88 protein-coding genes (1 of these 88 cut by a window edge) are annotated in these 115,343 nt (G+C 39.4%); 26 read left to right on the plus strand and 62 right to left on the minus strand.

The window, feature by feature from the left end; genetic code table 11:
* Positions 1 to 115: 115 nt before the first annotated feature.
* The 7 genes from QNI15_RS16185 to QNI15_RS16215 all read right to left on the minus strand — a co-directional run bounded on the left by QNI15_RS16185 (position 116) and on the right by QNI15_RS16215 (position 13,491).
* On the minus strand, positions 116 to 2,089 hold the full coding sequence (locus QNI15_RS16185; protein ID WP_313996961.1) for an alpha-L-arabinofuranosidase C-terminal domain-containing protein: 1,974 nt from the start codon (positions 2,087 to 2,089) through the stop codon (positions 116 to 118).
* A gap of 229 nt (positions 2,090 to 2,318) precedes the next feature.
* Positions 2,319 to 4,004, minus strand: coding sequence for a family 43 glycosylhydrolase (locus QNI15_RS16190; protein WP_313996959.1), 1,686 nt, complete (start codon positions 4,002 to 4,004; stop codon positions 2,319 to 2,321).
* A 191-nt stretch (positions 4,005 to 4,195) separates the two neighbouring features.
* Positions 4,196 to 5,674 carry an arabinan endo-1,5-alpha-L-arabinosidase gene (locus tag QNI15_RS16195; protein ID WP_314032583.1) on the minus strand — a complete coding sequence of 493 codons (1,479 nt, stop codon included), beginning with the start codon at positions 5,672 to 5,674 and terminating at the stop codon, positions 4,196 to 4,198.
* Positions 5,675 to 5,710: 36 nt separating this feature from the next.
* On the minus strand, positions 5,711 to 7,186 hold the full coding sequence (locus QNI15_RS16200; RefSeq protein WP_314032585.1) for an arabinan endo-1,5-alpha-L-arabinosidase: 1,476 nt from the start codon (positions 7,184 to 7,186) through the stop codon (positions 5,711 to 5,713).
* A 165-nt stretch (positions 7,187 to 7,351) separates the two neighbouring features.
* Complete coding sequence (locus tag QNI15_RS16205) at positions 7,352 to 8,902, minus strand: RagB/SusD family nutrient uptake outer membrane protein (RefSeq protein ID WP_314032587.1); 1,551 nt, start codon at positions 8,900 to 8,902, stop codon at positions 7,352 to 7,354.
* Positions 8,903 to 8,934: 32 nt separating this feature from the next.
* A complete protein-coding gene (locus tag QNI15_RS16210) occupies positions 8,935 to 12,309 on the minus strand; it encodes a SusC/RagA family TonB-linked outer membrane protein (protein ID WP_314032589.1) in 3,375 nt (1,124 codons plus the stop codon).
* A 183-nt stretch (positions 12,310 to 12,492) separates the two neighbouring features.
* Positions 12,493 to 13,491, minus strand: a complete 999-nt coding sequence (locus QNI15_RS16215) for a FecR family protein (RefSeq protein ID WP_314032591.1) — start codon at positions 13,489 to 13,491, stop codon at positions 12,493 to 12,495.
* 290 nt (positions 13,492 to 13,781) lie between these two features.
* Between QNI15_RS16215 and QNI15_RS16220 the strand changes: the two genes are divergently transcribed.
* Positions 13,782 to 14,366, plus strand: coding sequence for an RNA polymerase sigma factor (locus QNI15_RS16220; RefSeq protein WP_314032593.1), 585 nt, complete (start codon positions 13,782 to 13,784; stop codon positions 14,364 to 14,366).
* A 386-nt stretch (positions 14,367 to 14,752) separates the two neighbouring features.
* On the opposite strand, the gene QNI15_RS16225 is transcribed toward QNI15_RS16220, so the two are convergent.
* Positions 14,753 to 15,709, minus strand: coding sequence for a glycoside hydrolase family 43 protein (locus tag QNI15_RS16225; protein ID WP_314032594.1), 957 nt, complete (start codon positions 15,707 to 15,709; stop codon positions 14,753 to 14,755).
* Positions 15,710 to 15,845: 136 nt separating this feature from the next.
* Complete coding sequence (locus QNI15_RS16230; protein ID WP_314032595.1) at positions 15,846 to 17,030, minus strand: glycoside hydrolase family 88 protein; 1,185 nt, start codon at positions 17,028 to 17,030, stop codon at positions 15,846 to 15,848.
* Between the two features lie 376 nt (positions 17,031 to 17,406).
* On the opposite strand from QNI15_RS16230, the gene argS reads away from it, so the two are divergent.
* The 3 genes from argS to QNI15_RS16245 all read left to right on the plus strand — a co-directional run bounded on the left by argS (position 17,407) and on the right by QNI15_RS16245 (position 21,132).
* Positions 17,407 to 19,485, plus strand: coding sequence for an arginine--tRNA ligase (argS, locus tag QNI15_RS16235; protein ID WP_314032596.1), 2,079 nt, complete (start codon positions 17,407 to 17,409; stop codon positions 19,483 to 19,485).
* 68 nt (positions 19,486 to 19,553) lie between these two features.
* Positions 19,554 to 20,411 carry a DMT family transporter gene (locus QNI15_RS16240; RefSeq protein WP_314032597.1) on the plus strand — a complete coding sequence of 286 codons (858 nt, stop codon included), beginning with the start codon at positions 19,554 to 19,556 and terminating at the stop codon, positions 20,409 to 20,411.
* Between the two features lie 148 nt (positions 20,412 to 20,559).
* Complete coding sequence (locus QNI15_RS16245; protein WP_313996938.1) at positions 20,560 to 21,132, plus strand: glutathione peroxidase; 573 nt, start codon at positions 20,560 to 20,562, stop codon at positions 21,130 to 21,132.
* Between the two features lie 47 nt (positions 21,133 to 21,179).
* Here the strand turns inward: QNI15_RS16245 and QNI15_RS16250 are convergent, their stop codons facing one another.
* On the minus strand, positions 21,180 to 21,380 hold the full coding sequence (locus QNI15_RS16250; protein WP_313984200.1) for a hypothetical protein: 201 nt from the start codon (positions 21,378 to 21,380) through the stop codon (positions 21,180 to 21,182).
* Between the two features lie 258 nt (positions 21,381 to 21,638).
* Between QNI15_RS16250 and QNI15_RS16255 the strand changes: the two genes are divergently transcribed.
* The 3 genes from QNI15_RS16255 (at position 21,639) to QNI15_RS16265 (ending at position 24,875) form a co-directional block, all read left to right on the plus strand.
* Positions 21,639 to 22,535, plus strand: a complete 897-nt coding sequence (locus QNI15_RS16255) for a 1,4-dihydroxy-2-naphthoate polyprenyltransferase (protein WP_313996937.1) — start codon at positions 21,639 to 21,641, stop codon at positions 22,533 to 22,535.
* 190 nt (positions 22,536 to 22,725) lie between these two features.
* Positions 22,726 to 23,970 carry an MBOAT family O-acyltransferase gene (locus tag QNI15_RS16260; protein ID WP_314032598.1) on the plus strand — a complete coding sequence of 415 codons (1,245 nt, stop codon included), beginning with the start codon at positions 22,726 to 22,728 and terminating at the stop codon, positions 23,968 to 23,970.
* Positions 23,971 to 23,987: 17 nt separating this feature from the next.
* Entirely contained in the window at positions 23,988 to 24,875 is an 888-nt protein-coding gene (locus QNI15_RS16265; RefSeq protein ID WP_313984206.1) for a hypothetical protein, read from the plus strand.
* A gap of 57 nt (positions 24,876 to 24,932) precedes the next feature.
* Here the strand turns inward: QNI15_RS16265 and hisIE are convergent, their stop codons facing one another.
* The 3 genes from hisIE to QNI15_RS16280 all read right to left on the minus strand — a co-directional run bounded on the left by hisIE (position 24,933) and on the right by QNI15_RS16280 (position 27,093).
* Positions 24,933 to 25,544, minus strand: coding sequence for a bifunctional phosphoribosyl-AMP cyclohydrolase/phosphoribosyl-ATP diphosphatase HisIE (gene hisIE, locus QNI15_RS16270; protein ID WP_313996933.1), 612 nt, complete (start codon positions 25,542 to 25,544; stop codon positions 24,933 to 24,935).
* 44 nt (positions 25,545 to 25,588) lie between these two features.
* A complete protein-coding gene (gene hisF / locus QNI15_RS16275; protein ID WP_313996931.1) occupies positions 25,589 to 26,344 on the minus strand; it encodes an imidazole glycerol phosphate synthase subunit HisF in 756 nt (251 codons plus the stop codon).
* A gap of 113 nt (positions 26,345 to 26,457) precedes the next feature.
* Positions 26,458 to 27,093 carry a histidine phosphatase family protein gene (locus QNI15_RS16280; RefSeq protein WP_313996929.1) on the minus strand — a complete coding sequence of 212 codons (636 nt, stop codon included), beginning with the start codon at positions 27,091 to 27,093 and terminating at the stop codon, positions 26,458 to 26,460.
* Positions 27,094 to 27,274: 181 nt separating this feature from the next.
* On the opposite strand from QNI15_RS16280, the gene QNI15_RS16285 reads away from it, so the two are divergent.
* The 4 genes from QNI15_RS16285 to QNI15_RS16300 all read left to right on the plus strand — a co-directional run bounded on the left by QNI15_RS16285 (position 27,275) and on the right by QNI15_RS16300 (position 29,851).
* Positions 27,275 to 27,712, plus strand: coding sequence for a hotdog fold thioesterase (locus QNI15_RS16285; protein ID WP_313996926.1), 438 nt, complete (start codon positions 27,275 to 27,277; stop codon positions 27,710 to 27,712).
* A 98-nt stretch (positions 27,713 to 27,810) separates the two neighbouring features.
* Positions 27,811 to 28,149, plus strand: coding sequence for a hypothetical protein (locus tag QNI15_RS16290; protein ID WP_313996923.1), 339 nt, complete (start codon positions 27,811 to 27,813; stop codon positions 28,147 to 28,149).
* 33 nt (positions 28,150 to 28,182) lie between these two features.
* Complete coding sequence (locus QNI15_RS16295) at positions 28,183 to 29,124, plus strand: alpha/beta hydrolase (protein WP_313996921.1); 942 nt, start codon at positions 28,183 to 28,185, stop codon at positions 29,122 to 29,124.
* Between the two features lie 34 nt (positions 29,125 to 29,158).
* Positions 29,159 to 29,851 (plus strand): GDSL-type esterase/lipase family protein, encoded by a 693-nt coding sequence (locus QNI15_RS16300; protein WP_314032599.1) that lies wholly within the window; start codon positions 29,159 to 29,161, stop codon positions 29,849 to 29,851.
* Positions 29,852 to 29,860: 9 nt separating this feature from the next.
* Here QNI15_RS16300 and QNI15_RS16305 read toward each other — a convergent pair whose 3' ends face one another.
* Positions 29,861 to 31,624, minus strand: coding sequence for a tetratricopeptide repeat protein (locus QNI15_RS16305; protein WP_313996917.1), 1,764 nt, complete (start codon positions 31,622 to 31,624; stop codon positions 29,861 to 29,863).
* A 189-nt stretch (positions 31,625 to 31,813) separates the two neighbouring features.
* On the minus strand, positions 31,814 to 33,499 hold the full coding sequence (locus QNI15_RS16310) for a glutamine--tRNA ligase/YqeY domain fusion protein (protein WP_314032600.1): 1,686 nt from the start codon (positions 33,497 to 33,499) through the stop codon (positions 31,814 to 31,816).
* A gap of 215 nt (positions 33,500 to 33,714) precedes the next feature.
* On the opposite strand from QNI15_RS16310, the gene QNI15_RS16315 reads away from it, so the two are divergent.
* Positions 33,715 to 34,485, plus strand: coding sequence for a TIGR02757 family protein (locus QNI15_RS16315; protein WP_314032602.1), 771 nt, complete (start codon positions 33,715 to 33,717; stop codon positions 34,483 to 34,485).
* Between the two features lie 85 nt (positions 34,486 to 34,570).
* Here the strand turns inward: QNI15_RS16315 and QNI15_RS16320 are convergent, their stop codons facing one another.
* Positions 34,571 to 35,023: a DUF4920 domain-containing protein gene (locus QNI15_RS16320; RefSeq protein ID WP_314032604.1), complete on the minus strand. Its 453-nt coding sequence runs from the start codon at positions 35,021 to 35,023 to the stop codon at positions 34,571 to 34,573.
* Between the two features lie 98 nt (positions 35,024 to 35,121).
* Here QNI15_RS16320 and QNI15_RS16325 point away from each other — a divergent pair, with 98 nt between their 5' ends.
* Positions 35,122 to 35,718, plus strand: coding sequence for a TlpA family protein disulfide reductase (locus tag QNI15_RS16325; RefSeq protein ID WP_313996910.1), 597 nt, complete (start codon positions 35,122 to 35,124; stop codon positions 35,716 to 35,718).
* A gap of 2 nt (positions 35,719 to 35,720) precedes the next feature.
* On the opposite strand, the gene QNI15_RS16330 is transcribed toward QNI15_RS16325, so the two are convergent.
* The 7 genes from QNI15_RS16330 to QNI15_RS16360 all read right to left on the minus strand — a co-directional run bounded on the left by QNI15_RS16330 (position 35,721) and on the right by QNI15_RS16360 (position 42,839).
* Positions 35,721 to 36,836, minus strand: a complete 1,116-nt coding sequence (locus tag QNI15_RS16330; protein WP_313996909.1) for an ABC transporter permease — start codon at positions 36,834 to 36,836, stop codon at positions 35,721 to 35,723.
* A gap of 12 nt (positions 36,837 to 36,848) precedes the next feature.
* Positions 36,849 to 37,952 (minus strand): ABC transporter permease, encoded by a 1,104-nt coding sequence (locus tag QNI15_RS16335; protein WP_314032606.1) that lies wholly within the window; start codon positions 37,950 to 37,952, stop codon positions 36,849 to 36,851.
* A 9-nt stretch (positions 37,953 to 37,961) separates the two neighbouring features.
* Entirely contained in the window at positions 37,962 to 38,693 is a 732-nt protein-coding gene (locus QNI15_RS16340) for an ABC transporter ATP-binding protein (protein ID WP_314032607.1), read from the minus strand.
* A 12-nt stretch (positions 38,694 to 38,705) separates the two neighbouring features.
* The gene (locus QNI15_RS16345; RefSeq protein ID WP_314032609.1) at positions 38,706 to 39,632 is read right to left on the minus strand and encodes an ABC transporter ATP-binding protein; all 927 of its coding nucleotides are present in this window, start codon (positions 39,630 to 39,632) and stop codon (positions 38,706 to 38,708) included.
* A gap of 302 nt (positions 39,633 to 39,934) precedes the next feature.
* Positions 39,935 to 40,873: an HlyD family secretion protein gene (locus tag QNI15_RS16350; protein WP_314032611.1), complete on the minus strand. Its 939-nt coding sequence runs from the start codon at positions 40,871 to 40,873 to the stop codon at positions 39,935 to 39,937.
* A 36-nt stretch (positions 40,874 to 40,909) separates the two neighbouring features.
* Positions 40,910 to 42,169, minus strand: coding sequence for a TolC family protein (locus QNI15_RS16355; protein ID WP_314032613.1), 1,260 nt, complete (start codon positions 42,167 to 42,169; stop codon positions 40,910 to 40,912).
* Between the two features lie 58 nt (positions 42,170 to 42,227).
* Positions 42,228 to 42,839: a TetR/AcrR family transcriptional regulator gene (locus QNI15_RS16360; RefSeq protein WP_314032614.1), complete on the minus strand. Its 612-nt coding sequence runs from the start codon at positions 42,837 to 42,839 to the stop codon at positions 42,228 to 42,230.
* 457 nt (positions 42,840 to 43,296) lie between these two features.
* On the opposite strand from QNI15_RS16360, the gene QNI15_RS16365 reads away from it, so the two are divergent.
* A complete protein-coding gene (locus QNI15_RS16365; RefSeq protein WP_313996892.1) occupies positions 43,297 to 43,743 on the plus strand; it encodes a hypothetical protein in 447 nt (148 codons plus the stop codon).
* A 392-nt stretch (positions 43,744 to 44,135) separates the two neighbouring features.
* On the opposite strand, the gene QNI15_RS16370 is transcribed toward QNI15_RS16365, so the two are convergent.
* On the minus strand, positions 44,136 to 44,522 hold the full coding sequence (locus QNI15_RS16370) for an acyl-CoA thioesterase (RefSeq protein ID WP_313984254.1): 387 nt from the start codon (positions 44,520 to 44,522) through the stop codon (positions 44,136 to 44,138).
* 140 nt (positions 44,523 to 44,662) lie between these two features.
* Positions 44,663 to 46,474, minus strand: a complete 1,812-nt coding sequence (locus QNI15_RS16375; protein WP_314032615.1) for a beta-galactosidase domain 4-containing protein — start codon at positions 46,472 to 46,474, stop codon at positions 44,663 to 44,665.
* 284 nt (positions 46,475 to 46,758) lie between these two features.
* Here QNI15_RS16375 and hxpB point away from each other — a divergent pair, with 284 nt between their 5' ends.
* Entirely contained in the window at positions 46,759 to 47,424 is a 666-nt protein-coding gene (gene hxpB, locus QNI15_RS16380) for a hexitol phosphatase HxpB (RefSeq protein WP_313996887.1), read from the plus strand.
* Between the two features lie 192 nt (positions 47,425 to 47,616).
* Entirely contained in the window at positions 47,617 to 48,198 is a 582-nt protein-coding gene (locus QNI15_RS16385; protein ID WP_314032617.1) for a DUF4136 domain-containing protein, read from the plus strand.
* A 52-nt stretch (positions 48,199 to 48,250) separates the two neighbouring features.
* Here the strand turns inward: QNI15_RS16385 and QNI15_RS16390 are convergent, their stop codons facing one another.
* From QNI15_RS16390 to holA, 17 genes are all read right to left on the minus strand, one after another.
* On the minus strand, positions 48,251 to 49,504 hold the full coding sequence (locus QNI15_RS16390; RefSeq protein WP_314032618.1) for an MFS transporter: 1,254 nt from the start codon (positions 49,502 to 49,504) through the stop codon (positions 48,251 to 48,253).
* Positions 49,505 to 50,334: 830 nt separating this feature from the next.
* Positions 50,335 to 50,853 carry a hypothetical protein gene (locus QNI15_RS16395; protein ID WP_313996883.1) on the minus strand — a complete coding sequence of 173 codons (519 nt, stop codon included), beginning with the start codon at positions 50,851 to 50,853 and terminating at the stop codon, positions 50,335 to 50,337.
* A 98-nt stretch (positions 50,854 to 50,951) separates the two neighbouring features.
* Positions 50,952 to 51,572 carry a hypothetical protein gene (locus QNI15_RS16400; protein WP_314032619.1) on the minus strand — a complete coding sequence of 207 codons (621 nt, stop codon included), beginning with the start codon at positions 51,570 to 51,572 and terminating at the stop codon, positions 50,952 to 50,954.
* Positions 51,573 to 51,802: 230 nt separating this feature from the next.
* Positions 51,803 to 52,231, minus strand: coding sequence for a hypothetical protein (locus QNI15_RS16405; protein ID WP_314032620.1), 429 nt, complete (start codon positions 52,229 to 52,231; stop codon positions 51,803 to 51,805).
* Between the two features lie 220 nt (positions 52,232 to 52,451).
* Complete coding sequence (locus tag QNI15_RS16410) at positions 52,452 to 53,021, minus strand: hypothetical protein (RefSeq protein ID WP_314032621.1); 570 nt, start codon at positions 53,019 to 53,021, stop codon at positions 52,452 to 52,454.
* Between the two features lie 138 nt (positions 53,022 to 53,159).
* Complete coding sequence (locus QNI15_RS16415; RefSeq protein WP_314032622.1) at positions 53,160 to 54,020, minus strand: 3-keto-disaccharide hydrolase; 861 nt, start codon at positions 54,018 to 54,020, stop codon at positions 53,160 to 53,162.
* A 55-nt stretch (positions 54,021 to 54,075) separates the two neighbouring features.
* A complete protein-coding gene (locus tag QNI15_RS16420; protein WP_314032623.1) occupies positions 54,076 to 57,489 on the minus strand; it encodes a ThuA domain-containing protein in 3,414 nt (1,137 codons plus the stop codon).
* A 133-nt stretch (positions 57,490 to 57,622) separates the two neighbouring features.
* On the minus strand, positions 57,623 to 60,952 hold the full coding sequence (locus tag QNI15_RS16425; protein WP_314032675.1) for a VCBS repeat-containing protein: 3,330 nt from the start codon (positions 60,950 to 60,952) through the stop codon (positions 57,623 to 57,625).
* A 116-nt stretch (positions 60,953 to 61,068) separates the two neighbouring features.
* Positions 61,069 to 62,928, minus strand: coding sequence for a RagB/SusD family nutrient uptake outer membrane protein (locus QNI15_RS16430; RefSeq protein WP_314032625.1), 1,860 nt, complete (start codon positions 62,926 to 62,928; stop codon positions 61,069 to 61,071).
* A 20-nt stretch (positions 62,929 to 62,948) separates the two neighbouring features.
* Entirely contained in the window at positions 62,949 to 66,470 is a 3,522-nt protein-coding gene (locus tag QNI15_RS16435; protein ID WP_314032627.1) for a TonB-dependent receptor, read from the minus strand.
* A 222-nt stretch (positions 66,471 to 66,692) separates the two neighbouring features.
* Positions 66,693 to 67,832, minus strand: coding sequence for a FecR family protein (locus QNI15_RS16440; RefSeq protein WP_313996871.1), 1,140 nt, complete (start codon positions 67,830 to 67,832; stop codon positions 66,693 to 66,695).
* A 121-nt stretch (positions 67,833 to 67,953) separates the two neighbouring features.
* Entirely contained in the window at positions 67,954 to 68,559 is a 606-nt protein-coding gene (locus QNI15_RS16445) for an RNA polymerase sigma factor (protein ID WP_314032628.1), read from the minus strand.
* A gap of 264 nt (positions 68,560 to 68,823) precedes the next feature.
* Positions 68,824 to 70,110: a DEAD/DEAH box helicase gene (locus QNI15_RS16450; protein ID WP_314032630.1), complete on the minus strand. Its 1,287-nt coding sequence runs from the start codon at positions 70,108 to 70,110 to the stop codon at positions 68,824 to 68,826.
* Between the two features lie 300 nt (positions 70,111 to 70,410).
* The gene (locus QNI15_RS16455) at positions 70,411 to 71,499 is read right to left on the minus strand and encodes a DUF2891 domain-containing protein (protein ID WP_314032632.1); all 1,089 of its coding nucleotides are present in this window, start codon (positions 71,497 to 71,499) and stop codon (positions 70,411 to 70,413) included.
* Between the two features lie 40 nt (positions 71,500 to 71,539).
* Positions 71,540 to 72,196: a tRNA (guanosine(46)-N7)-methyltransferase TrmB gene (trmB, locus tag QNI15_RS16460; protein ID WP_313996864.1), complete on the minus strand. Its 657-nt coding sequence runs from the start codon at positions 72,194 to 72,196 to the stop codon at positions 71,540 to 71,542.
* 128 nt (positions 72,197 to 72,324) lie between these two features.
* Complete coding sequence (locus QNI15_RS16465; protein WP_314032633.1) at positions 72,325 to 73,614, minus strand: bifunctional folylpolyglutamate synthase/dihydrofolate synthase; 1,290 nt, start codon at positions 73,612 to 73,614, stop codon at positions 72,325 to 72,327.
* A 73-nt stretch (positions 73,615 to 73,687) separates the two neighbouring features.
* Positions 73,688 to 74,710, minus strand: a complete 1,023-nt coding sequence (holA, locus tag QNI15_RS16470; RefSeq protein WP_313984304.1) for a DNA polymerase III subunit delta — start codon at positions 74,708 to 74,710, stop codon at positions 73,688 to 73,690.
* Positions 74,711 to 74,827: 117 nt separating this feature from the next.
* Between holA and QNI15_RS16475 the strand changes: the two genes are divergently transcribed.
* Both QNI15_RS16475 and QNI15_RS16480 read left to right on the plus strand, forming a co-directional pair.
* Positions 74,828 to 75,391 carry a hypothetical protein gene (locus QNI15_RS16475; protein WP_313996859.1) on the plus strand — a complete coding sequence of 188 codons (564 nt, stop codon included), beginning with the start codon at positions 74,828 to 74,830 and terminating at the stop codon, positions 75,389 to 75,391.
* A gap of 17 nt (positions 75,392 to 75,408) precedes the next feature.
* Entirely contained in the window at positions 75,409 to 75,966 is a 558-nt protein-coding gene (locus tag QNI15_RS16480) for an AAA family ATPase (RefSeq protein ID WP_314032634.1), read from the plus strand.
* A 61-nt stretch (positions 75,967 to 76,027) separates the two neighbouring features.
* On the opposite strand, the gene QNI15_RS16485 is transcribed toward QNI15_RS16480, so the two are convergent.
* The 3 genes from QNI15_RS16485 to QNI15_RS16495 all read right to left on the minus strand — a co-directional run bounded on the left by QNI15_RS16485 (position 76,028) and on the right by QNI15_RS16495 (position 77,685).
* The gene (locus QNI15_RS16485) at positions 76,028 to 76,732 is read right to left on the minus strand and encodes a ClpP family protease (protein WP_314032636.1); all 705 of its coding nucleotides are present in this window, start codon (positions 76,730 to 76,732) and stop codon (positions 76,028 to 76,030) included.
* A gap of 153 nt (positions 76,733 to 76,885) precedes the next feature.
* On the minus strand, positions 76,886 to 77,104 hold the full coding sequence (locus tag QNI15_RS16490) for a hypothetical protein (RefSeq protein WP_313984314.1): 219 nt from the start codon (positions 77,102 to 77,104) through the stop codon (positions 76,886 to 76,888).
* Between the two features lie 11 nt (positions 77,105 to 77,115).
* A complete protein-coding gene (locus QNI15_RS16495) occupies positions 77,116 to 77,685 on the minus strand; it encodes an RNA polymerase sigma factor (RefSeq protein ID WP_314032637.1) in 570 nt (189 codons plus the stop codon).
* Between the two features lie 226 nt (positions 77,686 to 77,911).
* Here QNI15_RS16495 and QNI15_RS16500 point away from each other — a divergent pair, with 226 nt between their 5' ends.
* Positions 77,912 to 79,930, plus strand: a complete 2,019-nt coding sequence (locus QNI15_RS16500) for a C1 family peptidase (protein ID WP_314032638.1) — start codon at positions 77,912 to 77,914, stop codon at positions 79,928 to 79,930.
* 206 nt (positions 79,931 to 80,136) lie between these two features.
* On the opposite strand, the gene QNI15_RS16505 is transcribed toward QNI15_RS16500, so the two are convergent.
* Together QNI15_RS16505 and QNI15_RS16510 are read right to left on the minus strand one after the other, a co-directional pair.
* Positions 80,137 to 80,556: a hypothetical protein gene (locus QNI15_RS16505; protein ID WP_313996845.1), complete on the minus strand. Its 420-nt coding sequence runs from the start codon at positions 80,554 to 80,556 to the stop codon at positions 80,137 to 80,139.
* Between the two features lie 98 nt (positions 80,557 to 80,654).
* Positions 80,655 to 83,084, minus strand: a complete 2,430-nt coding sequence (locus QNI15_RS16510; RefSeq protein ID WP_314032639.1) for a DUF5723 family protein — start codon at positions 83,082 to 83,084, stop codon at positions 80,655 to 80,657.
* 240 nt (positions 83,085 to 83,324) lie between these two features.
* Here QNI15_RS16510 and QNI15_RS16515 point away from each other — a divergent pair, with 240 nt between their 5' ends.
* Entirely contained in the window at positions 83,325 to 86,219 is a 2,895-nt protein-coding gene (locus QNI15_RS16515; RefSeq protein ID WP_313996840.1) for a tetratricopeptide repeat protein, read from the plus strand.
* Positions 86,220 to 86,276: 57 nt separating this feature from the next.
* On the opposite strand, the gene QNI15_RS16520 is transcribed toward QNI15_RS16515, so the two are convergent.
* Together QNI15_RS16520 and ung are read right to left on the minus strand one after the other, a co-directional pair.
* On the minus strand, positions 86,277 to 86,720 hold the full coding sequence (locus QNI15_RS16520; RefSeq protein WP_313996838.1) for a hypothetical protein: 444 nt from the start codon (positions 86,718 to 86,720) through the stop codon (positions 86,277 to 86,279).
* A gap of 72 nt (positions 86,721 to 86,792) precedes the next feature.
* Positions 86,793 to 87,455 (minus strand): uracil-DNA glycosylase, encoded by a 663-nt coding sequence (ung, locus tag QNI15_RS16525; RefSeq protein WP_313984338.1) that lies wholly within the window; start codon positions 87,453 to 87,455, stop codon positions 86,793 to 86,795.
* Positions 87,456 to 87,630: 175 nt separating this feature from the next.
* On the opposite strand from ung, the gene apaG reads away from it, so the two are divergent.
* Positions 87,631 to 88,017 carry a Co2+/Mg2+ efflux protein ApaG gene (gene apaG / locus QNI15_RS16530; RefSeq protein ID WP_313984341.1) on the plus strand — a complete coding sequence of 129 codons (387 nt, stop codon included), beginning with the start codon at positions 87,631 to 87,633 and terminating at the stop codon, positions 88,015 to 88,017.
* Positions 88,018 to 88,082: 65 nt separating this feature from the next.
* The gene (locus QNI15_RS16535; protein ID WP_314032640.1) at positions 88,083 to 88,856 is read left to right on the plus strand and encodes an O-methyltransferase; all 774 of its coding nucleotides are present in this window, start codon (positions 88,083 to 88,085) and stop codon (positions 88,854 to 88,856) included.
* Here the strand turns inward: QNI15_RS16535 and QNI15_RS16540 are convergent, their stop codons facing one another.
* Positions 88,857 to 89,639 (minus strand): hypothetical protein, encoded by a 783-nt coding sequence (locus QNI15_RS16540; protein ID WP_313984347.1) that lies wholly within the window; start codon positions 89,637 to 89,639, stop codon positions 88,857 to 88,859. It lies immediately after the preceding gene.
* Between the two features lie 163 nt (positions 89,640 to 89,802).
* Between QNI15_RS16540 and galK the strand changes: the two genes are divergently transcribed.
* Positions 89,803 to 90,960 carry a galactokinase gene (galK, locus tag QNI15_RS16545; protein ID WP_314032641.1) on the plus strand — a complete coding sequence of 386 codons (1,158 nt, stop codon included), beginning with the start codon at positions 89,803 to 89,805 and terminating at the stop codon, positions 90,958 to 90,960.
* Between the two features lie 216 nt (positions 90,961 to 91,176).
* On the opposite strand, the gene QNI15_RS16550 is transcribed toward galK, so the two are convergent.
* From QNI15_RS16550 to QNI15_RS16565, 4 genes are all read right to left on the minus strand, one after another.
* Positions 91,177 to 91,587: a transposase family protein gene (locus QNI15_RS16550; RefSeq protein ID WP_314032643.1), complete on the minus strand. Its 411-nt coding sequence runs from the start codon at positions 91,585 to 91,587 to the stop codon at positions 91,177 to 91,179.
* A 714-nt stretch (positions 91,588 to 92,301) separates the two neighbouring features.
* Entirely contained in the window at positions 92,302 to 94,254 is a 1,953-nt protein-coding gene (locus QNI15_RS16555) for a serine hydrolase domain-containing protein (RefSeq protein ID WP_314032644.1), read from the minus strand.
* A 230-nt stretch (positions 94,255 to 94,484) separates the two neighbouring features.
* Positions 94,485 to 95,429 carry a helix-turn-helix domain-containing protein gene (locus QNI15_RS16560; protein WP_314032645.1) on the minus strand — a complete coding sequence of 315 codons (945 nt, stop codon included), beginning with the start codon at positions 95,427 to 95,429 and terminating at the stop codon, positions 94,485 to 94,487.
* A 570-nt stretch (positions 95,430 to 95,999) separates the two neighbouring features.
* Positions 96,000 to 96,620, minus strand: coding sequence for a hypothetical protein (locus QNI15_RS16565; RefSeq protein ID WP_313996828.1), 621 nt, complete (start codon positions 96,618 to 96,620; stop codon positions 96,000 to 96,002).
* A gap of 520 nt (positions 96,621 to 97,140) precedes the next feature.
* Between QNI15_RS16565 and QNI15_RS16570 the strand changes: the two genes are divergently transcribed.
* Positions 97,141 to 98,850, plus strand: coding sequence for a hypothetical protein (locus QNI15_RS16570; RefSeq protein ID WP_314032646.1), 1,710 nt, complete (start codon positions 97,141 to 97,143; stop codon positions 98,848 to 98,850).
* Between the two features lie 388 nt (positions 98,851 to 99,238).
* Here the strand turns inward: QNI15_RS16570 and QNI15_RS16575 are convergent, their stop codons facing one another.
* The 5 genes from QNI15_RS16575 to QNI15_RS16595 all read right to left on the minus strand — a co-directional run bounded on the left by QNI15_RS16575 (position 99,239) and on the right by QNI15_RS16595 (position 108,145).
* Positions 99,239 to 100,885, minus strand: a complete 1,647-nt coding sequence (locus QNI15_RS16575; RefSeq protein ID WP_313996823.1) for a glucoamylase family protein — start codon at positions 100,883 to 100,885, stop codon at positions 99,239 to 99,241.
* A 132-nt stretch (positions 100,886 to 101,017) separates the two neighbouring features.
* Positions 101,018 to 101,929 (minus strand): LamG domain-containing protein, encoded by a 912-nt coding sequence (locus tag QNI15_RS16580; RefSeq protein WP_313996821.1) that lies wholly within the window; start codon positions 101,927 to 101,929, stop codon positions 101,018 to 101,020.
* 59 nt (positions 101,930 to 101,988) lie between these two features.
* Positions 101,989 to 103,521 carry a RagB/SusD family nutrient uptake outer membrane protein gene (locus QNI15_RS16585; RefSeq protein ID WP_313996818.1) on the minus strand — a complete coding sequence of 511 codons (1,533 nt, stop codon included), beginning with the start codon at positions 103,519 to 103,521 and terminating at the stop codon, positions 101,989 to 101,991.
* 40 nt (positions 103,522 to 103,561) lie between these two features.
* Entirely contained in the window at positions 103,562 to 106,495 is a 2,934-nt protein-coding gene (locus QNI15_RS16590) for a SusC/RagA family TonB-linked outer membrane protein (protein ID WP_314032647.1), read from the minus strand.
* A 177-nt stretch (positions 106,496 to 106,672) separates the two neighbouring features.
* A complete protein-coding gene (locus QNI15_RS16595) occupies positions 106,673 to 108,145 on the minus strand; it encodes a glucoamylase family protein (RefSeq protein ID WP_313996813.1) in 1,473 nt (490 codons plus the stop codon).
* A 338-nt stretch (positions 108,146 to 108,483) separates the two neighbouring features.
* On the opposite strand from QNI15_RS16595, the gene QNI15_RS16600 reads away from it, so the two are divergent.
* The gene (locus QNI15_RS16600) at positions 108,484 to 111,315 is read left to right on the plus strand and encodes a helix-turn-helix and ligand-binding sensor domain-containing protein (RefSeq protein WP_313996811.1); all 2,832 of its coding nucleotides are present in this window, start codon (positions 108,484 to 108,486) and stop codon (positions 111,313 to 111,315) included.
* A 39-nt stretch (positions 111,316 to 111,354) separates the two neighbouring features.
* On the opposite strand, the gene QNI15_RS16605 is transcribed toward QNI15_RS16600, so the two are convergent.
* Together QNI15_RS16605 and QNI15_RS16610 are read right to left on the minus strand one after the other, a co-directional pair.
* A complete protein-coding gene (locus QNI15_RS16605; protein WP_313996809.1) occupies positions 111,355 to 111,987 on the minus strand; it encodes a hypothetical protein in 633 nt (210 codons plus the stop codon).
* A gap of 324 nt (positions 111,988 to 112,311) precedes the next feature.
* Entirely contained in the window at positions 112,312 to 113,316 is a 1,005-nt protein-coding gene (locus QNI15_RS16610) for a DUF697 domain-containing protein (protein ID WP_314032648.1), read from the minus strand.
* Positions 113,317 to 113,577: 261 nt separating this feature from the next.
* On the opposite strand from QNI15_RS16610, the gene QNI15_RS16615 reads away from it, so the two are divergent.
* The gene (locus QNI15_RS16615; RefSeq protein ID WP_314032649.1) at positions 113,578 to 114,666 is read left to right on the plus strand and encodes an o-succinylbenzoate synthase; all 1,089 of its coding nucleotides are present in this window, start codon (positions 113,578 to 113,580) and stop codon (positions 114,664 to 114,666) included.
* A 420-nt stretch (positions 114,667 to 115,086) separates the two neighbouring features.
* On the opposite strand, the gene QNI15_RS16620 is transcribed toward QNI15_RS16615, so the two are convergent.
* Positions 115,087 to 115,343, minus strand: partial view of a glycoside hydrolase family 43 protein gene (locus QNI15_RS16620; protein WP_313996800.1) — the final stretch only. 757 nt of this gene lie beyond the right edge of the window; only the last 257 of its 1,014 coding nucleotides appear in the window; its start codon lies off the right edge, out of view — the gene reads right to left on this strand; it ends in the stop codon at positions 115,087 to 115,089.

Here is a 115,343-nt window from a genome sequence, read left to right on the forward strand (position 1 = left end):
ATATTAAATGACATTTTTTTTCCTGAGCTATTTCTCAGTATTTATTAATTGCATACACTGTATACTAACTACTATTAATAAAACTACAACTACCACATAGACAACATATTACTCTTTAACTCAATTTCACTCTTACTACAGAGAATGAATTTGGTGCCAGTGTCAGGCTTATCTGTTTTCCTTTCAATGTCACAGATTGTTCGACAGGACTTACCAGCGTTGGGTCTTCAAATGAGTTAACACTTTCCAGATTTTCACTTTTTAGTACCCAAAGTTTTCCGGTTTTCCCTACCTTTTTAGCACTCTCAATAACCACGTTGGTTGTTTGAGATTTGTCAGAAGTGTTTACAATCTTCACAACGAGTTCCTGTGTATTTTTATCCAAGACAGAAGAAGCATATAGACCATTCTGCCCAGCAACCGTTTCGTTTTTCTCTACCAGTGGTACTACCTGCGTTCCTTTATGAACAGAATATAGCTTCTGTACATAATAGTTAGGTGTCCCATACGAACGAAGATTGTCAAACCAGATGAGATCAGGAGTCCACTGCCAACCTTCTGCATGAGCAAACAATGGTGCGTAGGATGCCATGTGTACTACATCCGCATTGCGTTCCAGACCCGTCATAAAAGCAGCTTCAGCCAAAGCACATTTCCAGTTATTTTTATTGTCAGGACTTACTGTTGCAACGCTTTGGGCAGCATATTCTCCTGCAAAAATCTTTGGCCCGTTACGGTCATAGTTATCATATCGATGAGCATTTTGTAAAAACCAATCAGGAGCACGATAGTAGTGTTCATCAATAATATCAACGTTCATGCTACGTAGGTTTTTGTTCAGGTAGTCAAAACGTTCCCCATTCGGGTCTGTACCTGAACTATTAACCAGTTTGATAGTAGGATATTTTTCTTTGATTGCTTTGGTAAACAGAGGAAGGCGTTCCAGATACTGAGGTCCCCACTGCTCATTGCCAACACCCAGAAGCTTCAGATTAAAGGGTTTGGGATGTCCCATATCAGCTCTCAACTTGCCCCATTTGGTATCTGTAGAACCATTGGCAAATTCAATCAAATCCAGTGCATCCTGAATGAATGGATCAATTTCACTCATAGGAACTACCTCGGCAGAATTGAACTGACAGGCCATACCACAATTTAAAATAGGCAAAGGTTCTGCTCCAATGTCTTCGGCTAGCAGAAAATACTCATAAAAGCCTAATCCAAAAGTCTGGAAATAATCAGGTGTGGGACGATGTTTAAATTCTGTGTTCCAGCGATTAATAACCATCTCCCGACTCTCTACTTCCCCAACTGTCTTTTTCCATTGGTAACGGGTAGACAACTCACGTCCTTCAACAATACACCCACCCGGAAAACGCAGGAAGCCAGGCTTCATATCAGCTAGTAGCTGCACCAGATCCGCACGTAAGCCATTAGGGCGTTGCTTCCAAGTATTTTTGGGAAACAGTGAGATCATATCCAGATCCAGATTTCCAGTTCCAACAAACCATACAGCCAGTTTGGCCTTAGGCTCTGTAGCTGTAGCGGTCAGGCTCACCGCTTGTTTTTTCCAGTCTTTATCTGTAGGAGTCAGGTCTGCGTTGCCGATTACATCTCCTTTGCTATTGATTAGTTCAATATGCAAGGTAAGGTTGCTCGCATCTGTTTTTCGTGTCCATACCGAAAAATCATAGGACTCTCCTTGTTTGATACCGATGCCCCGAAAACCTTCGTTTATCAAACCGTATTTACCTTTGTCAGAATTGGCAGTGACATGGATATACCGGGGGTTGGTTGCGCCCTTCTCCAATCGATTCTCAACCAATGTACTGCCAAAAGCCTCCCCTTCTTTTTGTTCTTTCCACCCCATCATGGGGGCGTTAAACTCAAACGAACGGTTTTTGACAAGTTCAGCATAAATTCCTCCATCAGCACCCAGGTTTATATCTTCAAAAAAGATCCCCCACATGGTAGGCTGTACAGTTGCTGTAGGTTTATCGGCTTTTACAGTTAATACAGTTGGCGATTGCGCATACAGTTGCGTTCCGGTTACAATAAGAGCCCAGACAGAGAGCAGGCATTTTTTCATTTTGTGTACAATGGTTAAACTAACAATCGATATAAAAAATAAAAGAATAAAAACGACAAGAGATCTATTCAGAAATAAGAAGAGTTATTGTTTTCAGTCAAAAGATTTCTAAGCTTAAAACGAATGACAGATACCTGTCAGAACAATCTTACAAAAAAGTCCGAACAGGTATCTGATCACAAGGAGTACTTTGCATTTACAAATTACTCATTTTATAAAGAAAATATTTTCACTCTAGTACTACCTTTCGGGTCACCACTTTAGTCTCGCTTACAAGTTGAATAATATAAAGTCCTGAAGCCAGATTTAACTCTGAAAATGTGTTAGTGCGTCCTTCTATCTTTTTACTTCTGGCAATACTACCCTTCGAATCAATAAGGTTTATGCAATTATACATCCCTACCTCTTTCTCACCCAAAACCACACTAAACCCCCTGTTTCTTGCAGTTGGATTGGGATATACAGAAATTTCATTGTCAGAATTCATCTCATCAAAAGCAAGTCGGGAACCAGATGCAGCGGTAATAGTCCACTTCTGACAAGCACACCCGTTATAATCCCATAATCCCAGTTGTGTACCTGCTGTTGTAGCTGCACCAGGCACCTCCACTACTTTTTCTGAATTAACCGGATTGAAAACATGACTTCCATCGGCAGTACGAAACACTCTAAACTTTTGGCAATCATTGTTCAATGCACTATAGAGCTGAAGTTTGGTTCCGTTTGCGCTCCCGCAATTGATTATATCCACTACATTTCCAGTAGACATAGCTGTCTTGATCTGATACGCCCCATTTCCAGTGGTGGTAAATATCCATTTCTGGCAAGTTAATGACGAAGAAGCTGTTCCCTGAGCTACAGCCTGCCCTGTCACTCCTGTACATCCCCAGGCATCCCAGTTCATCCCACTATTGATATTTTTAATGGTATAAGTTCCGGCGGCAATCCAGTCACGGGTCAGAAAAGGCCAGTTACTACTAAAGCCCATGTTGATAATATCCAGCTTAGGCGCACCATTGTCATTTCCATCATAAAAATGAATGGAAACAAAGTTAGAACCTGCCTGCCGTAATAATCCAACGTGTCCTGGTCCAATAAAACGGCCAGAAGAACTTAACATGGTAGAACCTCCCCCACTTTTAAGATCTGTACCATTTTTATCGACAAATGGCCCGGTAGGACTGGTAGATCTTCCCACCACAATATAATAGGTACTACTGGTACCATTGCAACAGGAACCTCGGTTTACAAACAAGTAATAATAACTTCCTTCTTTGATTAGACAAGCACCTTCCCAGTCTGCTCCGCTGCCACCAGCCACACGAACGGGGGTAGATCCTGATTTTACCTTTCCTGTAGAAGGATCAAGCTGTACTACAGCAATACCAGCCGACCATGAACCGTAAGCCATATACACATTACTGCCATCTACTAAAATAGAAGGGTCAATGGCATTAAAGTTGGAAGTAGTTTGTGACTGCACTACCATCCCCTGATCAGTCCATGGGCCAGCCGGAGTGGATGCGGTGGCTACCCCAATAGCAGACACAGGCGATCCAAATGTGGAACACGAATAGTATAGATAGTATTTACCTCCAAAGTAGGCTATATCCGGAGCCCAGTAGGTATCATTATTATTCTTAAAGTTAGGGACAGCCGTGTCTATCCAGGAGGGACGTGTTGGCATAGCCACAGATGCATCCGTCCAGGTAATCAAATCTGTTGAGTAACGAGACGGGATTTTACTTCCTGTCATAAATATCCAATAGGTACTTCCACTTTTAACAATTGTACTGGGATCATGAATACCTATAGATCCTTTTAACAACTGTGCAGAGGCAGTGTGTACATGTACTAGGGTTGTTAAGATAAGACTAACACTCAATAAGGTGTTAAAAAAGTGTTTGTGTGACATAGTACTTTACTGAAATGAAGTAAAACAGTAACCTACAGTGAGGTTTGCAGGATGGAAATAATGAAATAGATTGTTTGTCTCACCTATTCCATTACTTTTTGTTTTGTATGGCAATGGATAGTATGCTAAAAGCCTCCTACCCCATTCTTCCTTCATTTGAAGGAAGGAATTTCAGTAACTATAACTCGTATTTATAAGGTCTTTTTCTTGCCCCATATCCCCAATCCTTGTTTATTGATACCAGAAAAAACAATGGTTGGACGTTTATTTTCCCAATCCCATTCTCGCCAGATCAATAACTCCAGTTTCTCTTTTGTAGCGGAGTTAACAACTTCCAGCGATTGACCACTCAATTTCCAATACATATCTTTCTGATTTTTCACGTTTCCATTGACCAATAATTCCACTAGTTTTGAGTTATTAAATAGGGTTGTATCATATTTCCATCCACCACGTATTTGTCCCTGCCAGAGTTGAGTCTTATCAGCGATTTCTGTTAACTCAATCTGTTCCCACTCTCCAATGAGTTCTTTCTTTTCTATTTTACGTTGTGGCACATTTGCATATCGTTCAGGAGAAACCACAGGCCAGCCATCTTTTGTCCAGTTCATTTTCCGTACATGCAATACCATTGGTTGATTAGTCGGTGCCAGACGTCCCTGGTGCAGCATGTAATAGGCTCCGTTATCATTAATGACACTACAATGTCCTACTCCAGCCCAACCTGCATGATTTTGAAAACGATAGGCATAGGTCAGTATGGGATAGTTATTGGTAGTATCGGCCATATTTCTGCCATTCCTATCACAATAAGGCCCCTCCGGTTTATCGGCCCTACCTACCCGTACATTATAATGAGTAAACAAAGCATCATACGAAACAAACAAGTAATACTTTTTAAACTGAGGATTGTATATCACTTCTGGCGCTTCCACAACACGACTCTTCGTATCTGCCCTATTCACAACCAGATGCCCCAGATCTCCTTCTTTAACAGGAAGTCCGGTAACGGGATTGAGTTCGACACAGTATAGCCCACCAAAATAAGAACCATACAACATCCACTGTTTCTTATTGGCAACGTCATCGACAATAGTTGGATCTATGGCATTCATCAAGCTTGTCGAATCTGTTTTTACCACATCTCCTGCCGGAGTCCAGGGGCCAGTAGGTGATGTACTGGTAGCGAGTCCGATATAAGAAGTCTTTTTTCCAAAAAGAGATACAGCATAGTACATCCTGAAAGTATTGCCTTGTTTCAACACATAGGGAGCCCAGACGTTCTGGGGCTCTTTCCCTCCGCTGACAGATCGTATATGCTGTATAGCCTCATCGGGAATCTTATCCAATGCCCATCCCAGAAATTCCCAGTGTACCAGATCTTTGGAACGACGCACCTGAATATTTCCCTGCTTTACTTGCGGATTTTTTCGTTCAGCATTTCTGGGAAAATAAATAGCATCCGTGGAGTAGACATAATAGTACTCCCCTACTTTGATACAGGAAGGGTCATGGACATTATACCCTGCCCATTCTTTATAATGATCCAATCCGGCAATGTCTGTATAATCGTCTTTTATCTGTGGATCTAAGGTTTGTGTTTGTGCAAAGCCTCTCATGAAAGATCCCACTAACCAGAATAAAAATATGATTCGAATTTTTAGAGTCATTTTAGGTAGAAGATTAATGCAATTGGAGAAAGAATTTTACTTCTTTCCCCAGATTGCTTTTCCATTGGCATCTAATCCGGTAAATACGAGGCAAGCTTTTTTGTTTTCCCAATCTCTTCCACGCTCAACATATACTTTGGTAGTTGCACCACTCTGAGTTAGTGAAAGCCAGGGAGCTGTATATGTCCACTTAGTATTTGAAGCATCATTGATGGTACCATCGGCATTTAATTTTACTAAAACAGACGTCTGAAAATCAGGAGATACTTGTTCAACTGAATACCCCGGAACAACCTGATAATTTAACGTAATCTGCTCCCATTCTCCTGCCAGTTCTGAAGTAGCAATGGTTTTCTGTTCAGTAGCAGCATATCGTTCAGGAGAAACCACAGGCCATCCATCTTCTGTCCAGAACATTTTTCGCACATGCAGCACCATAAAGTATTTATCAATGCCAGGTCGTCCCTGATGTGCCATATAAAACTGATCACCAGTTTGAAAAACGGAACAATGAGAGGTCCCCTGCCAGCCACTATGTCCATTGAACTTATAGGGAGCTACAATCATTGGGATATTATCCTGTTCCAGATTCATGTCATTTCCATTGAAATCAAGGAAAGGACCTTCAGGAGAATCTGCTCGACCGACTCGTACATTGTACTTGGTTTCCAGCCAGTCGTATGCGATAAACAAATAATATTTTTTGAAGGTGCTGTTATAAATAATCTCAGGCCCTTCAATATTTCCATTGACAACTCCTCCTGTAAAACCACGTTGAGCCACCCGGGTACCTTTTGAACTCGTATTGGCAGCTAGTCCTGTTGTGGCATTGAGTTTCAGGATATAAATACCATCCCAGGCTGATCCATAATACATCCAGTGTTGTCCCTGCTGATCAATTAGTACAGTAGGGTCAATCGCATTAGTTTGTATAGTAGTAGTGTTCAGTGATGTTACAACCAATCCTTTTTCCGTCCATGGGCCTGTAGGTGATGTAGCGGTTGCCAGACCAATTACACTCAATCTGGGAGTAGAAGAGGAAAGAGAATAATACAATCTGAATTCACTGCCAACCTTTATAATATAAGGAGCCCAGAGAGATTGAAAAGGCGTTCCACCATTCTGCATAATGAAAGCAGATCCTTTAGCAGGTAATCCATTAAACACCCAGCCTACAAACTGCCAGTCAACCAAATCCTTCGAACGTCTGACCTGAATTCCAGCAGGAACAGTGATGCCATATCCTGCGTCTGTACTATAACAGTAATAATAATCTCCTTCTTTTATAATGGATGGATCATGCGTATTGTATGGTCCCCACTTATATCGGTATTCATAGGCAGATATACTGGCATAGGTATCTGTAAGCTGGTCTATATTAAAGACTGGGTTAGTTGTAGTTGTAGTATCTTTGCCACCAGGCGTTACGTCGGCTTCTTTTTTACAGCAATACAAACAACTATAAACCAAAAGCCATACAAGCAGAAGCTGCTTTGGTAGTATATTTTTCATACGCTTTGAATAGGTTTATGCAGGATAGCTGATTAGCTGGTTTATCAATTCAATAAGTATTGAGAGAAGAAGCAAAGAACCACCTCTCCTTTCTGAGTGGAAGGACAATCTGACCAGAGTAAAAGTACATACTCTGGTCAGGAGCTAAATTTTGAAAAACAGATCTTAATTTGCCGGATTAGGCAATAGGTTTTTATTCACATCCAGTTCTGTTTGAGGAATAGGCAAGTATTCATTACCAGCTGTCCATGTATTAAAATCCGGATCATGAGTTTTTAACATAGTCAGTTTGTCTGCATCATACAACCATCCCCAACGAATGATATCATTGATACGTTGTCCTTCACTGGCAAACTCAAGTGCTCTCTCATGTGCAATCTGATCTCTCATCTGAGTTTGTGCCAGATTAGGTTTTGAAGCAACTAGATCAGGTAGATTTGCTCTGTCTCTTACTTGCTGAATATATGGATAGGCAGCAGCAGTTTGGCCCAACTCGTTCAAAGCTTCTGCATACATCAGAAGAATATCTGCATAACGTAGTACACGATAGTTGATGCCTGAATTCAAATCATACTCATTAGCCACCCCCAATCCATCATTGGTATATTTTCTTGGGTAAATTTTATTGGTAGCATAGGGCCATGGATTTCCATATACAGTGGTAGAATTGTCATCTGGCTCATAAGAAGCAATGGTTGCCAGCAAACGAGGATCAGTTTTACCATCCTTAGTCTTTTCCTGTTTGTATTCGTTGTAAATCCAGGTGGTGGGTAAAAAGTCAGACCAACCATAGCCATCCGCACCATAGGTACAAGCCTGTCCGGAAACCTGTTTCCAGCTGGAGGTTGGATCTCCACCCCAATTTGGCACTGAACCTCCTACCTCATTCGGACCAGCAAACTGAACTTCAAATAATGACTCAGAGTTGTTTTCATTGCTGGCAGTGAAATTATCTCTATAATTAGAGACCAGACTATAAATATTTAATTCAGGTCCATTAATTAGCAGATTAAACTGATCTGCGGCATTCTGCCATTGTTTCCTGTACAGGTAGGCTTTTCCCAGCATTCCTGTTGCTGCTCCTTTGGTTGCACGGCCAATCTGACCCATATCGGCTCCACTCACATTAGCATACGAAATGGGTAGAAGATCCTTAGCCTCCTGGAAATCTTCAATAATCTGTGCCCATATTTGTTCTTCTGTAGCAGTAGCAGGATACGAATCCTCAGAACCTTTTGGTGTTTGTATAATCAGAGGTACTACTTTATATAGGTTGGCCAGATTAAAATAGGCTAATCCACGCAAGAAATGAGCTTGACCTATGATGCGCTTTTGCAAATCAGCATCCATGTCAATTGCCGGAACTTTTTCCAGCACTTGGTTAGCTCTCCAGATCAATTGATACCATGCACCCCATACCCACTGTACAGGAGCTGATGTAGTAGGAATGCTAAAGTTTGACACCTGTACATAATCTACCCATGGACTATCGCCTCGCATATCATCTCCCCTCGCATCTGATAGAGCAGGAGTCATACGCATATAAGTACCATCAATGATTAGACTATTGTAAATTGCATCACAACCAGCCAGAGCCTGACTTTCAGTTTGCCAGAATGTACCAGTTGTTGCATTATTAGGATCTCTCAGATCTAACCGATCACTGCATCCCATCATTGCCAATAGAAGAAAGAAAGTATATTTTAACTTATTCATATCAGTTTCAGTAAAGAATGTTTGAGATTGTATTAAAAGCCTACTTGTACACCCAGCAGAACTGTTCTGGGCTTTGGAAAAGACCCATAGTCAAAACCAGGGTTCCAGGTTCCGGAGGTGAAGTCAGGATTGTATCCCTTGTATGCCTGAAAACTGTATAAGTTCTGTCCTGTAATGTATATCCGCGCATTTGAAATACCTTTAATCAGATTTTCGGGGAGTTTGTAGCCAAGAGACACTGTATTGATACGCAGATACGTACCACTTTGTAACCAACCTTTGCGGTCAGAATCTCTCTGATTATTGTTCGGATCACCAGCAGCCAACCGTGGGTATTCATTGTTTGGATTGGTCGGTGTCCAACGATTCAGTGCATCTTTGTGGTAATTTATATAATCCGTAGTATGCATTAAATCACGGTACAAGCGACTGTTTATCTTATTCCCCCCACTTCCGGATGCGAAAAAAGTAAAGTCAAAATTCTTATACTGGGCAGAGAAGTTCATACCATAATAAATAGTTGGCAAAGCACTTCCCAGATAGGTTCTGTCATCTTCATTAATAACATTATCGTTATTAATGTCTTTGTACTTCAGGTCACCAGGTGCAGTGCCAGCTTCCTGAGTAGCGTGGTTGTCAATCTCTTCCTGATTCTGGAAAACACCTTCCACTTTGTAGCCGAAATGCTTTCCAACCTCTCCTCCTACCTGTGTTTTGGCTCCTGTGCCATATACAGGTTCATCATTAGCACCCAGTGCAAGAACTTTATTTTTTAGTGTATAGGCATTGGCAGCTATATCAAATTTAAAGTCACCTGTTGTTTTATGATAGCCTACAGAAAATTCAACCCCATAGTTTCGTAAGCTTGCTGCATTAACAGTAGGAATGTTAGTAGCCCCAGTTGAAGTAGGAATAGGTACACCTAACAAGGCATCAGTCGTCTTATTGTTATAATACTCTACTGTAAGATCAAACTTTCCATTTAAAAAAGTTGCATCTAACCCAATATTGCTGGACGTTTTGCTTTCCCATTTAATAGTTTCAGAAACTAACTGTGTCTGAGTAGCCCCTGTCACTTTTGTACCGCCAAAATTATAAACCACATTGGAGTTAATAATACTATAGTACAAATAGTTAGGAATGTTTTCATTACCGAGTTGACCATAGCTACCTCTAAGTTTTAAATCTGAAATAAAGGGAAGATTTAGGTTCTGAAAAAATTTCTCATTGTGTAGTTTCCAACCTAAAGCTACAGACGAAAAATCTCCATATCGATTGACAGAGGCAAAACGGGAGGAACCATCTCTTCGAATTGTGGCCGTAAGTAAATACCGATCATCAAAACTATAGTTTAACCGTCCCAGAAAAGAATATATCGCGTTTTCCTCTATTCTCGAACTTACTGTTTGGAGTGAAGATCCATTTCCAAGAGTTGGATAATAAGGTTCAGTAAATCCTTCAGCATGTCCTCCTCTAAATAAGTAGTCTCCTTTCTGAAACATCTGGCCAGCCAAAATTGCTAACGTGTGCTTTTCAAATGTTTTTTCATAGTTCAATGTATTTTCAACCAATCCTGTTGAGAATACACGGGAGTTATCGTCAAGTTTGGCAATAGAGGATTGAAAAAAATATCCAAGGTCAAAGACGGGCTGAAAATAGTAGTCTCTGGTAATTGTACGGTCATAGCTCAGATTTAACTTGTACTTCAGGTTATGACCACTATTTTTCAAAAGTTTTACTTCTGTATATACATTGGCAAATGTTCTGTCTACATCTACATAATTATTAATTAACCTGTTAAGTCCAATGACATTCAATGAAATGGCTTTTTCAATAATAGAAGATGTTCCTCCATATCCTCCTTTACGATTTGAATCATATATCGGCATTGTAGGAATAGCCATCACCAGATCACCAACTAATGGAGGACGTCCCCCAGCTAGAAAATTGGCAGAATTGGTTAATGCATTTTCATGTGAATGGGTGTAATACAGCGATTCTCCAATCTTAAATATTCCTTTTTCAGATTCCGAGTTTGCACGTATTGAATATCGGTCGTAGGTTGGACCTTTACCTACCAATGTGCCGTTGCTGGAGAAATAATCTGCAGAGAAACTATACATGGTAGTCTTACTGCCTCCTGAAAAGTTAAGACTATGGTTTTGACGAGTTCCAGTCTTTAAACCTTCTTTCTGCCAGTCAGTATCAATATTTGAGATGTAGGCAGGATCATTGGGATCATTTCCTGGTGCCAAAGGTTGTCCTCCATTTGTTTGGGATTCATTATTCAGCATTTGGTATTGTTCCCGTTGTGTCACCGGAATAATCTGCCACACTTTATCAACACCAAAGTAGCCACTGTATTCTACTTTCAGAGGAGTATCTTTTTTACCTCTTTTAGTAGTAATGATAATAACCCCATTAGCAGCACGTGATCCATAAATAGCACCGGCTGAAGCATCTTTTAACACCTGAATGGACTCTACATCATTCGGATTAAAATCACGCGGGGAAGTACCAACAGGCACTCCATCAATTACATACAAGGGCTCTATATTTCCAAATGTACCAACACCACGTATTTTCACACTTGGGGCAGCACCAGGCTGTCCATCACTAGTAACAGCGACACCGGGTGCACGTCCCTGCAATAACTGTGCAACATCATTGGTTGCAAATTTTTTAACTTCTTCAGCTTTTACAACTGCAATTGAACCTGTCAAATCTGATTTTTTCTGTGTACCATATCCAACTACGACCACTTCTGACAATGCCTTGATATCAGGTATCAATTGGACATCTATCTGTGTTCTACTACCAACAGTTACCTCTTCTGTTGTATATCCGATAAAAGTAAATACCAACACAACACTGCCTGTATTATCAGGTATAGAGATTGAGTATTTTCCCTGTGCATCGGTAGTGGTACCGGTTGCAGTACCTTTTAGTACTACGCTTACTCCTGGTAATGCCTGGTTATTGTCATCGACAACAGTTCCTGTTATTACAGTTGCTTGAGGTTGTGCTACTTTGTTCCCAGTCTCCGTCTTTCTGAATTCGTTTTGAGAGGTTACATGGATATAAGTGTTGACCTGTTTAAACTGAAAATTGGCACTTTTAGCCAGGATGTTCAGAATTTCTGTCAAGGTTTTATTTTCTGCATTGACAGATACCAGTTGCTTAATATTCAGATACGCATCATTATACGTAAAGTGATAGCTGGTCTTATCTTCGATAATCTTAAATACCTCACCTAAGGTTGCATTTTCAACCTTTATTGTAAGTCGGGCATCATTTAAATCCTTACTCTGGGCTTGTAAGAGACCTAAAAACAAAAAAAACAGGGCAAAAAGACTCAGTACCGACCCTTTTTGAGACAAGGGACGGGATATGATAAAACTTTTCATAAATTTGTTTTGAGTTTGGTTTACTGATAGGTAGATCTCACTTGACTTGTCATCTATAAATCAGACGCCAATCCTTTACAGATGACATACATCAGGAGTTAACACACTTGTGTTAGCTCCTTTTTTTAACTCGAATCAGAAGAGTAGGAATAGTGCATAGACTGGATATGAATAAACTAGGGTTTAATTAGAAATAATGACTTTATCTTTATCAATCCTGAACTGAAAGCGAGAAGTAAAAGCAATTCCTGTCAATACATTTTCCAGACTTTCATTTTTAAACTCTCCACTGTAACGCCCCTTCAGTAAAGTATTAGGTGCTACAACTATATGTACACCATATCGTTCTTCAAGGGTTTTGAATACATATTCAAAATTATCCTGTTCAAAAAGTAGAATTCCATCTTTCCAGCCAATTACCTTCTTGGGATTAAAAGAGGTTTTCCGAATCGTATTCTCTGCCATACCAATCTCCCCTGGTAGTAGAATAGCTTTTTGTTGTTTACTTCGAAACTGCACTTTACCTGTCATCACGGCCACTGAATATTCATTCTTTCTTGCCCTCACATTAAAGGAGGTTCCTAATACGGTAGTTTCTGTATGGTTTGTATGAATAATAAAAGGATGTTCTGCATCTTTTTTCACTTCAAAAAAAGCCTCACCTTCAAGCTTTACTTCTCGTCTCTTTCCCCAGAATCGAGCTGGATAGATCAGCTTACTTTGAGAGTTCATTGTGACTACAGAACCATCAGGTAATCGTACTTTCTTTTGCTGAATCTTGCTGGTCAGTTCCTGCAAATCTCTTATAGACCACATCCACCAACTCACTCCAGAACCAATCAGAATTACTATAGAAGCTGCAGCTACCCAAATAGAAGGTCTAAATCTTAAGATATTATTATTTTCTTTGTCTTCTGAAGCTTCTGGTATTCTCATTTGCCTCTCAAACTGAAGAATATTGGCCAGCATAGTATCTGATTCATACTTTGTCAGTTCATAGGTTTTCTCATAGGTTATTCCACTAACTATATTTCTGGCAATTGATACTTCTTTCTCATATTCGGGGTGCATCAAACACCATTGCTCCCAAAAAACAGTCGTTTGTTCATCCGGATTTTTTATCCACTTAATAAAAGATTCATCAACAAGCAACTCGTCAATTTTTAGCTGATTTACATACATAGTTTCTCGGTTTCATATATAGAAAGACACAAGGTGTTCAAATGCCCATACCAAAACTCAAAAAAATTTTATCGTATAAGGAAATAATTTTATTTAGGGTATTTCTAGTTCAATAATTTGACCTTTAACAAGGTGAAATAAAACTATTTACATAGCTTCGGTCAGCTAGGGATTTATTTTTTTAGGACTATTCATAGTTTTTTTAAAAAATATTCTATAGGTTTGTAGTAAGCCTTTTCGGCTATTTTTTATACACAAAAATGTGTAAAAATGACACAATCCTACTGCATATGATAATACCTTTACACGATGAGGAGCAACTCTGGAAAGAGTTTAGAATGGGCAGTAATGAAGCATTGACTACTATATATAGTCAATATGTGGGTAAATTATATACCTATGGTCGGCAGTTCACCTCCAATGGTGAACTGGTAAGAGATTGTATACAGGATTTATTCTGTGAATTAATTCAAAACCGTAAAAACCTTGGATCAACAACATCTATAAAATTTTATCTTTTAGCTTGCGTCCGTAATAAACTAACCAGAGCCATTAAAAAAAACGGAAAGCATTCGCATTTGGATGATATTGAAGAAGGCAATGGATTTGGAGTAGAGTTTCTGGTTCAAAATGAAGCTTTTGTTGAATATTTTAATCTGGAAACAAAGCATACTATAGAAAATGCATTTAATAAATTACCTATTAAACAACGAGAAGCTGTTATCCTTTACTTTTACGAAAATCTCAGTTACCAAGAGATTACGGATATTATGCAAATAGGTAAAGTAAAATCTACCCGTGCATTAATTTATCGTTCTTTAGAGTCTTTATCTTCATTATTATACAATTTCAAGTTACACTCTGAACTCGCCTGAGCAATTGTTTAAAGTTAAAAACACTAAAACAATTGCTCAATGAATGCGATTGACTATTCTTTCCCTACAACTGATGTTAGACAAATCTTGTGTGCATAGTCTATAACTGTCAAATGTTTTGCCGAGAATTCAGTTTGAAAAATATTTTGCCGTGAATAAAGCGTAATAGGAAAAGTAATCGGAGTTCTGGTCAAAATAGAAATTATGGTGAATAATGCACGGAAACAAAACTATTGTGATTAAAAAGCAATCTTTCAGCTAATGAGTGATACAATCCTGTACTTACTAAAAAATAATTTGCAGTAACTTCCTTGCCTTAACATTTGAATAGCTTAGGCCTTTTCTTCTATCTGACTGAGATTGATCCCTCTTATAAAATAAAGTTCCTATTTAGTAATAGAAGCATTCATCTGGTCAAAAGTAGACTTAGTCACTGTAAACATAGTACCATGACGTACACCTTCAGGAAATTTAACTTTATCAGATACATCCTCCCAGTTTTCCATATCTGTTGATCTAACAGCCCCATAAACATGTTGTGTATATTTATCAAAATACAAATACGTATACTCTCCTACTTGTAAGGGGGAAGGGCCTTCAGCCCAATATTTACCTGTAATCGGTCCTGACACTTCTACTGGATAAGGTCCAGCTGCATTTCGGGAACGGGTGATGCGGATATTTTTCTGAGGAGGATTGGGGTTTTCATTCTTGACAAACATGTAGTACCATTTGCCTTTCTGGAAGATTGTGGCATCAATTGCACTAAAGTCTGGATTGAAAAACATTTCGGTTTTACTGAAGGTTTTAAAATCTTTTGTGGTCACATAATAAATCCGATGATTTAAACCTTTTTCATTTTCAGAATCTGCTATATCTGAATGCCGACCAGGAATGGTTGTAGCCCAGAAAATGAGAAACTGCTTAGTTTTTTTATCATAAAATACTTCAGGAGCCCAGCTGTTTTTAGCTGTGGGCTCGTGTTCCATAACAGGAATTGCTTTCTGTTCAGACCAATGCATCAGATCTTTGGAAGATGCATACCCGATAATCTGATCATTCCATCCACTTGTCCATACCATATGATAGGTACCATCTGCTCCCTGAGCAATACAGGGATCACGCATAAGTTTGTCTTTTCCTACAGTCGGTTGTAGAAATGATTTGCCATCATTTAACTTTTGCCACGTTAGTCCATCCTGGCTATAGGCAAAGTGTAATCCATCTTGTCCGTTATCAACAAAATAGGAAAACAAATAGACTTCATTCTGTGCATTACTATATTGAATGTGCAGAAACAAAATACTCAAAAATAAAAAGAGTCGATTTGAAAAGATAGTCATTGATAAGCAATAGAATCAAAATGGTCGATCAAAATAGATTTGTGTCATATACACACAATATGCAATATGGAACAATCCGGATAAGAAGTAATGCTTCTCATCCGGATTTATTTTACTCGATTAGCTAACAAGCTGATTATGACTTTTTACCTTTCTTCTTCTGAAGCCATGCATTATATCGTAATAAACCTTCCAGATAATAATAATCGGCATATACTAATGGTACATCTACCTCACTGTGTTGTGGTTTATGTCCTACACTATGCATCAAAATGAAGTTGTTGTTCTTCCCTATAGGAGCCAGATAAGCAGGAGAAGACAGACTTTTCAGCATTTCTATGGCATTTTTTACATATATATCTCCTTTTTTGGAATACTCTGCCAGTTCAAACAACGCAGAAGAAGCAATGGCAGCCGCAGACGCATCCCGTTCTTCATTTGGGATATTGGGAGCATTATAATCCCAGTAAGGAACCTTATCTTTTGGCAGGTTTGGATGATTGAGAATAAAGTCAGCAATATTTTCCGCTTCTTTCAGATAAACCGGATTTTTGGTCTCTCTATACATGACCACATATCCATACAATCCCCATGATTGTCCACGTCCCCAGGCAGACTCATCTGCATAACCCTGAGCCGTTTTTTTAGCCAGTACTTTTCCTCCTTTGTCGTAACATACTACATGGTAGCTGCTATTATCTTTCCGGTAATGGTTTTTAATAGTACTATCTGCATGTGAAAGACATATGTTATAAAACTCTTTATTACCAGATTCTTTCGCAGCCCAGAAAAGGAACTCCAGATTCATCATATTATCAATAATGACTGGATAATCATAATTGGCAAACTTCTCCCAAGACTTAATCACACCATATTCCGGATGGAAACGGGTTGCCAGCGATTTGGCTCCAGTCAGCATGATGTCTTTGTATGTTTCATTTTTAGTCAGTCGGTAGCCATTTCCAAAGGGGCAATACAACATAAATCCTAAGTCATGAGTAGTTGTGTTATTTTTCTCTTTCTCTACAGCCATCGACCATTTGTGAGCAGCATCTTTCCATTTGGGATCTTTTGTGTATTCATATAAATACCAGAGAGAGCCTCCAAAGAATCCGCTACACCACCAGGAAGAAGCCATATCCCGAGGTGAGCCATCAGCATTGGACGACTGGGGGAACTTAGTAATATCAGGGTGGCTTTTTAATAACAACTCATATTGCTGAGCAGCCAGCGTAAATTGTTTTTTAACATCGACAGCATTTTGACCAGCGACAAACTGAATCAAGCAAAACAGGTATACGACCACTAAAAGTTTTTTCATAGAGATTGGCAAAGTTGTAAGGGATTACTAAACGTAGAGTAAGAAGAAATCAATCAAACAATATTACTAAAAACGGGCTACTGCGCCCAAACTAATACAATTTTTAAAACAAATTACAGGACATTTCTACTAATAGGTATAGCCATTGGGTCCTATCTTTTACCAAAGGTTGTGTAAGATCATGGTATAATATCCAATCATATGCCCATTTTTTGTCACAGAGAGCCCAACTACATGATAAATCCATATAAAATTATCATCTTTGCACTCCAAATAGGTCCTTTGCTTAATCAAAGGACTTTGTAAACACACTATTCCGATTTAGTACATACTCCAGAAACACTTCGTAGAGTATGAGATTCGAAAAGTAACAGACATGACTCTCGAACAAACCTTACAAACACAGATTAGCCAGGCTCTCAGTGAGCTTTTTTCCATTCAGGTCCCTTCCGAAGAAGTATTGCTTCAGGCAACTCGGAAAGACTTTGAAGGTTCACATACATTTGTCACCTTTCAAATTGCCAAACAAGTCCGAAAAAGCCCAGTAGAAGTGGGTCAGCAACTGGGTGACTATCTTCAGCAGAAAGGAACTGCAGTAAGCCGCTTCAATGTAGTACAAGGTTTTCTGAACCTGGTACTATCCGATGCGGTATGGATTGAGTTATTTAAATCTATACAGGCAAATACATCTTATGGATTTCAACCTGCTAATGGACAGAAGGTAATGGTAGAGTATTCGTCTCCGAATACAAACAAGCCATTACACTTGGGACATTTGCGTAATAACTTTTTGGGTTATTCTATTGCTCAGATCCTGAAAGCGAACGGATACGAAGTAATGAAGACCAACATTGTCAATGACAGAGGGATTCATATTTGTAAGTCCATGTTAGCCTATCAGAAGTTTGGCAATGGTGAAACACCAGAAAGCTCTAATACGAAAGGAGATAAACTAGTTGGGAAATACTATGTTGAGTTTGATAAACAACTTAAAAATCAAACCCAGCCATTTTTACAGGAAGCATATAATCAAACATTTACATCTTATAGTGAAGCGGAACAGACAGTTATAAAGAAATCACTGGAGAAAATTGAGAAATTAGAAGGATTTGTTCCTCCTCTAAAAGCAAAAATTGATAAGACTCAATTAAATACTGAGTTTGCAGAACTGCTAACAGAATGGGAAGCCGGAGTAGAAAAAACCTCATCTATAATCAAAGAACTAGAAACTATTGAAGGTCTGAAAGGTGCCGAAAAGGAGCTGTTAGCTACTTTTCGGAAAATCAATAAATTGGAAGGAGAAATAAATGATGCGAAGGATGAGATAAAGGGAATAGCTCAAAATAAAACTGAGATAATGAAAGAAGCTCAGCAAATGCTTTTGAAGTGGGAACAGGGAGATCCGGAAACAGTTGCTTTATGGAAAAAAATGAATGGTTGGGTATATGTTGGGTTTGATGTCACCTATAAGCGTATGGGAGTTGATTTTGATAAGTTTTATTATGAGTCAAATACATATCTTCTAGGGAAAGAGATTGTAAATGAAGGACTAGAGAAAGGAATTTTCTTCAAGAAAGAAAATGGTTCTGTATGGATTGATCTGACAGATGTTGGTTTGGATGAAAAACTTCTGCTACGCGGTGATGGAACATCTGTATACATAACTCAAGACTTGGGATTAGCAGATCTAAAACATGCCGATTTCCCAATGAACAAGTCTGTATATGTAGTAGGAAACGAACAAGACTATCACTTCAAAGTATTATTCTCCATTTTACAGAAATTAGGTCGCCCTTATTCGGAAGGATTATATCATCTTTCTTATGGGATGGTAGATCTGCCTTCAGGTAAAATGAAGTCACGCGAAGGAACAGTAGTGGATGCAGATGATCTAATGAATGAGATGGTAGAAACGGCAGAAAAGCGTTCTGAAGCATTAAGTAAAGTAGCGGAGTTTCCAGAAGAAGAAAGAAATCAGTTATTTAACATGTTAGGGATTGGTGCATTGAAATATTTTCTACTAAAGGTAGATCCAGTAAAAAGGATGCTGTTTAATCCAGAAAAATCTATTGATTTACAAGGAAATACTGCAACTTTTATCCAATTTAACCATGCACGTATTTCATCAATTCTTCGTAAAGCAAAAGAACTAGAACCTTTGGCAGATATTTCTCAACTAAATCAATTACATGAAGCTGAAAAAACTGTAGTTGCGTTGTTAAATGAATTTCCTATTGTTATAGAGAAAGCAGGTAAAGAATACGCACCTTCTTTAATTGCAAATTATATATATGATTTGACTAAAGAATATAGTCGTTTCTATACAGAATTATCTATTTTCCAAGCCGATACTCCAGAACAAATGAGTTTTCGGGTAGCTTTGTCTGCGGAAGTAGGTAAAGTAATTAAGAAAGGTATGAATCTTCTGGGTATTCAGGTGCCAGACCGTATGTAGTTACGAAAGCTGGATACCTACAAATCTCCACAAGAGACTCAACTCTTGTGGAGCATTCCATACACGCTATGAAAAATCTTTTTGCAGGTCTTCTTTTTGCAGCACTGTGGGCATCTGCTTCTGCTGCAACTAAATTTGGTATTCAGTCAGTACATCCTCTGTTTTTAAGCAATGTGCGTTTTTTTTTGGCAGGAGCACTCCTATTATCCATTGCCTATGGTATCCAGAAAAACAAGTTACCAACCACTCGTGAATGGAAACAACTCGCCATCTATGGTCTTCTCAATGTAGCGATTTACCTGGGCTGTTTTTCATGGGCTATGCAGTATGCCTCAGCCGGAATTGGTAGTCTATCTACAGCAACAAGTCCATTATTAATCAGCATACTGTCTGCTTTATGGCTACGTCGACCTATTCGCTGGCAAGAAGCCCTCGGATTGCTGTTGGGAATGATAGGTGTATCGTGTGCTGTCTATCCATTACTACAGAATAGCTATGCCCGGTGGGAAGGAATTGTGATTTTGGCTGTAAGTATGCTCTCTTATGCCATTGGAACCATCTATTATTCCAGCCGCCAATGGAGTCTTTCACTCATTGCCATTAATGGTTGGCAGGTCTTATTTGGAGGTTTGTGGATATTACCTGTAACCTTACTAGTGACCAACTGGTCAACCAATCAATATAACACAGCATTCTGGGGTTCTATTGCCTGGCTGGCAGTGGTAGTTTCAATTGGCGCCGTTCAGCTATGGCTTTATCTACTTAGAGTAGATCCTGTCAAAGCTTCTTTATGGCTATTCCTATGTCCTATTTTTGGTTTTGTATATGCTTCTTGGCTGCTTAACGAACCCATTACGATATATACTTTTATAGGAACAGGCTTGGTTATTTTGGGTTTGTCTATTGCCTGGAAAAAGAAATCCTGATGGACTATTGAAAAGATTAGTAATAAGCAGTCTACAATAAGAAACTTTTCTTACAAAAAAAGTATTATTTTGCAAACGAAGCCTCTCCACGAAACCTTTTGATTACTTATAAGTTATATACCTACTTACTCTAAAATCAAAAACACTTATGAAAGCACTTCTTTTAGTAGTCACATTTATCACATTATCTTCCTGTTTTATGTTTACGGAGCAAAAATCCCGCCCAGAGGCAGCATCGGCTCCAGCCAAATCATTTTATGATTTCAAGATGAAAGCCATTGATGGCAAAGAAATTGACTTCAAAAAATATAAAGGCAAGAAGTTATTGATTGTGAACACAGCTTCGAAATGTGGTTTTACCAAACAATATGAAGCGTTAGAGCAATTGCATGAAAAATATGGCGACAAAGTAGTAATCCTTGGCTTTCCTGCCAATAACTTTGGAGGACAGGAACCAGGTTCAAATGGAGAAATTCAGGAGTTCTGCAAAAAGAATTATGGTGTTAAATTTCAGATGTTTGAAAAAATCTCTGTAACTGGAGAAGACCAGCATCCTTTGTATCAGTGGCTTTCTAAAAAAGATTTGAATGGCTGGAATGATCAGGCTCCAAGCTGGAACTTCTGTAAATATCTGATCAATGAAAACGGTGAATTGGTTAAATTTTATCCATCTAAAGTAGAACCTCTGGATAAGGATTTATTATCTGCCATAGGTGCATAGAAAGAATCAACTTTATAAAAGAAAACCTCCCTTATCAGGAGGTTTTTTTATGCTCGATAACGCAACTTATAAAACAATCTTAAACTCTTTTCTTTGAACCAGGTACAATCTTTCTTGGTGATGGTTTCATAGACAAATACACCAACCAACAAAACATACAGAAGTCCCACACAGGTGTATTTCAGTACAGGAATCAGAATTCCCCAGATAACAACATACAGCACACATAAGACAAGGAGCTCGATCATAGTGAATAGTATTTAACAGGTATATTGTTAATGAGAAAAGTACAAATAAGTAACCTAATCATTCAAAAATCAGCTTAATCCCAGAGAATCAATTACATATAGTTATCAAGCATCTATTGTTTCCAGTATCTATTCTGCAATATTTGTATCCGGATAAAAAAGTCCCCAAATTTGCATTCTTATACAGGAGGTAAATATTTAATACAAAGCCCTCCTTCAGTAACTTTTTGTAGAATATATTTTCAACTTTATATAGTCGTGGCAGCATCATTAAGTACCTGGGTTTCAGCTTTTCGTTTACGTACACTTCCCTTAGCCCTGGCAAGTATCGGAATGGGAAGTTTTCTGGCAGCATCTGTTCATCAGTTTAATGGAGTCGTATTTGGTTTATGTGCATTGACTACCATACTGCTTCAGGTATTATCTAATCTTGCGAACGACTACGGTGACTCTATTCATGGAGCGGATAGTGTAGAACGGAAAGGTCCCCTGCGGGCAGTGCAGGCAGGTCATATTTCATCCCACGCCATGCGTAATGCAGTAATTTTATTCTCGGTACTCTCACTTCTTACAGGGCTTGGGCTTCTCTATGTAGCTCTTAAAGATGCACTGGTACAAACCTTCGTAACCTTCTTTGGACTAGGTATTTTATCTATTATTGCCGCAATTACCTATACAGCTGGTAAAAAACCTTACGGTTATGCAGGATTGGGTGATATCTCCGTTTTGATTTTCTTTGGGTATGTAGCTACGTTAGGTACGTTTTATTTATACACACACACAATCGATTGGATTAATCTGCTACCTGCCACAGCAACGGGTTTTCTTTCAGTAGGTGTATTGAATGTAAACAATATCAGGGATATTGAATCAGATCGTAATGCAGGCAAGTTTTCAATCCCTGTTCGTATTGGACGTAGTAAGGCAGTTATTTATCACTGGTTATTATTATCTCTGGCTATGCTATGTGCCATCATATATGTTATAGCGACTTACCATAGCCCATGGCAGTTTTTATTTCTCCTTGTCACTCCTCTTCTTATTAAAATTGGCCGAGGAGTATCTAAAGACAGTCATATAGATCCTTATCTGAAACAAATGGCTTTGACAACATTACTCTTTGTAATTTTATTTGGTATTGGCCAATTACTCTAAACAGGAATATTTTACAGATTAATTTAGATCTACACTCATGTTATTTACCAGTAGCAGTTTTTTTATACTCTTATTTATTACTTTTATTTTATATTATCTCCCAATTTTTTCCAGATATCAGGTTACTATACTTATTATTTCAAGCCTTATATTTTACTCTTACGAACAACCAGTACTGCTTTCCTTATTATTGTTTTCTGCAACCATAAATATAGTAACCAGTTACTATGTTATTTATGGAATACCTCAGAGGCGTAAAACAATAGCAACAACAGGGGTTATATTTAATCTTATAATACTTGCCTTTTTCAAATACAGTCCTCTTTTTGCATCTACTTTTCTGAATACCAATGATTCTATCGGTCATTTTTTATTGACAATTCCACTTCCAATCGGTATTTCTTTTTTTACATTTGAGGGTATTAGCCTAGTTGTTGATGTTTATAAAGAACAATATTTTAGAGATTCCAATCATTACTCATTGGCTAATCATGCAAAACGAACAATATTTTTCATCTCGTTCTTTCCACATTTAATATCAGGTCCCATACTAAAAGCTCATGAGTTCTTACCACAAATATCAGAGAAAAAAGTAGGAACAATAAATTGGAATGCTTGTGTAAAAAATCTAATTCTCGGATATTTTTTAAAAATGGTAGTAGCAGACAATCTTAAGGACTTTACATTTTGGATGCAATATCCTTATTTTCAAAGCTTTTCCTCAATTAGCCTCATATTTATGCTCTTTGGATATAGCTGCCAGATATTTGCAGATTTTGCGGGATATTCGATTATTGCAATTGGAATGGCTAAGCTTTTTGGTTATAACTTCATTGAAAATTTCAACTTTCCTTATATATCTACCTCATTTTCTGAGTTCTGGCGTAGATGGCATATATCATTATCATCATTTCTCAAAGAATATCTATATATACCTTTAGGGGGTAATAGAAAGGGCAAAGTACGCACATATGTTAATCTTCTTATTACAATGACATTGGGAGGATTATGGCACGGTGCAGCCTGGAGTTATGCAATCTGGGGACTTTTCCATGGAACTGCCTTAGCTGTTGAAAGATTGTATAAAGATTATATTCCTACGAAGTCCAATCCGATAGTCTCTCTTTTCAGTGGGATTTTCGTGTTCAGTTTTGTAACATTAGCCTGGCTACTTTTTAAACTGCCTAAAATTGAACATGTAATAGCATTTCTACAAAGCGTATACAACAATTATTCATTTGCAGACAATCCGCCATTAGTTACCTATATTGTTCTATACTCCCTACCAGTAATTCTTTATCACTTATTTTACCTAGTGAAGGAACGCTTCTCTATAAAACAGATTAAATACGACTTCATTATATATAGTATTCTGTTATTCCTAATACTAACAAATAGCGGATCGCCTGGATCTTTTATCTATTTTCAATTTTAGCCATTATTGATTATTGTATGTTAAGTAAAATATTATTTACAACAACTCTTCTCTTAGCTATCTATATGATAGGTATTGATTTTTTTAAATCTTTTTATACCTCTCAACATCAATGGCAGGATAATATTGTAAAAGCTCAAAACTATTTATACAACAAGAAGAATTCTGAGAATGTTATTATAGGCTCCTCCCTTTCTAACAGACTCATTATGGATAGTATTCCAAACCTTACGAATATAGCTTTTTCTGGACTTAGTATTTTTGATGGTCTAAATCTCGTATTACATAAAGATATCCTACCTAAAAATGTCTTTATTGAAATGAATGTTGCACTACGACCCAAAGATGATCAATTTGAAACATCTTTATTTTCTCCAATTTCATTTTATAGTAAAAAAATATTTTCATCATTAAGAGATGACAAACAACCTGTTGGAATTGCAGGCGTCTATGTTAATCAGAAACTGACAAAAAAAGTTCTTTTTAAAATCAAATCCTTTACAGGTAGTATGAAAGCAAGCAAAGTAAATAGCAATAAAGATCTATTTCAAACAATGTTAAACAATCAAATCACCCAATATTCTATCTCTCCTGACACTATATTAATAGAAGACCGATTTACATTATTACAGAAAACAATTAAGTACTTGGAATCAAAAGGCACAAAAATCACCTTCTTCGAAATGCCTGTTAATCAAAGCTTATGTAATTTACCAAAAGCAACAATCATTCGTCAAAACTTTCAAAAATATTTTCCCAACAAAAACTACACATATATTTCCACTCCTTCTTGCTCAGAGTATAAAACAACGGATGGAGTTCATTTAACAAATAAAGAAGCAATAAAATACACATTATATTTTCGCTCTGAAGCTGAAAATATAATAAGACAAAAAAACCTGTAATAAGCCCATTCCTATGATGTAGCCTTACAGATTTCCCAATTGAATTACCTTAGTTATTTACGCTATTTTACTTCTTAGCACATGTCTTTGCTGTAATACATCCACTACATCATCCAGATCTACATTTTTAGCTTCCAGTAATACCAAAAAATGAAATAGTAAATCGGCTGCCTCATTTTTAAATAGATCTATATTATCATCTTTTGCCTCAATCACAATCTCTACAGCTTCCTCTCCTACTTTCTGTGCTATTTTATTAATTCCTCTGGCAAACAACTTGGCAGTATAGGATTCTTCAGGAGAGGTCCCTTTGCGCTGCCGGATAATGGATTGAAGTTGATTGAGAAACAATCCTTTCTGTTTATTTTCTTCGTTAAAGCACGTATCTGCCCCTGTGTGACAGGTAGGTCCGTCAGGCGTTGCCTGAATTAAAATTGTATCCTGATCACAGTCAATTTTGATCTCATTGACATGCAGAAAATGCCCTGATGTTTCTCCTTTGGTCCAAAGCCTGTTTTTGCTGCGACTGAAAAAGGTTACCACTTTCTCCTGAACCGTTTTTTCGTATGCCTCCTGGTTCATATATCCCAGCATCAGAACTTTTTGTGTCACAGAATCCTGCACAACTACAGGTACTAATCCATTCTGTTTATCAAAATTTATAGTCATATAAAGTAAATCAGTGGTTTGAATAAATTCTGGAAATAGTCTACCTACAGTCTCATCGTGATTCCAGCAGACTGTAGATAGTGTTTTAGAACAGGGATTTCAATCTCCTGAAAGTGGAAGATACTGGCAGCAAGTGCAGCATCTGCTTTTCCTACAGTAAATACATCTTTAAAATGTTCCATTGTACCTGCACCACCCGAAGCAATTACAGGAATGGGAAGGCCTTCTGAAAGGATACGAGTAACCTCCAAGGCAAATCCGGCTTTGGTGCCATCGGTATCCATAGAGGTAAGCAGAATCTCGCCAGCCCCTCTGGATTCTACTTCTTTTGCCCAGGGAATGGTAGATTTATCGGTAGGCTTACGTCCTCCATGCGTATGAACAATCTCTTCACCATCTACATTACGAGTATCAATGGCAACTACAATGCATTGGCTTCCGAATTCTCTTGATAGTTCATCTACAAGGGTAGGATTACGAACAGCAGCCGAATTAATAGAAACTTTATCAGCACCAGCCTGCAACAAAGCTGATACATCAGCAATAGAACCAATGCCTCCCCCTACTGTAAACGGAATATCTACAACAGCAGCTACCCGTGTTACCAGATCAACTAATGTTTTACGGTTGTCTACTGTAGCCGTAATATCCAGAAATACCAGTTCATCGGCTCCCTCTTGGGCATAACGTTGAGCAAGTTCTACGGGATCACCCGCATCGCGAAGATTCACAAAGTTGGTCCCTTTGACAGTGCGACCATCTTTGATATCAAGACAGGGAATAATGCGTTTGGTAAGCAAAGTAAAAAAGACTAGATGAATACTGAAAAACGGAGTAAATATAACAGATCCTACTTTCAAAAGATTGTTTTCATTTTACTCATATAGTCATCTGCCTATTTACTCTGTATAGATCAATGCATTAAATGTGTCAGCTTATGTAAATGCTGAATATCGTTATGGGCAACAATCGTAAATTTTTTACCATCGTATTCCAGTTTGTATAAACACAGATTGGTATGTTCATACTGATCCATGTCTCTCAAGGGGGTTTCAGCTAAAAGGCTTAACAATATACGTATAGCACGGCCATGCATACATACCAGAATAACATCTTCTTCAGGACGGGAAATAATGGTATCAATAACAGGTTTTTGGCGAGCTTGTACATCTGCAGGGCTTTCCCCTCCATCAATCCGCAGATAATCTTCTCCATCAGCCCATGCGGCCAGAACAGAATGATAATAGGCATCTTCTTCCGGAGTGATTCGCTGCCCTTCCCGGTGTCCCCAGGAAATCTCGTTCAGTCCTGCATATTTTTCATGAGGAAGCCCCAAAGAAAGAAATCCGGATACTGATTGAATGGCACGTTTTAAGACAGAAGTATAAACCTTCTTAAAGGGAATGTGTTGATATTTTTCAAAAAACGCCTGAGCCTGGCTACGGCCTAAATCGTTCAAATCAGTATCTACTCCACTACCTTGCACGATGCCTTTCCGGTTATAATCGGTTTCACCGTGCCTGATCAAGTATATTTCTTTGGTTTTCAATGGATTGGTTTTGTACTACTTTTCGCTTATTTTGACAGCGAAATTACACTTTTTTCTGAAAAAAATAAAATTGTGTTCAGATCTAACAAATATGTCTGTAAACTTGTGTTCACAGGCATTGCCAATATTCAATAAATCATATCATAAAATACTGACTATCAAATATTAAAACCAATACACCATGCAGTCTCCCTCTAATCTATTTCCCTCTCAGCTTACTATAGAGTTCCTCAATCAAATGGGAGCAAAAACCATGTCTTCTCATTTGGGTATTGAATTTACAGAGATTGGTGCTGACCACATCATTGCTAAAATGCCGGTTGACTTTCGGACTCATCAACCTCTGGGATTGTTACATGGAGGTGCTTCTGTTGTACTGGCAGAGACATTGGGAAGCATAGCGGCTAACTGTTGTCTGGATACCACCAAACAATATGCGGTAGGTCTGGAAATCAATGCCAACCACGTACGTTCAGTATCTGAAGGATTTGTGTACGGCAAAACAACTCCTATACACATTGGACGTAGCACTCATGTTTGGGATATTCGTATCACCAATGAAAAAGATCAACTGGTGTGTGTGAGTCGACTAACAGTAGCCATAAAAGACAAAAAGTAAATGCTATCTGTACTTTATGCAAAGCAGTAGATATATTATTTTTTATCTTCAGGAAGAAGCTTGTATTTTAGCATCTGCGTCACTATACTCAACCTGTCATGATTCTGTTTGTACTTATTCTGATTGCGTCACTCCTACTCCAACTTTTTCTTCCATGGTGGATTATTGCTCCTGTTGCTTTTGCCTTTACACTCTGGAAAGGTAATTCAGCCCGACAATCCTTTCTGGCAGGATTTGCAGCTATCTTTATTCTGTGGTTAGGCGTGGCTTTTATTACAGATATCCAGAATGACAGTATCTTGTCAGCAAAAATCGCCGAAATGCTTTTCGTTAAATACTCAGCCCTATTACTCATAGTTACAGCTTTGATCGGAGGATTGGTTGGAGGATTATCTGCATGGACGGGTTATCTGTGGAAAAAAGCATCTACAAAATAGTATGAACAGTAATCAAAAAGACATCGGTTCTATATGATCCGCAGGAAAACTACTAAAAAGTATCTTTGGGCAATTCTATTTGTGTTTGCAGGTATGAATCTGGTTGCCTTTATTCACGCCTATAAATTCACCCATTTCACAGACAGGGCAGTTGTTAAAACCAAAGATCCCAGCAAGTTATCAGTTACAGAAAAACTCAATGCACTGGCCTTTGGAGTAGATAATCCACGACCTCAAAACCAGGTACATCCTCCTTTACACTATCAGACTGTTCAGCTAAAAAGTACGGTTCCTTTGGAAGGATGGTACATTCCGATAACAAAATCCAAAGGAACAGTTCTTCTGTTTCACGGATATTCCGGAGCTAAATCCCTGCTACTTGACAAGGCCAGTGAATTTATGAGGTTAGGCTACAGCGTCTTTCTACTAGACTTCAGAGGCTCCGGTGGTTCGGCAGGTAGTCAGACAACCATTGGCTTTGATGAAGCAGCCGATGTATATGAAAGTGTAAAGTACATTCAAAATCAGGGTGAGAAAAATATTTATTTGTTTGGCACCTCGATGGGTGCAGTAGCTATTATGAAAGCCTTTTATGACTTTTCATTACAGCCTAAAGGAATCATTCTGGAATGTCCGTTTGGATCAATGTATGAGACTACAGCCGCACGTTTTCACAATATGCATGTTCCACCCTTTCCAATGGCAGGTCTACTTGTATTTTGGGGAGGTATGCAGAATGGATTCTGGGCATTTGGACACAATCCAACGAAATATGCAAAAAACATACATTGCCCTACTCTACTTCTATACGGAGAAAAAGATGCCAATGTAAGCCGACAGGAGATTAATGATATATTTGCTAACTTACAGGGACAGAAAACATTAAGAACCTATCCATTAGCAGGACACGATAATTATCTTAAACAATACAAAAAAGAATGGGTACAGGATATTAAATCCTTTTTACCATCCTGATACACTCTTCCTATACATAGAAATGAAATCCGATATGCGATTACGACACTTCTATTTTCTTTTGCTGACCTCAATTATACTTTTTCAATGTTCCTCCCCATTAAAAAAGTATGAACTTACAGCGATCCGTTGGGAAAAGGATATTCAGGAGTTTGAGAAACTGGACACAACCGAAAAATATGCGGAGAATGCTATCCTGTTTACCGGAAGTTCAAGTATACGACTCTGGAAGACTATAGAAAAGGATATGGCACCTTATCCGGTAATTCAACGTGGATTTGGAGGTTCAACCATGTCAGATGTTGCATATTATATCAAACGAATAGTGTATCCTCATCAGTTCAGAGCAGTGGTTGTTTTTGTTGCCAATGATATTTCGGGAAAAATAACAGATAAAACACCTGAAGAGGTACTAAATCTATTTACGTATATTCATCACACGATACGAAATAAGTTTCCTGACAAACCCATCTACTTTATAGAAATTACCCCTACCAATAGTCGCTGGACGGAATGGCCGAAAATTCAGAAAGTAAATGATATGGCAAAACAATTTTGCCAATCCAGACCAAATACCTATTTCATCGAAACAGCCTCACTTTATTTAGGTGCAGATGGAAAACCCAATGCCAGTTTGTTTGCAGAAGATCAACTGCATCAGAATTGGGAAGGATATAAAATCTGGACAAAGGCGATTAAAGATAAACTAGATGCCACTCTGAAATAAATTCTTAGCTTATTGTCCATCCAGATCTTCCAGTCCAGCCTTTGCCTCCTCCATGTCAGGTTCCAGCGATAAAGCTTTGGTAAAATCAGCCAGGGCTTTGGGAGTTTGTCTCAGCCCTTTGTGCGCAAACCCTCTCATACAATAAGCCAGCGCATTCTCTGGCTGAGCCGTAATGACAGTATCACAGTCCTTGATAGCTTGTTCGTATTGTCCTTCATCATTCAGCAAACTAGCCCGTATGAGGATTAAATATGTATGATCATTCTCCTTTTCCAATTGCATTGCCTGATTTATATCCTGAAGCGCACTTGAAGTTTCTCCTATCGCTGACAAAACCAATGCACGGTCTGCATAATAGGTAGACTCGTTTGGTTCCAGCTGGATAGCCTTATTATAATCTGTCAGCGCATTGTCAAAAGCATCCATTGCACTATAAACCAAACCCCGCCAATAATGTTCGTAACTTTTTAGGGTATTTTTCTTCAACAGGAATACTTTATTCATATCTCGTAAAGCTTCTGCATATTTCTCCTGAAAATAATAAATCCTGGCACGAAGGAAATACGCATTTGAACCAAGTGTATCCAAACTTATTGCCTGATTGATGGAATGTAAGGCATCTTCCCCGATATCTCCATCTTCTACTAATGCATCCGCTCTGTCATAATAACCCATGATTCGTACACTATCCAACTGCCCTGGAGTATACAATCGGTTAAGAAGCAATACAGCATTCCCCAAGAGTTCCAATGTATCACCCACCTGGTTTCTTTGCTGAGCAATCTCTGGCATCAGATATATAGAATGAAGAAAATCCTCTACGGCTTCTTTACGGCTTCCTGCCTGAAATTTTACAATAGCGAGGTCATACAGAATTGGTGCATTTTCTTCATCTTCACTATCCAGTTCCTGTGTAGCCTGATTCAGTGAGGTGAGTGCTTCCGGATATTTTTTCAGACGGTATTGTGTCAATCCTTTATAATATAACAGATTGGCATTATCGGTAGAGTCTGGCAAGTCAAAGTAGTATAGCGCATCTTCGTATTTTTTTTGCCGATAATAAATCATTCCCCAATCTAAAAAGTCTTCATCTTCTATTTCTCCAGCCTGTAATAATCCTTCATAGATTTTAACAGCCTCCAGATATTTCTTATCTTCAGCCAGCAAAGTAGCATTCAATCGTAGTGCATTGGGATATTTTGGATCAAGTACTAAAGCCTTTTGCACATAGTCTTTCGCTTTCCCTTTATCATCCTGCTCATAAGCTAACAAAGCTTTATAGTACCAAGCACTACGGCTGGGTCGAACAGAAATGGAGCGGTCCAGGGCTTCATTGGCTTCTTTTTCTTTTCCCCACTGATAATACAGATAACCCAGATCATTCCAGGCAGTTTCGTCTTTGGGATCGATGGATAATACATGCTGAAAATCTTTTTCTGCTCCTGTATAATCTTCTGTATATAAACGGGTAAGAGCTCTATAGTGATAAAAGCTGGTATCCGTGGGATAGTGCACAATCAACCGATCAAAAGCCATACGCGCACTATCATATTTTTGGGCCTGAAACTGATAGTAGCCCAATGCATACAAAGCTTTTTTATGAGTAGAATCAGCCTTCAGTGCTTTTTGGAGGTAGTCAAAGCCTTCAACGGCCTGTCCCTTGTTAAAATAAGAAATAGCTTTCTTATAAGCTTTTTCGGATGCTTTATTCTGACTATAAACGGTAGAAACAAAAAGAGAAAAAATGAATAGAATTCCGATTCTTAGTAGCATAACGAGCGGACAAACCTGTCCAGTATTCTGAGTATGGGTAAATAATCAGCTAAAGGTAAGCTAAGATACGGATTTCCAACAGATTAGATTTTACATTTTTCACTAAAACAGTACATAAATAAGTATCTGAAAACAGAAACGCCTGATGGAACAAATCCATCAGGAGTCTGTACTTATAAAAAGGCTTTATTATTGTTTATCCTGTGTCTTTGTCCAGGTATCTTTCAGGGTAACAGTCCGGTTAAAGATCAGTTTTTCAGAAGTGCTATCTGTATCCAGATTGAAATATCCTTTTCGGATAAACTGGAAGTGATCTTTGGTAGTAGCTTGTTTTAACCAAGGTTCTACATATACCTTCTCAATCACCTGCAGAGAATCAGGATTGATTAATTCTTTAAAGTCTCTTTCGTCTGCAGCCAGATCTTCTACTGTAAACAACCGATCATACAAACGCACTTCGGCCTCTACCGCATGAGGCACTGATACCCAATGCAAAGTACCTTTCACATTAATACCAGATGTATCCGAACCACTTTTACTTTCCGGAATATAGGTACAATGCAGTTCTGTAACTTCCCCGTTGGCATCCTTAATCACCTCTTCGCAACGAATAATATAAGCATGTTTCAACCGAACCATACCTCCTGGAAACAAACGGAAGTATTTCTTAGGTGGATTCTCCATGAAATCTTCCTTCTCGATATACAATTCACGCGAGAATGGAATTATTCGGTGTCCAGCTTCTGCGTCTTCCGGATTGTTCTCAGCCTGTAACTCTTCTGTCTGTCCTTCCGGATAATTGGTAATTACCACCTTCAACGGATCTAACACACCCATTACCCGTGTAGCAATCTTATTCAGATCTTCCCGAACACAGAACTCCAGCAGAGATACATCAATCAGGTTATCACGTTTGGCAACACCTATCTTCTCTGCAAAGGCACGAACGGAGGCAGGTGTATACCCACGTCTGCGTAAACCGGAAATCGTTGGCATTCGGGGATCATCCCATCCGGTAACGAATTTTTCATTTACCAGTTGCAATAGTTTCCGCTTGCTCATCACTGTATAGGTCAGATTCAAACGGGCAAATTCAATTTGTTGTGATGGAAATATCTCCAGTTTCTCAATAAACCAGTCGTACAGTGGGCGATGATGAATAAACTCCAGTGTACAGATTGAGTGTGTAATATGCTCAATAGAATCTGATTGTCCATGGGCAAAGTCATACATCGGATAAATACACCATTTATCTCCGGTACGGTGATGATGGGCAAATTTGATTCGGTAAATGATTGGATCACGTAGCAACATATTAGGGGCGGCCATATCTACTTTAGCACGCAATACCCGGCTTCCTTCCGGAAATTCACCATTGCGCATGCGTTGAAACAGATCCAGGTTCTCTTCTACAGACCGGTTCCGGAATGGACTTTCTTTTCCTGGCTCTGTAGGTGTTCCTTTCTGAGCAGCCATTTGCTCAGAAGTCTGCTCATCTACATACGCCAATCCTTTTTGGATCAGCTTTATAGCATACTCATATAACTGATCAAAATAATCAGAAGCATAAAATTCATTTTCCCATTCAAAACCCAACCATCTGACATCGTTCTTAATAGACTCTACATATTCTGTTTCTTCAGTTACCGGATTGGTGTCATCAAAACGCAGATTGGTTTTTCCATTATAACGATCAGCCAGACCAAAGTTCAGACAAATGGATTTTGCGTGCCCAATATGCAAATAGCCATTTGGCTCCGGAGGGAAACGAGTATGCACCCGACCAGCATGTTTTTGGGTCTTTATATCTTCTTCAACAATAACTTCAATAAAATTCAACGACTTCTCCGTCGATTCTTTCTTTTCTTCAATCATATGTATGGATGAACTATAGGTTTTGCGTTTTGATAGATATTGTTTTTGGTTTTAAAACCACCGCTGACTTTTCCCAATGTGCGAAATTACGGGTATTTATCGAATCTCCCAATGTAGAGAAAACAAGGTTTTACCTTATTTAATTCTCTATACTCAGATCCAGCTTTGTTTTGCTTATCTTTGAAGATTAGAAACCATTTATCTGTAAGCTTACCTTGCAAGTTGATTTACAATCTTTTCTGGATGAGAAGGTCGCTGAATATAACCGACCTGCGTTTATCACCAATGATCCGATTAGCATCCCTCATCGCTATACAACCAAACAAGACATTGAAATTGCAGGTTTGTTTGCCGCGGTATTAGCCTGGGGACAACGCAAAACCATTATCAATAAGTGTCTGGAGTTAATGCGTCTAATGGATGATACACCGTATGAATTTATCCGCAATCATCAGGAGACTGACCTGAAACGTTTTCTGTCATTCAAACACCGGACATTCAATGCAACAGATACACTCTATTTTATTGAATTCCTCCGGCAGTTTTATCAGCAGCATGATTCACTGGAAGATGCATTTGCCCGTTTTATTACAGATCAGGCCAAAACTACAGAAAAAGCATTGATTGGTTTTCGCAACCTGTTTTTCAGTCTGGAGTTTGCGCCTGCCCGAACAAGTAAACATATATCTACTCCTGCTGCAAAATCAGCCTGTAAACGACTGAATATGTTTTTGCGTTGGATGGTCCGAACAGATGATAAAGGCGTTGACTTTGGTATCTGGAAACGCATACAACCTTCTCAACTGGTTTGTCCCTGTGATGTACATGTTGAACGTGTAGCCAGACATTTAAAACTCATTCAACGTCCGCAACTAGACTGGCAGACTGCCGTAGAACTCACACAAAAGCTTTCTCAGTTTGATGCCAATGATCCGGTCAAATACGACTTTGCCTTGTTTGGTCTGGGTGTAGAAGGCGTTTTATAAAGAATTACCCAAATCGCTGATAGTTGAGAAATGGATAAAGCAGAAAAAACACATTCTGCTTTATCTAAAAAAGTCTTGCCTCAAATTATTCCAGAATCACCCCATCTGCTACAAAACGTACAGACTTTTCTGGCTTTTTGATTTTAGCTATCTCCTTTTTAGACTTTCCTGCATCTTCAGCATAATGACGTAACTCAGCCACAGAGGTTTTCTGTTCAAATGCTTTTCCTTTCAAAATTACCTTTTTCCCGGCAGCATCTTTAGGAACAAAAAACGCATAATTTTTAAAACGCACCAGCATTTCCTGTCCGTTTCCTGCATCTACACGCATCCAGCAACCTTTATTCTGACATACTTCCTTTACAATTCCTTCTGTCTGGACAAAAGCAGAGTCCTTCCCTTCTACAGCCTGGGCAAGCTGGTTAACAGGAATTACGTTCTGAGGGGTAAAAGATTCACCAAAGGTAGCAGACTTCTCCTGAGCCTGTACCACCATTCCTGACAGGCATGTCAAGGCGGCAAATACGAACTTTTTCATCGTTAAACAGGATTATATGTAAAGATTTAGCAAAAATACGCATTAGACCGACTTATCAAATTACTTTTGTTACTTTTAAGATTGTTTTGTCTCTGACTATGAACCTCCTCCGCATTATCAAACACCCTGCCTTTGAATGGACACTCTTGCTGGGTATACCGGCAATATTATATTTAACTGACTGGCATACAGAAACCATAGGAGGTTTACAACGAATGATTCTGGCAACAGGTATCATCAAAGCGGATACAGAGCAAAACCAGACAGACTCTTCTCCGGATGCAGACTATAATGTAAATCTTCAAACGCTTGATGGTAAGGATATATCACTGAAAGAGTTGCAGGGGAAAGTAATCTTTATGAATATCTGGGCAACCTGGTGCCCTCCCTGTATTGCAGAGATGCCGGGTATTCAAAAACTATATGAGCGGGTCAAATCTGAGAATATAGCTTTTGTGATGATCTCCGTAGATGAAAATCCAACTAAAGCGCAAAAGTTTATCAAACGTAAGGAATACACTTTTCCAGTCTATCAGCTTACCAGCAAGGCTATCCCACAGATGTATGCCTCCGAATCTATCCCTGTTACATTTGTGATTAGTGCCAGTGGCAAGCTAGTTCTGAAACATTCCGGAATGGCCGATTATAATTCGGATGCATTCAGAGACTTTTTGCGTAGCCAGGTTTCTAAATAAAGCTACACCGTTTTACGATAGCGCCAGATAGCCAAACCATTTATTGCCAGTGCAATTGCTAGTAAAGCAAAGAAATGTGACCTAACATCGGCAAAGATGCTGCCTTTGAGCATGGTATTTCGGGCTACTTCTATGATATACTTTAATGGATTAATCGTATCCAGCCATTGTGCCCACTGAGGCATATTTTCGGTGGGTGAAAACAATCCACTAAGCAGGATAAACAGTACCAGCATAAAAAAGGCAACAAACATGGCCTGCTGCATGGTATCAGAAATAGTAGAAATCAACAATCCTAACCCTACACATAAGATCAGAAAGAGTAGTGCAAACACATATAGCAATAACAAGCTTCCTTCCATTGGCACACGAAAAATAAACTTTGCTACAATCAGACCTAACGTAAACTGCACTAATCCAATAACTACAAACGGAATCAGTTTACCCAGTATAAATTCATACTTCTGAATCGGTGTGACATTGAGTTGTTCCATGGTTCCCATTTCTTTCTCACGTACGATATTCAAGGCCGCAATTAACCCTCCTACCAGTAATAGTAACTCAAACAAAATTCCAGGCACCATAAACGTACGGTATTCCAATCGGGGATTATACCAGTACTGATTTACAATATCTACCTGTTGTACCTCACCCTTACGCACGGGAACATTTTCAATTCGGATATCTCCATTAAAGTCCTGAATAATGGTTGAAGCATATCCACTGGCAATACCAGCTTTAGAACCATCAATGGCATTTACCATCAGTTGGACACCTGATCGATTATCACGATACAAATCCCGTTCAAAATGAGCAGGAATGACCAATACAATATCTACCTTGTCAAGTAATAACTGTTCTTCAGCTAGCTTGTAACTGGGAGTAAAACCAGTCAGTTTAAAATTATCAATATACTGAAACTTACTTACCAGCCGTCTGGAAAAGGTAGAATGATCCTGATCTACCACAGCAATTTTCAGATTCTTAACTTCAAAATTGGCCGCCAGTGACAACAAGACCAGTTGCATAACAGGAGCAATCATCATCATGCGGAGTAGTACCACATTCCGGAAAATCTGTTTGAACTCCTTTTCAACTATAAAAAGTATCTTTCTCATGATATTCTCTATTTAGGCCAGATGTGTTTTCAGATTGCGAATACTCAATCCAATAAAGAACAAAGCCATTGCAGCTAGTACCAATGTATCCAGTGCTACGGCTTTCATCCCAATTCCTTTGATCATGATATTTTTGACAATCCTTATAAAATATTTTGCGGGTATGATATTCGATATCACTTGTAGTCCCTTGGGCATACTTTCTATTGGAAATATAAATCCCGAAAGGAAAATCGTTGGCAGAAGCATAATCACCATTGACGCAAACATGGCTACCAGTTGCGAATCTGTCAAAGAAGAAATAAATACACCAATAGAGAGTGCAAGAAAAATAAAGAGCAAGGTCTCCAGTAATAACAGCAGAAGATTGCCATTCATAGGTAATCCCAGCAAAAACACACCTAGAATCAGTATCACACAACCATTTACAAAGGACAATGCCAAATAAGGAATTACTTTCCCTAAAATAATCTGCCATTGACTCAGGGGAGAAACAAATAATACTTCCATGGTTCCCATTTCCTTTTCACGGGCTATTGTCACAGAAGTCATCATAGCAGAAACCAGCAACAATACCAATGTCATCACACCAGGCACAAAGACAAAAGCTCCCTTTAGTTCCGGATTGAAAACCATTCGGGTATAAACATCAAGATACATCGGAGCAATCGGCCCTGCTACAGAGGTTGTATAGCTCTGAATAATAGCAGAGGCATAGCTGGTGAGTGAGATAGCCGTATTCTGTTCAGAAGCATCGGCAATGATCTGTATCTGAGCGGTACGGCCATGTTCATAGTCATAGCTAAACTGAGCAGGAAATACCACTACCATCTTAATTACGCCTTTACGGAAGGTCTGATCTATTTCTTTGTAAGAAGAAAGATTCTGATATACCTGAAAGTATCCGGAAGAGAGTAAACGAGCTGTGATCTGTTGTGTATGTAAGCTCTTATCATTGTCCAGAATAGCAATGTTAGCATTTTTGATCTCATTGCTTAAAGCAAAACCAAATAGCAATACCTGTACAAACGGCAAACCAAACAAAATCAGCAAGGTACGTCTGTCACGCAGAATATGGAAAAATTCCTTTTTAACAAATGCGAGAAATCGTTTCATAATACAGAATTATTTGGTTGATGTACCACGAGCCAGAATCTGAAAAACTCCATCCATAGAATCGACCTGATAAGTTTCTTTTAAGCCTTTGGGTGTATCCAAGGCCTGTATCTTGCCATCTACCATAATAGAAACCCGATTACAATATTCAGCCTCGTCCATATAATGGGTTGTCACAAAGATGGTCGTGCCTCGGGAAGCAGCCTCATAGATCATCTCCCAAAACTGTCGTCGGGTAATGGGATCAACACCACCAGTAGGTTCATCGAGAAAGACAACTTTGGGCTGATGCAACATAGCAACCGAAAAAGCCAGTTTCTGCTTCCATCCCAGAGGTAATGAAGCTGTTAAAGCATCGGCCACGTTTTGTAATTGTAGCTTTTCCAGAATACCAGCTGTTTTGTCTTTGATATCAGCTAAATGCAATCCATATATTCCACCATAGAACTTGATATTTTCCCGAATGGTCAGGTCTTCATATAGGGAAAACTTCTGGCTCATATACCCAATATTCTGTTTTATTTTTTCTGTCTGTGTATATACATCAAAGCCTGCTACCTGAGCCTCTCCCGAACTAGGAGCTAATAAACCACACAGCATACGCATGGCAGTAGTTTTTCCTGCTCCATTTGCCCCCAGAAATCCAAATATCTCTCCTTCCTCTACTTCAAAAGTTATCGCATTGGTAGCAATGAAATCGCCAAACTTTTTCGTGAGCCTATTGGTAATTACAGCCTTCATACACTGAGTTGTTTAAGATTGTGCAGGTACACTTGTCTGACTTATTAAATCCATAAAACAGTCTTCAATACCTGGATCAATGCGCTTAATATCAATCTGTCTATGATTATGAGAGGCCAGGTAGGCTTCGATATCTCTAGAAGTTGTTTCATGTTCTAATGCCAGATGTAGGTATTCGCCAAATGCATAACAGGAATGGGTAAAAGATGCGTTGCGCAAATCCTGAATCAAACGGAAGGTTTCAGCTGCTTTTACAGCAAATAAGGGCCGTTGAAAAAGTTTAGTTATGTCTTGTGGAGTATCTACTGCGAGAATCTTTCCTCCCTGCATTAAAGCGATCCGGTCACACAAACCAGCTTCATCCATATAGGGTGTTGAAACCAGAATTGTTAGTCCCCGTTGTTTCAGGCTTTTCAGCATATCCCAGAACTCCTTTCTGGACACAGCATCCACTCCTGTAGTGGGTTCGTCCAGAAACAATACTTCTGGTTTGTGAATCAGAGCACAACACAACGCCAGCTTTTGCTTCATCCCACCAGACAACTTGCCAGCACGCCTTGTTTTAAAGGGCTCTATCTGTACATAAATATCTTTAATCAGATCGTAGTTTTCTTGAATAGATGTTCCAAAGACAGTAGCAAAGAAGTCCAGATTCTCTTCAATGGTCAGATCCTGATATAGGGAAAATTTTCCAGGCATGTACCCTACTTGTGTACGCAATTGCAGAAAGTCTTTGACAATGTCTTTTCCATTAACCACTGCTCTCCCCTGATCCGGAAATAAGAGCGTAACCAGCATTTTAAATAGGGTTGTCTTCCCTGCGCCATCAGGCCCAATCAGTCCAAACAACTCTCCTTCTCTGACTTCAAAAGATACATTACTGACAGCCTGGATGTTGCCATACGCTTTACTAATATTATCTACTATGATAGCATTCATATGTCTGAATCCATGTATAGTTTTCTTTTCCAGTTAAAATTGTCTTTGTGCTTGGTTTACAACATCTATGTTGCATGCGCATAATTCAAGGCAAAGCTTTTGTTTGGGTCTGTATGAATTGTCCCTCCGTTAAAGAGCGATTTGATCATAACTCACAGCAGTTTTTTATTTGACCAGAGTTCCGATCATTTTTTCTCATGTGCATAGTTCACCGCAAAAGTTTTATTGCGCATAACTCACAGCAAAACATTTTTTTATCGGAATTCACTGCAAGCAAAGCTTTGTCTTGAATTCCGATCAACTTATTTTACAGCAAACCTCACTTCGCCGGGCATGCCAATCTTCAGACCGCCGTCATTTTTTACAAGGATTTTCATCGCATAGACCAGGTTTACCCGTTCTTCTTTTGTCTGGATAACTTTGGGAGTAAACTCCGCTTTACTGGATATCCAGGAAACTGTACCTGCATACTCTTTATAGGTATCATCAGGAGCATCAACCAACACCTTTACCTGCTGCCCTACCTTGACGTTGACAAGCTGATCACCACTTACATAGGCTCTGAGGATAATGGTATTCAGGTCTGCAATCTTGTACAAAGGTTTTCCATAACTAACGATTTCATGTGGTTCTGCCAGTTTTACAGTAACTGTTCCGGCTGAGGGATTCAGAATAGTCGACTTTCGAATCTGATCTTCGGTTTGCTCTATCTGCTTTTGCATGGGTAGTGCTTCGGATGTGATACCACTCTTCTGAGTAGAAAGGGCTGAAAATTGTGCCTCCCGTTGTTGACGAATCAATGCGATCTGCTTCTGAGCAGCTTCGATCTGATTGTTAATATCATCCAGTTGTTTGGTAGGTGCTGCATTGCTGGCAATCAGATTTTGTGTTCGAGCTTTTTCTTTTTGCAGATAATCCAGTTGTTGCTGAGATACACTGATCTGTTTTTCAAAATACGATAACTGAGAAGCAATGTTTGGCGTTTTACTGGCAATAGCATTCAGACTTGCTTCCAGTTGCGCTTTTCGCAAAGAAAGTTGTACAGTGTCAATCTGACCCACCTGCTTGCCCGCTTCAAGCGACTGACCTTCCTCTACAACGAAAGAAGTAAGTTCTCCGGTAGCTTCTGCTGAAACAATAGTCTCAACAGCTTCAAAATTGCCATATGCATCCGATATATCCGCGCTCTTATTGCAGGAATTAATTGCAACCAGTAGAAATATGAGAAGAATCCGTTTCATAGAAAGATGAGTATGTTTTGTATTCCGATAGATAGCTTAATTTCCAGTGACAGTTCGATAGGTAATCTGAGCCATCAGCAATTGAAATTCATGTATTTTCTGATTTAGTTTCGCCTGATTTTCAGCATTTAGATCATTTACATAATCACTGGCAGTAGTCACACCATTTTCAAGCTGGGCAGCAGAAGTTGTTTTGATGCGGGATCGTAAGACAACCAGTTCATTATCTTTGGTAATCAAACCTTGTAGCTTGTCAATCTCAGTTTGCTGCTGACGAAGCTGTATAGTCAGGTTTTTATCAAAAACACCTTTCTGGCTATCGATCAGCTGCTGGTTCAGTCTCAGCACAGACTTTTCATTTTTCATTGTATACAGATTGGATAGATTCCAATTAAGCCGGATACCTCCTATAAATAAGCCTTTGAACTCATTGCTGAGAAAGTTAAGTGCAGGACGGCCATAACCTGTTTGAATGAAAGCACTGATACGTGGGGTACTCTTACTGTTGATCAGGCGAGTCTGAGACTCAAATATGGTCTTCTGATAGTTAAACAATTGGCTTTCGGGACGTTTGATTTCTTGCGAACCTATAGCTGTCTGCGGCATCTGTAATGTGGTATTCTGATCTATAGAAAGTCCTGTGAGCAATGCCAGCATATCCCGGAATCCCTTTCGTGAAGCCTCCATTTCAATGAGTCGCTGGTCTGCTTTCAGGTATTCTGCCTGCAACACATCTACATTACTTTGGATACTGGTACCATACTTTACACCTGCAGAAAGTTTATCCATACGAGCTTTTAGATCTTCCTGAAGAACTTTTGTTAAGGCAATATTCTCATCAAGCAACAATGCATTGAGATAGTAGGCATTTACCTGATCTTTTAGTTTGTTTAGATCTACCTCTATTTTCTGCTGCTCTACCACTACACTTGCCCGTTGAAGTTGGGTCTGGGCAGAAGCGGTACTCCCATCAAATAATATATAGTTCGCATCAAGTGTCAGTTTGTACTGATCCTTGCTAAGAGGGGTAATTTCAATATTGGGTATATGAACGGGAAGTTGTGTCACTTCATTCTGCCAGCTGGCTTGTCCATTGATAGCTAGTTGAGGTAGATAGCGATTAGTTTGAATGTTCTTCACATTCAGGTGGCCTATCTGTTCCTGCAAAGTCTTCTGACTGACTAATGGATACGTTTCACGAGCAGAGGTGTAACATTGTTCCAACGTGATTGTTTGCTGAGCCTGGCCAGCCAAACAGACAAAGCTGCTTACTAACAAAAACCAGAGTCTTACCATAAATACATGTCATTAAAATATCATTTTAAAAATTTGTTTAACTTAAGAATAAAAAATTTTACTTAGTACGTAGATAGGTCATAATCATGACAGGAATAATCTTTTTGCGTTCCATAACAAAGTCCTGAAACCCTTTCTCATCCAGGTCTCCGATATATCGAACTACAGGTTTAGCAATAAAAGGAAACACCATGCTGCCCAGTATTGTCATAATAAGTTGTAATGGCTCAATATCCCGGTAATTTCCCTTCTCTATTTCATCTTTAAGCTGTTTAGTAAAATAGGCATTTTGGATCACTCCACTTACATTAAATTTCTTAAATATCTGTCCATCATTTCTGGTCAATTCCGATAGTACAAAGGAAGGTACCATAGCGTTTTCCAATAAGAAGTCTATGTATTTATCAACTAATTGCCATATTTTCACTTCAAACGGAGTTTCTTCATTGAGTATAGATAAAATACGATTAAAGAACCCTGTGAATACTTCGGTATATATCTGTTCAAACAACTGCTCTTTACTACGAAAATAATAATTCATCAACGCAATATTTACTCCAGCCTCTTCTGCGATATCCCGTACTCTTGCTCCATCAAATCCTTTTTGAACAAAAATCCGCTTTGCTGCTTCTTTTATTTTGGCTTCTGTATCTTTATTTATTTCAGGCATTCAGTAGGCTCCTTCTGAGTTCTCATTTTAGTATCTGGAATCAAATATAAGAGAAGGTTAACGAAAGAAACAAATATTAAGTAAACTATTTTAAACATATGTTTAAAATAGTTATTTCACAAGGCATCTTTTGATACATCAACCTTTTAGAAGTTAGACGTCCTCCGGTAAAAAGAAAGACTGGTATAGCTTATATAAAGAGCATGATTCCAAAACACTTTCAGACAAAATTTCTATGAATCATACATACTTAAAATAATTTAAAAACCTCATAACTCCTCTTGAAACACACTAAAAATCAACACATTATGGCAAACTGCTATAATACACCTGCAATACTGTTCTGCTTTGTATCAATACAGAGTCATACATCACCTCAAGCTTTGCCTTCTGTCACTGGCATTAACATCTACCTTTGTCTTTTAATCGTTATATAGGGAAAAAATAAAGGACTAGTATGAAAACACCATTGCTTTTTCTTCCCATATCACTAATGGTTCTCCTAACAGAAGTTAGCCTGGTAATGAATATCTCTTCAACTACAACTACGGTTAACAATCGGCTGTTGTCAGGAATCTGGAAAAGTACTATAATCACGAATAATACCTTTACCAATAATAAACTGGTAGACAAAGAAAACTCTACCAATACAGAAATTTATACCTTTCAGGGAGACAATACGTTTAGCCTGACTCAAGGTGCTTTTTCTATTAAGGGGAAATGGGATATCAATAAAGAAGGCAATTTAGTTACTGTGACTACTGAATCAGGAGAAGCTATGCAATGGCAGATCCAGTCGTTGTCTAGTGCACAACTAAAGTTATTTCGTTCAGAAACGACACAGATGGTCTCTAAAACACATCGACTTGAGACATTGGTGAGCTGTTCACGGATAGTCCAATAAGGTTCTAAAAGCTATAGATATACAACATAAGTTATTCCGAATTTTGAATAAAGAATCTCATTGAGAAGGGATAATACATGTCACAAAGAGAGCAATGTTCACTTCAATCTTGGTTGGTAGTATAGGTGCGCTGGCAATCTTTTCTCCGCGAGGTTGGCCTTTGGCCTGTGGGTAGAAGGATCGGAGAAAAGTGTCCTTTTTTGCTTCGTTTTTTGGACAAGCAAAAAATGAAGAGGTCTGTGGAAGAGTGATGTAAGGAACAATAAACTAGTTCGACTAAGTAAATTCTCAAAAATTAACCTAAGCCCACACTTGCAAAAGTATAGGCTTGGGTTTTATTCATTTCCAAAATTCGGGATGAATCATGTTACTGTTCTCAGGGCAACGCTTCTTTATTTAGGAATGGCAATAGGCTTTTTGTCTTCTCCTACTGCCACAAATGTAAATGTGCCACTTACGGCCTTCTCCCTGTCTTCGGAATACATTTGTTCCACAAAGATCTCTACTTCTACTTTGAGGCTGGAGTTTCCTACTTCTTTTACCCTGGCCACCAGCTCTATAATGGTTCCGGCAGGAATAGGATGCTTGAAGTCTATTTTATCAGAAGATACAGTTACACAACGTAATCGGGTAAAGCGGGTAGCGGCGATAAATGCCGTCTCATCCATCATCGATAAAGCAGTTCCCCCAAATAAAGTGTCATAGTGATTGGTATTGTTGGGAAATACCGTTTTAAACACACGCGTTTCCGCATGTTTGATCCGTTCTTCTAAAGTCATAATTAGTGTATGGTTTACCTAAAATTTGGGTAAAGATACAGGTCGACTACAGAATACCTATGTTTTACACGAACAATAGAAGAATTGTTATAAGTACTATTTGTAAGCAAATCATTAGGAAGGCAAGTATGAGAACACGTTTATTTATCCCTGACATCAGCAGTTTTAATCAGGTAAGTCCCATTTTCAGAGTGAACAAACACAAACTCTTCCCAAGCAATTTCCTCATCGGGAGTCTTACCCATTGCACCTTCTTTTGATTTCAGGCTAAACCTAAATACAATTCCAGTACGGCTTTTGTACTCCTTTAAATCAAAAGGAAGTACTACTAATTGTTCTTTATGAGGAAGAATATCCAATGAATCTATCGTCCCTTCTGAAATCAATTTTCCGTTTTCATTAATAGACCATTGCAAATACACATTGTCCAATCGGGTAAAATCGTATATGTTTTTAATAATGATTCGATTGTCTGTATGTTGCTTTATGGTAAAATCAGCATATTGATACTCTTTCTTGAGCTGTTCTTTACGGGCTTGAGATAAATTATTCCATACAGGAGACAATTCCCAATCTGCTGCCAGACTTTTTGCCCAGGTAGCATACCGGGAATAGGTTTTATTGGTAAATACCACAGGTCTTCCTCCATCTTCTTTGTTGATCAGGTCAATCAGAAATTTATCTTCTGTCAGTGAAATAAATTTCTGATTTAGTTGCCATATAATGACTGAGGGATGCTTTCTAAGTTGACGAATGGATAATGCCAAATTAGCATAAAACAGGTCTTTTTTCTTCTGCTTTTCTTCAACGGAAAGTCCAGTAAGCGACTTTTGGTCCAGGCTATCCATTTTCTGAATAATGTATAGTCCTATTTCATCACATAATTCATATAAGGGGGTACTAGTCTGTGAAGGAGGTAGAATAAGGGCATTGACATGCTTGTCTTTAATAGATTGCAGAATAGTACGCATACTCTCTTTAGACCATACCGAATCATAGGAAACAGGAGGAGTATACTGAACAGCCTGTATCGTAATAGGGGAACTTACCGGAATATTACCCAGATAGAGTTTGTTATTACGTACATCAACTACTCTAAACCCTGTACTACCACCAATAACTTCGGCAATCTGGCAAGAAGAATCTATTGCTTGTAAAGTAAAATGATACAGATAGTGGCTTTCACTATTCCATCGTTTAAAATTATGAAGACCATAATGGTAAACACCAAATGGATAAGAGTCTCCTTTATCTAATGCCCTCCCAATTTCTTCATGATTGAATGAGTCTATCTCAACCGCTCTATTATCCTGATCAAAGAGAGCAAACAAATAATGATATTTATACAAATAACTCACTTCTGAATAGTTTCGTGTAGTAAACTTTACATTCCAGTCAGTCATTCGATTGGGAAGCTTGCAGTACTCCTCAAATAGATAATAATCATCAATATGTACTTGAGGGGTAGCAAGCAGAGAAATGCGGTTGAATGTAGTTCCTTTTTTTATTGCAGAACCTTCAACGCGTATGTCTATGTAGTTGTCTTGCTTATCTATGTATGGAGTAATATTTATTTTAACAGGTATTGCTTTTTCAATGACAGTGATCTTTTTAGTATCAATGAAAAGTGTAAACGAAATAGGCTGAGGCTCAAAAAGAACAAATACCATTTTACCTTTCCAGTTGTCTGGCACCTGAAAAGATGTATAGCTCGTATAGGATGATACAGTCTGATTACTGCTTTTTTTTGAAGAAGAGATAGCTTTTTGAGTTACTACTTTTGGAATCAATGCCTGAGTTATGTCTTTAAAAAAAGGAGAATGGCTCTCCCCATTCGGAAGTATCTGTTTGATACTTTCATATGGTATAGGTGTAGGTCCCGGCTGTACCACATCTTTCCATACCTCATCAGCAGATTGAGCAGATAAATTTATACAAATGAAAAAAGTCAAAAAATAAACTACAGATTTAAACATATACCAAATACCCTCTAACTTCATAATAACCTGATCAATAAGCGAATACCTTTTATTTCACCAATATAGAGATTGCTTATGACTATTCATAAATCAGCATAAAAGCAGGCTTATACTTGGAGATTTTATCTGTTTTCTCTATCCTTGATGTTGAAAAATCCTTAGTTGATCACCATCCTTCGTGTCTAAACATTGGAGCAAGCTCTCTAAACAGACACTTTTTTTATTTTGAGATTACATATTTTTCAAACTATACAAATATGATTCAAGCAATTATTTTTGATATGGACGGTCTGCTTATCGACTCGGAGCCACAATGGAGAATAGCAGAAATAGAGGTATTTGCCAAAGTAGGCGTACTACTAACAGAATCTATGACCTATCAAACTACTGGACTACGCACTGATGAAGTGATTAACTATTGGTATCAACGTCAACCCTGGAAAAACAGAACACCAGCTGAAGTAACAGCAGACTTAAATGCAACGGCCCTCTATCATATTTCACGGCATGCAGAAGTCCTACCTGGTGTATATGAGATATTAGATTTCGTGGCTAAGAAGTCGATTCCAATGGCTGTAGCGTCTTCGTCTAGCATGGCATTGATTGAAGCAGTACTGGAAAAACTAAAGATCCGTCATTTATTCTCAGTAATACACTCAGGCACGTTGGAGGCCAAAGGCAAACCAGATCCAGCTGTCTATATCACCACAGCCAAGAAACTTGGGATACCTGCTACCCAATGTCTGGCACTGGAAGACTCTGTAAATGGTATGCGGGCAGGACTTAAAGCTGGGATGAAAGTTGTGGCTATACCAGCTCCGGAAAGTTTCACAAGACCAGAATATAGCGAAGCCAATCTAAAAATTGCGTCTTTACTAGACTTTACAGAATCTGTGTGGGAGCAGTTAAATAAGTTACCCTAATCTATGCTTTCTGCTTCGCAATGAAGATAAACCAACCTTTTAATGAATACAATACACTCAAAATGAGCAAGTTTATCTATATATAAAAAGTATTCCCTTTTAATTAATGATGCTAACCTCCACATTTTAAAAGGCATACTTTTTTAGATTTTAGTCATGTTTTTAACATGTTATATAAAAAGGAGGTTAGCAATGAAACTTAAAATTCTTATTATAGGCTTACTTGTATCCATTCAGGTAATGGCCCAGAAACAGCAGAAGCAGAATGTTCAGGTCAATAGTGATAAACAACTTAACATTGACTGGTCAAAATACAAAACGTATACGTGGGCATCTCAGGTAGACAGCAAACTTGATGCAGGCATCTATTTTCTTAATGATTTGGTTTTAAAAGAACGTATCCGGAATGCAGTAGGGTATGAAATGGATGGAAGAGGATATGAGAAAGTATCTCAATCACCGGATATAATTGTTAATTTCCGTGTTTTTGATCAACCGACTACACTCAAAGGATATACGGGGTATGGTACGTCATATTGGGGTTCACAGGAAGTTCGCCAACCAGAAGACACTACTTCTTACAATGTTGAACGTGGTACATTAATCGTAAATGTAATAGACACTAAATCAGGAGAAACCATCTGGCGTGGATTTGCTTCTGGCTTAATGAATGGTACTACATTTAATAAAGAAGAGGAAAAGATTAAAGAAGCTGTGAACTTAATTTATCAGGATTATCCCGCCAGAGCAGATAATCTGGGGAATAAAAAATAGCTTCTCTTATAGAAGATAACAAGGTAAACCCTCAAACTTCTACTCTGAGGGTTTACTTTTCAATATCTGAACTATGAAGTGATCGAGTTGGATCAATCTTCAGCCAGAGTAATGCACCAACGGCCAGACACCCAGCAATTAAAAATAAGGGATAATTAAAATTACCAGTCTTTTGTACAATAGTCCCAAACAATATAGTCACAAAGAAACCGCCTAGTTGCCCCGCAAAGTTCATAGCACCCGCAACTGTACCCGAATGCTGCTTACCAATATCCACACAGACTGCAAAAGCAACAGGTAAAGTTAAGTCTTTCAGAAACACGCAAATAGCTAACAGATAACCAGCTAACTCGTTATCTGTTGTTAGGCCGGACAACAAAAAGAAAATACTAGACAAACCTAACCCTATCATTCCAACAGTTCTTCGCCCAACTTTGAGACCATATTTTTTGGTTAATACATCACTTACATACCCACCTACAATGCAGCCAATAGCACCGAGAAAATATGATAGAGAGATGAAGTTTTTGGTTTGTTCTTCCGATAACCCTCTCCCTTCCTGAAAATAGGTAGCAGACCAGTTAGTAAAGAAATACGCTGCGTAAAAAAACAAATGACACATCAGCATCAGAATCCAGATGTTAGGATTACGCAGAATAAGTTGCCAGGAAACATGATGTGTAGTAGCAACCTGTTTTCTGCCCACTTCAATCTCTTCTACCTCTTCGGCTGTTATGCCCTTCTTCTCGGCAGGTATATCTCTAAACCAGAAATACCAACCTACAGCCCATAAAACACCAGCTATACCCAATACCAGAAATGCCCAGCGCCATCCCAGTGCATGAACAAGAGGAATCACCAACAAAGGAGTTAAAGCTCCACCAATGCGTCCGGCAGCCCATATTACAGATTGTGCCCTCCCTACTTCCACTGCCGGAAACCAACGAGAGATGACAATAGACGCATTGGGATAGGCGCCGGCTTCACCTGCTCCAAATAAAAAACGAATTATAATGAGATAGATGAAATGAAAAGCCGTTCCGGTTAAGCCTGTAAAAGCAGACCACCACAGTACTACCCGAGTCAACACCCTTCTCGGACCAATTTTATCACCCAACACACCTGTAGGAATCTCAAACAAGGCATAGGCTAATGAGAAAGCTCCCAATACATACCCAAACTGCTCATTGTTCAATCCGAGGTCAGCTTTTACATATTTGCTCACCACATTCATACAAACCCGATCCAGAAAAGTGATAATAGAAAGAAGAAATAATGCAGTTAGTACCTTGTATCGGGTTTTCATTATAGAAGCAGAAAGACAGATATGAAAATTTTAAGCTTATCTATAACTAAACATACTAAAAAGTATGATACTGGCTACTCTCTCTGCATAAAAATATGGTAAAAGAGCCTTTTCTGCCTTATTGCTACTAAAACTTAACATATGCTTTGTACAAATAGTACTTTTAATCCAGTTACACAGAATGCACATGGTTACACACATAGTTACACCGTAATATATTGATAATTAAACAGGTAACACCGGTTACATATTTTTACCATTTTTCGCAAAAGTTTCCAGGAACTATAAAGCAATAGCTATACTCCCTTTTATGTATAGTATTATATTATACTAAATACACGTGTATGAGAAACAAGTGTAACCAGTGTAACTAGCCTCGTTTACACCTACTTAAAAGTGTAACCATAACTGTAACCCTGTGTAACTAAGCGTAACCCGGCTCGTTATAAACTACTTATTTTATTATCTAATAATAGAATCTATGTGTATGAATATTATTTTTTGAAAGAAAAAATACCAGTTTGTATTTTACAATAAGTCCATAGCACACAACTCTATGCATCACCAATTGTTAAACTGAATTATGCACATGATTTTTTTGCAGTGAATTCAAATCAAAAACGATTTTACAACAGATTTTTTGCAAAAACTTTTTTATCTAAAAATACAGAATAAATGCTTCAATATGTCGCTTGCGGTTAATGCAATCCAGTAAACGATTTTGAACTGAATTATAATTAAAATGATGGTATAAGCCTAGCCATACACAAACATTTGAAATGAGATAATTTCCCAATCAAAATGAGATTAAAGAATCAATCAATGCAAGGCTAGTTTGAATCGGCTGCTATGTTTTTTCCTGTTTTACAATCTAATATAAAATCTTTCCACCCACCAGGAGGGTCCCAATCTCCGCTTCCACGAATCTCACTTTCGGTAAACTCTTTGATGACTACGCCATCTATTCCCAAACTTTTATTATGCCAGACAACATCTCCACACTTATTTATACAATATATACCTTCAGCATCTGCCACATGGAAAGAATCTTTATGTAGATACAAATGGCCAAAATATCCTAACATGGGTAATACAAGAAGGCTATTCTTTGTATCCAGATCATATAGATAGAAATGTCCTTCATGACCAACCAGCAATAAGCTACCAACAATAGCAATCTCCCTGAAAGGGCTACAATGGTATTCGTAGGCTATCTTAAATATCCTCTTTTCATCTTTCATTTGTACTACTAAATACTCTGTAAAATTAGACTGAAAAGAGGCTTCCCCTGAAATCACTTCTGCATCACTACTTCCAATAGGTATGTCAGGACAAAAAGTAAAAATCATGTTTTTGGTTATGAAGGATTGGAGGAAACTTATAAAGATCTTTTTAGCAAATCCAAAAGAAGAATATAGTATCCCCTGGCAGGTTTATTCTAAATTTCTTATAACCTCTTTGTATTTTTCTTGTTCATGGATTTTTTCATCCTTTCCATCTCCTCCAAAACAAAATGCTCAGGGTCCTCCACTTCATGACCAATCTCAATAAAGAATTTTTTTAACAGGTAATACGTCCTACGATCACCTTTGATTTGATGAAACATATCGGTGGCCATATACTCACAGCTAAGACAAACATTTAAAACTGATATAATTTTACCACTCTTATCATAAAACACCATTGCATCACGGTATTCAGGTTTACATAACCATCTTGGCATTTCTCTAATTTCGGTTCGTAAAATCTGTTTTATTTTGTCGATGATTGGATCACTGTTTGTAAAAACATTTATCTTTTTGCTGGAAGGATGAAATTGTCCGATATTATTCAACAAATAAGCTTCATTATATAAAAACTCATACAGCTCTTTAAATCGACTCTCATCATCTGACGTTAAAATTTCGCCTTGTTCTTTCCTGTTTTTTACTAGGTCATATTCGGCTTGAAGCAATTTCTGTTTCTCTTCATATTCTTCTCCTCTTTGAAAAGAATAGGTCTCTATATAATCAAAATCTAAGCTTTCAATGTATTCTGGAGCATCTGTATATAGTATAGTTGATGTCATCTTATTTAGAAATTAACTCAGGTATCGTCAAATACATTATTGTATTTGACTTCGATTTGTCCCGGACTTATGGAAGTTTGTAATATTGCAATGTTGAATCAAAGGCCAGACTATCTGTAGCAATAAGATCTGTGCTTGATGCAAATACTATTGTACCAATTATTAAAGCTGAGATTATCTTCATAAAGTGATTGTTTATACAAAGGTTTGACTAGATAGAATGAAGACGTTTACTCATTCACTTTCTCGACACGGGGTATTTCTGCATAAATTGCCACTTTTTTTATATCATTTACCGAAATAACTCTTAACCCTCCTATTAACCTGGATCTCAATCCGTATAAGGTATCATTCTGAAAAATAACAGTGTCAAAATATGCCTTCACTTTTTTGCCATCCGACTTTTTTTGTATGATAAATTCGGTATTTTTATCAGGGTACAACCATACTTTATTACCGCGTTTGTCTTCACATTTTATTTTCTGTAAGTTATTTGACGGATAGTCTATTAAAGCAAACCGTTGAAAATACAGGTTTCTCTCAATCTTTTGATTTTCTCGAAGCTGGGAAACCAAACTTTCGGCAGATATCATATAATTTGCACAACCTGTAAATAAAATCAGGATGGTTAGTACGGAAAAGGCTCTTAAAATATACATAGTTAATAATGGTCTTTCTCAAATATGTTAGTAACAGTTATAGCTTCCTGTATTATTATTTTGGACACAAAGTATCATTTTTGCATTTGATACTTTGCGATTTCACGAGCAACTTCATTAGTTGATGTCCTTACACCATTAATGAGCAAACACAAAAGTACTGTACTTCCACAAGTCCACATATCACCTCTACTATTTTGGTCTCCTTCGGTTTCTATTGTTAGTATAATTTTCTTCTCCCTGGTTGAATAAAGTGAGGGTGTAGGTTTAAAACGGTCATCCCATTATTTGTATCTGTATGAACATTGCTAAAATAAATAATATAGTCAACTTTGAACTCGTCCGCTAGTTTTTTCAATGATGCGATATCAGCATGTTGATTAGGAACCTCAACAATTGTTGAAAAGGGTTCCTCTCTATTGAAATAAAGATTATAAATCTCTGTGGAATAAGTTGAAAGTGTATAATAATATTTAAATCTTTTTACTTCTACCTCCTGAGCTTTAGCGAGTGCAAGTCTTTTTCTTGCCCTTTCCTGTATCTCCTTAAATTGCTGTTCCATTTCTTTTGGATAGCTTTTAAAGTTCAACATATTTTCCATTTCTTTAATCTCATTGTAATATCGCTTCTGATAGCTCAATTGTACACTATCTATATCATTATGTAGAGATTTGTCAATGATAGCAGTATCTGGTTTAACAATTATAAGTCTAAAAGGATTGAGTTTACCTTGTTGTCCATAAGACTTCAGCCCAAGTATTAGTAGAATTATTTTAAAAATATTTCTCATAGCAGTTTTCTAAAAATGTGTATCAGTTTATTTCTGTACAATGTATAAAGAATCACTATAAACAAAAAGTCCGAACAGAGTTCGGACTAGTGTTTGAGATGAGTTTGTGACAGAGCTTTATTATAGATCCATTTCTATTTATTGTTTCGTACCTGCTTTTGCCTTACCCGTACGTTTCAGTTCGTCCAGTACTGCTTCCAGTTTCTTTGGATCTTTCATATACTTGCTCAGGTCTACCAGCTCTACCTTACGAAACTCAACAGGATGGCTTTCACTCTGTAGCGCGATGTATCCTTCTGTTAAAGGCTGTCCATCTTTTTTGATAGCAGGATCATAATTGCTTACTGTGCCATCCCCTATCTGAGGTTTCTCATAACGCAGTACTGTATCTCCTTCTACAATATGGGTAAGCACAGAATCTCCCAATACCAGTACCTCTGCTCGTACCCACCGATCGCCATGATAGGTTTTTGATTTGGAGTCAACACAATGAGGTGTAAACAACTTTCCATCCATCATTACATTTGTACCTGGTGTACACAAGTTAGCTGTATGGCGTTCATCTTTGCCATTGCCTCCCAGCAACTGGTACTCAATAGAGATCGGAAAGTCCTGCTTCACACCCATTGTTTTTGGGTCCTGGCAGTGTAACATCATACCACTGTTGCGCCAGGCCCATCCTTCTCCGCCGGGAGCCTGCTCACCTACAAAGCGATATTCTACAGCCAGCAGATAAGCTGAAAATTTCTGCTTATAGAAGATATGACCATACTGCTGATCAAATTTCTTGTACTGATCATATCGGACAATCATTTTGCCATCCTGTACCCTGAAGGTATTTCCATAGTTATCATCATACGGATGACCTGCTACTTTGACATGCCAGTCTTTCATGTCTTTTCCATTGAACAACTGAATCCAGGTAGGCTTGGGAGCTTTTTTCTGTGCTTCGCTCACAACACAGGTTAACAGGAACAAACAGGTTATAAGAAGTCTCATATTCATACGAAAGTGGTTAAAAATGAATAGTCTGGTCTAAAGCCAGACTGGCTATTTATTGTTTTATATTGCTGTTAAAATCTATCCATTCTAAAGAGAACAAGTGCTGGTTAGGCAATGTATCCTTTACAAAGACAAAGTACAGATCGTGTTTTCCGCCTGGGTCTTGTATAGGAGTGCTTATTTCTTTTAATACACCCCATGCACCTGTTGAAACATAATTCAAGGTACTGATTACCTGCCCTTTTGGAGAGTCAATATGTACTTCTATTGTAGCATCCTGATCTTTGGAGGCATAGTTATACGTAAGCTGATTGATTCCTTTCAGATCAATGTTCTTTAATACAAAATATGACTTATTGTGAATGTTGCCCAGTCGTTTTCCCTGACGGTTCATCTTAAACAAGATATCGGCATCAGCTGCTGTTACCCGGTTTGGACGTAATACCAATACATCCTGATTTGTCAAAGGAGTAATGGCTCCTCCTTTATCTGTATAAGAAGCGGAAAGTATATAACGCCCCTGCTCTTCTTTGCCCACATGGTCTTTCAGTGACAAAGCTCCCTGAGCAGGTAATTTCTTATCGGGTTGTTTAACAGACAGCGACAATACATATTTTACAATCTCTGTAGCTTCTTCACGAGACAACTGAGGATGGGCATTCATTGCATGATCACCCCAAACACCGCCACCACCGGTAATCACTTTATTCGCCAGACGAGCTGTAGCCGTTTTGTCTCCAACGTACTTTTTAGAAACCTCCATAAAAGCTGGGCCTACAGATTTTTTGTCAATCTGGTGACAAGCTTTACAATCACTGTTAGCCATCAAAGTTTTGCCAATATTCAGATTGGTTATTTGTTGGTGTCCAATCAGAGGTTCATTGGTGAGTACTTTAGGAATATAATTCAGTTTTACCTGTACCTTCTTGTTATCAATCAATTTATCTTCATTGTCTTTTATATCGACTGTATAATTCAATGGAGTAGCACCAGCAAAGAAGAAGGAACTGTTTTGTGTTGTATTGATAGCCACTTGAGGCAGAGTATTTCCTACTTTAATTTCCAACGTATCCAGACTGCTCTGTCCTGCTGGGTCAGTAACTTTCAGAATAGCTTTGTATACACCATTTTTTTCAAATGTGTACGTTGGATTCGCTTCTTTGGAAGCGACCTGATTTCCTTCAAAACGCCACTCATACGTTAATTTATCTTCTTCATCCGGATCAGAACTACGCTGGCCATTGAAAGCTACTTTCAAAGGGACTAGTCCTATGGTATCTTTTGCCATTATTCTGGCTACAGGGGCACGGTTTCCTCCATTAAACTCCACCTTTACCAAGCGAGCATCTTCGTTGTCAATTCCATATACAGAACCATACTCCAGAATATAAAATGCACCATCAGGACCAATCTCCATATCTACCGGCCTACGGAAGTCACCAAGGGTTGGCATGAAAGGCTCCATCCGTTTGAAATTCTGGTTTTCATCCAGTCTTACAGCAAAGATCCAATTACGCATCCAGTCCAGTACAAACAATGCTTTGTCATAGTAGTCAGGTATTTTAGTAGAAGAAGCCAGTTGAGCATTGTAATGATAAACAGGGCCACCAATGGCACAACGTCCGCCTACACCCAATTCAGGAAACTCGTCTGATTTATTGTAGGGATACCAGATCATAGCCTTTTGTGCAGGAGGAAGGTTTTTAGCTCCGGAATTGTTAGGCGAATTATTGACAGGAGCATTGGGATCAAACAGATCGCCTACCGCCTTAGTAGCAAAGTCATACTGATGATACGGTTTGTTATCTCCTACAAAGTATGGCCACCCAAAGTTACCCGCTTTGCGTGCCTGGTTAAATTCATCGTATCCGCGTGGGCCTTGGACTCCATCTGTTCCGGAATCAGGGCCAATCTCACCCCAATATAAAATGCCCGTTGCCTGATCTACAGAAATACGATAAGGGTTACGGCATCCCATAATATAAATCTCCGGACGAGTACCAGGTGTACCTGCCGGAAACAGATTTCCTTGCGGAATTGTGTAGGTGCCATCTGCATTCGGATGAATACGAAGAATCTTTCCTCTCAGGTCGTTGGGGTTGCCAGCGGAACGTTCTGCATCAAAAATCAGTCTACCAGATCGGGTATCAATTGGTGCAAATCCATTGGATTCAAACGGAACTGTGTTATCACCAGTTGAGATATATAAGTTTTTCTCTTTATCCCAGGCCAGTGAACCACCCGTATGGGCACTTACTTCGGCTTCGATAGGTACTTCTATTAATACTTTCTCAGTTGCCAGATCCAGATTACCATCTTCACCTACCACAAAGCGGGAAATCAGTTGTTTCAATTGCCCTTTGTCGGATGTAGTATAGAAGAAGTATAGGAAATGGTTCTGGTTAAAATCAGGATCTATGCTCATCCCCAGCAAACCATTCAGGTATTTATCAACTGCTGCCACAGGAAAGTCACGAAGCAGCTTTGTTTTTTTGGTAGTAGGTTCATATACATAAAACTTCCCACCCCGTTCAACAAAAAATACCCGTCCATCGGGCGCTACAGCCAGTTCCATTGGCTCGTTCAGGTCATTGGTCAATACAGTTTTTACAAAGCGGTTTTCCTCCGGTGTCTTTACTGCATAGGATCTGGAATAATCCAGTCCTTTGTCCTCGCCTATAGCATATCTTATGCCACCTAACAGGTGTTTTACAAATAAAGGTTCACTGAAACTTTCATCGGTATGACCACCTCCTGTATAGAAAGCACGACCTCCATCATAGTCGTGATACCAGGCAATGGGATGATAATCCCCATTGGTACCTCCTTCATAGGAAGTTTCATCCAGTGTAGCCAGTACTTTTATTTCAGGGCTGATATTTTTATAGTTATACCATTCATCTTTACGCTCCCAGCGAGCGGGTAATCCTTTCATGGCCTGATGTGTAGTATCTACTACATCTACAGTAGCTGCACGTACATTGGGATTATTAGGGTGACTGGCAAAATATGCTCCTACCAGACGATTATACCACGGCCAGTTGTATTCTGTATCTGCTGCAGCATGAATCCCTACAAAACCTCCTCCAGCCTGAATATACCGCTCAAAAGCGACCTGCTGATCAGGATCAAGTACATTCATGGTAGTACTCAAAAATACAACCGCACTGTATTTCTTCAGATTATCCTCTACAAAGTAGGCAGCATTTTTAGTTGTATCTACATCGAAGCCGTTTTCTTTACCCATCTTCTGCAAGGCCGCAATACCACTAGGGATAGAAATATGAAACCACCCTTTGGTCTTTGTAAAGACGAGAACACGTGGCTTTTTGGTTTGAGTAACAGGAGCAGATTGATTAACAGATGTGGCAACAGGTTTGGTTTTACAGGCATAGAAAATACCTGTCAGGCCTGACAGCAGTATCACTGTCAAGCCCATGTGTTTGGAAAATCTACGTATAAACATGAAAGGAGTAAATAGAAGTTACAAAGCTAGAAGCACAGAACACGTGCCAAAATTACACTTTAATGCGAATCCTAAAATAAAATGTCAAAATACAGTTCCCAACTTCCAATAGGTAAACCCTATTGTACAAAGTCTAGGGTACTATATCCTGAGCCGTTTTAGGTTTATTAGTAAGTTGATATACCTGAATAGCTTGTTGGTTTATTCCGAAAAAAAGTTTATTATCTATACTCAAGAGACTTCTCACATCGCCATTCAGATGAAAGCCAGATCTTGTTTTGGGAACATAGGAAAAGCTTCCTTTACCATCTCCTTTTAACAATGTCCCACAATTAGCATCATATTTACCAAACCGAAGACGGGTATATTGGCTATTTCCACAAAAAAGCAAATCTTTATTGCCATCTCCATCATAATCGAAAGACTCCATCGCAAATACAGGTGAGAATTGTACTTCCAGTGGAAGCTCTTTTTTTACAAACTTCCCATTGCCCCCTTGTATAAAACAGACTGTTTCCATACAATTGGCTGTCAAATGCATAGCACCCTCCAGTTCGGCAGGTTTAAAAATTTCAGTTAGGGTGGCAGAGGCATAGCTGGCATAATTTTTAAACCGTGCTCTCATCATAGTCAGTTGTTCCAGCAATTCATCCCGACTGATATATGGATAACTTTTCCCCTGAATATAAAAACAGAGAATGGGATCAACCGACCCGTTGGCATCAAAATCTTTGGCGTACAGTTCAGCGGGTTCTTTATCAGTAGCTTTGCATTGCGTGTTTAATCCCAGATTACCTACTAACAGATCAGCTTTACCATCGCCATTCAAATCATCAACCAACAGCTTGTTCCAGAATCCCTGATAGGATTTATCAAAATACTGATTTGTCTGGTCTACCAGCTTGCTATTGGTGTTGGTAAAAATCCGGATAGGCATCCACTCTCCGACTACAATCAAATCCTGTTTTTGGTCTCCATTTATATCTAGCCACGCAGCATCTGTAATCATCCCGGCTTTCTGTAAATCCGGACACAGAGTAGCAATCTGGTTGGTAAATTTCCCCTTGCCATCATTTACCAGCAGGTAGCTATCCGGGCTTTCAGGATAGCGGCCAGGGATCACTCTTCCTCCTACAAATATATCCGGATGCTGATCTCCGTTCACGTCTGCTATGTTTACACAGGAGTTGCTGGTAAGCATTTCTGGTAGTGCATCCAGTGCTTGGGTAAAGTTGCCTTTTCCATCATTCAGGTACAATCTGTCTTGTAACAATGGATCATTAGGTGCATAGTTATCATATCCTCCACTCACTACATACAAATCCAGGTCGTTATCCCCATCACAATCAAAGAAAACGGCATCTACATCTTCGCTGGCTTTATCCTGTATAAAAGCAGGTATAGCTTTTGGTATAAACTGCCCATTTTTTTGTTGAATAAATAAAGACCCACCTTGTCCATTCCCCCCTCCAGCATAGATATCTTCCAGATTGTCTCCATTTACATCTCCCTTTGCCAGACAAGGCCCAAAGTAAGACATTGCCTGTACCAGCAAAGACTGACGTTTAAAATCTTTAACTGAGACATCCTGATGCGTAAAATGGATAGGAGTATTTACTTCTTTAAAAACAGGTTGTTCAATAGGATGTTTTTTGAAAAGTTCGGTTGCCTCTTTTTCGTGTACTGTAATCCGTTGGTTAGTTTTTATTCCAGGCAAAACCTGCTGCTTACCGCTTAGCCAGATAACTTGCAATGAATCTATCTGAGTAGTATTTCCCATCCCAAAATGTAAGACAGGACTTACACTCGACTGGAACCCTTGTGTGGGCATCTGTTCCAGAAACTGTTGTTTTCCGTTAACATATAAATATACTTTAGCTCCTAAACCCAAAACATTTTTCCCGGTGCCTTCCAACTGTACTTGCAAGTAATGATGTTTTAGCTGGTTATTTGTTTCATTCTGATAGACAAAAGCAGGCTGATTAATGGTATTAATGACCAGGTCCAGATCGCCGTCATTGTCCAGATCAGCGTAGGCTGCGCCATTGCTGTTGGAAGATTGTTGTACACCCCATTTGCGATTCTGATTTGAGAAAGATAGATTTCCATTATTCTGAAACACATAATCACTCACCTGAGAGGAAGGGATCTGGCTTACCAGTTGCATAACATCAGTCCGTTGCAGCCGACCTTTCTGCTGAACAAAATCATCCATATATTTCACAAAGTCCATATTGGTATAATCCCGCAAATAGCCATTGGTCACATATAAGTCTTTCCAGCCATCGTTGTCCAGATCTGCAAATAGTGGTGCCCAGCTCCAGTCGGTATTGGATATACCTGCCAGCTGGCCTATTTCACTGAAAGTACCATCTCCATTATTGAGTTGCAGCATATTGCGCATGTACTGATAGTGAAATCCAGATCGTAGAACCAGATCAAACTTATCGTAGTTATCGGGCGCAAAAAGCAGTTTCTGCCGTCTGTTGTCCTCAGGCAGCATATCGAGGGTAAAAATATCAGGTTTGCTGTCATTGTTTACATCTGTTACAGCATTGCCCATCGAGAATTGAGAAGTATGTCCCAGGCTCTTTTGAAGTTTATCTGTAAAGGTTCCATCGCCATTGTTAATATACAGGTAATCAGGGACAGTGTAATCGTTAGAGATATACAGATCGGGCCAGCCATCTGCATTAATATCTGAGACTCCTATTCCCAACCCATAGGTCAGAGCCGAACTACTGATACCTGCTTTTTCTGTCACTTCTGTGAAATAATCATCTGTATTCTGAAATAACTGAACTCCCGAAAAAGGATCTTTTTCTCGTAGCAAAGCTGCTGTTTTCTTTTCTTCCAGTACAGGTAAAAGTTTCAGATTGTGATTTAATAAAAACATGTCCAGATCACCATCTTTATCATAGTCAAAGAAAGCAGCCTGTGTACTGGCAGCAGGACTGTCTAACCCATATTTTTCAGCCTGTTCTTCAAAATGTGGTACACCCTTCGCATCTGCTCCTTTATTAATAAATAACTGATTCTTCCGTTTTTCCGGTCTCAGATTACCAGAATAACATTGATATATATCCAGCAAGCCATCCCCATTCACATCAACCATAGTAACCCCTGTACGCCATGGCCCTTCACGCCCTGCCACTCCTGCCAAAGAGGTTATATCTTCAAATTGCATATTTCCTTTATTCAGATACAGGCGATTTGGCACCATATTTCCTGAGAAATACACATCCTGCATGCCATCCTTATTGATATCACCAATAGCAACACCTCCACCATTGTAGAAGTATTCGTAGACCATAACATTGGTGTTCAAACCTTCTGTTAAGGTATTGGCAAAGTTAATATGTGTTTTTTCAGGTGGAAGTAGAGTTAATAATGGAGTATCTGTCAACGCTTCTTTGGTAGCTGGTGACTTACAGGAGTAGAAAAGCCAGGCACTCATCAGCATAGATACTGTGAGAATCCTATGTAGGTGACGGTTCACGTTTCAGGAAGTAGAGTGGTAGATAAGGCAGAAAAAATGTCAGCACATTGCTGCACTGACATTTTTTATTCTATTATGATTTAAAAACCTGGATTTTGTACCAGTTTGGCATTTCGGTTTATTTCATCACGGCTAATCGGCAAATAGTACATTTTATCAAGCCATAACCTGTTTTCAATACCTGGATCTATATTGAGCGGAGTGTATACATAGTTATAAGTCTGAGGATCATACTTATAAAGTGTCAGAGACTTTCCTGGTTTGAATGTAGCGGTAATATTAATAATCCCAGCTTTTTGTCCCAGTGTCTCTGGAGCAATCATCCAGCGACGTGCATCATGATAGCGTTGCTCCTCGTAAGCCATTTCTATTCTACGCTCATTCCGGTAGCGTTGTTTCAGTGCATCTCCACTCTCCGTAATGGCAGGCATACCAGCACGAAAACGTATCTTATTCAGCCACGTCCTAGCCTCTTCATCTTCTCCTAATTCTATACAAGCTTCTGCGTAATTAAACATGGCTTCTGTATAGCGGAAAAACGGCCAGGGAATCTCCTGCCAGGTATTTTGATCTACAATAGAAGGATTAGGATCAATAAATTTCCGCATATAGTATCCGGTACGGCTTCCGTTCCAGTCCTCAATAGAGCTTTGACGCGTATCCAGACCAAAGTATGGAACCACTTCATTTTTGCTGTTTAAAATCTGATACTGACCTGTCTGAATCTGGTTATTTGGATCTTTTCCTGCCCCATCTGCCGTACGAGGCTTCCAGGGAGAGCCATCATGTAAAATGGTAGCATCCATGCGAGGATCTCTATTCTGATAAGGAGCACTGGCATGATCAGGATTGTTCCAGTCAAAAGATGTTCCATCCATCATCTCATAATCATCAACTAGGTTTTGAATAGGTGTATTACCAGCCCAGTTATGATAGCCATTTGGTCCATTGAACAAACCAACTCTTCCTCCATCTTCCTGTTTCAGATTAATGAAATAGCGGGCAAAAATCAGTTCGCTTTCTCCCCCACCTTTAGATAAAGACATATTCATATAATTGGTGGTTCCCTGCGCAGGTGTTACAGGTGCACTCAGATTGGTCTGGTAGCCATATCCCGTCAAATCCAAGACAGCTTTTGCCGCATTTTTGGCCGCTAACCAACGTGCATCCCGACTTCCGTCAATGTATCCTAATATATTTTTATCTGAAAAACCTCCAATGGTAGCAGATTTGGCGCTAGCCGTTGGAATGTCATGCAAATCACTGGCTGCATATAAAAGGATACGGGATTTTAGTGCCAGTGCAGCGCCTTTAGAAGCCCGTCCGTTTGCCATGGTTTTGCCATCTAACAGTTGAGCCCCTGCATCGCAATCTTTTACAATAAAGTTAACACACTCTTCAAATGTATTTCTGGGTACAGTATAGTCAGCTTCACCCAGTCCATAAGACCGCTCTATTAAAGGTACACCTCCATAGTAACGTACCAGTTGATGGTAATAATAGGCTCGCAAAAAAAGAGCTTCCCCTCTTAATCGTTCTACGATTCCATTGGCGTTTTCAAACTCAGGAGATTCCAGATGTTCAAGGGCCAGATTACAAGCTCTGATTCGTTGATACATAGCTGGCCAGTCCAAAGTACCATTAATCCAGCCACGATCCGCAGGGTTAGAACGGGATTCAGTAATAGTATTAATCCCCCGACCAGGATGGGTGAAAATGGCTTCGTCTGTCAGTGAAGCTAACATTTGCTCATTAAATCCACCTTGGCCAAGGCCATTATAGATCTGTGTCACAAAGGCTTCTGTTAGTGCAGCATCTTTCCAAAGAGCGTCATCAGGGACCTCTCCTAAAGGTTTTGTATTCAGAAAGTCATCATTACAACTGGTGATTAGCAATAAAGTAACAATGAAGCACAGTGATATATATCTTATCTTGTTCATTAGATTCATAGATAAAGTACTTAAAACGATACAGTTAAACCCGTGTTGATAATCCTTGCCTGTGGATAATATTGTCCCAGTGTATTAGTGGCCTCAGGATCATACACTTTTAATTTATCGATAGTGAACAAATTCAACCCATTTACATACAGGCGTAAGCTTCCAATACCAGCTTTCTGTCCCAGAGAGGCAGGCAATGTATACCCGATCTCAAAGTTTTTCAGACGAATATAATTGTTACTTCTCAACCAATAAGTATTGTTATTGGAGTAGTACTGGTTACTCCGGTCTGCAATACGTGGGTGTACACTACTTGGATTTTCTACTGTCCACCGATTATCGTATACATCTTTCAGATAGTTTCCGATGCTTCCTGACTCACCTGTACTTACATACACCTGTCCACCTAATCCAGCCTGGAATAGTATAGAGCAATCAAAGTTTTTGTATTGAAGACCAATAGTCGCACCACCTGTGAACAGAGGTACATTAGTTCTATCGTTGCGAAGTTGATCGTCTGGTGTAATTTTGCCATCTGGTTTACTAGGGTCTGGACTATCTTTGGTACCTCTCACATCTTTGTACTTCATATCTCCCGGACGCAGAGTGTTGGTAATAGCGGAATAGTCTATTGTATTGGCATCTATATCAGACTGATCTTTAAATACCCCATCATACTGATAAGCTAAGTAAGTATACATTGGTTTGCCCGTTGTTCTCTGCCAGGCAGGAACACCTGGTGCCTCATCCCAGAATAGAATTTTATTTTTGGCATATCCACCATTAAAGCCCACATTGTATTTAAAATCGCCAATATTTCCATTATGACCTAGTTTAAATTCCCACCCTTTGTTTTCAACTTTAGCAATATTTTCTATAGGCAAAGGCATTCCAGTAGTCTCAGGAACAGATCCAAGTCTTGGTCTCAGTATTTTAGTTCTTTTATTCAGAAACACATCAAATTCAAATGTAATTTTCCCCTGAAACAACTGTCCCTCCAATCCTAAATCAGCATTGTTAGCTACTTCCCAGGTAATAGCCTTATTAGGTACCCGAGTTTCAAACAAGGTCTTTACCTGTTGATTAGCAATAATGTAGCTATCAAAGGCATACGTAGACATATATTGGTATTCCTGTAAGGCACCATCTGGTACCAGTGCAATGTTGTCATTTCCCATCTGTCCCCATGAACCACGTAGTTTTAGATAATTGACAAAAGACACATTATTTCTGAAAAAATCTTCTTCAGAAATCTGCCATCCAGCCATTACACCTGGGAAAAACCCATACCGACTATTTTCAGGGAACATATATGATCCATCATATCGCCATAGAAACTCTGCCAGGTACTTCTCTTTAAAGTTATATGCAACACGGCCAAAGTAATTTAAACGGGCACGTTCCCAGGCGCTACCCCCATTATTTTTCTGTAAGTCACCACCTGCAAACATCTGATCAATAGCAGGTGAGATAAAGTAACGACGATAGGCATTAAAGTTATCATTCTGAATGGTTTCACGGTTTGTTCCCGCTAAGAACGTCAATGAATGTGGTCCAAACGAACGAGTATAATTAAGTATCGCACCCAACAATACGTTCAATTGATTTTCATCCCCCTGAGTAAGGTTTGGTTCTGCAGGCCCACGAGCCCCTTTGGCAAGCTTAGGTGTTACACCATCCGCCTCATAAGCTCCCTGCCAGGAATATAGATACCAGGGCTTGTCCCATCTTTTGGTACGTTTGATAAACTTATCAACCGAAGCAGTACCAGTTATCTTTAAGCCTTCGATCCAAGGAATAGTAAAATCGATAGAGCCATTGGTTTGGAAATAATCTCTTTTATCCTGGTCATATCCTGTCTGATTAGTAGTAATTACAACCGGATTCTCCCCATTTTCGATATCTGGTCCAGGTAAACCGTTTGGCCAGTATGCAGGCATGGTAGGTAATCCTCGCATCAACATCCTGAAAATAGCACCGGCACCACGTGTTGGGAAAAAACGAAACTCTTCACGCCCCAACAAACCCAAGCTTACATGTATATTCTTGTTAATATTTCCATCCATATTAACCCTCATATCATATTGCTTGTAACCCGTAGCTGCATTTTTATAGTAAGCATCCTGGTTTTGATATCCAATAGAGGCCAGGTACTGAAAGTTTTCACTCCCACCTGTTAACTGGATATTATGTCTTGATTGTGGAGACCATGGTTTTAATGCATCTTTATACCAATCTGTGTTAGGATGAAACCAGGGGTCAGAACCATCTGCAAATTTTTGAAAGTCATCAGGCTTAAAGGGTGCATTTACAGTCGACCCATTGGCTTTGGTATAGCTACCTGTTTCTTTAAAAGCTTTAGTGGCAGCAGCCCATTCATTAGTAGGTAAATTATAAACCTCCAGTTCATTTCGCATTTCGGCAAACTGGGTAGAGTTCGCCAGTTTAGGAATAACAGTTGGCTGAGCCCAACCCTGATTAAAAGAGTACGACAATTGAGGTTTTCCTGTTTTACCTCTCTTTGTTTTAATCAGAATAACACCATTGGCAGCCCTTGCACCATAAATAGCAGCAGAAGCATCTTTTAGTACAGAGATACTTTCCACATCTGCTGGATTAATTCGGTCAAACCCTCCTTCCCTTGCTGGTACTCCATCTATTACAATCAACGCATTATTATTCCCTAATGTATTTGACCCACGAATTCGAATAGAAGATCCATCATATCCGGGCTCCCCACTGGCTTGTACAGCAGTAACACCAGGCATACGACCTGCTAGTGAGTTGGATAGGTTTACAGCGGGTGATTTAACAAGGTCTGTACCTTTTACTGTTGCTACTGCACCTGTCACAGTTTCTTTCTTTTGTTCACCATATCCCACTACGACTACCTCCTGTAAGGCTTTTAAGTCAGGTGCCAGTGAAATATCTATGGTTGTGCGCCCACCAATCGCAACCTCTTCTGTAACATATCCAATAAATGAAAATACCAATGTGCCATTTGCATCAGGGACAGCTAATGTATAATTGCCATTTGCATCAGTGGTTGTACCTACGGTTGATCCTTTTACCACCACACTTACTCCAGGCAAGCCCTCATTCTGATCACCTGTTACTCTTCCTTTTACAGTCTGAGCCAATTGATCCTGTACATTTGTTTCAGGAGCCGTCTCAGTGAGTTTGTCACGTTTTACAATGACAGTCTTGCCAGACACCTCATAGGTCAATTGCAGTGGTGTCAATAAATATTCCAATACTCTATCCAATGACTGATTTTCCAGGTTCACAGATACAACTCTGCTTGCCTGTATCAGTGTAGAGCTAAAGACAAACTTAATATCTGCCTGATTCTCAATCTGTTTTAATACTTTACTAATTCGCTGGTTACTTGCCTGCAGATTAACCTTCACATCCAGCAGGTTTTGTGACCTGCCTTCATATGCCTGTGCTGTCCCCGCGAAGATTATAGCCAGAAAAAACTGAAAAAGTGATATTCGCATGGCCGTTAGTAACCAATGTTGTAGTGGTCGATTCTTTTTCATACCTTTAAGTGCTTTTGTTAGATGATTTTTATTTGACAAATGCTTCCCTGCATCCTGAAAAGTCAGGATGAACTGAACGACAATCCGAAAAGGGAAATCTGTTTATAATCGGCAATGTTGCAGCATTGCCGATTGTATTTATATGTAAATTTCCTTAGCTACATAGGCTATAAAAGTTTATGGTGAATAGGTTAAGATAAAAAATAGCATTTCTGTTTTGTATCAATTGCAGCCTTTGCTGTGGATCAGTATCTGCCCATCCACAACTTCATATTTAGCCTCAATAGCTTTACATAAAACTGTCAATTGTTCGAATAAAGGTTCATTACCCAAAGTAGCTGTTAACTGGCAGTGTGACATAAGTTCTTCATCGTAAACAAGATCGATACTATAGGTTTTTTCCAATGCACTAAATACCTGTGCGGCGGGTGCATCCTCAAAAACAAAACGAGCCAGATCTTTGTGCGGAATAGTCACTATTGGTTTCTCTACCAAAGTTTTTTCAATCCGAGCTTCTTCACGAGAGAAAACTACCTTTTGATTTGGAGTTAAGATTACACCTTTAACCTCTTCCTGAGAGTTTTTACGATGAGATAGAGTATCCTGACTGGCATATACAGATACTTTTCCACTACGCACTTCTACTGTAATGTGCTTCTCAGCTTCATAAGCACTGACTCTGAATTTTGTACCCAACACTTTAGTTACTAACTCATTGGCATATACCAGAAAAGGTTTCGAAGGATTTTTGACAACATCAAAAAAAGCCTCACCTGTCAGAAATACTTCTCTTGTAGAACCTGTAAATGCCTCTGCATAAGCAATGCGACTATTTTTTTTCAGGGTTACACGACTTCCGTCTGGAAGCTCTATGGTTAGAGGAGACTCTCTTTGGTTAACCTTCTCAATCAACTTCTTTTTCTGATTTACAGCCACTACCTTATTTTCATCAGATAAAGTTTCTGGCTTAGTAAGTGTGTAAACCAAATATCCTATTCCGAGTAATAAAACAAAAGAAGCAGCTAGTGTAAACCATTGTTTGAAGTTCCAGAAAGGAGGAGTACTTTCAGAGAAGTCAATGTAAGGCTTATTTTCATCTCTATTGTTTTCTGGGGTCTGTCTGATTGTGGAGATTGTATCAGACACAATTGAATCTATTTCCGTATCAGATATGAAATCATTTTTTACACGCAAAGCCAACACAATCTTTCTGGCTTGTGCAACAACAGCTTGCTGGTTGGGATTTTGCAAAAGATATTGCTGCCATAGCATATCAAGCTCAGGTGTTGGTGTGAGCACCCATTGCCTGAAGGAATCACTCTGAACTAATGATATAATGTCAGCTCGCTGATAAGTATTCATGAAATCTGATATGTGCTTTTATTGTAGAGAGACAAAAAACACATTCAGATACTGCTTTTATTCTATTTTTTTTGAAAAAAATTATATACACCTTATAAAGCAGCTCCTACTAAACTGTATATCAATGTATTATAGATAAAAGCACAAATAAAAAAAGTTCTGTTTTCCAATTTTCTTTCAGATGTTTAAAAGCAGATTGCAATAGGTTGGATACAGACTGTAAATTGATTCCCATAATTTCAGCTATTTCCTCACGGGTTAGTCCTTCAAAAAAGCGAAGATAAATCACCTCTTTCTGACGCTTGGGGAGTTGCTCCAGATAATTCTTTATCTCGTGAGCAAGCAATTGGGTTGTTTCTTCCTGAATTAATGAATCTTCAACAGAAAACTCTACTTCAAAAAATACATCGGAGGTGATTTCTTCTGTCACAAAGTATCCTTTCTTGGTCATGCCCCGATGCAGACGTCTGCGTAGTGCAGCCATCAGATAAGCCTTCACGGTCTGGACCTCACTTAGAAATTGTCTACGGTTCCAAAGATCCAAAAAGAGATCCTGGATGCAGTCCTTTACAAAAGCACCATCTTTACTAAATTTAGTACCGTAATGAAAAAGCTTACGAAAATGCATCTTCATCAATTGCTCCAATGCACCTTCATCACCTCTGCGAAAGCAGTCCCAGAGTTCAGTATCATTTATCTTTTCCAATATATCTTTCGGCATTTTCATGGGTAAAACAAATATATGCAATTATTCCAATAAAATATAGTAAAAAAAATATTAGATATACAACATACTACCGAAAATCACACAATGGTCTATGTATACTATCCAGCTTCTTTTTTACCAATATAATTATATCTACACTCAACGATACAGACACAAACAACTTATTTACAGATAATTATCCAGCAAAAAAAAGACGAACCCCAAGGCAAATTTTGTCTTGGGGTTCGTTTTTTAATTAGGTTTAGACTTTACTTATCAATTCTTTTATGCGAACTTCTTTTTTCTGAAAAATTTCTTTTCGGTAGTATTCTTTCCAGTCGTATTCTTCCCTGAACGAGCAACATTTCCATTCCTAGAGTTGTTAGCAGAATGCTTTGAGATTGGAGCCTTTTCTTTAGATACAGGTATAAAACCTGTCATAGCAAATGGATGGTCTTTAACTTCTGGAACAGTTTTGCCAATAAGCTTATTAATATCCTTCATATAGGCAATTTCCTCTGCATCACAGAAAGATAACGCCATTCCGCTGGCACCAGCTCTTCCTGTACGACCAATACGATGAACATACGTTTCAGGCACATTAGGTATCTCAAAATTGATTACATAAGCCAATTCATCTACATCTATACCACGTGCGGCAATATCGGTAGCAACCAAAACACGAATCTCTTTACTTTTAAAGTTTGTCAAAGCTCGCTGACGTGCGTTCTGAGATTTGTTTCCATGAATGGCCTCAGCTTTAATTCCTTTTTTAGTAAGCACACGAACCACCTTATCGGCTCCATGTTTGGTTCGTGTAAATACCAATACTGTCTCAATCTTTGGATCTTCCAGGACATGTACCAGTAAATCATTTTTCTTTTCCCGGTCTACTTTATATACTACCTGCTGAATAGTCTCGGCAGTAGAAGAGACAGGAGTTACTTCTACTCTCGCAGGATTTTTGAGAATAGATCCCGCCAGACTTATAATGGCAGCTGGCATGGTAGCAGAGAAAAATAAGGACTGTCTCTTTGCAGGTATAATACCTAATACTTTTTTCACATCATGCACAAATCCCATATCCAGCATCCGATCTGCTTCATCCAATACGAATATGCTGATATATTGTAGATTTATCAAACGCTGATTGACAAGATCAAGTAATCTGCCAGGTGTTGCAACTAAAATATCAACTCCTCTTTGTAAAGCATCTGTTTGAGACTTCTGTGAAACACCCCCAAAGATTACAGTGTGCTTTAAACTGGTATTTGCTCCATAGGCAGCAAAACTGTCTCCTATCTGAATGGCCAGTTCACGGGTAGGTGTAAGGATCAATGCTTTAATGCGTCGGGGTCCTTTCTCCAGCTCCTGTCTGTTAGCTAACAATTGTAAAATAGGAATGGCAAAGGCAGCTGTTTTGCCTGTACCTGTCTGTGCACAACCCAGTAAATCTTTTCCTTGAAGAATGAAGGGTATTGCTTGTGCCTGAATAGGCGTTGGCTTCGTATACCCTTCGGTCTCCAAAGCCTTTCTGATAGGTTCTATCAGATTGAGATTTTCAAATGACATAAAATGAGTTTAAGAAAAAAGTATGTCAATGTCTTGTTTAGATTGACATCTTATCCATGATTTAGAATAATAAGGCGAAGTACGCCGTGATCTTCGGATTACTTGGGGAGTCTGACTAAAATTCCCGGAAGGACAAAAGAGGGTACTGCTTTCCTTGTAACTATATTAATTGTAAAATAATTCATTTTCAATACAAAAAGCAAGAATTATTCATAGACAGGGTTCTATGAATTGTAAAGTCTGCTGCTTTTCTTATCATTTGCTAAATGTATACTCTTGCAAAACAGGAGGCTATCAACTTTAGTTGGCAAAGATGGCATATACAGCAAACGAAGCGAGCCAGTGATCACCACCATAATTACCAGAAGTTACATTAGGAAGTGCTGTTTTGAGAAAAGTTTCTGCGGTATGTTCAAAAAGTTGTTTATACTTATGCTTAGCAGGTAGACTCTTTGCGATTCCCTTCATACACCAGGCTCTGCTTAGGCTCAACCCATCCAGGTGTACAATCTGCATATCAGTACGATCACTTACTACAGGCATTTTCACTATGTTGTCAATACTACGTTTCTCATAAAACGCATTGAGCCATTTTACAAATTCATCCTGTGGTAAAACACGTCGCATCAAATCTGCAATTTCCAGGCTTGGAGATAAAAAATCAGCTCCATCCGGCTCCAGATAAGCGGGTGTTTTTTCGTTATTCAAATAGAAATTTTTGGCCTTGGCAATAACAGCCTGTTCAAAAGAAGTATTTTTAATAGCTCTTGCCCAATCTAAGGCAAATACCAACCCGAAAGCAGTATTGGGATGTACACCAGTACGGTTGGGATAAGTCTGCTTAGGTAAAAAGTCAGTCCAGAGTTTTAGAATTGTTTGCGTTAATGGCTGTAGGTTATGATGCCATTGTTTTGCCTGAGGAGTATCCCATGTATAAAGTTCTTCATCCAGTTTCAGTAACCAAGCCCAACCATAGGTACGTTCAAATGATCTGGTGGTTTTATATTTAGTAAAATAGTCTGCTTCTATTTTGATTTTCGCCGGATCAAACGATGTATTCAGGATCTGTATGATCTGCTCTTTCTCTGGTAATTGAGGATAGAGCTTGATCAATTTGACCAACATCCAGTGGCCATGTACACTGGAGTGCCAGTCCAGACAGCCATAAAATGAGGGGTGAAGTTCACTTGGTAGTAAACGATGATCTTCCGGTGCATCAGAGGAATGTCCTGTCTTATTCGGAAATTCCTGATGGATACAATGGATCGGCAATGCAGCTAGTCGACTGGCAATTTCAGGAGTGAACAATGATGATTGTGCAGAAGAATACGTTATCTGTAAAAGAAACAATAATCCGAAGAACCCGGCTTTCACTAGTGAATAGTTCATTGAACGTAGTATGTAGTAAAGTACAAACGCAATATACGAATCAGGCAAATCTGAACTGCAGGTAGTTTACAGTAAATCCCTTTCCTGTAAAGATACCTTCATAATGTGTTTTTATACCATGATGCAATGCCAGCAGTTCAGAATGGTATAAGTCAGTTGTATACAGCAGATCTTTTACTGGTACCTGTTGCAGTATTTCCATTGTGTATTCAAATAACAAGGGACTGTCTGTTTTTAAGTGAACCAATCCATCTGGAGGAAGCAGGCGTTTGTACATTTCCAGATAACGGGGATGTGTGAGGCGACGCTTATCATCACTTTTGCGTGGACGAGGATCAGGATGGACAATCCAGATTTCACTTACTTCCTTAGGAGCAAAAAACTTTTCCAGCCAGTCAATGGGTGTACGTAAAAAGGCTGCATTACCTAATCCTTGAGCAAGAGCAGCACTGCTCCCTCTCCACAACCGATCACCTTTGACATCTATACCAATAAAATTACGATCAGGATATACAGCTGCCAGTCCGGTAGTGTATTCACCCCGACCACAGGCTAGTTCTAATGTGATGGGATTGGAATTATGAAAATGAGATGTATTCCAATTACCTTTTGAGTTATCATACAATGGTTTACCTTCTTCAATGATATTTTCCCGAAGTTTGTTTTCTTCAAACCGGGCAAGCTTTCTACGGGCCATACTTTACTTTTAAATTTAACTACGTCACTCTGATGTTTTCGGCTGCGAATTTCGGATTAAATTCCGAATAAAAATAGCCAACTTTTAAACTGGCTATAACTCAATAGGTTAGAGTGAAGCTCCTTTTCTTACAACTCTTTTAACTCTGCTACCACAAATGTACTTCCTCCTATAAAGATCACGTCATTAGTGGATGCTCTGCGTCTGGCCTCTGCCAATGCATCGTTTACATCAGGGATCACTATACCTTTTAACTCATGCATTTCCCCTTTTTGAGCCAGAAGTTCTGCATCCATAGCTCTTGGCAAATGAGCCTGACAGAAATAATAGAATGCATCCTGAGGCAATAGCTTCAATACTTTTTCAGGATCTTTGTCATTGACAACTCCCATCACAATATGTAATTTCTCATAAGAAAGTCGTTTCAGTTGTTCTACAATGAAACGGATACCTCCTTCATTATGTCCGGTATCACAAATAGTTAATGGTTTTTCTGCCAATACCTGCCAGCGGCCTTTCAGACCTGTCAGTTGTACAGTATTAGCTATCCCCTGCTGGATATGGGAATCTTCTATCTTCCACCCTTTTTGTTGCAGAATCCGAACTGTCTGAATAACTCCAGCTACATTCTTCAACTGATAATCACCCACCAATGACAGTTGTAAAGTCAAGGTATATAGCCCATTTTCTTCTAGTGAAACAAAACGCTTATCTGCAACGAAGGTCTTATCCTGGAGGTCTATATGCTGGGAAGCAAAATACAAAGGTGCATGCTCTTGTTTTGCCTTATTTACAAATACATGTTCTATATCTTGTTGATACTCACTAATCACAACAGGAGTATTCTCTTTAATGATTCCAGCTTTTTCGCCTGCAATTTTCTCTAAAGTATCCCCAAGAATATCTGTATGATCCCAGCTGATATTGGTAATCAGCGAAACTTCAGGTTGGATCACATTGGTTGAATCTAACCTTCCTCCTAATCCCACTTCAATCACAGCAATGTCTACTTTTTCCTGAGCAAAATAGTCAAATGCCATCCCAACAGTCAATTCAAAAAAGGATGGCTGAACATCTTCTATAAAAGCTTTATTTGCTTCCACAAACTCCACAACCTTCTGTTCAGGCATCTCTTCGCCGTTGACTCGTATTCGTTCTGTGAATGATTTCAGATGTGGAGAGGTATACAATCCGGTTTTGTATCCTGCAGATTGAAGGATAGCAGCCAACATATGAGATGAACTACCTTTTCCATTTGTTCCGGCGATATGGATAGACTTAAATTTACGTTCCGGATTGCCCAAATGCTTGCATAAAGCCAGGGTATTGTTTAAATCTGCTTTATACGCTGCTTTACCAATTCGATGAAAAACAGGTAATCGGCTATAGAGATACTCAATTGTTTGCTGGTAAGTCATTGTGAAAATACAACTTGTAAACCTTCGTTCTTTTTACATGCTGGAAGCTAGCTATCTCAATTCTGTTATGGCATTAATGTAAAATCTTAAATACAAGTTCACGCAGAATATCTCCGTCTGATATTTGTCCAGCTTCAACTCCTTTGCATTGAAGATCTGCTTCGCGAAGGTAATGAATGATATGCATGGCTTTTCGTAAAGGATAATTGCGAATAGCAGTCAGATAATCTTTCGCAAAATAAGGATTCACACCTACAGCCGCTGCAATACCCGCCTCACTACGATCAGCAGAGGCATGGGCTAACAATACTTTGCTAAAAAAGCCAAACAAGGTAGCTACTACCATGATTGCCGGATTACTTTTGGGATTAGACTCAAAATAATGAATGATCTGATTAGCTCTGAGAACATTCCGTTGGATCAACGCAGTCTGCAGCTCAAATACATTGTATTCTTTGCTAATCCCTACATATTTCTGTATATGATCAGGAGTAATTTCTGACTTAGCCGGAATATTCAGAATAAGTTTGTCAATCTCATTACTCAGACGACTCAGATCATTGCCTATGTAATCAGCTAATAGTTGTGCAGCAGGTGGTTGTATGCGATACTCTTTGTCTTTTACATAAAAAATAACCCAATCGGGTAATTTATTGTCATACATCTTCTTGGCATCCACCAGTACCGCATTCTTGTCCAGCGTTTTGGCAAGTCCCTTTCGTCCATCCAATGTCTTATGCTTATGTGCCAATACAAGGATGGTTGATGGTACAGGATTCTGCACATAACTTTCCAGCAACTTCTGGCCCTCTTCACGTTGCAAATCACTCACTTCCTGAGCTTCTTTCACAATAACCACCTGACGTTCAGCCATCATTGGAAACCGACGAGCTTGGGTTACAATCGTCCCCACATTTACATCTTTTCCATAACACACAATCTGGTTAAATCCTTTATCATGTTCAGGCAGTGCATGCTGTTCAATAAAGTCGCTGATCAGATCTATATAATAGGGCTCGTCTCCCTGGAGGAAATATACAGGGGCAAATTCACGCTTTTTTAACTTTTCCAGAACGGCTTCAGGGCGATGGGGCATGTTTTTATCTACAGATGTCTAACAATTGGGTGCAAAGGTGCGAACGAAAAACAGGATCTCAAAATGATGTTCATCGGATTAAGCAGATATATTTGTGACTGTCTTATCCTCAATACAATGAATACGCAAGAGTTTTCTGATCAAATCTATTCTTTCCCAAACCGGTATACCAATCGGAATCTGGAAGAATATCTGAGAGCATTATATATGTTAGTTATGAGTCATTCGCATATACAGCCTAATGCTTTTCTTTTTGTTCAGCTATTAGAAGAAGCATTTACAGCAGTTGCAAGTGATATAAACCTGCAATGGCTGGATTATAGAAATGCTCCAGATGCCAACATTGTAAGCCATAAATTTACCAACCCACTGATTCGTACAAATATTGATAAATCTGTACAAACAAAACTCACTAACTTTGAATACCTGATAGCTGTTTTGACATTTCAGATAGCAGAGTTATATCAGATGAGAGATAAAGAGTTAAAGAATGAGCTTCGCTATTATGGTGTAACTTCTGAATCAGGGAATATATGGAATAACTTTGATCCATTTACCAATCTGCAATGTGGTATTGATTGTTATATAGATAATCTGGAAGAAGAACCATACAAAACGGAGATTCCATCTGACTGGGCATTTTTAGGGCAATTGCTGGAATTTGGAAGAATTTACGAATAACATCCTTATACTTTTATATGAAAATACATCTGTTCGGAGCCTCCGGCTCAGGAGTTACTACATTAGGTAAACGCCTGGCAGAAACTCTTCATTCTACTTATTTTGATAGTGACTATTATTATTGGGAACCATCAGAACCCCCTTTTACTATTCGAAGAAACCCTGAAATCCGCAATCGTATGTTGAAAGAAAGCCTTGCCGGTCATACACATTGGATACTTGGGGGCTCAGTCATAAGTTGGGGAGAGGAATGGTTATCGGCCTTTGATCTGGCAGTCTTCTTGTGGATACCTCATGACTTGCGAATACAACGCTTAAAAGACAGAGAGTATATGCGGTATGGAGAAATCATCTATTCTGATCCTGTCCGGAATAAGCAATACAATGACTTTATTGACTGGGCGGCAGGCTACGATGATATAACAGCCAGAGGACGTACCCTACTAGCCCATGAAGCATGGATACAGAAACTAACCTGCCCGGTACTGGAACTACGAGGGGACCTGACTGTGGTAGAAAGAGAACAAAGAGTACTGGAACAACTGAATCAATTGTCTCAGAAAAGTAACAACTAAGTAATTAGGCCATTTTATCAGAACTCAATATACAAATTGAGTTCTGATAAAATGGTTATACTCATGACACAGAACGTTGCAAGACTTCATCAATAAATCCGTAAGTTCTGGCTTCATCTGCCCGCATCCAGTAATCGCGATCGGCATTCAGTTCTATTTCCTCTTCTGTACGACCACTATGTTGAGCCATAATGCCATATAGCTCTTTTCGCAGAATCACAATCTGGCGGGCTGAGATCTCAATATCCACAGATTGACCCTGCGCTCCACCGGATGGCTGGTGAATCATTACTCTGGCATGAGGCAAAGCAGATCGCTTGCCTGCTGCACCACCACATAGAAGAACAGCTCCAAAGGAAGCAGCCATGCTGGTACAGATAGTCGCTACATCTGGTCGGACGTACTGCATGGTGTCATAGATTCCCAAGCCTGCATATACAGAACCACCTGGGCTATTGATATATAATGTAATATCCTTCTTAGGATCAACAGATTCCAGAAATAACAGCTGAGCTATAATTATATTAGCTATGTTGTCATCTACCCCTGTTCCCAGAAATACAATCCGGTCAGCCATAAGACGCGAAAAGACATCCACTTCCCGAAAGTTCATCGGTCGTTCCTCAATAACAGAACGGGTCATATTCTCAATCGAATGAAGGTTTTCTACATGATTCAGATACCGGTCTACAGTCAAACCATTCAGGTTTTGTCCGTACACAGCAAACCTACGGAACTCACTTTTGCTAAGTTCAGAGAAATACATAAAAACAATGTTTAGAATAAATAAAAGGTAGAGAGTATACGACATGATCTCACCAGCATCCGGTTTACTGGCGATTTCACAAGGGACAATACAATTTCACTCCATGTCTGTGCACTAACATGGAAGCAAGTACTAAGCTATTTTCAGGGTAGTTTATCCGAACAATCGGGAATGAATGGACTCAAGTTCATTACGAAGCTGCTGACGTCCAGCTAATCGCAAGGCCTTATAGGCAGTTTTCTGAGCAATCAGTTTATGTTGCCAGATTTTATCCCACAATAACCGGATAGAAATATTCTGCTGCTGATCTTCTGTCAGCTTTTCCTGCACATATTCTTCCAGTAGCTTTACTTCTTCCAGTTCTGGCCGCATACCATTAGTAGTTATAAATGAAAACGTTCAATAGATAGATGACTAACAGCTTTGCGAAGTCTTTCCAGACACTTGAACTTCTGTACTGTAGCTGTATGAATATTCCGATAGCCATATTTGGCAGCAATGTACTCTAACTTCTGACCAAAATAATAGAAACTAACCAGGATATCCCGACATTTGTCACCCAGGCCGTTTACAAACTCTTTTAATTGTATTGTATCTGACCCTATTTCTTCATCTGAATCTAAGGCCCCAATATCTGGTGGCAAGCTCTCCAACGATGTTTTTCGAGCACGTTTCTCTAATTCCTGCAACCAGAGATTCTTACATATCGCCATTAGATATGTACTTATTGATGCTGTAAGCACCAGCTGATCATGAACCACTTTTTCATAAAATACAATCAATGCCTCCTGAAAGATATCTTTGGCATCATCGGCACTACCGCCCCTCTCTTTCACATAATGTAAAGCCATCGGATATACTTTGGCATAGATTCGTTCCAGCGTTTGTTCCCGATTGGTAAGCAATGCGTGCCGCCAATCGGTGTTTGTCAAAAGAATAGGAGCCCCATGCATATGTTTTTTATTTGTTTATCAGAGAATTTCTAAACTATCACCCTGCAAAGAGAAAAAATATTTTATAGAAAATAATCTCTTTATACTCCAACACTCCTCTTGTTTTAATACCCACAACAAGGTATTGATTTGTGTTGAAGAAAAATATACTTTCAGGAGATTCTGCATTATTACTAATTAGTAACTCCTTTACCTACTTTTTTGTGTATCTCACTATCTCTATTTTATGGCTGACCCAACACCAAATTCCACTACAGATCTGACATTAGATGTTCGTCCGGATACATTAGATTTTCGTGACAAAATGTACGAAGCCAATTTATATGAAGTTCCCACAAAAATCAGTCTGGATGAGTATAAACAATGGAATGTTCCTATACTAAACCAAGGGAAAGAAGGAGCTTGCACAGGTTTTGGGCTGGCTACGGTAGCCAACTATCTGCTTCGTCGAAGAAAAATTGTTCCAGATCCCAAGTCAGTAAGCCCACGCATGCTCTATGAAATGGCCAAACGATATGATGAATGGCCAGGAGAACAGTATGCCGGTTCCAGTGCACGAGGAGCTATGAAAGGCTGGTACAAACATGGCGTATGCAGTGATGAATGCTGGCCTTACAAAAAAGAAGAAACCGAGTTTCGGCTTACAGACGAACGTACCTCTGATGCATTACGCAGACCGCTGGGAGCCTATTATCGGGTAAATCACAAGGATCTGGTAGCTATGCATGCAGCCATGGCAGAGGTAGGAATTTTGTATGCAACTGCCAAAGTACATTCCGGCTGGCGTGAAGTGGATACAACCACTGGAATTATTCCCTATGAAGATGTATTTCCGATTGGAGGCCATGCCTTTGCTATTGTAGCTTATGATGAAAAAGGATTCTGGATTCAGAACTCATGGGGAGAAGACTGGGGACAGAAAGGTTTTGGACTTATCACTTATGATGACTGGATGGAAAATGGTACAGATGTCTGGGTAGCACGATTAGGTGCACCTGTTATTCTGAAAAAAGCTTTATCTACAGCCATCAGTCATTCAGCAGCTGCAGGTACGTCGGAGGCATACTCCTATGCCGATCTTCGTCCGCACATTATCAGTTTGGGAAATAACGGCTTGTTAAATCCAGGAGGAAACTTCGGTACGTCTGAAGCTGAGGTAAAGGCAATTTTCGAAGATGATTTTCCACGTGTGACTGCAAAGTGGGCAAAAAAACGATTGTTACTTTATGCACATGGCGGACTGGTAAGTGAAAGTGGAGCTGTTCAGCGCCTTGCCGATTACAGACCCAGCTTACTGGAAAAAGAAATTTATCCAGTCTCCTTTATCTGGCACACAGATACATGGAGTACTATTACCAATATTCTCAAAGATGCATTGCAACAACGCAAGCCAGAGGGATGGTTGGATAGTGCCAAAGACTTTATGCTGGATCGTCTGGATGATGCTCTTGAACCTCTCGCACGAACGTTAACAGGAAAAGCCCAATGGAAAGAAATGAAAGAGAATGCCCTGTTAGCTACTACACAAACCAAAGGAGGAGCATATCTTGCATTAGAGCATATCAAGCACCTGGCTGATAAATACGAAGAGGACTTTGAAATTCATCTTGTGGGTCATAGTGCAGGTAGTATCTTTCATGCCCCAATTATACGCCTTCTCACAAGCAAAGGAAAGATTAATGCCGGCCCTCTGAAAGGACTAACTGGCTATGGATTAAATATAACATCCTGTACACTCTGGGCTCCTGCCTGTACCATAGATGTTTTCAAAGAGAACTATCTACCTGCTATAAAAAACAAAACAGTAAACAGGTTTGCACTCTTTACCCTAACCGACCAGGTAGAACAGGATGATCATTGTGCGAATATTTACCACAAGTCTTTACTTTACCTGGTATCCAATGCACTGGAAGATAAAATGCATATACCGTGGTTCCTGAAAGATAAGGAAAGTGGTACTCCCTTGCTGGGTATGGAAAAATGGATTCAACAGGATACAGACTTGAAGGAGCTTATTGCTCAAAAAAAAATAGACTGGATATTATCCCCTAACACAGATTCAGCTAATTTACCAAATCACTCTACAGCCAGAGCACATGGAGCCTTTGATGATGATCTGCCAACAGTCAATGCGACACTGGCTCGGATATTAGGGCAAACGGAGTTACACGGCGAGAAATTGATTATTAACCGATCAGCCTCTTCCTTACAGGAAAAACGTATCAAGTTGTTTCAGCAATCCTGATCAGAATTCTGATTACATTTCTCATGAATCAATGCTGACAATAAAGTTGTAAGATAGAACCAAGATTCTGATTGTGTTAGAGAAATATCAGAATCCTGATTAGATTTTATTTATATCAGAGTTCTGATATTTTTTTACTACATCAGAACTCTGATAGATTATCAAAACCCTTCTCGTTCCTATTAGATTTTATTTTCGTTAACTCATTATTGATTAGCCAAGCATATAGTTATAGGCAAAGAGTATAGAGCAGCTACATTTGTACCATTGCATTGAGCAGGTATCCAGTTGGGCATTTTTGCCATTCCCTGCAACACATCTTTGTCCATTACAGAATACTCTTGAGTCATTTTATTGACAATTCGCAAACATTCTATCTTGCCTGTCTCTGCAACAATAAATGATAGAAAAACTCTTGACTGTGAGCCATTATTTTCTTTACTGGGTCGAATATTTTTCTGTATAAACTGTCCCAACTCAGCGACGCCACCTGGAAATTCAGGAAACTTATCAGGAAATGTACACACAGAGATATGACAAGTCTCATCCAAAGTCATTATACATTTTCTATCCCGCTGAACTTTGGAAGTTTGTGCATATCCTACAGTTCCTATAATTATAGTCACCGATAGAACTACTAAACAAGTAAAAAACATCTTCATAGTCCTATATATACATAAACTGAATGAGAGGCAAGAAGGCTTCTTACCTCTCATTCAATTTATCACTTAATAATTTTCATTTCAACCCGGCGATTACGCTGACGTCCTTCAGGAGTGGCATTGCTAACTACAGGCTTACGAGAGCCAAAACCCTCTGTAATAACTTGATCAGCTTTTACACCTTTGCGAGTCAGGTATTTTTTCACTGCTTCCGCACGAGCCTTACTCAGTTTGAGGTTGGTGGCTGCATTTCCCACATTGTCTGTGTGACCAGATACCAGCATCCGGTAAGTAGACTTACTGATCAGCAGGTCGGCCAGTTCATCCAGACTTTGGTAAGAAGCTACCTTGATAACAGATTTGCCTGTTTCAAATTCCAGATTATCGAATGCTTCATTCAATACAGCCTGCTCTTCCTGTGTTAACTTAATTTCTACCCGTGTTGGATCAGCAGGCTTTGCTTCTACCGGACAACCTGCATTCTGAGGAGAACCATAGGTATCCGGACAACGATCATCTTTGTCCGGTACAGTGTCTCCATCCCGATCCGGACAGCCATTGAAACGAGGCGTTCCAGCCTGATCCGGACAAGCATCATCCGGATTGGCAATGTTGTCTCCATCTGTATCAGCACATCCGTTAAACTTACTTTGCCCTTTTTCATTTGGACAACGGTCATCTTTGTCAGGAATACCATCCTCATCCGTATCCGGACACCCTTTCAAAGCTGCAGGCCCTTTCAATAACGGGCATTCATCCTCTCTATCTATTACACCATCAGAATCAGAATCCGGACAACCTCCATTTTTCTCCAAACCAGCCTCATCCGGGCAACGATCCTGAGAATCCATGATCCTGTCGCCATCCCGATCCGGACAACCACCCATTTCCTTACTACCGGGCTCTGTAGGACATTTATCCACTTTATCTTCAATGCCATCTCCATCTGTATCAGGACATCCTTTAAATTCCCATACACCCGGAAAATTCGGACAGATATCCAGCTTATCAGAAACACCATCATTGTCCTTGTCTTTTTTCTTATGATGCAAACCTGCAATGATAATCCCTGCATACACATCCATTCCGTACGGGCGTCCTAGATTGACCAATCCAGTTAAATTGTCTGACCCAATAAAAAAGAATGAACCTACCCGCATCATGGCTCCTACTGTAACCTGTTGGTAGTCATTTACCAACGCCAGTGGCAATGCAAACTCAAAATGTTTTGTTTCAAAACGTGGGGTAACAGCAAACTGAGAATTGTATCGCATTCCTATCGCCTTTCTGGTCCGCAGCGACTGAATCCAAGCAGCATTTACGTATAGCTTGTCTTTTATCTTATAATCAAAGTTCAGATGCAAAGCTGTAGGTAACTTGGTCCGGAATCCATTTTTCTGGTCACCACTACCCACGGCAAGTCCTCGATTCAATACGGGGTAAAAATTATCCAGTGTAGAATTTTCCAGCTCCTGTTGTGATAAATCTACATCTGTCCGTCTAATAGCATAGGAGGCAGATGCAGTAGAATCATTGTAATTGGTATTGTATCGAAGCCCTCCAATATCGATAAGAGAAATACCTATACGATATTTGTATTTATTTTGTAATCCATCCAGTTCATCCTTCCCATCCATCTTATAGCGATACTTCTCTACATCCGGTCTATACTCATAGGTAAATCCAATATCTGCACCTAAGCCTTTTCCATTTTTTGTCTTCCATAAGGCTGCATCTGCAAATTCATCTACAGGAGGGTAACCTTCCGCCTGGCTATAGTGATAACCAATATCTGTATTGATGACATGTAGCACCGGTTCATTATTTACAGTAGAGAACTGCGACTGAAGTGTATTGGAATACAGACTGGATGAATAAATTCCCTGAAGATATTTAAGTGTAATACCACCTTTCAGGTAATGTTTTCCTTCCGACCATATTTCACGGGCATATGTCAGACCCGTTTCCCGAAACATATTGGTATTAATCCGTAACAAGCTCCCATTGCTTAGTAAGCTTAACAGAGTCAGATTGTTATTTTTAAAATCTTCTGCTACAAAGGAGGTTAGATTGGTAACCTCAAAACTCCCCCGCATTCTGTTAGTTACCGCAATGCTATGCCTGGAGCTTAGCTTAATCATTAAAGAAGGAAGGTATATGTTAGCTCGGATGTTAAACATCTTCGTATGATTATTATTGGCATCTGTATAATACTCTGGCTGTAGATTATAGGGTTCTTTAAACCGTTCAATACCTAGCTTCAGCAATGAATAGGGCGAGTCGTATCTGTAATAGTTATTAGTTATACTTCCCTGCACTGTAACCAGATTGAGATGAAAACCGTAACGGGAATCTGCAATAGAGGAAGGATTCAGATAGACACCATTTACACCTGCATAATTACTATTGGAGATTCCAAGTAGCTGTTGTGCCCACGAGCAGTTGACTGTGATACAAAAAATAAAAATGAGGAACGGTACTTTTTTTAACATATTGGTATGCAACAAGTAATCTGTAGGTTGAAAAATATTTTATTCCGAAGACTCTATGAATGAACGAGTAAGGTAATGATTAGTTCTATTTTATATGGTAACGTAAGCACAAAGAAATTGTCAGGTATACTATTTTGTATACTTTTGATCATTATCCGGTATATCTGCAATCAAAGGCTGTTTTATTTCCAGCATACTTTCTGAATGAAGGTATACAAGAAACCATTTACATAACCAGGTATGAAGTATTTATTCTATATACTCCTTATTCCCTTTTATTTATTTTCGGTCTGTTCTACAGCTCAGACTAAGCTGAGTGTCAAAGAAACCGGCGAAATCAGTTATCAGGCCAAGAATGCAATAAGCGAACTAGAGCAATTGCTCAACTTTGTAACTTTCTCTGACAATGCCCCTAACGAACTGGCAGATGTAATTGAGAAAAGTTATACTCCCAACGCCCGCAACCAGATCTTCTATGATAAAACAGTTGTCATAGAAGATGATACTGATCCCGACTTCCATCTGAATAAGACCAAAGATCTACCTGTAGATAAATACATTCATACTCTCGATATCTACTATAGCAAGAGTATTGATCCTTCCATTATTTTTTCTAATATCCGGGTTTCTGATGTAAAAAAGAAAGATTATTATTATGTAAAACTCGTATTTGACTGTGAATTCAAAGGCCAGAACACAAAAAAAAGTTCTCCCTACAAACTTCAGACACGCCAGGCAACCATCCGGGCTGAGAAAAATGGCAACCGATGGAAAGCCTTTATTTATGGCATTACGTTTTACGATCCCAGGAAACCATTTGATACAAAAGAGAACAATGTCATTGTAATCGGCGGTGAAGATCAACCCATTGTGTTGGGCAATAAAGAAGCTTCTGATAACCAGATTGCAGTCAAAGAAGCTGTAGACAAAGTAGCACTGGCACGTGCAGAAGAAGAAAAAAAGGCAAAAGAAGCAGCCTATAATGACGCTATACGTATTGCCAATACAGCCATGGAAAACAATGATTATCAGACTGCCTTAGATGCCTATCACAAAGCCATTGAATACAATAGTTTTGCACCTTTGCCTCGTCTTCAGATTCAGAAAATTGAACGGGATTTCAAGAATCGATTAGAATCTCTAATTCAAACAGCAGAAGGCTATCAAAAGAGTCGCAGTTACGACGATGCGTTAACTTATTATAGAAAAGCACTTGAAGCTCAACCTGAAGCATCAGCCCGTATTCAACCACAAATCACGTTGCTTACCAATCGTCTCAGTGAAATTGTACCAATACGTACCAAAATAGAGACGGGTCATGTTGCAGAAGCCATTAGCGATTGTGATGAATTGATCCGTCAGAAAAACAAACAGAAAATAATTAAAGACTATCCGGATTTGTATCTGTTGCGCGCACAATGTTATGTTCGGTCTTCCCAACGTAATGCATACACCAAAGCACTGGATGACTTTTCGGAAGCCATTACACTAGATCCTCTGTATCTGGATGCCTACCTGACTCGTGCAACTTATTATGAAAATCGCAAAGAGCTAGACAAAGCAGTGATTGACTATGACTATATTACCACCCGGATCTTGCCTAATGAAGCCAAATATTATCTAAAAAAAGCACGTCTCAAAGAGCAAATAGGATTGACCAAACAAGCTGTAGCAGATTACGATAAGGCAATTCAGCTTGCACCAAATAATCCGTTGTATCATTTGCAAAAAGGAATGCTTGAATACCGAAATCATGATCTGGAGGCAGCCCGACGCAGCTATTCACAAGCACTCAATCTCAACGTAACCTATACAGAAGCTTACTATCAACGGGGTATTGCATTTGCCGATCAGCAAAAAATTGAAGAAGCAGCAGCAGATTTTCGAAAAGCACAAAAACTGGGAGGGGCAGATAGTCTCACCGTACGTTTTCTACGAGCAAAAAGTAATGAATATCATAATATAGGTGCTACAGCCCTTCGTAACCGCGATACCAAAAAATCAGATAACATGTTTACACTGGCATTGGCATTAGATCCCAACAATAACAGTGTCTGGATTTCCCGTGGTGATTCCTATTATGAAAAAAAGGACTATAAAAAGGCTCTGGAATATTACAATACAGCCACTCTGGCCAATAGCCGTAACAGTGAAGGGTACTATAAAAAAGGACTTGCTCTGATGCAATTAAAACAAAATAAAGAAGCCCTTGCAAACTTTAATACTGCCCTGCAATACAACAACACCTATCTGGATGTATATAAAAGTATAGGGGATGTTCTTTTAGCTATGAATCAGATTACTCAGGCTACTGCTAATTATCAGCGGTTGATAGAAGTGCTTTTACCTGTTTATCAGAATCAGCAGAAAAAAATGCAGGTAGATGCTTCTCTCAAACAAAATCTGGCAGAGTTGTATGCAGAGGTGGCTAAATGCCAAAATCAGTTACAGGCCTATGCAAATGCCGTACAAAGTGCAGACCAGTCCCTTACTTACGATCCATTATATGCAGAAGCTTATTATCAGCGAGGTATTGCCTACCAGGCCTTAAAACAATATACGAATGCCGCAGAAGCCTTGAGTAGAGCAGTGCGACAAAAACCCAATTACTTACCTTACCAATATACCTATGGGATGTCAGCCTTAAAGGCAGAGAAATACAATGATGCTATTGCCGCATTTACACAGGTTCTGGCACTGGATAATGAACAATCCATTAAAGACACACGTTACCTGCGGGGCGTTAGCTTTTATCATCAAAACAAAATAGAAGAAGCACTACAGGATTTTATCCTTTACGCTGTAAAAAATCCCAATGAGGTTAATCCTAAGTTTTACACTTACTATGGTCTGGCCCATTTGCATAAAAAACAAACCAATGCAGCGGCCAAACATTTACAGAAAGCTTATAGTCTGAATAAAATGGATGGATTTGTATTATTGGGGATGGCCTGTCTGGCATCTGAACAAAATAAACCACAGGAAGCGATTCAGTGGATGAAGAAGGCATTTCAGAGCCGTAAATTGGAATATGCTGCTTTACGAAAAGAAGAGGATCTGCTTCGGTCAGTTCGTACAGGATCGACCTACGCTGAATATGTAAAACTAAAAAAAATGTATTTTCCGAATAGCTAGTAAAATCAAAAGCATTCTACTCCAATAACTAATTCTGGAGTAGAATGCTTTTCGAAGTTATAGCTTATACCCATTGGCTCCACAACTGGTAGTTCCGCCAAAATCATACTCAAAGTTAATCTCAATGATACTTCCATCTGTAAGGGTACCTGATCCAGAAACTGTGGCAGAGGAAGTTTGCCCCTTTAAACGAACACTTTGAGAGGATATAGTCAAAATGTTACCGGATATAGTAGCAATAATTTCATCTCCAAATGGTTCAACATTAGACAACAAAACTTCACTATTGGACGATCCTTCTGTAATTCTCAGCGTATAGGAATCTTGAGAACTGCCACATTTCTGTTGGATAGTGTAGTTACCGATAAATGCTTTTCTGGAATTCAGCACTTCTTCATCCAGCAGATTACAGCTATACATAAATAGCAATCCTACCATCAGAAGACGATAGCGGTGGTTTCGAATAAAAGATCTTACAGGAGTTAAATTTTTGTTTTCCATGTATACAATATACTATTAAATTGAGGGTTGTTTTTGGTCTCATCATTTTACGAGACCAAAAACAATGCCATTTTACCAATCTATCTCCTTCTTGCCATGCTCTTTTAAATAGGCATTGGCCTGACTGAAGTGTTTACAGCCAAAGAAACCTTTATCAGCAGCAAACGGTGATGGGTGAGCAGCTTTTAACACCAGGTGTTTGGAAGCATCTATAATGGCTCCTTTTTTCTGTGCGTAAGCTCCCCATAAAAGAAACACAAGATTTTCTTTCTGGTCTGAAAGAGCTTTTATAGCAGCATCTGTAAATTCTTCCCACCCTTTTTTCTGATGCGATCCGGCAGTATTAGCCCGTACAGTCAATGTAGCGTTCAGCAATAATACGCCTTGCTCTGCCCAACGTGTTAGATTACCTGATTTAGGAATAGGCTTTCCCAAATCATCTCTTATTTCTTTATAGATGTTATGTAAAGAAGGCGGAGTTGTAACACCATCATTTACAGAAAATGAAAGTCCATGAGCCTGCCCTGCACCATGATACGGATCTTGTCCCAATAGCACTACCTCTACTTTATCAAATGGGGTAGCTTCAAATGCATAAAATATTTTGTTTCCAGCAGGATAAATAGTATGGTTAGTATATTCATCCTTTACAAAGTTAGTCAGCTTTGTAAAATAGGGTTTTGTAAATTCAGCTTCTAAGTGGCTCTTCCAGGAAGGCTCAAGTTTAACGTCCATAGGTCAAATAATTAAAAATAAAGGGTAAAGTAATATATCTTAATAAACACCCGAAAATAGTATCTTTTTTGTTGTGAGAAACTATAGCGAAGAGTTTTTAGGATGGAGATTTACGAAAATAAAAACAAATGCGTATATTTAACCGTTTTTGAAGTAAATACGAAACAATAGAAATATGGTTACTGAAATTACGGAAGGTGTAAAAGTTACGGTAGCAACCGAATACCAACCTGAATATTCAAGCCCGGCTCAGGAGCATTATGTGTTTACCTACAAAATCAGTATCGAAAATTGTAGCGAATACACAGTACAATTGCTTCGCCGTCACTGGCATATTCATGATTCCAACGGATCTATCCGCGAGGTAGAAGGAGAAGGAGTAATTGGTCTGCAACCAGTATTAGAGCCAGGAGAGACTCATGAATATGTATCTGGTTGTAATCTAAAAACCAATATTGGTAAAATGAAAGGAACGTATCTGATGGAACGAATTGTAGATGGCAAACAATTCCGGGTTCGTATTCCTGAATTTACGATGGTAGTCCCCTATCGTCTGAACTAGGTATAAATGCTAAAATTTAATTTATTTGCACCTCAAATTAGTTAGCATTTAATTTATTCTCTGTTTTGATTTTTTTACGATATCTGCAATTCTGGTTACGTTCCGGGAATGCGCATGCCATTCATTCTCCATTTGTCTTTCAGCTTTACAATCAGGTTATACGCAATACCAAACCCTATTACTGTTTTGAAACGCTGGAAGACTCCAGAATGGATCTTCTGACTTCTCAGGAAAGTATCACAATCAAAGATTTTGGAGCAGGATCAAGAGTAAATACCTCTAAGCAGCGTAAAATCAGAGATTTAGCCCATCATTCAGAGAAATCTCCCAATCTGGCCCAGTTGCTATTTCGATTAGTTAACTATTTCCAACCTGCTACTATTTTTGATCTGGGTACTTGTTTAGGTACTACTACACTCTATCTGGCTCACGGATATAAACATGCTCAACTATATACATTTGAGGGAGATCCGGGTCTGGCAAACTTAGCCCGGCAACGGTTCGAAAAATTCCATTGCTCTCACATTCGATCTGTAGTTGGGAACATTGATGTGACTCTAGAAGAAGCGCTGAAAGAAATTGACAGGCTGGATTTTGTTTTCTTTGATGCGAATCATCGAAAAGAACCTACCTTACGTTATTTTGAGCAATGTCTGCGTAAATCGGACGAGAATTCAGTATTTGTCTTCGATGACATCTATTGGTCAGAAGAAATGCAGCAGGCCTGGCAACAGATCAAGAAACATCCATCTGTTACACTTACAGTTGATTTATTTTACATCGGGATTGTTTTCTTTAGAAAGAAACAACCTGTGCAACATTTTACGCTTCGAAGCTGATCAGGCTTTTTTACGCATAATGGTTATTTCGCCTTCATAATTGAAATAATAATTGCCATCTAACTGTAGCAAGGTCTTTACGTAGGTTTGCAAAGAGATTGCTTTTTCAGTCCAGTCTATGTTGTTATCCAATAGCAGATAACTCAATGCCTGTATCATATCTTCAGCACGTTGTGTATAGATTTCTACAGGAAATAAGTAGTGCTCTGTGGTATAATGCTTATTAATCTGCTCAAAAAGCATCTGTGACTCCTGAGACGGTGTACAGGACAAGAATTCGAGTAATTGCTTATAATTATTCTGAGGACGATTCTGCAAAAAAAGTAAAGCTCCTCCTACTTCCAGAGAGCCATAATAATGATTTAAAAAAGCCATGCGTTGGTGATTCCGTTCTTCAGGAGTTTCCAGCCATGCCCCCAAAGATTGCAATAAATGAGAAATCACAATCAGATCTGTACGACCAATTAATTTAAAATCATCTGGCTCTATCTGACAAGCAACTATCTTAGGTTCCTGAGCCGTGATCTCTGCTAGTAAGTTAGCATCTTCTTCAACAGCTACTAATGCTGAAAAGAATTTTGCCAGATGCAATACCAGAAATGACTCACGACATCCAATTATTACACTACTACGTTGTTGGGGCAAACTTCTCAATACATAATTCTCAAGAGCAGCTACCGTGTTCCGTTCAACATTGCTAAAAGCATAAAAGCTATCCCGTAATGCAGTCAGATTTACTCCTGCATCTGTGGCAGCCGGTTCAGAATTAGGGGACAATTGCATGTAAGTCCAATTTAGTAAGCGGTTTAAATTCAAATATCTCTTAAATCTGCTTAAAAATCAAGTATCTAGCCCATCTAAGCTTTTATTTACACTTTAAAACATCTTTTTCTTTGATTAAGCCCTTCTCACAGGTTAAGTTTGCAGTCTAAGGAAATAAAACTTTATGAACATACCATTACATATTTCTCAGATACACGAATCCCGCTTCAACCAGAAGCCACTCATTGTACGTTCGCCAGGTCGTATAAATCTTATTGGAGAACATACCGATTATAATAATGGATTTGTTTTACCTGCCGCAACAGACAAAGCTGTTTATATCACACTCAGTGCCAGTACTGATGCTACCTGCCATTGGTTTGCAGCAGATTTTTCGGATGAATTTACAACTACACTGGATGTGTTACAGCCATCTCCCAAAAACTGGCCAAATTATTTGTTGGGTATCGTAGAACAGTTTCAAAAAATGGGACACTCAATTCCTGCCTTTAACTGTGTCGTTAGTGGAGATGTTCCGGCAGGTGGCGGTATGTCATCTTCTGCAGCATTGGAATGTGCTACAGGCTGGGGACTCGCGAATCTATTCAATATTCCGTTAGATAAGCTAACCTTGACCCGCATGGCACAACGATCTGAAAATGAGTTTGTGGGGCTACAGTGCGGTATTATGGATATGTTCGCCAGTGCCTTCGGAAAACATAATGAGGTAATCCGTCTGGATTGTCGCTCCCTTGCCTACGAATACTTTCCATTAGAGTTAGGAGATTATCAAATAGTATTGTTTGATACAGGAGTAAAACATTCGTTGGCGTCTAGTGAGTACAATACCCGACGTCAGGAATGTGAAGCAGGCGTTGCCCTTCTCCAAACGTTGGAATCAGATATCCATAGCCTGCGTGATGTATCAGAAGAGATGCTGCTTACTCATCAGAGAAAGTTTGATCCACTTATTTTTGTTCGTTGTCTGTATGTAGTTCAGGAAAATGAACGTTTGCTGGCAGCTTGTGAAGACTTGAAGCGTGGTGATCTGGAGACATTTGGACAGCGTATGTATGGCTCACATAATGGATTACGGGACATGTATGAAGTAAGTTGTAAGGAACTGGACTATCTGGTTTCCTTTACTACTACCGAAAAAAGTGTATTGGGAGCCCGAATGATGGGTGGTGGTTTTGGAGGTTGCACCATTAATATTATAAAAGCAGACGCTGTAGATGATCTGTTTGAACGTATTCAGAAAGCATATAAAATCGCAATGGGTCTTGATCTGAAAATGTATAAGGTAAGTATTGAGGATGGGACAAGCATCCTTTCTATATAGAACCTAAAAACAGGCTTTAGAATATATATTCTAAAGCCTGTTTTTGCATTGTATTTCTTATTTAGAAAGCTGTTTAAACTTTTTGTTTTTGCTTGATTTTGCGTAAGCAAATGATGAAGAAAGCGATAAAATGTAAACTCATCCAATTGTTAACAGAGCATTCAAACCGAATCACTAATGATTTAAAACCATCTAGCCAGGCATTGGCATGTTCAATCACAGTCCTATCTCGATACAGCTCATCTCTCGACACAGCTTATCGTCATATATATATGTCCCAGTTTGTTTGTTTTCTGTGCCAGCGTTTTGCCTCATTGAGCTTCTTGGATTAGGCTTCACATTGGCGATGATTTCTTGCTTTTGGCAAGCGAAGTAAAACTCTACTGAATCAAAAGCGGGGTCTGCATTCAAAAATAAACCTTCCAAATTGATACTCGCTTGTTTTAATAGAAAACAAATCTGTTCAAACAGTAGCTGAATTTGGAAAAGATCATGATGTTGCCCTTCCTGTGGAGTGGACATAGCCAACATTACCCCTTGACTATCTGAAACAAAGAGTATATTGGTAGTTTTAGCCGCTTTTCTACCTTGATACCCCAGCTGATAGATCGGATACGTTTGAGGCACTTCTTATTAGATTCCTTTTGTTTTTCAGTTGCTGTCAGAATTGACTGGGCGAATTTAGGTAGATGTTTTTGGGCCTGGTGGATTCGGATTGTAAATAGAATTGTAAACTTTGTAAATAAATCCCTGACACAGTGCCTGAAAGCCTGAACCTGCTGGCCACAGTACCCGCCTTTCTGACCGGGTTGGCTTGGCCGATCTTAATCACCGTGGCTTGCTCCGCTTTTACCGTAGGCGACAGTAACGGATTTTGATCTGGCCAGACGGGAGGTTGTGATCAGATCCGTTTCTGGAACCTACCCTTTGCTTGGAAGTGCTTCGACATCGTGTCCTTTTTGAGATTATATACTTCATATCTTAACAGGTATGACTATAATCATCAGACTTGCCATTTCTGTATCTCCCTGTTGATCCTTATGATGAGACATACTGTTCAAAATACAGTTATACAAATTAATATATTGAAAGTGCGGTTATGGTTCTTGGATATGATACCATTTAATCTTTACCTTGCACTGAAAAGCCAGAGCGTATTGATTGCATCGGTTGGATGGCGGAGCACACTTTCCAATTTCAGCCCTTGAGAATGGAGCTTTTACTGCTGATTAGTTTCAGAATAGTGTTAACCCGGTCTGGAAAGGTGCCGCCACCCGTTCCCAACAGCCAACTTAGCCATTTCCAAAATGCAGTTACTCAAATCATCTCCCTAACAATGGTCTACAATGCCCAAACCCTAAGGCCTATCCAGCCGTGCATCCAGAGCAAAAGGGCCAGATAGGTCACAAAGATGGCATTAAACGTTAGTATCCCTTTGATCCAGGCGCTTTTCAACTGTGACCATTGTCTTGCAAGCATGCCCAGACCGGCCACTGAAAACAAACCAAAACCAAGAGAGGTCACAAAGATGGTCAGCGATGTTAGGTTGACCGAGTTGAAGGCGATCCGGTTGGTATAGTCGGTAAGGGTGGTTAGCCTGAAGGCTACCACAGCTGAAACAATAGCCAGACCGGGCAGAATACCAACCAGAACCTGCCTTTTGCTTACCTTTCCGGTCAATACCATCACCGACCAGACCACTGCCCACAGTAGTGAAAACAGTAGTGCCACTACCGAAAGACCCAGAAAAAGCTGCTGGGCCAGCACTGGCAGATAGGTCGTTTTGCGGTAGTACTGGTGCATGCCAGACTGCACGAACGGCTTGCCGTCCTCGTCCAGTCCGATGGCCACCGAGGCATGATGCTCACCGGCTCGCTTCCATAACCGATCCCTGACCCATGCCACCGTATCGGCCGGCCCCAACAAAGGCTTAATGACCAGCCTTCCCTCCCATTCGGAGAGCTTGACCACCCCTATGACCCTTTGAAGAAAGTTCCACTGTTCACTTCGCACGTTAACCGGTTTGTAATAGCCCTGGTAATCGGCTAAAGCAGGTTTTGCCGAAGCAGGTATGGTTGATTGTCCCTCCAGTGCCGCCGATGCAAAGTCAGGCAGATCCCTTGTCAGAAAGTTTTCAATCAGAACTGAGATCCGCCACATGCCCTGGCCACCATTGTTGGCGATCGCATAGCCGATCCGATGCCTGCGGTCGTAATTGATCAGCGATTCAAACCCATCCCCACCGCCGCCATGCCCTCTGAAATCAGCCTTGGTATGGTTGTAATAGGTGCTGTTGCCCAACGCGTAGCCGATCTGAAGACCTTCCCTGGCCCCGGCCGTACTATGGATGGTTTCCATGGCCGAAAGATAGGTGCTGTCCAGCCACCGGGTACCGTTCACGTTCCAATCATCGAGGAAGAAACGAAGGTAGCGGCTCATGTCATCGGCGCACGAATGCAAGGCGCTGGCCGCCCCGTTGCCGGTCGGGACAAAAAAGGGAAACTCAATGTAGTGCCCGTCCTCGAATCGGTAGCCGCGGGCATAGCCGCTTTCATCCTTGATTCTCAGTTCAAGGTCAGAGTGATCCATGCCCAAAGGCTTCAGAAGCATCTTTTGAATGTAGTCGTCCCATCGCATGCGGGAGTATTTTTCAATCAGGTAACCCAAAACGGTGTAATTGGGATTGGCATACGAACTGACCAGTCCGGGTTTCCATCTGGAGACCAGACAGGTCCGGTAGAAGCTGACCGCCTGCAGCCCTTTCAGATCGCGGCCGGAGGTGTTGTGGATCATGTTCAGATGCGTATCGTCAAATCCACTGGAATGTTCCAAAAGATGCACCAGCCGCAGCGGGTGGGTCTCTTCCCAGGGGTTGTCGAAAGCCACCTCCGGAGCGATGTCCTTGAGCTTATCGTCCAGGTGCAACGCCCCGCTGCTGATGAGCTTAAGAATAGCCAATGCGGTAAACATCTTGGTCACCGAATACATGTGAAACAATGTATTGCCGTCCACCTTCTGTCCGGTCTTCAAGTCAGCCGCTCCCAACCCCCCTGAAAACAAGATCGAATCCTTAGAGACAATCGATAGCATCAGGCCCGGCATGTTCTCCTGCTGCATTACGTTTTGAATCTGCGCGGTCAGCTCGCTGATCGTTTGAGGATCGGATATCATTCGGGGATCGGACTGGGCAACCAGCAAATGGGCTGGTAACAGGTACAACAGTAAAATCGACAACCAGAAAGAAAAACGACTTTTTACGGGAATGCTTTTGACAAGAATGCTTTTCATTTGCATAAGACAGACAATGTTAGTGATGTGAACCGAATTTGCCGCAGCACCCGGAATGTGGTTGCAATCGCCATGGAATTGGTACGGCAAATTCGGTATGGCAAATATAGTAGCCTGAAAAGCGGATCAGTCAGACTGCAATCGGTATGGTGTTCAGCTGGATACAGGCGAACAGCTTTGGATTAGCTGAGGTGCAATTGATACAGGGTTTAAGGTATGATCAAATTGTGGAACTATCACCTGGTGGCCATTGAGGCATTGGCCAGCTTTTGGAATTGGGAGGGAGTGAGTCCGGTTGTTTTTTTGAAAGTGGTGTTAAAGGTAGTCTTGGAATTGAATCCGGCATGGGTGGCGATTCCGAGCATGTCCAGGGTTTTGATCTTGTCAGAATGGAGAAGTATTTTGGCTTCTTCCACCCTTAATTCGTTGATGAACTGGTAAAAGCTCTTCTTAAGACCTTTGTTCAAAACGTAGGACAAATCCTGGACACGTATTCCTGTAGCGGCCGATAAGTCGGGCAAGGTCAGTGAGGGATCCAGATAAAGCTTTTGTTCCACGGTAAGCCCAAGTACCTTTCGTTGCAATTTTTCCAACTGTTCGGGGTCGAGTCTTTCCACTGCTTGTTTATAGCCTTGTTGTGTGTAACTCTGATCCATGTAGCTCTGATCCATGTGGCTCTGATCCATGTGGCCCTGATCTATTTTCAGGGAATTGACAGTGGCGAGGTCAAGGTGGTGAACCGTTTGCTGACGCACCGAATAATACCCCAAAAGAAGCATTCCAGCAAAATAAATCAAGGGGACCACAGAGTCTGACACAGGTTGTGTCGGAATGCTTTTGATAGCAATCATGGAAAGTACGGCCAGTAGAAAGTTTTTCAACCAGTTCAGATTCACATATTCAATTGAGGAAGCAACTCTTAACAACTGTTTGCGATGAATGGAAAGCTTCTGATAGGATAAAATCCAGTAGAATGCAAGTTGACATGTATAAAAATAACGAATCAACACCACCAGCCAGAAGGGTAACCGGGGTGCGGGTCTGTCGATTCCCATCAGAGGGGGCATCAGATACAGCATTGAATAAACAAGGAAACAGAAAACAGGTGCAAAATGCGCCAAATACCTGTTACTCACGGGTTGTCCGGTAAAAGTGAGAACCGCCAGGTAAAGACAAGGCATGGTTGCCCAAACAGGGAGTTCAAGCAGGTGAACCAGCAAAGGCAGCTGCTCCGACATCTCGGCCTTATAGAGGAAAAGTTGACTGAAGGTACAGGCAAGACACATGTAAAACATCCCTAACCACCTGTTTGCCTGCCTGTCTGCCTGAGTGATGGCTGTCACGAATAAAAACCCGAGCATGGATGCGATCCCGGAGCATAAGGCCAAAAGCAAGGTTGAGGGTGCCATTGTTTCTTTGGTTTGAGACGCCAAGTTAATAAAATCCTGTTTTACGTTTTGAATATAGTTCCTTCTGGTAACTTATTAATAGGAAAGTGAGCCCTATAAGACAGTTTGATCGGGCTTATAGCCTAGCCTGTAAAGTCAATCTGTAAGGATTTCATTTTGGAAGATGAATCATAGTCAGAGTCGAAGAATACCAACATCGGGGCCTTCTCTGAGATTATGAGCGACAGATTGGCAAGGAATGTAGACCTTTTCGGGTCAACAAAACCGTTTACGATCAGTCGGAGAGTCAATCAAAAAGCCTGGCTTGGTGAGCCAGGCTTTTTAGTAAAAACAGGTAATATACTAGAAATAGCCCACAGTTGCTGAGTTTTTAAGAATATTATATTGATTGATCAATACAAACTGACCAAACTGTGTATTGATGTTAATATTCCTGCTTTTGATAAAAATATCCAATGGCTGTTTAAACTCAACCATGATACGTTCGTATACTTCTTTGAAGAACTGCTTTGTGGAGATAAACTGATTATCTGTATAAATGTAGTAATCGTATACATTATGTGTATCAAACCAGGCATCTTTTGTTTCTTCTACTATTCGTCTGGCAGCACCAGCAGAACGTGCCTTACGAATCAAATTAAGTTCTCCACTGATAATGTTTTCGAAAAACACCCGAGACTTCTTAAATCGTGTCGTATATAAAAGGCTAACAAACTGCCGTTTGGAATTACTGTAAACATCAAAGAAAGCAAAAGAACTCACTTGTCTTGCAGAATATACCTTAATCGTTCCATTCTCTTTTACTTGTATTAAATCTGTATAGGCATCATATCTCAACTCTCTTTCGAGCACCTCATTATTTAACAAAGTTATTTCTCCTACATACCAGGTCTGCATAACTGGTCTTTTCGCTTGAGCAACAACAGCTATCAAAAGCGCAACAATCAAAAAATAGTTTTTCATTTCGTATTACTTGATCATACTAAACCCAATAAAACTTTAAAGACATGTTGGTTTGCTTGTGAATCCGTAGTTATTCCGCGGACACCTAACTACTTCAGATTCTTATAACAAAGATACTCCCAAGCTTCAGGATATATCGTTGATAATGAACCCTTTGATACAGGATGTATGATTTTGGGTCATAGTGCACATTTGATCCTTAAACCCTTTAATCTATTGCCTTTAAGCAGAAAAAAAACAGTACTACCCCTTATTGCCTACAACTTTTCTGACAAAGAAGGAAACGAGAGGAAGAATTATTACATTAGTTCCTGTTTTTGAGGAATTACTTTCTCATGCCTAACAGTATGTCAGTCAATCCATTGTCTGATATCTTATTAAAAAAATTATATTCCGGAGTATAGTTACAGATAAGGGCAGATATAGCATATGGAGAAACAGTAACTTACTTTCAGATTACTGAGTTAATACCTAGATTTAAGCTTCATCTTTCCCATACATAACTACCTCTACTTCCTTTATGTACAAACTATTGCTTCTAAAACAAGCTATTGCTTTACTTTGTATTCTAATCATAACTGGCTTTGATAACCTCTTTGCACAGCCTCTCACTAAACTTTCACAATTTGAGATTTATCTAAAGCCCAGGTATGATGCGAAAGGTATTGCAACTGGAATAGAAGTTTCCTACACGCTATCTTCAACCTATACTCAATCCAAGCCTAAGCTGGATCTTTTATTCTATAAGATGGAGCCTTTTCTGCAACGTAGCACAGATCAGGTGACCAACTTAAAAGTATACGATGCTCTTGGACAGATATCTTTTAATAAACAAATAGGGGTAACCAAACATGATCTGGTAATGCAGCAATGGTCCGCATTGAGACAGGCTTCCGGAGCAGTTCAAGTTAGGTACCATGTACCTGTTGCAATCCCTTTTCCAGCCAAAAGAGGGCCTCATGTAGATTTACAAGCTGCTGGAGGAGGACTTTCAGGTACATTGGGTAGTTTCTTGTTATTACCCGATCCGGGAGATTCAGTTCAACTACAATTACATTGGCAATTACCCGCAGGACATACAGCAGTCAGTACAGCAGGTATGGGTAATTGCACCGTTAAAGACTCCTTTCAAACTGTTCTTTTCTGTCAGTTCCTAGCAGGCAAGATGTCTGTATATCCAGCCAATACAGGAAATACAGGTTTTAGCATGTATGCACTGGGGGGTACATCCAATGAGATTCAGGCCTTAGGCGACTGGTCACAAAAAACATACGAGCAGTTAAGGAAAAGATTAAATGGATCAGTTGACGAGCCCTTCCGTTTTCTGATACGAACCTATGAAGGCGGACCATTACAAAGTGGAGTTGCCGCTCATGGCTCTTTCCTGATTTACCTCCCTCCTACTCAATCAACAACGGATACGGAATTGCCTTCATTGGTTGCACATGAAATGGTGCATGCCTTTTTACTTGGCCTATCTTCTCCCACAGAAGGCCTTGATGACTGGTACAATGAAGGAATTGCAGACTATCTGGCAATCAAGATTCCTTTTGAAGCCGGATTGTATACTGCAAAACAATATCTTGAACTTGTCAATGAAGAATCTGCCTTGTATTATACCAACGCATACCGCGAAACACCCGAGAGAGACATTCCTGCCATAAAATGGTCAGGCCGCAATGCCTGGAGCCTGGGCTATTCACGGGGTGCTCACTATTTTGCCAATCTTGATGCAAAGCTTCGCAAGCTTAAAGGAAATAAAGTATCTGTTATTTCTTTAGTGAATACGATTACTGATTTATGCAAAAAAGGCCAGGTACCTAACGATAGCACCTGGATAAAATTGCTACAAGAGCAGGCTGGTGAATGGGCAGTCCGCGATTGGCAAGATATGATTAGTGGCAGGCTTCTTATTCCGGAACCCGATGCATTTCCCCGACTGATGAGTCAAACTATAAAAGCCGGCTTGTTTGATTTAGGTTTTGAAAGTCCTAAAAATATTCGGGCAGGTGAAAAGATCAAAGGATTGGTAAAAGGTTCGGCAGCAGAAAAAGCAGGTTTGCAGGAAGGAGACGAAATAGCAACCACTATCGCTATCAACCCAACGTATAGTAGTTATACACTGCCAGTTACAATAACAGTTCGTCGTGCCGGTCGTGTGATCCCCATTACGTTTCAACCACGCCGAGGACAGGTAGATGCAATTGAATGGAAACCTATCAGTAAATAAAGTCTTTAGAAGATTGGATAGAGGATATACCCTATCTTTCAGTGATTGCAGAAATATAGTAAACAGAGTTAAAAAGTATGCTCCCTAGTGACTGGAACTTTGGTCAAAATTGTAATTGAAGACTATGTCATCGGGCAACTATTCAGCGAGACAAGTGATCATATTTCGAATCAGTTTACAAAATGACTGGAGTTCCGGTCACTTTTATTTTTGACTGGAATACCAGTTGCGTTTCAAGAATATTCGAACTCTGTTCATTTTTAACGTTGACCGGAAGTATGGTCAATTTCATCAATGACCATACTTCCAGTTACTTCCAATTGTGATTGGTATACCAGTTAACCTATCCGTCAATCCTAATTCGAATCAAATACTTGTATCACTAGACTTACTTCTGGCTCTGAAAGGATAGCTTTTGTAATCCTGCTTTTACTTCCGGGCAACTCATAAACAGATTCCACAACAATTGTGAACGATGGTTTTCTATCATTACAATAATAGGTCCCTGGTCTATGGCTAGAAAAGAATCTGCGTACCAGATATTGGACAAGTTAAAAGCATCCACAAAGCCATACTGTTTCCAGATCTTATCTCCTAGTTTATAATAGAAGAAATGCAGAGCCTTCATAGATTCTTCCGGAGTATAAGGCATAGACGAAAGCGCAGCCGTTGGACTAATGATACCCAGGTCATTATTGGGTTCATGAGCCGCATATCCGGAAATGTTATCATCACTGGCAGTTAAGCCCCAGCAGGAATCGCTATACCCATTGTATTTTTTGGGATTTTCTTTGCAATAGTTATAATTGATCAATGAATGGGCTACATTTTGTTCCCAGTAATTGGCGTATGTATCACTCAATCCTCTGGGGTCTATCCCTAGAAATGAATAATGGGCAAAAAACAATGGTCCACCTCTATCAGGACCTAAAGGCAGCTTTATAGAATAAAACGTTTTGTTATTCACCATACTACCATTTCTGGCCCAGCCATTGGTATATGCTTCTTTAGGAATCGAATAGGTAGGTGATGATGCAGCCAGTACATAGGTAATCAAGGCTTCATTCCACCCACTGATCTGCATATTCATATCCCAGGTATAGTTAGGCGACCAATGCCAGTACAAAACATTTTCATTGTTCTTCCGAAACCAGCTCCACTCCACATTCTGCCAAAGTTCATTGATAGTGCTTCTAAGTTCAGCTTCATTTGCATTGCTAAAATACTGGCGGGCAGTTAGTAGTCCTTGCATTAGATAGGAAGTCTCTACCAGATCAGCGCCATTGTCTTTTGTACTAAAAGCTACCGTCGCGCCTGTTGCGCCATTGATCCAGTGTGCAAAAGCACCATGATATGGAGTTGCTTTCGTTTTCAGAAAGTTGGCTATAAGTTTGATTCTGTCATATCCCTCCTGACGTGTTATAAAGTTTCGTTCCACAGCTACCAGAACAGCCATTATTCCAAAACCAGTACCTCCCGTTGTTACTATGTCGCCGGAAGTATTCCGTTCTCTGGCCATACCAGAAGTAGGATGTCCAAAATTCCAGAAATAGGCAAACGTTTGCTTTTGAACCAGATCCAGCAAAGCTTCATCTGAGATGCGCGGAAATTTATCTGTACTATCCATCACTGTGATAAACTCAGTAGTAACAGTGGCATTAAAAGCTGTATTCTTTTGAGATTGCAGTTGTGGCAATACTTGAACAGTATACTTAGTCAGGTTTTCAAGAGGATTTTTTGGGCCAATCAGAATAGTACTATCGCTATTCTCCAATACAACATCAAAAGGCACATTGGTCGAGGTAGAAGTTTTCTTGAAAACCACATTTGCAGCAACTGTAGCACTATTTACTTTTCCCGAGAAAGAAACTTTCACAACAGGAAAGGTACGAACATTATAATAGCTGGAAGCAACTGGCTTGCCATCAATGCTAACATCTGTATAATAGAACGAATCTGGTTGTCCAGGATTGTCATCCTTTTTACAGGCAACAACTAACAGAACAAGAATGAATAAAAATGCATAGTATTTCATAAGATCTTAATTGATCAAATCCTATTCGTTAGTAGGATCTGTTTTAACTCATAAAGAATATATTGGAAACAAAACTTCCGGAGATAACATATCCCCGGAAGTTATCATCTTCATCAAAGCAAGCATGAAATATTATCTTCCAGCAAGTTCCAGTTGGTATAAAGAACCAATGTCAGTTGCTGATAACGCTTTACTATAGACTCTCACCTCATCAATTTGACCTGTGTATAATCCTTGCCAGATTTGAGCTGTTGAATTAGTATATCCAGTAACGGTATTTGGCCATCCACCAATCAATACCTGAGTGGGTGTAGAGATTGTAAGATTGCCAAGTGGAGCACCATTATTGTCTCTTTTCCTATAATTTGTATTTGATACTACTACACCATTTGCATATAAATCAATAGTAGAAGCAGATCCGTCATATACCATTACATAGTGCACCCACTTGTTGGCACCAATTACTGTTTGAAAATCAGTGCCACGTTTTCCATAGTCATTTATATTATCTCCACCAATGGAATAACTGCCGCCTGAGTATAAACGAAAGCTGCTATGCAATACCAATGTATCTCTTGTGGAGGTAGGTTTTCCTGTTTCCAAATACATATTAATTGGGCCTTGATTCCAGTCTGGCTGTGTTGATGTTGCCTGAGTTAATGCAAAAACCGAACTGGCTGTTGATCCATTGACATCAGTCTTTATCCATGCACTGACTGTTACACTCGGAATGGCATTTGCGCTACTCAACGCTGTAATTGTAGGATACAATAAATAACCATTTGCTAAGCTCACAGCTTGTCCCTTTACTCCTGTAGAAAAGGTGGCATTTTCTGTTTTGGTTGGAGTTGTACCAGATTTTTGTTCTGTGCTATTACCATCGAAACTCCAATGGGCAAGTAGGTTATTAGCACCTACTTCATCTGCATTATTGTATCCGCCAATATCGGGTAACTTCTTATCATCATCCTTACAAGAGGTAACTAATAAGGTAGAAGCCAATACCAAAGCAGCTATTGCGTATGTGATTCGTTGTTTTTTCATACTCGTTAAGATGTTAAAAGTGATTAAAGGATTGAAAAATAATTTCATGATAGAAAATACTAGTACCCATTGTTTTGATCGAGTTGACCTCCACTCAGAGCAATTTGCAGACTTGGTACGGGCAAGAGTTCATTCTTGCCTGCTACAAAGTTTTTACCAGCAGCTTGCATAACTTGTGCAGCTCTTCCCTGGCGTACCAGATCGAAAAAGCGATCGTGCTCCATTGCTAGCTCAAACCGACGTTCTTTCCAGATAGCTTCACGGACATCTGTTTGTGAAGAAGCATTTGTATCCTGAAGTCCAGCTCTTTTTCGTATGCGATTCAGCAGCATAGTTGCTGTATTGGATTGTCCTAATTCATTAGCAGCTTCAGCGTTCATTAATAATACCTCAGCATAACGTAACAAATGCACGTTTTTCTGCTTTCTGTCACGATTACCATTAAAGGTTTCTACAGAGCTATTCTCACTATGGTAAGCTTTATAGTTATAGTAAAGATTCTGTACAGAGTCTGCACTTGGAATCCGGAAACCATCAAACAATACAGTTCCTTTATGCTGTCCGCTATTATCAATGAAGATAATTGTAGAAGCCTTCCGTACATCATTCGGTTCATAGGCATTAACCAGATTTGCTGAAGGTGTACCGAATCCAAAACCTAAATCCGTCCATCCACCTTTGCCTCCTACCCTAGGCCCCTGCCACACGGAATATCCCTGTATGCCATAATCTGAATTATTAAACTGGCCAGTCTGAATCTCAAAAACAGACTCGATACTATTATCACCTACCTGGCGCCAGATGGTAGAATAGTCAGCAACCAGGTCATATTGTCCTGAACTGATAACTTCCTGAGTCAGGTCAAAAACTTTCTGCCATTCTTTGCGGTACATATATACCTTTGCCAGCAAAGTTTGGGCAGCACCTTTGTCAACATGACCGACACTGGCATTGCTCCGGAGTGGTAGGTTGTTAACTGCAAACTGAAGATCCTGAATGATCACATTATAAATGGTATCTACGGAGGCTCTGGTTTGAAACTCAGGATCAGTATTCGCATCCTGAGCATCTTTGGGAACACGAAGCACTTTAGGTACCTTACCAAACAAACGAACCAGGTTAAAGTAATAGTATCCCCGGATAAATCTTACTTCACCCATCAACTGATTTCTTGTAGCATCTGTCAGTGAGGCAGTTGACAAAGCAACCAATGCTTGATTCGCTTTGGAGATACCAGTATAGTAGCCATTCCAGAGAGCTGCAACAAAGGTATTGGTTGGTGAAATTGTAAAGTTATCGATGTCATTAAGCGCAGATTGATCTGAAGGTGTACTCCCTTTGTCGGCATCATCAGACATAATATTGGTTGCAGCAATGAAACTAATACCATGTGTATCTCCACCATCTCCACCAAATGCTTCTCCAGCCAATAAACTATTGTATACTCCCGTAACCAGATTCTGAGCTAAAGCAGGATCTGTTTTTGTAGTGCCCTGCCCCTGAACGGGAACATCCAGAAACTCTTTGGAACAGGAGGTAATGATTCCAAAGAGAATGAGACTTATGCCTATTACTATTAATGTATGTTTCATATACTAAAGACTAAGGAAATTTGTAATCAATAAAATCACATCAGAAGTTTACACTCAAACCACCAGCAATGGTTCGTGTAGTAGGATATGCATTTAACTCAATACCTGCTTTTGTTGGATCCCCAGGCAATTCAGGTGTAAATCCACTAAACTTCTTGTATGTGTATAAATTTTGAGCAGTAATAAAGACTCTTACACTTGCTATTTTTACCTTTTGAGTCAAGGTAGCAGGTAAGTTATATCCAAGAGTTACATTATTCAGACGAATAAAAGAGCCTGATTCCAAGAAATAGGTAGAGGCCGGTAGATTACCTCCATTCGCAGCAGGTTCAGTTTGGGAGCCATTGGCAGGAGTCCATCTGGAATAGGCCATATCAGCTTCCACATTATCAAATACACCCAGACGAAATGCTTTCTTTCCATTGTATACTTTATTCCCTACATTTCCGTAGATATCTGCACTCAAATCAAAGCCTTTATAGGATAAACTTCCGTTGATTCCAAAGTAGGCCTTAGGCTGATACGAACCGGCAAACACTCTGTCATTGTCATCTATTTTACCATCATCATTGGTATCCTGGTATTTAAAGTCGCCAGGTGAGGCACTTGACTGAATAACAGTCCCCTTACTATTTTTATAATTATCAATCTCACCCTGGTTCTGGAAAACTCCCACCACATTCAGCAGGTAGAAACTCCCTACAGGTTGATCATTATCGGTTCTGGTCGTATAAATCTGGTTTCCACCAATCCCCCCATCCAGGATTGGCTGTCCACCATTTAATCCAATAACCTTATTATTGTTGAGTGTTAAATTTCCACCAACACGATACGTAATCTCCTCAGTTATATTTCCTCTCCAGTTCAAAGCCACTTCCAAACCAACATTTTGAATAGACGCAGCATTTGTGAGTACCACCCCATCTGCATCTCCAGTTACAGAAGGCACTTTTACATTGATCAGTAAGTCTTTGGATTTTTTGTTGTAGTAACCAATCTCACCTGTTAACCGACCTTTCAGCAAAGCAAAGTCTAAACCTAAATCAAACTCTTCAGTTACTTCCCACTTTAGATTAGGATCTTTAATTTGTGTGATGGCACTACCAGGCGTAGCTATTCCACCACCATACGGATAAGCCAGATTTGGTGTCACTGTAACAGTGAATGCGTCAGACGGAATCCGGTCATTGCCCACACGTCCCCAACTGGCTCGTAGTTTCAAGGTCTCAAATAGCTGCTGTGTTTGCATGAAATTTTCACCGCTGATAACCCAACCGGCACCTACAGAAGGAAATAAGGCCCAACGATTACTGGAAGGAAAACGAGAACTTCCATCAGCACGTACTGTGGCAGTCAACAGATACCGATCATTGTAGTTATAATTTACTCTACCCAAATAAGAGTTTCTAGCCCATTTATCTCCACCTCCATCATTGGTTGAGGTATTAGCATTTCCCGTATTGATATACCATAAACTTGGGTCAGCAGGAACATCTTTCCGGTAAGCAGAGAGCCAATCCATAGTATACTGCTCAGCAGTAGTACCTACTAATACAGTTAGACTATGTTTATCAAAACTTTGAGCAAAAGTCAGTGTATTATCCCACACCCAACGGAAACTCCTGGTCGAAATAATATTTAGATTGCTGTTAGGATTACGCTGATTCCCCCCTGGATTAATAAACGTACTGGTATCATTGTTAAATTGATAATTATATACTCTCTCATTTTTGGAAAGCAAGTCCGCACCAATACTACTTCTGAAAGTCAAAGACCTGACAGGTTTAAACTCCAGATAGGCAGATCCCTGTAACCGATTATCAATATCTCGTTGATTATTATTTTTGATATCCAGAATGGGATTACCTACGTTCTGGTATACAGATGTATTGCCATACTTACCATTCTCCATAGCCGCAATAGTAGGTGCAGCCCGATAAGCGTTATTGTATGCTGATCCCAGATTTACATCCCGAGTATTCGCATTAGTATAGGAAGAAACAACCCCTACTTTTACTTTATCTGAAAGTGTAAAGTCTGTATTAGACCGAATGTTAAACCGTTTGTATTTATTATCAATGATAATGCCTTCATCTGTAAAGTATCCCATACTTAGAAAGTAAGTTGACTTGTCAGATCCGCCTGACAAAGACAAATTATGATTCTGGTACCAGCCATTTCGTAATATCTGATCATACCAATCTGTAGATAAAGAACCTGCTGTTACACTAGTTCCACTGGCAGCACTTACATAGTTGGCATATTCCTGGGCATTTGCCATCTGCACCAGATTGGTGGCACTACGCATACCTATATTGGTAGTGTAGTTTACTTTTATTCCTCCTGCACTTCCTTTCTTGGTTGTGATAATCACAACGCCATTAGCACCTCTTGAACCATAGATTGCAGTAGCAGAAGCATCTTTCAGTACATCCATTGATACAATGTCAGCCGTGTTGATATTGCTGATATCATCTGTCAATACCCCATCAACTACAAATAAAGCCGCAGTTCCAGCCAAGGCTGTCCCTGTACCTCTTACCCGTATCACAGGTGATGAACCTGGTTGGCCACTACTGATAATTTGTACCCCAGCTGCCTTACCCTGAATTGCCTGTGTTGCAGTTAAAACAGGTTGCTTGGCCAACTCCTCTCCTTTCACACTTGCTGTAGCCCCTGTTACATCTACTTTGCGCTGAATTCCATAGCCAACTACAACCACCTGCGCCAGCTCTGTAGTTGAACTTTGTAAGGTTACATTGATCTCAGACTGATTGTTTACAGGTACTTCTACCTTTTCATAGCCAACAAAAGCAACAACCAGTACAGCATTATCAGGAGCTGACAAGGTAAACTTTCCATTCGAATCTGTTGTAGTTCCGGTTGTGGTTCCTTTTATCAGGACAGAGGCACCTGGAATTCCTTCACCACCTGAATCTTTTACAGTACCAGATACAGCACGATTCTGAGACATAGCTTGTATAGCTGTTATCAGAAAAAGAGCAACTCCAAACACATATATACGCACTGCTGATAAAAATACGTATCGACACCTGGTATAAAATAATAGTAGTTCGTTCATATAACTTGGAAAAAAGTAATTAGTATAAAAGTCTGATTACTAGTTAGATAAACAGTTTACTCAATCATACTATCTCAAATTAAGAAGCACCTTCTCCTGTTTTGTTCCCTGAGATAATATAGCTTGATATTTTCCTCCCTTTGCTACAAACGGAATTTCATGTGTCCCTTCATTCAAGGCTTTGTTTAGCAATACCGTCTCTACTTTGCCATTTCGGTCAGTTAGTTCCAACTTTACAGATTCCTTACCTTTCACGGCAATATCCAGTATGTATGTAGTCCGGTCAGTATGTCTCATTAGGTCTACTTCATTTGTTTTAGGATCTGGCAGATACATATAAAATCCTGTTGGGTAAGAAGGAGTGGTAATTCCCATCTTTTTCAGGCCAGTAGTAAGTTCTGCAATCCCAGCTCCAAGCTTCCAGATTAATCCGGAGCGATAATTTTCCATCATAACCACGATAGGCCCCTGATCTATAGCCAGGTACTGATTAGAGTACCAGTTTTTTACCTGGCTGAATGCATCATAGAATCCATACGGTCCAAAAAGTGGATTGCCTTTCTTCAGATAGAAATATCGCATAGCCTGATACGAAGCATATGGGGTATAGGGAAATGAGGAAAGAGCTGCAGTAGGACTTATTGTTCCATTGTCATTGGTAGGAGAATGGGCATCATAGAAGTTATAGTCATCACTGGCTGTAAGACCCCAATTATCTGTTGAGTAACCAAACTTCTCGCCCTGACTCACACAATGTGTGTAATTAATGAGAGTCTGTGCCAGATTTAGTTTCCAGTAATTGGTCTTTCCATCATCCATTTTTCGTGGATCAAGACTCAGATAGGAATAATGAGCAAAGAAAAGAGGCCCTCCATATGGAAATCCCAACGGTAATGTATAACCCAGATATTGATTTCCATTTGTATAAAAATCACTTTTCTTCCATGTATTTTGATATACTTCTGGTTTAATGGCATGTGTAGGAGAACCCAATGCCAGAACATAGGTAATCAAACATTCATTGTACCCTCGAATAGGCATATTCATAGCCCATTCATAATTAGGCGACCAGTGCCAGTATAAATGTCCATCTCCACGGGAAGCGTACCAATCCCACTCTACTGTTTCCCAAAGTTTAGTGATCTGATCCCGCAATTGTGTTTCCTGGGGGTTCTGCTGATCAAAATACGCTCGTGCCACCAGCAAACCATTCACCAGATAAGCAGTTTCTACCAAATCACCACCATTATCCTTTTCCCCAAAAGGTACTACCTTCCCTGTACGTCCATCTAACCAATGCGACCATGCTCCATGAAACCGATCAGCAGCAGACAGAAACTTTGTCATCTTTGTTAAATGTGACACTGCCTGTTCACGAGTAATCCAACCACGTTGCACACCAACCACCAGACACATTACACCAAATCCCGTTCCTCCAGAAGTGACGATAGTAGGAGTTGCAGTCCGCTCAGGTGTCATACCGGAAACAGGATGAGCAAAGTCCCAGAAATACTTGAACGTTGCCTTTTGTACAGTTTCCATATACTCACTTTGTTCTGTAGCTGGAGTTAGTGGAGTTTGGCCCTGTATAGTAAAAACAAAGAGCAAAGTCCAGACAAAAAGGAATCCTATCTTATACCTATACCGACTCATTTTGCACACAATATTATAACTTTTTTTATGAAAAATAGTAAGTTTATGCGACAAATGTACGGCAATCAAAGTGCTAATAACAAATAAAGGGGTACATCATTACCACATCAAAACCCAATTATTTCTTAGATTTTACGTATTTTGCCTACGTCATTACAAAAAATTACAGCAACCACTTGAGAAATCTATTTTTATTTAAAACGGTATTGTCCCACATACCTTTTTTAGTGAGGAGAAAACTTTGGCTATTCTTTATCATTATACAAAGTGTATCCTTTGGACAAAAGATTGAAACTATTTGTAAACCTGAGATACTCAACTTTACCAAACAAACTTATAATGCCTATCATCAGAATTGGGGAATTACACAAGAGTCACAGACTCGATTTATGTACTTTGCTAATTCAAAAGGCTTAATCGAATATGATGGTAATCATTGGGAAGTATATGAACTGCCGAATAAACAAAAAGTCAGATCGGCCGTTGCAGGTATAGATGGCCGGATTTATACCGGGGGCTTAGGAGAGTTTGGTTATTGGCAATCTGACAAAACGGGTAAACTGACTTACCATTCGCTCAAAGCTCTGATTAATGATCCTTCTTTTGCAGGAGAAGAGATATGGAATATTCTACCTACATCTGAAGGCATTTTATTTCAATCTTTCGCCTTTATTTATCTTTATCAGAATAATAAGATCACCAATTTATCACCTCCGGGCAATATCATGTTTGCCTATCAGATAAATGGCAGGGTCTTACTAGGTGTAATCGATAAGGGTCTGTATGAATTCAAACACAAATCATTCTCTTTCATTGACAATAGTTCTTTTTTAGGCAAAGAATCTGTCAACACCATTCTACCAGGGCGTGATCAAACTATCGTAATCGGCACGAATCGGGGAATATATCTTTATGATGGTAACGATTTTCAACCATTTAATACAACTACCAATGCCTTTTTACTACAGAATCAGTTAAATCGGGGGGTGATGTTAAATGATACTACCTATGCATTTGGAACTATTCTCAATGGTATTGTTATCACAAATACACAAGGCGAAATCATTCAGCATCTGAATCAGAAAAATGGATTACAAAACAATACAATACTGTCTCTATATAAGGATGCAGATGGTAATCTCTGGTCTGGAATGGACAAAGGCATTAGTCTTATTCTGATTAATTCTCCATTGCGTTATTATCAGGATTATGATGGCCATTTAGGTACAGTCTATGATATTGCTTTATTTGAAAAGAAACTTTATCTGGGTACTAACCATGGCCTTTTTGTTTCAAATCTACAATCAAGAGAAGCAGATTTTCAACTTGTTCCCAAAACTCAGGGACAGGTATGGGATCTGGAAGTCATAGATAATCAACTCCTCTGCGGACATAACAATGGCACTTTTCTGATTGAAGGCACCCAGGCAAAACAAATTTCCTCAGTAACGGGCGGGTGGATAATACGAAAGCTCAAAAAACATCCTGATCTATTACTTCAGGGAACATATACACAATTGTGTATTTACAAAAAGAATGCGTCCTTTCAATGGGAACTAGCTCATACAGTTTCTGGATTTTCAGCCCCTGTAAATCAACTGGAAGAAGATGATTTCGGTTATATCTGGGTAAACAAAGTCTCTAAAGGCCTGAACAGGATAAAACTATCAGCTGATACGCAAAAAATGGATTCCATCTGGAGCTATGAAACTCCAGAACTTAAAAGTGCGGCAGTCAATCTATGCCAGATAAATAAAAGAGTTATAGTGACTACCAATCAGCAGGTCCTCCAATTTGATCCAGACCATAATGTATTTGAACCTGCAACCAACCTCCAGAAACAACTTGGGGCAGATAAAGCCCGTAAATTTTTTCCAATAAACCCATCTGCGTCATTTGTGTTGAAAACGGATGGGACATTAGGCTTCATAGAAAAAGACAACTCTATAAAAGAGATACCTATGAAGAAATTTCAATGGTTTGATGATTATGAAAATCTGGTATCTATTGATAATCGTATTCATTTGATTTGTCTGGAGAATGGCTTTGGTGTACTACCGGAAAACCTTATTACATCATTACTTTCGTCAACCATACAACCACCTGTTATCCGCAGTATTGTCCCTCTGGACTTTCCGACATTAGGCCAGACATTCCGTACTGGTGACAACTATCCTGCGTTTGCATTCAACTACAATCAGAATAGTCTTATCATTAGCTTCTCTACACCTCATTATAGTAATGAAGCCAAGTATAGCTTCTGGCTAGAGAACTCGTCCAAAGGATGGTCAAATTTCCAGACTATGGATCAGAAAGAATTTAATAACCTGGCACCAGGAAAATATATATTTCATCTACGATCCAACTTAAGTAAAAAAGAGACACAATTGGAGTTTGAAATTCTCTCTCCCTGGTATTGGAATCAATGGAGCATCAGCATTTATGTACTAACGCTGATAGGTGCCGGTATTTTTTCATATTGGTTACATTTACAAAGAGTAAAAGCACATCAGGAACGTGTCAGACGGAAACTGGAGAAGAAGCTACGTAAACAGGAAGAGGAAAGTCAAAAGGAGATTATACAATTACGCAATCAGCAGCTCGAACAGGATGTTATCCGTAAGTCAGAAGAATTGGCTAACTCAACAATGACGTTGATTAAAAAGAACGAATTGCTACTGCAAATCAAACAGGAAGTACTGGATATAAAAACAGAATTGGGATCAAAATCTAATTCATCTTCCTTCAAAGAAATTATACATTTATTGGAAAGTAATATCTCCACAGATCACGACTGGCAGATATTTGAATCCAATTTTAATCGGGTTCATGAAGAATTTCTCCAAAAACTTATTCATGAATATCCCACCCTTACTCCCAGTGACCTACGACTGGCAGCTTATCTTAGAATGAACCTGTCAACAAAAGAGATAGCTCAGCTCTTTAACATCACCTATCGTAGCGTTGAATTGAAAAGATATCGTCTACGTAAAAAGATGAATCTGGATACGGATGTTAACTTGGGCGAGTTTATGATGAAGTATACCAATGGAAACTAAAAGAGAGAATCTTTCAATTCCCTCTTTTAGGTATATACTTTAGAACAAAGAAATCTTATCAGGACTCTTCAATACATTATATTGATTGATCAGCATAAACTTTCCCCGTTGCGTATAGATATTCAACTTCTTGTCTTTAATAAAAACTTCAAGCTCTTCTTTATATTCTTTCATCAGGATAGGATAGATACGTCTGCGAAACTGACTAATCGGAATAAAATGATCGTTTGCATAGACAAAATATTCATAGGCATTTTTCTTATCATACCATGGCGAATCTGATTCCATTGCATTCAACTGAGTAGGGTTAGAGTTACGCATATTATGCAATCGACGTAACAGATACATTTCACCAGTCAATACAATTTCAAAAAAAGCCTTTCGACTTCTATTTCTTCGTCCTGGATATGATAAACTGAGAAATCGACGCATTTGATTACTCTTCTCATCAAAATAACCGAAAGCCCGAACTTGTCTCGCAGAATATACTTTTACTACTCTTTCATCTTTTACCTGGATAAGATCTGTAAAAGCATCATAGCTAAATTCTCCGTTAACTGTCTGGTCATTAAGTAGAACTAACTCACCTTGGTGCCAATTTTGAGAACTGGGATTACCTGCAACTACACTGAAAGTCACTAAAAGTCCGCATACTAAACCAAATATTTTCATGGCAAAAACCTGCTGGCATAAAAGATAATTTTAAGAAATCGATAAAATTCAAATAGGATGTATGGCAAAAATGGAGAAAAACAAAATTATACTAAAAATATATTACAATAATTTATCAAAAAAGTACCACAAATTTACGGATACAAGTATATCTACAAAGGTTTTTCTGTATTTTTTATCACATATGTATGATTTTCAGTGAGTAATATCACCTTACAAGTAAGTGCAGAAAATACTTACAACAGACTATAGATCTTGTATAATTACAGAAGGAAGATTATAAGCTAAAAGAAGAATATAGCAAGAACTACTTTGATAAAAGATCTATTGCTCTTGAGAAGGCTCTGATGCTGCAGAACGAAACCATCCGAAAAAACCTCGTTTAACATTTCGGGTTGCTTTTCCAGCTAGCTCCATTCCTGAACGAACAGTATTTGAGCCTGCATTCCGAGCTGTTTTCAAAATAGCATTAACTACCTGCCCGGATACCTGTAGCACCAAAACCTTTAGCATGACAGAAGCTTCTGCAATGGCAGCTTTTCGGGCCTTTTTGGGATTAAAAGGTTCTAAAGTACCACAATATCGCTTAGTAATAACACCAACACGTAATGTTAGAAAGGCATTAACAGAACCTTCCAGTAAAGAATCCATAATCACACTACTCAATGGACCTATAAATGGTATAGATCTTACAGCAGAACCTTGCAAAACTGTTCCTAAAACAGGTTCTAACTGTTCCGAGATATCCAGATCTTCTATTTGCGTTGCCAATAAAGTAGTGGTGCCAACATTCGAATACAGTGAAATCATATCTTTCAGAGAGGGTCTCTGGTAATAGATATGCGCAATATCCCAAATCATTTTGGTATGGGTAGAAAAGACCATTAAGGCATCTAATTTCCCATTTTGAGAGATAGAAGTAGATAAAAACACATTTCTTGCTGTTTTTTGAATAATTTCATTTGCCTGAGCATCCAGTACATATAAAGCTCTCTGCAACTCTTCCTTTTGTGACCAGTCAAACGAATGTCCCAAAAGTAGCTTATTCTTTGCCAATCGTGCTGATAATTGAGGAATATAGGCAGGCATATCATCTTCAGAGCCCGGAGCCAGCAAAGGTTTAGGCAATCGAAAAAATAATGCGACCGGAACAACCAAAAGCACAACAAAGACAGTTGTCAATACAGTTAATACAACAATTCCTAATGTATGATTCACAGTGGAAGCATACAGGTATACCTGCATCAACTGGTTAAAAATGATAATAATAAACAATACCAGAAATAATATTCCAATTGCAGTTGCCAAGCGTTTTATTTGTGTCATCATCTTGAAAAAATTAATGCGTCCTCAGTATATTACTCCCTAAATCTTTATACCAGAGCTGAAATATTACATAGACAGTAACCCTTTCATCACTAATAAAGTAACTACCCGTCTAACTATAACTAACTGATAACCAAAGATACGACTCTTTTGTATGGTATAGTTACCTTTTTCTTTAAAGTAGTATAGAGCAATTTTTATTTTCAATAAAGAAATCCATGCTGAAACTAGTACTTTTGCCATTTGATTCAGTTATAACTAGATATGTTACAGGCATCCTATCAGAAACACACCTTACAATTTACATTTGAAGCAGGAACATCCCGTGGTATTCTTACTGAACGAGATACATATTACATTAAGCTTTCGGATTCAAGCAATCCGTCTGTTTTTGGGTTGGGAGAATGTGCCCCTCTCCGAGGTCTTAGCATAGATGATGTTCCCGATTATGAATTACAGATAAAAAAGATCTGTAACATCATCAATAAAAAGCATTTGTCAATAGATAACATCGACACACTACCGCAACTGGTCGATGAAGAATATCCTTCGATTGTATTCGGGGTCGAAACAGCATGTCTGGATCTAATCAACAATGGCAAGCGATTTTTATTTGATACTCCTTTTAGTCGTGGAGAAGCCGGTATTGAAATCAATGGACTTATCTGGATGGGAAAGGAAGAGTTTATGAGGGAACAGGTTGAGACAAAACTCAGAGCAGGATATCACTGTATTAAAATGAAGATTGGGGCTATTGATTTTGAGAAGGAATGCGCGTTGCTGGAGTCCATCCGCAAATATTATACACCCGAACAAATTATATTACGAGTAGATGCAAATGGAGCCTTTACGCCTAAGGAGGCACTTGAAAAGTTAACAATCCTCTCTCAGTATGACCTACATTCTATTGAGCAACCCATCAAGCAAGGACAGACAGGTATACTGGCTCAACTTTGCGCAACGACTCCTCTGCCCATTGCATTGGATGAAGAACTGATTGGCATTACTACCTATCAGGAAAAAAAAAGATTGCTTCAGAAGATTAAGCCTCAATACATTATTTTGAAACCTTCGTTACTGGGAGGATTTCGGCATTGTCAGGAATGGATTGAACTGGCAGAACAGCAACATATAGGCTGGTGGATTACATCCGCACTGGAATCTAATATTGGTCTTAATGCCATTGCGCAGTTTACGGCCTATCTAAACAATCTTATTCCACAAGGGCTGGGAACTGGTCAGCTATATCATAATAATATCAGCTCTCCATTGGAAATACGAAACGGATTCCTTTATTATAATAACCAGCAAAGCTGGCATATTGAAGATATTTTATCATTTGGGGATCTATGAATGATCTCAAATCCCAGGAAGAGAAGGTGAATCCAGGGAGGATTTCTGATTTGTGCATAGTTCACGGCAAACTATTTTTTAGCAAGGACAAGACGTCCTACTTATCGGCTGATAAATTGCGGTTTATTCATGGCAGTTTTGCTTTTGAATATAACTCACGGCAGATTTTATTTTGACCGGAACTCTGGTCATTTTTTCTCTTGCGCATCATTCACCGCAAAAACAAAATCTGATCGGAATTCACCGCAAGTAGTTGCCTGCCGTGAATAAACCGCAACGAATCTTTTATTGCGAACTTAATGTATGGGTTTCTCTGTCATGAATCCAGTAGATGTTGCTCAGTAAGCGAGTCGCTAGTTATCATTCGGGATAAATCATATTGCGGTCTCAGCGTTCAATGATTCCTGAGACCGCAAAGCCTTATCTTAAAGGTTGAGCAGCAACACCTTCATTCGTAATCTTGACTGGCTTAATATGTCCATTTTCATCAAATTCAAGCATATCAATACAAGTGACCCGGTGGTTACCATCTGTCTCTCCTAATGGACGACGATGATACACAATATACCACTTGTCTTTCTTGTCCACATGAATTACGGAATGATGCCCAGCACCTGTTGCAACCTGAGGGTCCTGTTGTAAAATTTTCCCAATTCGCTGGAATGGTCCCATAGGAG

Source organism: Xanthocytophaga flava, assembly GCF_030068545.1.
GTDB classification, from domain to species: domain Bacteria; phylum Bacteroidota; class Bacteroidia; order Cytophagales; family 172606-1; genus Xanthocytophaga; species Xanthocytophaga flava.

What these genes read in the sequence shown, in the direction of transcription:
- QNI15_RS16480 (WP_314032634.1), top strand. Translation starts at nt 75,409, where the DNA reads ATGAAAATACATCTGTTCGGAGCCTCCGGCTCAGGAGTTACTACATTA.
- QNI15_RS16230 (WP_314032595.1), bottom strand. Translation starts at nt 17,030, where the DNA reads ATGAAAAAACTTTTAGTGGTCGTATACCTGTTTTGCTTGATTCAGTTT.
- QNI15_RS16350 (WP_314032611.1), bottom strand. Translation starts at nt 40,873, where the DNA reads ATGAAACGGATTCTTCTCATATTTCTACTGGTTGCAATTAATTCCTGC.
- QNI15_RS16185 (WP_313996961.1), bottom strand. Translation starts at nt 2,089, where the DNA reads ATGAAAAAATGCCTGCTCTCTGTCTGGGCTCTTATTGTAACCGGAACG.
- QNI15_RS16605 (WP_313996809.1), bottom strand. Translation starts at nt 111,987, where the DNA reads ATGAAAATATTTGGTTTAGTATGCGGACTTTTAGTGACTTTCAGTGTA.
- QNI15_RS16325 (WP_313996910.1), top strand. Translation starts at nt 35,122, where the DNA reads ATGAACCTCCTCCGCATTATCAAACACCCTGCCTTTGAATGGACACTC.
- QNI15_RS16385 (WP_314032617.1), top strand. Translation starts at nt 47,617, where the DNA reads ATGAAACTTAAAATTCTTATTATAGGCTTACTTGTATCCATTCAGGTA.
- QNI15_RS16245 (WP_313996938.1), top strand. Translation starts at nt 20,560, where the DNA reads ATGAAAGCACTTCTTTTAGTAGTCACATTTATCACATTATCTTCCTGT.
- QNI15_RS16285 (WP_313996926.1), top strand. Translation starts at nt 27,275, where the DNA reads ATGCAGTCTCCCTCTAATCTATTTCCCTCTCAGCTTACTATAGAGTTC.
- QNI15_RS16475 (WP_313996859.1), top strand. Translation starts at nt 74,828, where the DNA reads ATGAATACGCAAGAGTTTTCTGATCAAATCTATTCTTTCCCAAACCGG.
- QNI15_RS16220 (WP_314032593.1), top strand. Translation starts at nt 13,782, where the DNA reads ATGATAATACCTTTACACGATGAGGAGCAACTCTGGAAAGAGTTTAGA.
- QNI15_RS16415 (WP_314032622.1), bottom strand. Translation starts at nt 54,020, where the DNA reads ATGAGACTTCTTATAACCTGTTTGTTCCTGTTAACCTGTGTTGTGAGC.
- hisIE (WP_313996933.1), bottom strand. Translation starts at nt 25,544, where the DNA reads ATGACTATAAATTTTGATAAACAGAATGGATTAGTACCTGTAGTTGTG.
- QNI15_RS16565 (WP_313996828.1), bottom strand. Translation starts at nt 96,620, where the DNA reads ATGAAAAACTATTTTTTGATTGTTGCGCTTTTGATAGCTGTTGTTGCT.
- QNI15_RS16200 (WP_314032585.1), bottom strand. Translation starts at nt 7,186, where the DNA reads ATGAAAAATATACTACCAAAGCAGCTTCTGCTTGTATGGCTTTTGGTT.
- QNI15_RS16390 (WP_314032618.1), bottom strand. Translation starts at nt 49,504, where the DNA reads ATGAAAACCCGATACAAGGTACTAACTGCATTATTTCTTCTTTCTATT.
- galK (WP_314032641.1), top strand. Translation starts at nt 89,803, where the DNA reads ATGAACATACCATTACATATTTCTCAGATACACGAATCCCGCTTCAAC.
- QNI15_RS16560 (WP_314032645.1), bottom strand. Translation starts at nt 95,429, where the DNA reads ATGCCTTGTCTTTACCTGGCGGTTCTCACTTTTACCGGACAACCCGTG.
- QNI15_RS16455 (WP_314032632.1), bottom strand. Translation starts at nt 71,499, where the DNA reads ATGAACTATTCACTAGTGAAAGCCGGGTTCTTCGGATTATTGTTTCTT.
- QNI15_RS16240 (WP_314032597.1), top strand. Translation starts at nt 19,554, where the DNA reads ATGAAAAATCTTTTTGCAGGTCTTCTTTTTGCAGCACTGTGGGCATCT.
- QNI15_RS16330 (WP_313996909.1), bottom strand. Translation starts at nt 36,836, where the DNA reads ATGAGAAAGATACTTTTTATAGTTGAAAAGGAGTTCAAACAGATTTTC.
- QNI15_RS16250 (WP_313984200.1), bottom strand. Translation starts at nt 21,380, where the DNA reads ATGATCGAGCTCCTTGTCTTATGTGTGCTGTATGTTGTTATCTGGGGA.
- QNI15_RS16520 (WP_313996838.1), bottom strand. Translation starts at nt 86,720, where the DNA reads ATGGAAAACAAAAATTTAACTCCTGTAAGATCTTTTATTCGAAACCAC.
- trmB (WP_313996864.1), bottom strand. Translation starts at nt 72,196, where the DNA reads ATGGCCCGTAGAAAGCTTGCCCGGTTTGAAGAAAACAAACTTCGGGAA.
- QNI15_RS16615 (WP_314032649.1), top strand. Translation starts at nt 113,578, where the DNA reads ATGTTACAGGCATCCTATCAGAAACACACCTTACAATTTACATTTGAA.
- QNI15_RS16265 (WP_313984206.1), top strand. Translation starts at nt 23,988, where the DNA reads ATGTTAAGTAAAATATTATTTACAACAACTCTTCTCTTAGCTATCTAT.
- argS (WP_314032596.1), top strand. Translation starts at nt 17,407, where the DNA reads ATGACTCTCGAACAAACCTTACAAACACAGATTAGCCAGGCTCTCAGT.
- QNI15_RS16395 (WP_313996883.1), bottom strand. Translation starts at nt 50,853, where the DNA reads ATGATTTTTACTTTTTGTCCTGACATACCTATTGGAAGTAGTGATGCA.
- QNI15_RS16195 (WP_314032583.1), bottom strand. Translation starts at nt 5,674, where the DNA reads ATGACTCTAAAAATTCGAATCATATTTTTATTCTGGTTAGTGGGATCT.
- QNI15_RS16590 (WP_314032647.1), bottom strand. Translation starts at nt 106,495, where the DNA reads ATGTCTCAGAATCGTGCTGTATCTGGTACTGTAAAAGATTCAGGTGGT.
- QNI15_RS16610 (WP_314032648.1), bottom strand. Translation starts at nt 113,316, where the DNA reads ATGATGACACAAATAAAACGCTTGGCAACTGCAATTGGAATATTATTT.
- QNI15_RS16310 (WP_314032600.1), bottom strand. Translation starts at nt 33,499, where the DNA reads ATGATTGAAGAAAAGAAAGAATCGACGGAGAAGTCGTTGAATTTTATT.
- QNI15_RS16595 (WP_313996813.1), bottom strand. Translation starts at nt 108,145, where the DNA reads ATGGAAACTGTACAAAAGGCAACGTTCAAGTATTTCTGGGACTTTGCT.
- QNI15_RS16210 (WP_314032589.1), bottom strand. Translation starts at nt 12,309, where the DNA reads ATGAAAAGTTTTATCATATCCCGTCCCTTGTCTCAAAAAGGGTCGGTA.
- QNI15_RS16445 (WP_314032628.1), bottom strand. Translation starts at nt 68,559, where the DNA reads ATGAAAATGCCGAAAGATATATTGGAAAAGATAAATGATACTGAACTC.
- QNI15_RS16300 (WP_314032599.1), top strand. Translation starts at nt 29,159, where the DNA reads ATGCGATTACGACACTTCTATTTTCTTTTGCTGACCTCAATTATACTT.
- QNI15_RS16450 (WP_314032630.1), bottom strand. Translation starts at nt 70,110, where the DNA reads ATGTCATTTGAAAATCTCAATCTGATAGAACCTATCAGAAAGGCTTTG.
- QNI15_RS16205 (WP_314032587.1), bottom strand. Translation starts at nt 8,902, where the DNA reads ATGAATAAGTTAAAATATACTTTCTTTCTTCTATTGGCAATGATGGGA.
- QNI15_RS16345 (WP_314032609.1), bottom strand. Translation starts at nt 39,632, where the DNA reads ATGAATGCTATCATAGTAGATAATATTAGTAAAGCGTATGGCAACATC.
- QNI15_RS16580 (WP_313996821.1), bottom strand. Translation starts at nt 101,929, where the DNA reads ATGAAAAAACAACGAATCACATACGCAATAGCTGCTTTGGTATTGGCT.
- QNI15_RS16425 (WP_314032675.1), bottom strand. Translation starts at nt 60,952, where the DNA reads ATGCTGATGAGTGCCTGGCTTTTCTACTCCTGTAAGTCACCAGCTACC.
- QNI15_RS16355 (WP_314032613.1), bottom strand. Translation starts at nt 42,169, where the DNA reads ATGGTAAGACTCTGGTTTTTGTTAGTAAGCAGCTTTGTCTGTTTGGCT.
- QNI15_RS16555 (WP_314032644.1), bottom strand. Translation starts at nt 94,254, where the DNA reads ATGCAAATGAAAAGCATTCTTGTCAAAAGCATTCCCGTAAAAAGTCGT.
- QNI15_RS16440 (WP_313996871.1), bottom strand. Translation starts at nt 67,832, where the DNA reads ATGAATACTTATCAGCGAGCTGACATTATATCATTAGTTCAGAGTGAT.
- QNI15_RS16320 (WP_314032604.1), bottom strand. Translation starts at nt 35,023, where the DNA reads ATGAAAAAGTTCGTATTTGCCGCCTTGACATGCCTGTCAGGAATGGTG.
- QNI15_RS16420 (WP_314032623.1), bottom strand. Translation starts at nt 57,489, where the DNA reads ATGTTTATACGTAGATTTTCCAAACACATGGGCTTGACAGTGATACTG.
- QNI15_RS16370 (WP_313984254.1), bottom strand. Translation starts at nt 44,522, where the DNA reads ATGACTTTAGAAGAACGGATCAAACATGCGGAAACGCGTGTGTTTAAA.
- QNI15_RS16215 (WP_314032591.1), bottom strand. Translation starts at nt 13,491, where the DNA reads ATGTATGTAAATCAGCTAAAAATTGACGAGTTGCTTGTTGATGAATCT.
- QNI15_RS16190 (WP_313996959.1), bottom strand. Translation starts at nt 4,004, where the DNA reads ATGTCACACAAACACTTTTTTAACACCTTATTGAGTGTTAGTCTTATC.
- QNI15_RS16515 (WP_313996840.1), top strand. Translation starts at nt 83,325, where the DNA reads ATGAAGTATTTATTCTATATACTCCTTATTCCCTTTTATTTATTTTCG.
- QNI15_RS16340 (WP_314032607.1), bottom strand. Translation starts at nt 38,693, where the DNA reads ATGAAGGCTGTAATTACCAATAGGCTCACGAAAAAGTTTGGCGATTTC.
- QNI15_RS16295 (WP_313996921.1), top strand. Translation starts at nt 28,183, where the DNA reads ATGATCCGCAGGAAAACTACTAAAAAGTATCTTTGGGCAATTCTATTT.
- ung (WP_313984338.1), bottom strand. Translation starts at nt 87,455, where the DNA reads ATGGACGTTAAACTTGAGCCTTCCTGGAAGAGCCACTTAGAAGCTGAA.
- QNI15_RS16585 (WP_313996818.1), bottom strand. Translation starts at nt 103,521, where the DNA reads ATGAAACATACATTAATAGTAATAGGCATAAGTCTCATTCTCTTTGGA.
- QNI15_RS16495 (WP_314032637.1), bottom strand. Translation starts at nt 77,685, where the DNA reads ATGCATGGGGCTCCTATTCTTTTGACAAACACCGATTGGCGGCACGCA.
- QNI15_RS16430 (WP_314032625.1), bottom strand. Translation starts at nt 62,928, where the DNA reads ATGAACAAGATAAGATATATATCACTGTGCTTCATTGTTACTTTATTG.
- QNI15_RS16435 (WP_314032627.1), bottom strand. Translation starts at nt 66,470, where the DNA reads ATGAAAAAGAATCGACCACTACAACATTGGTTACTAACGGCCATGCGA.
- QNI15_RS16510 (WP_314032639.1), bottom strand. Translation starts at nt 83,084, where the DNA reads ATGTTAAAAAAAGTACCGTTCCTCATTTTTATTTTTTGTATCACAGTC.
- QNI15_RS16540 (WP_313984347.1), bottom strand. Translation starts at nt 89,639, where the DNA reads ATGCAATTGTCCCCTAATTCTGAACCGGCTGCCACAGATGCAGGAGTA.
- QNI15_RS16290 (WP_313996923.1), top strand. Translation starts at nt 27,811, where the DNA reads ATGATTCTGTTTGTACTTATTCTGATTGCGTCACTCCTACTCCAACTT.
- QNI15_RS16570 (WP_314032646.1), top strand. Translation starts at nt 97,141, where the DNA reads ATGTACAAACTATTGCTTCTAAAACAAGCTATTGCTTTACTTTGTATT.
- QNI15_RS16575 (WP_313996823.1), bottom strand. Translation starts at nt 100,885, where the DNA reads ATGAAATACTATGCATTTTTATTCATTCTTGTTCTGTTAGTTGTTGCC.
- QNI15_RS16335 (WP_314032606.1), bottom strand. Translation starts at nt 37,952, where the DNA reads ATGAAACGATTTCTCGCATTTGTTAAAAAGGAATTTTTCCATATTCTG.
- QNI15_RS16410 (WP_314032621.1), bottom strand. Translation starts at nt 53,021, where the DNA reads ATGAGAAATATTTTTAAAATAATTCTACTAATACTTGGGCTGAAGTCT.
- apaG (WP_313984341.1), top strand. Translation starts at nt 87,631, where the DNA reads ATGGTTACTGAAATTACGGAAGGTGTAAAAGTTACGGTAGCAACCGAA.
- QNI15_RS16365 (WP_313996892.1), top strand. Translation starts at nt 43,297, where the DNA reads ATGAAAACACCATTGCTTTTTCTTCCCATATCACTAATGGTTCTCCTA.
- QNI15_RS16500 (WP_314032638.1), top strand. Translation starts at nt 77,912, where the DNA reads ATGGCTGACCCAACACCAAATTCCACTACAGATCTGACATTAGATGTT.
- QNI15_RS16485 (WP_314032636.1), bottom strand. Translation starts at nt 76,732, where the DNA reads ATGTATTTCTCTGAACTTAGCAAAAGTGAGTTCCGTAGGTTTGCTGTG.
- QNI15_RS16225 (WP_314032594.1), bottom strand. Translation starts at nt 15,709, where the DNA reads ATGACTATCTTTTCAAATCGACTCTTTTTATTTTTGAGTATTTTGTTT.
- QNI15_RS16400 (WP_314032619.1), bottom strand. Translation starts at nt 51,572, where the DNA reads ATGACATCAACTATACTATATACAGATGCTCCAGAATACATTGAAAGC.
- hxpB (WP_313996887.1), top strand. Translation starts at nt 46,759, where the DNA reads ATGATTCAAGCAATTATTTTTGATATGGACGGTCTGCTTATCGACTCG.
- QNI15_RS16490 (WP_313984314.1), bottom strand. Translation starts at nt 77,104, where the DNA reads ATGCGGCCAGAACTGGAAGAAGTAAAGCTACTGGAAGAATATGTGCAG.
- QNI15_RS16305 (WP_313996917.1), bottom strand. Translation starts at nt 31,624, where the DNA reads ATGCTACTAAGAATCGGAATTCTATTCATTTTTTCTCTTTTTGTTTCT.
- QNI15_RS16360 (WP_314032614.1), bottom strand. Translation starts at nt 42,839, where the DNA reads ATGCCTGAAATAAATAAAGATACAGAAGCCAAAATAAAAGAAGCAGCA.
- holA (WP_313984304.1), bottom strand. Translation starts at nt 74,710, where the DNA reads ATGCCCCATCGCCCTGAAGCCGTTCTGGAAAAGTTAAAAAAGCGTGAA.
- QNI15_RS16465 (WP_314032633.1), bottom strand. Translation starts at nt 73,614, where the DNA reads ATGACTTACCAGCAAACAATTGAGTATCTCTATAGCCGATTACCTGTT.
- QNI15_RS16405 (WP_314032620.1), bottom strand. Translation starts at nt 52,231, where the DNA reads ATGTATATTTTAAGAGCCTTTTCCGTACTAACCATCCTGATTTTATTT.